At 72.8% G+C, this 113,158-nt stretch carries 99 protein-coding genes and 1 tRNA gene (2 of these 100 running past the window's edge); 54 read left to right on the top strand and 46 right to left on the bottom strand.

Features of this window, described 5'->3' with window-relative positions; all coding sequences use genetic code 11:
• On the top strand, positions 1 to 1,148 hold the 3' portion of the coding sequence (locus tag ACZ6C6_RS11190; RefSeq protein ID WP_469201431.1) for a Na+/H+ antiporter. Its footprint begins 448 nt before the window's first position; only the last 1,148 of its 1,596 coding nucleotides appear in the window; the start codon falls outside the window, past its left edge; the stop codon is at positions 1,146 to 1,148.
• On the opposite strand, the gene ACZ6C6_RS11185 is transcribed toward ACZ6C6_RS11190, so the two are convergent.
• From ACZ6C6_RS11185 to ACZ6C6_RS11170, 4 genes are all read right to left on the bottom strand, one after another.
• Positions 1,130 to 2,071: a 1-aminocyclopropane-1-carboxylate deaminase/D-cysteine desulfhydrase gene (locus tag ACZ6C6_RS11185; protein ID WP_469201429.1), complete on the bottom strand. Its 942-nt coding sequence runs from the start codon at positions 2,069 to 2,071 to the stop codon at positions 1,130 to 1,132. The genes ACZ6C6_RS11190 and ACZ6C6_RS11185 overlap by 19 nt on opposite strands.
• A 34-nt stretch (positions 2,072 to 2,105) precedes the next feature.
• Positions 2,106 to 2,699 (bottom strand): N-acetylmuramoyl-L-alanine amidase, encoded by a 594-nt coding sequence (locus ACZ6C6_RS11180; protein ID WP_469201427.1) that lies wholly within the window; start codon positions 2,697 to 2,699, stop codon positions 2,106 to 2,108.
• 125 nt (positions 2,700 to 2,824) lie between these two features.
• Positions 2,825 to 4,018, bottom strand: coding sequence for a globin domain-containing protein (locus ACZ6C6_RS11175; protein ID WP_469201425.1), 1,194 nt, complete (start codon positions 4,016 to 4,018; stop codon positions 2,825 to 2,827).
• 88 nt (positions 4,019 to 4,106) lie between these two features.
• Positions 4,107 to 4,556 (bottom strand): RrF2 family transcriptional regulator, encoded by a 450-nt coding sequence (locus ACZ6C6_RS11170; protein ID WP_469201423.1) that lies wholly within the window; start codon positions 4,554 to 4,556, stop codon positions 4,107 to 4,109.
• Between the two features lie 196 nt (positions 4,557 to 4,752).
• Between ACZ6C6_RS11170 and ACZ6C6_RS11165 the strand changes: the two genes are divergently transcribed.
• The 5 genes from ACZ6C6_RS11165 to ACZ6C6_RS11145 all read left to right on the top strand — a co-directional run bounded on the left by ACZ6C6_RS11165 (position 4,753) and on the right by ACZ6C6_RS11145 (position 9,548).
• Complete coding sequence (locus tag ACZ6C6_RS11165) at positions 4,753 to 6,159, top strand: family 2B encapsulin nanocompartment shell protein (protein WP_469201421.1); 1,407 nt, start codon at positions 4,753 to 4,755, stop codon at positions 6,157 to 6,159.
• A gap of 130 nt (positions 6,160 to 6,289) precedes the next feature.
• Positions 6,290 to 7,333, top strand: coding sequence for a family 2 encapsulin nanocompartment cargo protein polyprenyl transferase (locus ACZ6C6_RS11160; protein WP_469201419.1), 1,044 nt, complete (start codon positions 6,290 to 6,292; stop codon positions 7,331 to 7,333).
• Between the two features lie 95 nt (positions 7,334 to 7,428).
• Positions 7,429 to 8,103 carry a DUF6304 family protein gene (locus ACZ6C6_RS11155; RefSeq protein WP_469201417.1) on the top strand — a complete coding sequence of 225 codons (675 nt, stop codon included), beginning with the start codon at positions 7,429 to 7,431 and terminating at the stop codon, positions 8,101 to 8,103.
• A gap of 99 nt (positions 8,104 to 8,202) precedes the next feature.
• The gene (locus ACZ6C6_RS11150) at positions 8,203 to 9,186 is read left to right on the top strand and encodes a DUF1648 domain-containing protein (RefSeq protein ID WP_469201415.1); all 984 of its coding nucleotides are present in this window, start codon (positions 8,203 to 8,205) and stop codon (positions 9,184 to 9,186) included.
• Between the two features lie 2 nt (positions 9,187 to 9,188).
• Positions 9,189 to 9,548 carry a GntR family transcriptional regulator gene (locus ACZ6C6_RS11145; RefSeq protein ID WP_469201413.1) on the top strand — a complete coding sequence of 120 codons (360 nt, stop codon included), beginning with the start codon at positions 9,189 to 9,191 and terminating at the stop codon, positions 9,546 to 9,548.
• A gap of 67 nt (positions 9,549 to 9,615) precedes the next feature.
• Here the strand turns inward: ACZ6C6_RS11145 and snpA are convergent, their stop codons facing one another.
• Positions 9,616 to 10,272 (bottom strand): snapalysin, encoded by a 657-nt coding sequence (snpA, locus tag ACZ6C6_RS11140; RefSeq protein ID WP_469201411.1) that lies wholly within the window; start codon positions 10,270 to 10,272, stop codon positions 9,616 to 9,618.
• A 256-nt stretch (positions 10,273 to 10,528) separates the two neighbouring features.
• On the opposite strand from snpA, the gene ACZ6C6_RS11135 reads away from it, so the two are divergent.
• From ACZ6C6_RS11135 to ACZ6C6_RS11115, 5 genes are all read left to right on the top strand, one after another.
• On the top strand, positions 10,529 to 11,473 hold the full coding sequence (locus ACZ6C6_RS11135) for a LysR family transcriptional regulator (protein ID WP_469201409.1): 945 nt from the start codon (positions 10,529 to 10,531) through the stop codon (positions 11,471 to 11,473).
• 122 nt (positions 11,474 to 11,595) lie between these two features.
• Positions 11,596 to 12,582 (top strand): NAD-dependent epimerase/dehydratase family protein, encoded by a 987-nt coding sequence (locus ACZ6C6_RS11130; protein WP_469201840.1) that lies wholly within the window; start codon positions 11,596 to 11,598, stop codon positions 12,580 to 12,582.
• Between the two features lie 81 nt (positions 12,583 to 12,663).
• On the top strand, positions 12,664 to 13,020 hold the full coding sequence (locus ACZ6C6_RS11125) for a DUF952 domain-containing protein (protein WP_469201407.1): 357 nt from the start codon (positions 12,664 to 12,666) through the stop codon (positions 13,018 to 13,020).
• The gene (locus ACZ6C6_RS11120) at positions 13,017 to 13,934 is read left to right on the top strand and encodes an SDR family oxidoreductase (protein ID WP_469201405.1); all 918 of its coding nucleotides are present in this window, start codon (positions 13,017 to 13,019) and stop codon (positions 13,932 to 13,934) included. Before ACZ6C6_RS11125 ends, ACZ6C6_RS11120 begins: the two co-directional genes overlap by 4 nt.
• A 5-nt stretch (positions 13,935 to 13,939) precedes the next feature.
• Positions 13,940 to 14,563, top strand: coding sequence for a nucleotidyltransferase domain-containing protein (locus tag ACZ6C6_RS11115; protein WP_469201403.1), 624 nt, complete (start codon positions 13,940 to 13,942; stop codon positions 14,561 to 14,563).
• Between the two features lie 62 nt (positions 14,564 to 14,625).
• Here the strand turns inward: ACZ6C6_RS11115 and ACZ6C6_RS11110 are convergent, their stop codons facing one another.
• Positions 14,626 to 15,237 (bottom strand): TetR/AcrR family transcriptional regulator, encoded by a 612-nt coding sequence (locus ACZ6C6_RS11110; RefSeq protein WP_469201401.1) that lies wholly within the window; start codon positions 15,235 to 15,237, stop codon positions 14,626 to 14,628.
• A 100-nt stretch (positions 15,238 to 15,337) separates the two neighbouring features.
• On the opposite strand from ACZ6C6_RS11110, the gene ACZ6C6_RS11105 reads away from it, so the two are divergent.
• Positions 15,338 to 16,804: an MFS transporter gene (locus tag ACZ6C6_RS11105; protein ID WP_469201400.1), complete on the top strand. Its 1,467-nt coding sequence runs from the start codon at positions 15,338 to 15,340 to the stop codon at positions 16,802 to 16,804.
• Here the strand turns inward: ACZ6C6_RS11105 and ACZ6C6_RS11100 are convergent.
• On the bottom strand, positions 16,801 to 17,811 hold the full coding sequence (locus ACZ6C6_RS11100; RefSeq protein ID WP_469201398.1) for a winged helix-turn-helix transcriptional regulator: 1,011 nt from the start codon (positions 17,809 to 17,811) through the stop codon (positions 16,801 to 16,803). The two genes, ACZ6C6_RS11105 and ACZ6C6_RS11100, sit on opposite strands and share 4 nt — an antisense overlap.
• Before the next feature lie 147 nt (positions 17,812 to 17,958).
• On the opposite strand from ACZ6C6_RS11100, the gene ACZ6C6_RS11095 reads away from it, so the two are divergent.
• From ACZ6C6_RS11095 to ACZ6C6_RS11070, 6 genes are all read left to right on the top strand, one after another.
• A complete protein-coding gene (locus ACZ6C6_RS11095; RefSeq protein WP_469201396.1) occupies positions 17,959 to 20,820 on the top strand; it encodes a M4 family metallopeptidase in 2,862 nt (953 codons plus the stop codon).
• 560 nt (positions 20,821 to 21,380) lie between these two features.
• Positions 21,381 to 23,294 (top strand): GMC family oxidoreductase, encoded by a 1,914-nt coding sequence (locus ACZ6C6_RS11090; RefSeq protein ID WP_469201394.1) that lies wholly within the window; start codon positions 21,381 to 21,383, stop codon positions 23,292 to 23,294.
• Positions 23,295 to 23,371: 77 nt separating this feature from the next.
• Positions 23,372 to 24,538, top strand: coding sequence for a ferritin-like domain-containing protein (locus tag ACZ6C6_RS11085; protein WP_469201393.1), 1,167 nt, complete (start codon positions 23,372 to 23,374; stop codon positions 24,536 to 24,538).
• On the top strand, positions 24,535 to 25,083 hold the full coding sequence (locus tag ACZ6C6_RS11080; protein ID WP_469201391.1) for a hypothetical protein: 549 nt from the start codon (positions 24,535 to 24,537) through the stop codon (positions 25,081 to 25,083). The genes ACZ6C6_RS11085 and ACZ6C6_RS11080 overlap by 4 nt, the downstream gene beginning before the upstream one ends.
• Positions 25,084 to 25,102: 19 nt before the next feature.
• Positions 25,103 to 26,020 carry a myo-inosose-2 dehydratase gene (gene iolE / locus ACZ6C6_RS11075; protein ID WP_469201389.1) on the top strand — a complete coding sequence of 306 codons (918 nt, stop codon included), beginning with the start codon at positions 25,103 to 25,105 and terminating at the stop codon, positions 26,018 to 26,020.
• A gap of 2 nt (positions 26,021 to 26,022) precedes the next feature.
• On the top strand, positions 26,023 to 27,015 hold the full coding sequence (locus ACZ6C6_RS11070; RefSeq protein ID WP_469201387.1) for a sugar phosphate isomerase/epimerase family protein: 993 nt from the start codon (positions 26,023 to 26,025) through the stop codon (positions 27,013 to 27,015).
• A gap of 124 nt (positions 27,016 to 27,139) precedes the next feature.
• Here the strand turns inward: ACZ6C6_RS11070 and sodN are convergent, their stop codons facing one another.
• Complete coding sequence (gene sodN / locus ACZ6C6_RS11065; RefSeq protein ID WP_136330979.1) at positions 27,140 to 27,535, bottom strand: superoxide dismutase, Ni; 396 nt, start codon at positions 27,533 to 27,535, stop codon at positions 27,140 to 27,142.
• Positions 27,536 to 27,658: 123 nt separating this feature from the next.
• Between sodN and sodX the strand changes: the two genes are divergently transcribed.
• Positions 27,659 to 28,165, top strand: coding sequence for a nickel-type superoxide dismutase maturation protease (gene sodX, locus ACZ6C6_RS11060; protein ID WP_469201385.1), 507 nt, complete (start codon positions 27,659 to 27,661; stop codon positions 28,163 to 28,165).
• Here sodX and ACZ6C6_RS11055 read toward each other — a convergent pair.
• Positions 28,069 to 28,698: a CGNR zinc finger domain-containing protein gene (locus ACZ6C6_RS11055; RefSeq protein WP_469201383.1), complete on the bottom strand. Its 630-nt coding sequence runs from the start codon at positions 28,696 to 28,698 to the stop codon at positions 28,069 to 28,071. The genes sodX and ACZ6C6_RS11055 overlap by 97 nt on opposite strands.
• Before the next feature lie 210 nt (positions 28,699 to 28,908).
• Between ACZ6C6_RS11055 and ACZ6C6_RS11050 the strand changes: the two genes are divergently transcribed.
• Both ACZ6C6_RS11050 and ACZ6C6_RS11045 read left to right on the top strand, forming a co-directional pair.
• Positions 28,909 to 29,397, top strand: coding sequence for a SigE family RNA polymerase sigma factor (locus ACZ6C6_RS11050; RefSeq protein ID WP_469201381.1), 489 nt, complete (start codon positions 28,909 to 28,911; stop codon positions 29,395 to 29,397).
• Complete coding sequence (locus ACZ6C6_RS11045) at positions 29,394 to 30,167, top strand: hypothetical protein (protein WP_469201379.1); 774 nt, start codon at positions 29,394 to 29,396, stop codon at positions 30,165 to 30,167. Before ACZ6C6_RS11050 ends, ACZ6C6_RS11045 begins: the two co-directional genes overlap by 4 nt.
• A 61-nt stretch (positions 30,168 to 30,228) precedes the next feature.
• Here the strand turns inward: ACZ6C6_RS11045 and ACZ6C6_RS11040 are convergent, their stop codons facing one another.
• The 3 genes from ACZ6C6_RS11040 to ACZ6C6_RS11030 are packed head-to-tail and all read right to left on the bottom strand — an operon-like array spanning position 30,229 to position 32,940.
• On the bottom strand, positions 30,229 to 30,990 hold the full coding sequence (locus ACZ6C6_RS11040) for an amino acid ABC transporter ATP-binding protein (protein WP_469201377.1): 762 nt from the start codon (positions 30,988 to 30,990) through the stop codon (positions 30,229 to 30,231).
• Positions 30,987 to 31,943, bottom strand: coding sequence for an amino acid ABC transporter permease (locus ACZ6C6_RS11035; RefSeq protein ID WP_469201375.1), 957 nt, complete (start codon positions 31,941 to 31,943; stop codon positions 30,987 to 30,989). The genes ACZ6C6_RS11040 and ACZ6C6_RS11035 overlap by 4 nt, the downstream gene beginning before the upstream one ends.
• A gap of 28 nt (positions 31,944 to 31,971) precedes the next feature.
• The gene (locus ACZ6C6_RS11030; protein ID WP_469201373.1) at positions 31,972 to 32,940 is read right to left on the bottom strand and encodes an ABC transporter substrate-binding protein; all 969 of its coding nucleotides are present in this window, start codon (positions 32,938 to 32,940) and stop codon (positions 31,972 to 31,974) included.
• A gap of 526 nt (positions 32,941 to 33,466) precedes the next feature.
• On the opposite strand from ACZ6C6_RS11030, the gene ACZ6C6_RS11025 reads away from it, so the two are divergent.
• The 4 genes from ACZ6C6_RS11025 to ACZ6C6_RS11010 all read left to right on the top strand — a co-directional run bounded on the left by ACZ6C6_RS11025 (position 33,467) and on the right by ACZ6C6_RS11010 (position 36,628).
• Entirely contained in the window at positions 33,467 to 34,678 is a 1,212-nt protein-coding gene (locus tag ACZ6C6_RS11025; RefSeq protein WP_383306381.1) for an NAD(P)-dependent malic enzyme, read from the top strand.
• Positions 34,679 to 34,840: 162 nt separating this feature from the next.
• A complete protein-coding gene (locus tag ACZ6C6_RS11020; RefSeq protein ID WP_469201371.1) occupies positions 34,841 to 35,812 on the top strand; it encodes a zinc-binding dehydrogenase in 972 nt (323 codons plus the stop codon).
• 31 nt (positions 35,813 to 35,843) lie between these two features.
• Positions 35,844 to 36,053, top strand: a complete 210-nt coding sequence (locus tag ACZ6C6_RS11015; RefSeq protein ID WP_018102716.1) for a helix-turn-helix domain-containing protein — start codon at positions 35,844 to 35,846, stop codon at positions 36,051 to 36,053.
• Positions 36,053 to 36,628: a Clp protease N-terminal domain-containing protein gene (locus ACZ6C6_RS11010; protein ID WP_469201368.1), complete on the top strand. Its 576-nt coding sequence runs from the start codon at positions 36,053 to 36,055 to the stop codon at positions 36,626 to 36,628. Before ACZ6C6_RS11015 ends, ACZ6C6_RS11010 begins: the two co-directional genes overlap by 1 nt.
• A gap of 31 nt (positions 36,629 to 36,659) precedes the next feature.
• On the opposite strand, the gene ACZ6C6_RS11005 is transcribed toward ACZ6C6_RS11010, so the two are convergent.
• Together ACZ6C6_RS11005 and ACZ6C6_RS11000 are read right to left on the bottom strand one after the other, a co-directional pair.
• On the bottom strand, positions 36,660 to 37,652 hold the full coding sequence (locus tag ACZ6C6_RS11005; protein ID WP_469201366.1) for a PadR family transcriptional regulator: 993 nt from the start codon (positions 37,650 to 37,652) through the stop codon (positions 36,660 to 36,662).
• 1 nt (position 37,653) lies between these two features.
• Positions 37,654 to 38,511 (bottom strand): DUF4097 family beta strand repeat-containing protein, encoded by an 858-nt coding sequence (locus ACZ6C6_RS11000; RefSeq protein ID WP_469201364.1) that lies wholly within the window; start codon positions 38,509 to 38,511, stop codon positions 37,654 to 37,656.
• Between the two features lie 160 nt (positions 38,512 to 38,671).
• Between ACZ6C6_RS11000 and ACZ6C6_RS10995 the strand changes: the two genes are divergently transcribed.
• On the top strand, positions 38,672 to 39,490 hold the full coding sequence (locus tag ACZ6C6_RS10995; RefSeq protein ID WP_469201362.1) for a hypothetical protein: 819 nt from the start codon (positions 38,672 to 38,674) through the stop codon (positions 39,488 to 39,490).
• 3 nt (positions 39,491 to 39,493) lie between these two features.
• Here ACZ6C6_RS10995 and ACZ6C6_RS10990 read toward each other — a convergent pair whose 3' ends face one another.
• Positions 39,494 to 39,673 carry a DUF6104 family protein gene (locus ACZ6C6_RS10990; RefSeq protein ID WP_003992906.1) on the bottom strand — a complete coding sequence of 60 codons (180 nt, stop codon included), beginning with the start codon at positions 39,671 to 39,673 and terminating at the stop codon, positions 39,494 to 39,496.
• 112 nt (positions 39,674 to 39,785) lie between these two features.
• On the opposite strand from ACZ6C6_RS10990, the gene ACZ6C6_RS10985 reads away from it, so the two are divergent.
• From ACZ6C6_RS10985 to fxsT (ACZ6C6_RS10925), 13 genes are all read left to right on the top strand, one after another.
• Entirely contained in the window at positions 39,786 to 40,346 is a 561-nt protein-coding gene (locus tag ACZ6C6_RS10985) for a CU044_2847 family protein (RefSeq protein WP_469201359.1), read from the top strand.
• On the top strand, positions 40,343 to 42,406 hold the full coding sequence (locus ACZ6C6_RS10980) for a VMAP-C domain-containing protein (RefSeq protein WP_469201357.1): 2,064 nt from the start codon (positions 40,343 to 40,345) through the stop codon (positions 42,404 to 42,406). The genes ACZ6C6_RS10985 and ACZ6C6_RS10980 overlap by 4 nt, the downstream gene beginning before the upstream one ends.
• Before the next feature lie 130 nt (positions 42,407 to 42,536).
• A complete protein-coding gene (locus ACZ6C6_RS10975) occupies positions 42,537 to 43,562 on the top strand; it encodes an AAA family ATPase (protein ID WP_018102709.1) in 1,026 nt (341 codons plus the stop codon).
• Positions 43,563 to 43,569: 7 nt separating this feature from the next.
• The gene (locus ACZ6C6_RS10970; RefSeq protein WP_469201355.1) at positions 43,570 to 46,998 is read left to right on the top strand and encodes an SAV_2336 N-terminal domain-related protein; all 3,429 of its coding nucleotides are present in this window, start codon (positions 43,570 to 43,572) and stop codon (positions 46,996 to 46,998) included.
• A 152-nt stretch (positions 46,999 to 47,150) separates the two neighbouring features.
• Positions 47,151 to 47,339 (top strand): FxSxx-COOH cyclophane-containing RiPP peptide, encoded by a 189-nt coding sequence (gene fxsA, locus ACZ6C6_RS10965; RefSeq protein ID WP_469201353.1) that lies wholly within the window; start codon positions 47,151 to 47,153, stop codon positions 47,337 to 47,339.
• Positions 47,340 to 47,564: 225 nt separating this feature from the next.
• Positions 47,565 to 48,731: an FxsB family cyclophane-forming radical SAM/SPASM peptide maturase gene (locus tag ACZ6C6_RS10960; protein WP_469201351.1), complete on the top strand. Its 1,167-nt coding sequence runs from the start codon at positions 47,565 to 47,567 to the stop codon at positions 48,729 to 48,731.
• Positions 48,728 to 50,116: an aKG-HExxH-type peptide beta-hydroxylase gene (locus ACZ6C6_RS10955; RefSeq protein ID WP_469201349.1), complete on the top strand. Its 1,389-nt coding sequence runs from the start codon at positions 48,728 to 48,730 to the stop codon at positions 50,114 to 50,116. Before ACZ6C6_RS10960 ends, ACZ6C6_RS10955 begins: the two co-directional genes overlap by 4 nt.
• Before the next feature lie 80 nt (positions 50,117 to 50,196).
• A complete protein-coding gene (gene fxsT, locus ACZ6C6_RS10950) occupies positions 50,197 to 53,184 on the top strand; it encodes an FxSxx-COOH system tetratricopeptide repeat protein (protein WP_469201347.1) in 2,988 nt (995 codons plus the stop codon).
• An 81-nt stretch (positions 53,185 to 53,265) separates the two neighbouring features.
• On the top strand, positions 53,266 to 53,664 hold the full coding sequence (locus ACZ6C6_RS10945) for a CU044_2847 family protein (RefSeq protein WP_469201345.1): 399 nt from the start codon (positions 53,266 to 53,268) through the stop codon (positions 53,662 to 53,664).
• Positions 53,661 to 54,611, top strand: coding sequence for an AAA family ATPase (locus ACZ6C6_RS10940; protein ID WP_469201343.1), 951 nt, complete (start codon positions 53,661 to 53,663; stop codon positions 54,609 to 54,611). Before ACZ6C6_RS10945 ends, ACZ6C6_RS10940 begins: the two co-directional genes overlap by 4 nt.
• Positions 54,612 to 54,618: 7 nt before the next feature.
• Positions 54,619 to 56,535 carry a vWA domain-containing protein gene (locus tag ACZ6C6_RS10935; RefSeq protein WP_469201341.1) on the top strand — a complete coding sequence of 639 codons (1,917 nt, stop codon included), beginning with the start codon at positions 54,619 to 54,621 and terminating at the stop codon, positions 56,533 to 56,535.
• Positions 56,528 to 57,808, top strand: a complete 1,281-nt coding sequence (locus ACZ6C6_RS10930; RefSeq protein ID WP_469201339.1) for a CHAT domain-containing protein — start codon at positions 56,528 to 56,530, stop codon at positions 57,806 to 57,808. Before ACZ6C6_RS10935 ends, ACZ6C6_RS10930 begins: the two co-directional genes overlap by 8 nt.
• Entirely contained in the window at positions 57,805 to 61,074 is a 3,270-nt protein-coding gene (fxsT, locus tag ACZ6C6_RS10925) for an FxSxx-COOH system tetratricopeptide repeat protein (RefSeq protein ID WP_469201337.1), read from the top strand. Before ACZ6C6_RS10930 ends, fxsT (ACZ6C6_RS10925) begins: the two co-directional genes overlap by 4 nt.
• Before the next feature lie 69 nt (positions 61,075 to 61,143).
• Here fxsT (ACZ6C6_RS10925) and ACZ6C6_RS10920 read toward each other — a convergent pair whose 3' ends face one another.
• From ACZ6C6_RS10920 to ACZ6C6_RS10870, 11 genes are all read right to left on the bottom strand, one after another.
• Entirely contained in the window at positions 61,144 to 64,995 is a 3,852-nt protein-coding gene (locus ACZ6C6_RS10920) for a multifunctional oxoglutarate decarboxylase/oxoglutarate dehydrogenase thiamine pyrophosphate-binding subunit/dihydrolipoyllysine-residue succinyltransferase subunit (protein ID WP_469201336.1), read from the bottom strand.
• 257 nt (positions 64,996 to 65,252) lie between these two features.
• On the bottom strand, positions 65,253 to 66,329 hold the full coding sequence (locus ACZ6C6_RS10915) for a HAMP domain-containing sensor histidine kinase (protein WP_018102697.1): 1,077 nt from the start codon (positions 66,327 to 66,329) through the stop codon (positions 65,253 to 65,255).
• Complete coding sequence (locus tag ACZ6C6_RS10910) at positions 66,326 to 67,063, bottom strand: response regulator transcription factor (RefSeq protein ID WP_073963975.1); 738 nt, start codon at positions 67,061 to 67,063, stop codon at positions 66,326 to 66,328. The genes ACZ6C6_RS10915 and ACZ6C6_RS10910 overlap by 4 nt, the downstream gene beginning before the upstream one ends.
• A gap of 235 nt (positions 67,064 to 67,298) precedes the next feature.
• Positions 67,299 to 67,991, bottom strand: a complete 693-nt coding sequence (locus tag ACZ6C6_RS10905; protein WP_469201333.1) for a spermidine synthase family protein — start codon at positions 67,989 to 67,991, stop codon at positions 67,299 to 67,301.
• 88 nt (positions 67,992 to 68,079) lie between these two features.
• On the bottom strand, positions 68,080 to 68,682 hold the full coding sequence (locus tag ACZ6C6_RS10900; protein WP_469201331.1) for a hypothetical protein: 603 nt from the start codon (positions 68,680 to 68,682) through the stop codon (positions 68,080 to 68,082).
• Complete coding sequence (locus ACZ6C6_RS10895) at positions 68,679 to 69,992, bottom strand: hypothetical protein (protein WP_469201329.1); 1,314 nt, start codon at positions 69,990 to 69,992, stop codon at positions 68,679 to 68,681. The genes ACZ6C6_RS10900 and ACZ6C6_RS10895 overlap by 4 nt, the downstream gene beginning before the upstream one ends.
• Complete coding sequence (locus tag ACZ6C6_RS10890; RefSeq protein ID WP_469201327.1) at positions 69,989 to 70,771, bottom strand: ATP-binding cassette domain-containing protein; 783 nt, start codon at positions 70,769 to 70,771, stop codon at positions 69,989 to 69,991. Before ACZ6C6_RS10890 ends, ACZ6C6_RS10895 begins: the two co-directional genes overlap by 4 nt.
• Positions 70,772 to 70,781: 10 nt before the next feature.
• Positions 70,782 to 71,723 carry a hypothetical protein gene (locus ACZ6C6_RS10885; protein WP_469201325.1) on the bottom strand — a complete coding sequence of 314 codons (942 nt, stop codon included), beginning with the start codon at positions 71,721 to 71,723 and terminating at the stop codon, positions 70,782 to 70,784.
• Positions 71,720 to 72,322, bottom strand: coding sequence for an RNA polymerase sigma factor (locus tag ACZ6C6_RS10880; protein ID WP_469201323.1), 603 nt, complete (start codon positions 72,320 to 72,322; stop codon positions 71,720 to 71,722). Before ACZ6C6_RS10880 ends, ACZ6C6_RS10885 begins: the two co-directional genes overlap by 4 nt.
• Before the next feature lie 33 nt (positions 72,323 to 72,355).
• A complete protein-coding gene (locus ACZ6C6_RS10875; protein ID WP_469201322.1) occupies positions 72,356 to 72,934 on the bottom strand; it encodes an isochorismatase family protein in 579 nt (192 codons plus the stop codon).
• A gap of 65 nt (positions 72,935 to 72,999) precedes the next feature.
• Entirely contained in the window at positions 73,000 to 73,401 is a 402-nt protein-coding gene (locus ACZ6C6_RS10870; RefSeq protein ID WP_469201320.1) for a DUF4259 domain-containing protein, read from the bottom strand.
• Between the two features lie 180 nt (positions 73,402 to 73,581).
• Here ACZ6C6_RS10870 and lon point away from each other — a divergent pair, with 180 nt between their 5' ends.
• Positions 73,582 to 75,996 (top strand): endopeptidase La, encoded by a 2,415-nt coding sequence (gene lon / locus ACZ6C6_RS10865; RefSeq protein WP_469201318.1) that lies wholly within the window; start codon positions 73,582 to 73,584, stop codon positions 75,994 to 75,996.
• Positions 75,997 to 76,058: 62 nt separating this feature from the next.
• Here lon and ACZ6C6_RS10860 read toward each other — a convergent pair whose 3' ends face one another.
• Together ACZ6C6_RS10860 and ACZ6C6_RS10855 are read right to left on the bottom strand one after the other, a co-directional pair.
• On the bottom strand, positions 76,059 to 76,739 hold the full coding sequence (locus ACZ6C6_RS10860) for a polysaccharide deacetylase family protein (protein WP_469201838.1): 681 nt from the start codon (positions 76,737 to 76,739) through the stop codon (positions 76,059 to 76,061).
• Between the two features lie 248 nt (positions 76,740 to 76,987).
• Complete coding sequence (locus tag ACZ6C6_RS10855; protein ID WP_469201316.1) at positions 76,988 to 77,830, bottom strand: lysozyme; 843 nt, start codon at positions 77,828 to 77,830, stop codon at positions 76,988 to 76,990.
• Positions 77,831 to 78,070: 240 nt separating this feature from the next.
• On the opposite strand from ACZ6C6_RS10855, the gene ACZ6C6_RS10850 reads away from it, so the two are divergent.
• Positions 78,071 to 78,553 carry a MarR family winged helix-turn-helix transcriptional regulator gene (locus ACZ6C6_RS10850; protein WP_469201314.1) on the top strand — a complete coding sequence of 161 codons (483 nt, stop codon included), beginning with the start codon at positions 78,071 to 78,073 and terminating at the stop codon, positions 78,551 to 78,553.
• 29 nt (positions 78,554 to 78,582) lie between these two features.
• Here ACZ6C6_RS10850 and ACZ6C6_RS10845 read toward each other — a convergent pair whose 3' ends face one another.
• The gene (locus ACZ6C6_RS10845) at positions 78,583 to 79,365 is read right to left on the bottom strand and encodes a protein phosphatase 2C domain-containing protein (protein WP_469201312.1); all 783 of its coding nucleotides are present in this window, start codon (positions 79,363 to 79,365) and stop codon (positions 78,583 to 78,585) included.
• A gap of 364 nt (positions 79,366 to 79,729) precedes the next feature.
• Here ACZ6C6_RS10845 and ACZ6C6_RS10840 point away from each other — a divergent pair, with 364 nt between their 5' ends.
• Genes ACZ6C6_RS10840 through ACZ6C6_RS10820 form a run of 5 tightly spaced genes read left to right on the top strand, consistent with a single transcriptional unit; the run spans position 79,730 to position 85,489 of the window.
• The gene (locus ACZ6C6_RS10840) at positions 79,730 to 82,696 is read left to right on the top strand and encodes a sensor histidine kinase (RefSeq protein WP_469201310.1); all 2,967 of its coding nucleotides are present in this window, start codon (positions 79,730 to 79,732) and stop codon (positions 82,694 to 82,696) included.
• On the top strand, positions 82,693 to 83,175 hold the full coding sequence (locus ACZ6C6_RS10835; protein ID WP_469201309.1) for a roadblock/LC7 domain-containing protein: 483 nt from the start codon (positions 82,693 to 82,695) through the stop codon (positions 83,173 to 83,175). The genes ACZ6C6_RS10840 and ACZ6C6_RS10835 overlap by 4 nt, the downstream gene beginning before the upstream one ends.
• A complete protein-coding gene (locus ACZ6C6_RS10830; RefSeq protein WP_469201306.1) occupies positions 83,172 to 83,588 on the top strand; it encodes a DUF742 domain-containing protein in 417 nt (138 codons plus the stop codon). The genes ACZ6C6_RS10835 and ACZ6C6_RS10830 overlap by 4 nt, the downstream gene beginning before the upstream one ends.
• Complete coding sequence (locus tag ACZ6C6_RS10825) at positions 83,569 to 84,216, top strand: GTP-binding protein (RefSeq protein ID WP_469201304.1); 648 nt, start codon at positions 83,569 to 83,571, stop codon at positions 84,214 to 84,216. The genes ACZ6C6_RS10830 and ACZ6C6_RS10825 overlap by 20 nt, the downstream gene beginning before the upstream one ends.
• Before the next feature lie 31 nt (positions 84,217 to 84,247).
• The gene (locus tag ACZ6C6_RS10820; RefSeq protein ID WP_469201302.1) at positions 84,248 to 85,489 is read left to right on the top strand and encodes a styrene monooxygenase/indole monooxygenase family protein; all 1,242 of its coding nucleotides are present in this window, start codon (positions 84,248 to 84,250) and stop codon (positions 85,487 to 85,489) included.
• 78 nt (positions 85,490 to 85,567) lie between these two features.
• Here ACZ6C6_RS10820 and ACZ6C6_RS10815 read toward each other — a convergent pair whose 3' ends face one another.
• From ACZ6C6_RS10815 to ACZ6C6_RS10795, 5 genes are all read right to left on the bottom strand, one after another.
• Positions 85,568 to 86,701 carry a C40 family peptidase gene (locus tag ACZ6C6_RS10815; RefSeq protein ID WP_469201300.1) on the bottom strand — a complete coding sequence of 378 codons (1,134 nt, stop codon included), beginning with the start codon at positions 86,699 to 86,701 and terminating at the stop codon, positions 85,568 to 85,570.
• Between the two features lie 172 nt (positions 86,702 to 86,873).
• Positions 86,874 to 89,591: an outer membrane protein assembly factor BamB family protein gene (locus ACZ6C6_RS10810; RefSeq protein ID WP_469201298.1), complete on the bottom strand. Its 2,718-nt coding sequence runs from the start codon at positions 89,589 to 89,591 to the stop codon at positions 86,874 to 86,876.
• Between the two features lie 57 nt (positions 89,592 to 89,648).
• Positions 89,649 to 89,933, bottom strand: a complete 285-nt coding sequence (locus tag ACZ6C6_RS10805; protein WP_469201296.1) for a hypothetical protein — start codon at positions 89,931 to 89,933, stop codon at positions 89,649 to 89,651.
• A gap of 54 nt (positions 89,934 to 89,987) precedes the next feature.
• A complete protein-coding gene (locus ACZ6C6_RS10800; protein WP_469201295.1) occupies positions 89,988 to 90,740 on the bottom strand; it encodes a TetR/AcrR family transcriptional regulator in 753 nt (250 codons plus the stop codon).
• Between the two features lie 26 nt (positions 90,741 to 90,766).
• Positions 90,767 to 91,702, bottom strand: a complete 936-nt coding sequence (locus ACZ6C6_RS10795; RefSeq protein ID WP_469201293.1) for an AurF N-oxygenase family protein — start codon at positions 91,700 to 91,702, stop codon at positions 90,767 to 90,769.
• A gap of 177 nt (positions 91,703 to 91,879) precedes the next feature.
• Between ACZ6C6_RS10795 and ACZ6C6_RS10790 the strand changes: the two genes are divergently transcribed.
• Together ACZ6C6_RS10790 and ACZ6C6_RS10785 are read left to right on the top strand one after the other, a co-directional pair.
• Positions 91,880 to 92,998, top strand: a complete 1,119-nt coding sequence (locus ACZ6C6_RS10790; RefSeq protein ID WP_469201291.1) for a ferritin-like domain-containing protein — start codon at positions 91,880 to 91,882, stop codon at positions 92,996 to 92,998.
• A gap of 83 nt (positions 92,999 to 93,081) precedes the next feature.
• On the top strand, positions 93,082 to 93,963 hold the full coding sequence (locus tag ACZ6C6_RS10785) for a hypothetical protein (protein WP_469201289.1): 882 nt from the start codon (positions 93,082 to 93,084) through the stop codon (positions 93,961 to 93,963).
• A gap of 16 nt (positions 93,964 to 93,979) precedes the next feature.
• Here the strand turns inward: ACZ6C6_RS10785 and ACZ6C6_RS10780 are convergent, their stop codons facing one another.
• From ACZ6C6_RS10780 to ligD, 9 genes are all read right to left on the bottom strand, one after another.
• Entirely contained in the window at positions 93,980 to 94,285 is a 306-nt protein-coding gene (locus ACZ6C6_RS10780; RefSeq protein WP_469201287.1) for an SCO0607 family lipoprotein, read from the bottom strand.
• Between the two features lie 77 nt (positions 94,286 to 94,362).
• On the bottom strand, positions 94,363 to 95,460 hold the full coding sequence (locus ACZ6C6_RS10775; protein WP_469201285.1) for an amidase: 1,098 nt from the start codon (positions 95,458 to 95,460) through the stop codon (positions 94,363 to 94,365).
• Positions 95,461 to 95,464: 4 nt separating this feature from the next.
• Positions 95,465 to 96,922 (bottom strand): penicillin-binding transpeptidase domain-containing protein, encoded by a 1,458-nt coding sequence (locus ACZ6C6_RS10770; protein ID WP_469201283.1) that lies wholly within the window; start codon positions 96,920 to 96,922, stop codon positions 95,465 to 95,467.
• Positions 96,919 to 98,334 carry an FtsW/RodA/SpoVE family cell cycle protein gene (locus ACZ6C6_RS10765; RefSeq protein ID WP_469201281.1) on the bottom strand — a complete coding sequence of 472 codons (1,416 nt, stop codon included), beginning with the start codon at positions 98,332 to 98,334 and terminating at the stop codon, positions 96,919 to 96,921. Before ACZ6C6_RS10765 ends, ACZ6C6_RS10770 begins: the two co-directional genes overlap by 4 nt.
• Before the next feature lie 59 nt (positions 98,335 to 98,393).
• Positions 98,394 to 99,689 carry an ATP-binding protein gene (locus tag ACZ6C6_RS10760; protein WP_469201279.1) on the bottom strand — a complete coding sequence of 432 codons (1,296 nt, stop codon included), beginning with the start codon at positions 99,687 to 99,689 and terminating at the stop codon, positions 98,394 to 98,396.
• Positions 99,686 to 100,414 (bottom strand): hypothetical protein, encoded by a 729-nt coding sequence (locus ACZ6C6_RS10755; protein WP_469201277.1) that lies wholly within the window; start codon positions 100,412 to 100,414, stop codon positions 99,686 to 99,688. Before ACZ6C6_RS10755 ends, ACZ6C6_RS10760 begins: the two co-directional genes overlap by 4 nt.
• 124 nt (positions 100,415 to 100,538) lie before the next feature.
• Positions 100,539 to 100,874: a zinc ribbon domain-containing protein gene (locus tag ACZ6C6_RS10750; RefSeq protein ID WP_383306612.1), complete on the bottom strand. Its 336-nt coding sequence runs from the start codon at positions 100,872 to 100,874 to the stop codon at positions 100,539 to 100,541.
• Positions 100,871 to 102,985 (bottom strand): PBS lyase, encoded by a 2,115-nt coding sequence (locus ACZ6C6_RS10745; RefSeq protein ID WP_469201274.1) that lies wholly within the window; start codon positions 102,983 to 102,985, stop codon positions 100,871 to 100,873. Before ACZ6C6_RS10745 ends, ACZ6C6_RS10750 begins: the two co-directional genes overlap by 4 nt.
• Positions 102,986 to 103,122: 137 nt before the next feature.
• Positions 103,123 to 104,016, bottom strand: a complete 894-nt coding sequence (gene ligD / locus ACZ6C6_RS10740) for a non-homologous end-joining DNA ligase (RefSeq protein ID WP_469201273.1) — start codon at positions 104,014 to 104,016, stop codon at positions 103,123 to 103,125.
• Positions 104,017 to 104,077: 61 nt separating this feature from the next.
• On the opposite strand from ligD, the gene ku reads away from it, so the two are divergent.
• Positions 104,078 to 105,109, top strand: coding sequence for a non-homologous end joining protein Ku (ku, locus tag ACZ6C6_RS10735; RefSeq protein ID WP_469201271.1), 1,032 nt, complete (start codon positions 104,078 to 104,080; stop codon positions 105,107 to 105,109).
• A 72-nt stretch (positions 105,110 to 105,181) separates the two neighbouring features.
• On the opposite strand, the gene ACZ6C6_RS10730 is transcribed toward ku, so the two are convergent.
• Entirely contained in the window at positions 105,182 to 107,092 is a 1,911-nt protein-coding gene (locus ACZ6C6_RS10730; protein ID WP_469201268.1) for a S53 family peptidase, read from the bottom strand.
• 410 nt (positions 107,093 to 107,502) lie between these two features.
• Here ACZ6C6_RS10730 and ACZ6C6_RS10725 point away from each other — a divergent pair, with 410 nt between their 5' ends.
• Positions 107,503 to 108,786, top strand: coding sequence for a serine hydroxymethyltransferase (locus ACZ6C6_RS10725; RefSeq protein ID WP_469201266.1), 1,284 nt, complete (start codon positions 107,503 to 107,505; stop codon positions 108,784 to 108,786).
• 431 nt (positions 108,787 to 109,217) lie between these two features.
• On the opposite strand, the gene ACZ6C6_RS10720 is transcribed toward ACZ6C6_RS10725, so the two are convergent.
• A complete protein-coding gene (locus tag ACZ6C6_RS10720; RefSeq protein WP_469201264.1) occupies positions 109,218 to 109,472 on the bottom strand; it encodes a hypothetical protein in 255 nt (84 codons plus the stop codon).
• 118 nt (positions 109,473 to 109,590) lie between these two features.
• Positions 109,591 to 109,662: transfer RNA gene (locus ACZ6C6_RS10715), tRNA-Arg, on the bottom strand.
• Between the two features lie 216 nt (positions 109,663 to 109,878).
• On the opposite strand from ACZ6C6_RS10715, the gene ACZ6C6_RS10710 reads away from it, so the two are divergent.
• From ACZ6C6_RS10710 to ACZ6C6_RS10695, 4 genes are all read left to right on the top strand, one after another.
• A complete protein-coding gene (locus ACZ6C6_RS10710) occupies positions 109,879 to 110,292 on the top strand; it encodes a response regulator (protein WP_469201262.1) in 414 nt (137 codons plus the stop codon).
• Between the two features lie 55 nt (positions 110,293 to 110,347).
• Entirely contained in the window at positions 110,348 to 111,439 is a 1,092-nt protein-coding gene (gene nrtL, locus ACZ6C6_RS10705; protein WP_469201260.1) for an ArgS-related anticodon-binding protein NrtL, read from the top strand.
• Positions 111,440 to 111,464: 25 nt separating this feature from the next.
• The gene (gene lysA / locus ACZ6C6_RS10700) at positions 111,465 to 112,856 is read left to right on the top strand and encodes a diaminopimelate decarboxylase (protein WP_469201258.1); all 1,392 of its coding nucleotides are present in this window, start codon (positions 111,465 to 111,467) and stop codon (positions 112,854 to 112,856) included.
• Between the two features lie 125 nt (positions 112,857 to 112,981).
• Positions 112,982 to 113,158, top strand: the start of a protein-coding gene (locus tag ACZ6C6_RS10695) for a homoserine dehydrogenase (RefSeq protein WP_469201256.1). 1,134 nt of this gene lie beyond the right edge of the window; 177 of the gene's 1,311 nt are visible here — the first part of the coding sequence; the start codon lies at positions 112,982 to 112,984; its stop codon lies off the right edge, out of view.

Raw genomic sequence — 113,158 nt, 5'->3', positions numbered from 1 at the left:
TGGTGAACGACGCCACCGCGATCACCGCGTTCAAGGTGGCGCTCGCCGCGGCCGTGGGGGAGGGCATCAGCTGGGGCGCGGGGGTGCGGGAATTCCTGCTGGCCTCCGTCGGGGGCGTCGGGGTCGGCCTGCTGCTCATGGTCCCGCTGCACTGGCTGCGCACGCACCTCAGGGAGCCGCTGCTCCAGAACACCCTGTCGCTCCTGATCCCGTTCGTGGCGTACGCGGCGGCCGAGCGCGTGCACGCCTCGGGGGTGCTCGCCGTGGTCGTCGTCGCGCTGTATCTGGGCCACCGGTCCTGGCAGGTCGACTTCGCCACCCGGCTCCAGGAGGCCGCCGTCTGGAAGATGGTCGCCTTCGTCCTGGAGTCGGCCGTGTTCGCGCTGATCGGCCTCCAGCTGCCGTTCGTGCTCAAGGGGCTCGGCACCTACTCCGTGGCGGACGCCTTCGGGTACGCGGTGCTGGTCTTCCTGGCCGTGGTGGTGGTCCGGTTCGTCTGGGTCTACCCGGCGACCTTTCTGCCCAGGTGGCTGTCGCGGCGGATCAGGGAGCGGGAGACCGGTACGGACTGGACCTCGCCGCTCATCGTCGGCTGGGCCGGGATGCGCGGGGTCGTCTCGCTCGCCATCGCCTTCTCCGTCCCGCTCGTCACCAGCGACGGCGACGCCTTCCCGGCCCGGAACCTGGTGCTGTTCCTGACGTTCACCACCGTCATCGGCACGCTGGTGGTGCAGGGGCTCACGCTGCCGCTCCTCGTGCGCGTCCTGAAGCTCCCGGGCCGGGACCGGCAGGCCGACACGCTGGCCGAGGCGCAGGCCCAGAACGAGGCGTCCACGGCCGCCGAGGCCCGCCTGGACGAACTGCTCACCGACGAGCGCAACCGGCTGCCCCAGCCGCTCGCGGACCGCCTGCGGACCGTGCTGGAACGCCGCCGCAACGCGGTCTGGGAACGCCTCGGCGCGGCCAACCCGGTCACCGGGGAGTCGGCGGACGAGACCTACCGGCGGCTGGCCGGCGAGATGATCGAGACCGAGCGGGAGGTCTTCGTACGGCTGCGGGACGAGCGCAGGATCGACGACGAGATGATGCGCACCCTGCTGCGCCGCCTGGACCTGGAGGAGGCGGCGGCCTACCGGGAGGAGGGCTGAGCGCCCCCGGGGCCGGCGGGCTCCTCGGGCGCGTCCGGACGGCCGGTGATCACGGCCGCGACCGCGGTTCCGGCGGGGAAGGCGCCCTCCTCCGCCAGCACGGTGAGCGCGTGCAGCATTTTGGCCACATACAGTCGCTCCACGGGCAGCCCGTGCCGGTCCTCGAAATCCTTTGCGAACGCGTGCAGGGCCGGTGTCGTACGGGCGTAGCCGCCGAAGTGGAACCGCTCGTCCAGCCACCAGTCGCCCGCCGGGCCGCCGAACGCCTCCCGCTGGAGCTCCCGCACCGCCTCGCCCAGGAAGCCGCCGCGCAGGACCGGGACGCCGAGCGCGCGCTGCCCCGGCGCGAGTCCGGCGGCGAGCCCGGCCAGGGTGCCGCCGGTGCCGCAGGCCACGGCGGCCACGTCGGCCACGCCCCGCAGTTCGCGCCCCAGCTCGGCGCAGCCCCGGGCCGCGAGGGCGTTGCTGCCGCCCTCCGGGACGACCTCGCAGTCCCCGTACGCCTCCAGCAGTCCGGCCAGGACCGCCGGGTCGGCCTTGGCGCGGTAGGTCGCCCGGTCCACGAAGTGCAGCCGCATCCCGTCGGCGGCGCACCGGGCCAGCGAGGGGTTGAGCGGCCGATGGGCCAGTTCGTCACCGCGTACGACCCCGATGGTGCGGAATCCGAGGAGCCGTCCGGCGGCGGCGGTGGCCCGCAGATGGTTGGAGTACGCGCCGCCGAAGGTGAGCACGGGACGCCCGGCGGCGGCCGCCAGATTGGGCGCGAGTTTCCGCCATTTGTTGCCCGGCAGATCCGGGTGGATCAGGTCGTCGCGCTTGAGCAGCAGCGTCACGCCGTGCCGGGCCAAGCGCTCGTCCGCGGCCTGCTGCAGGGGCGAGGGCAGCCGCGGGTGGAGCAGGGATGCGGGAGACGGGGCGGGCATGGGCTCCATTGTGGCGGCGGGCGCAGCCCGGGGCTCATTTGAGGCGGTCGTGGATGCGGTCGCGCATGTCCCCCATCGCGAAGCCCTTCGGGTCCACCTTGCCGGGCTGCCACTCGCGGTGGCCGATGACCGAGCGGGCGGTCCAGCCGTGGTGGCGGCAGATGGCCGCCGAGACCTTCTCGATGGCTTCGAGCTGGGCTTCCGGCCAGGGGTCCTCGCCGTCGCCGAGGTTCTCGCACTCGAAGCCGTAGAAGTGCCGGTTCCCGTCGGTGTTGGCCTCGTTGTCGTGGGGAAGTCGCTTCTTCTCCGCGACGACCGCGCGCAGGACGTCGTCGTCGCCCATCCCCGCGTGGTTGGTCCTGCCGTAGCCGACCAGATGGACCCGGCCGTCCTTGGCGATGACGCCGTGGCACAGCGGTCCCGGCAGGTCGGGGTGGCCGTCGCGGCACATCTCCACAGTGGCGTCGGTCCCCTTGGTGACGGAGTGGTGGATCATCACCCCGTTCACGGGGCCCCAGGGGCCCTTGTGGTTCCGGTTGTGGCTGCGCCAGTCGCCGACCTCGACGACGGTGAGCCCTTCCTTCTTGAGGGCGGCGAGAAACGCGCTCGCGGACATGGGTGAGGACATGACCGGCTCCTTCTGTGCGTGTGGGAGCGGTTCTACCCAACCGGAAGGGCCCCGACCGGTCGCGGGGCGACGGCGGGGCCCTGTTCGGATCCTGTGCGAGCCGATCCGGACACGATCAGTACGACCTAGGAGGCGAGCCAGAGGTCGGGGCCGAACACCTCGTAGTGGATGTCGGAGGCCGGGACGCCCTTGGCGAGCAGCTGGGTGCGGACCGAGCGCATGAAGGGCAGCGGGCCGCAGAGGTAGGCGTGCGTGCCCGGCAGGACGACGAGACCGCTCAGGTCCACGAGCCCGGTGCGGTCGGCGGGGTGGCCGTCCTCCGGGTTCTCGTACCAGAAGTGGGCGGCGGCGTCGTGCAGCTTGGCCGTGAGCGCGGTGTGGTCGGTGCGCAGCGCGTGATCGGCGGGGGAGCGGTCGCCGTGCACGACGGTGACCGGGGCGCGGTGCTCCGACTCCGCGAGGTGCTCCAGCATCGACAGGATCGGGGTGCAGCCGATGCCCGCGGAGGCGAGCAGCAGCGGGGCCTCGTCGGACTTCAGCACGAGGTCGCCGTACGGGGCGGAGACCCGGAGCCGGTCACCGGCGCCGACCCGGGCGTGCAGGTGGCGGGAGACCTCGCCGTCCGGGGCGTCGTTGCCGTGCACCCGCTTGACCGTGATGGAGCGGAGCGCCGAGCCGGGGGCACTGGACAGGCTGTACTGGCGTATCTGCCGGGCACCGTCCGGGAGTTCGACCTGGACGGAGACGTACTGGCCGGGGCGGAAGGCGGGGGCCGGGGAGCCGTCGGCGGGGCGGATGCGGAACCGGGCGACGTCGTCGGTCTCCTCGGTGCGCGAGACGACCTCCCACTCGCGCCAGACGTCGCCGGCGACGACGCCCTGCTCCGCGTACAGCCGCTCCTCGATGGCGATCAGGGCGTTGGCCATCAGCCAGTAGACCTCGTCCCAGGCGGCGGCGACCTCGGGGGTGACCGCGTCGCCCAGGACCTCGGCTATCGCGGCGAAGAGGTGGGTGTGGACGACCTCGTACTGGGCCGGGGCGACCCCGAGCGAGGCGTGCTTGTGCGCGATCCGGCCGAGCATCACGTCGGGGCGGGTCCCGGGCTGCTCGACCAGTTGGGTCGCGAAGGCGGCGATGGAGCCGGCGAGGGCCCGGCGCTGGGTGCCGGACGCCTGGTTGCCCCGGTTGAACAGGTCGCGCAGGAGCTCCGGGTGGGCGTCGAACAGCTTGCGGTAGAAGAGATCGGCGATGTCCCCGATGGCCGCGCCGACGGCGGGCAGGGTGGCGCGGACGGTTGCGGTGGACGACTCGGAGAGCATCGGTGACTCCTCGGATGTTGAATTGGCATCTAGGATGCGCATTTAACGGCAGTGTAGGCACCGGGCCGGCGGCCCGGTGTGGCGGGGGTCAGTCCCCGGCGGGCGGTCCGGCGCCGAGGCTGATCAGCAGGGGGCCGGTGGGCGTGGCGGTCAGGTCCGCGATGGTGAGGGGGTCCAGGGCGGCGTAGAAGGCTTCCTGGGCCTCGCGCAGCGCGCCGCGCAGCCGGCAGGCCGCCCGGAGCGGGCACGGGGTGGCGCCCTCGCAGTCGACCACGTCGCCGGGCTCCTCCAGCTCGCGGACGAGGCCGCCGACCGACGCGCTCCTGCCCGCCTCGGTGAGGGCGAGCCCGCCGCCCCGGCCCCGTCGCGCCTCGACCAGGCCGAGGTGCTGGAGGCGGGCCACGACCTTCGCGGCGTGCGAGTACGGCACCCGCATGACCGCCGCCACCTCGCGGGTGGTCGGCGGGTCCTCGTGCTTCACGACGGCGAGGCGCATCAGGACGCGCAGCGCGACGTCGGTGAACTTGGTCAGCCGCATGGCGGTCAGATTAGTTAATTGGCATTCCGGATACAAATTTAAGGGTGGGTATGGCGCGGGTGCCGTGTGGGCATCGCGCAGCGTTGTGCCCCGCCCAAAGCCCGATTAGTCACACTCTTTTGTGTAATGGCGTGCCCCGTCCTCGTGCTGGAAGTGTTCTTCCCGCAGGTCAGCCGATAGATCGAGAGGACGACAGATGTCCGTTGGTGAAGAGGTTCAGAACGTGCAGGTGCCGCCGCAGCAGAGTCTCGGCACGGCGGCCGCGCGGAACCTCGCGACGACCACCAAGTCCGCTCCGCAGATGCAGGAGATCACCTCACGGTGGCTGCTGAAGATGCTGCCGTGGGTCCAGGTGCAGGGCGGCACGTACCGGGTGAACCGCCGGCTGAGCTACTCGGTCGGGGACGGCCGCGTCACGTTCGTGCAGACCGGGGACCAGGTCACGGTCATCCCCGCCGAGCTGGGGGAGCTCCCGGCGCTGAGGGACTTCGGGGACGAGGAGGTGCTCGCCGAGCTGTCCCGGAGGTGCGAGCAGCGTGAGATCCCCGCCGGGCAGCTCCTGGCCACGGCGGGCGAGGCGGCGGACCGGGTCTACCTGCTGGCGCACGGCAAGGTCGAGAAGGTCGGCACCGGTCCCTACGGGGACGAGACGGTGCTCGGGGTCCACGCGGACGGGGCCTATTTCGGGGACCACTCCCTCATCGAGGGCGACGCCGTCTGGGAGTACACGGCCCGCGCCGTCACCGCGTGCACGGTGCTCACGCTCCGGCGGGCCGACGTGCTCAACCTCGCCGAGCGGGCCGATTCGCTGCGCAGCCATCTCGCCGGGCTGCTGTCCCTCCCGCAGCAGCGCACCAACAAGTACGGCGAGGCCGAGATCGACCTCTCCGCGGGCCACGTCGGCGAGGCCGTCGTCCCCCACACGTACGTGGACTACGACGCGGCGCCGCGCGAGTACGAACTGAGCGTCGCCCAGACCGTCCTGAAGGTCCACAGCCGCGTCGCGGACCTCTACAACCAGCCGATGAACCAGACCGAGCAGCAGTTGCGGCTCACGGTCGAGGCGCTGCGCGAGCGCCAGGAGCACGAGCTCATCAACAACCGCGAGTTCGGCCTGCTCAACAACTGCGACTACGGCCAGCGGCTCCAGCCGCACGACGGGGTGCCGAGCCCCGACGACATGGACGAACTGCTCTCGCGCCGACGCGGCTCCAAGCTCTTCCTGGCCCACCCGCGTGCCATCGCCGCCTTCGGCCGCGAGTGCAACAAGCGCGGACTCGTCCCGGAGAGCGTGGACGTCGGCGGGCACCACGTGCCGGCCTGGCGCGGCGTCCCGATCTTCCCGTGCAACAAGATCCCGGTCAGCGACGCCCGCACCACGTCGATCATCTGCATGAGGACCGGCGAGTCCGAGCAGGGTGTCATCGGCCTCCAGCAGACGGGCATCCCGGACGAGATCGAGCCCAGCCTCTCGGTCCGCTTCATGGGCATCGACGAGCAGGCGATCATCTCCTACCTCGTGACGGCCTACTACTCCGCGGCGATCCTCGTCCCGGACGCCCTCGGTGTCCTGGAGAACGTCGAGGTCAGCCGCTGGCGGTGAGCCACGGGGCCCGGACCCCTCGCGGTCCGGGCCCCGCCCGCCCGTGCTCCCAGCAACCACCCACGTCCCCGGCCCCGGCCGCGCCAGCGGCCGGGGCCGGGGCGGCAACGACAGGGGTGACCGATTGACCATGACCCGAACAGACGCCGCGACCGAGGGCAACGAGGCCGCGGCGCTCCTCGAATACACCCGGACTCTCGTGGACCCGCAGCTGCGGGCGGCGGTCGCCTCCCTGCCCGGCTCGATCCGGCGGGTCGCGATGTACCACTTCGGCTGGCAGCACGCCGACGGCAGCCCGGCGGCGGGCGGCGCGGGCAAGGCGATCAGGCCGGCGCTCGTCCTGGCGGCCACCCGCGCCCTGGGCGGCGACCCCGAACAGGCCGTTCGGGCCGCCGTCGCCGTCGAGCTCGTCCACAACTTCACCCTGCTCCACGACGACGTCATCGACGAGGACCACACCCGCCGCCACCGGGCCACCGCCTGGACGGTGTTCGGTGTCCCGGACGCCGTCATCGCGGGCGACGCGATGCTGGCCCTCGCCCAGCGGCTGCTCGCCGAGGACGGCAGGGCGATGTCGCCGGGCGCTTCGGCCCGGCTCTCGACCTGCGTCATCGAGCTGTGCGCGGGTCAGCAGGCCGACTGCGCCTTCGAGGAGCGCGACCCGGACCAGGTGTCGCTGGACGAGTGCCTGACCATGGCGACGGCGAAGACCGGTGCGCTGCTCGGCTGCGCCTGCGCCCTGGGCGCGCTCTACGCGGGCGCCGACGACCGGGCCGTCCGGGCCATGGACGGCTTCGGCCGGGAGGCGGGGCTCGCCTTCCAGCTGATCGACGACCTGATCGGCATCTGGGGCGACCCGGCGCAGACGGGGAAGCCGGTCGGTGCGGACCTCACCGCCCACAAGAAGTCGTTGCCCGTGGTGGCCGCGCTCACCTCGGGCGCCCCGGCCGCGGCTGAGCTCGCCGAGCTGTACCGGGGCGCGATGAACACCCGCGCCGAGGTGGGCCGGGCCGCGGAGGCCGTGGACCGGGCGGGCGGCCGGGACTGGGCGCAGAGCTGTGCCGCGGACCGCATGGCGCGGGCCGTGCACCACCTGTCCAGGGCGGTCCCGGACCTCTCGGCGGCGGGCGATCTGCTGGCCCTGGCCGAGTTCGTCACCCGCCGGAAGCACTGACGAACCGTCCGCCGAAGGGAGGTGCCGAGCGGCCGCACCGGCCAAGCGGAGGGCGGCAGGGGCGGTGTCGGAGGCAGGGGCTACAGTCCCTGCTCATGACAGATGAGTCGTGGGCAGGGTGGTACCGGGACCGGCAGGGATCGGACGCCGTCATCCTCACCACCGACGGGCAGCAACTCCGCCTCCGCGTACGGGGTGTGGACTTCGAGGGCGGCAGCTTCGACGGCCTGCGCCCGGTGGCGGCCGGACCGGCGGAGCAGGGGCTGTTCGTGCTGACGGACGGCGTCCTGGGTGACTGCGTCCTGGAGTGGGACCTGCCGTTTCCCGTCATGGCCGAGGGGGCGGAACGGCAGGCGACCCTCAGCTGCCTGCTGTCCCTCCGCAAGCCCGACCCGTATCTCTACCTGGAACTCCGTTTCGGCGGGGCGGCCTTCGGTTCGCAGCGGGCCGAGACCGACTTCGGGTCCGCGCTGGCGACGATCCAGCGGGAGCTGCCGCCCGGGGTCCACCTGCGCACCTGCATAGCCTGCGCGTTCTCCGACTACTTCCCGGCCCCGGAGCCGGTGCGCGGTCTCTCCGGCGGGCTCGCCTGCTTCCGGGGGGCCAAGGAGGCGTACCGGGGCACGTCCGGGGAGCAGGACGTGCTCGGGCTGTGGGAGCGGCGGACCGGCTTCGTCCAGGAGGTCTGGAGCTGCCGGGAGTTCGAGCCCCGGCCGTCGGAGGGCGCCGGTACGGGACACCGGGGAGCGTTCCCGCTCGAAACGGCCTGAATGACCGGGCGCCGGACCGCCCGGACCCTTCCCACGTACCCCTCGCGTGCTTGCTGCCACCTTCATTGTTCTACTAGCATGCGAACAAGGGAGGTTTTGATGAACCTGAAATCCGTCGGCCGCGTGGTGCTCACCGCCCTGCCGTTCCTGCTCGCACTCGCCGTCGACCTGCTGCTCTTCGCCACCCGCCGCGACCGGCTGCCCGCGCAGCTGGCCAGCCACTTCGTGGGCAACGGCCGGGTGGACGACTACGCCGGCCAGACCTCGTACCTCGTCATCACCACACTCGTACTGCTCGGCACAGGGCTCCTGTGGACGCTGATGTCCGCGTTCGGGAAGTTCGCCGGTACGGCACACCGCGTTCTGATCGGCTTCGGGTACGCCTTCGCCGCCTTCATCGGCTACCTCCTGGCGGCCGTGCTCCTCATCAACGTGGACGCGGTCGAGGACGCGCAGGGCCGGGGGCAGGGCGTCCACTTCCCCATGTGGCACATGGCCGCGGCCTTCGGGGCGGGCGTCGTCGCCTTCGGACTCGGGTACCTCCTGGCCGCGCTGACGCCCGTGCCCGAACCGGCCGGGGACGACGGACCCGAGACGGGCGGCGAACGCGTCGTGCTGGGGGCGGGGGAGGTCGCCGGGTGGGCCCGGGGAGCCGGCTCCTGGTGGCTGCCGCTCACGGCGCTCCTGGTCGTCGGGACCGGAATCGCCGTGCTGTTCACGGTCGGCTGGCCCCTGGCCGTGCTGCCCCTCGTCCTCGGGCTGCTCATCGCGAGCTTCGCCCGCCCGTACGTCACCGTGGACCGGCGCGGGATCACCGTTACCGGGATGCTGCCCTGGCCGCGCATCCGGGTCCCGCTGGACCGCATAGAGGCGGCGGCCAGCCGCGACATCAGCCCGCTCACCGAGTACGGCGGCTGGGGGTACCGCATCCGGCCCGGGCGCAGTGGTGTCATGCTCCGGTCGGGGGAGGGCATCGTGGCCCGGCTGACGAACGGCCGCGACTTCGCGGTGACCGTGGACGACTCGGCGACCGGGGCCGCGCTCCTCAACACCCTGATCGACCAGCGCCGAACGGACCACTGACCATGCTCTTCCGGGTCGACCCCACCTCCACCGTGCCGCTCGGCGACCAGATCGCCGCCTGTGTGCGCCGCGCCGTGGCCGACGGCGCGGCGGCCCCCGGCGAACGGCTGCCCGCGGCCCGCGTCCTGGCCGAGTCGCTCGGCGTCAACGTGCACACGGTGCTGCGGGGCTACCAGCGGCTGCGCGAGGAGGGCCTGATCGAACTGCGCCGGGGCCGGGGCGCGGCCATCGCCGACGGTGCGTCCCCGCACCGCGCCCGCCTCCTCGAACGGGTCCGCGAGACCGTCGGTGAGGCCAGGGGCCTGGGGCTCACCGTGGACGAACTGCTGACCCTGGTCCGTACCGAATACGGCTCCGGCTGACGGCACGGCAGTACGGCGACAGGCCGCCCCGTCCTGCGGGGCGGCCCATCGGCGCGAACGGGACCGGTCAGGAGCCGGCCTTGGTCAGCGTGGCCGCGAAGCCGTACTGCCACAGGTAGTTCACCTGGCTGCGCTCAGCGGCGTTCGGGTACGGGTTGGTGCAGGACGTGCCGGGGCCGCCCCCCGACATCAGCTCGCTGCACGGCCCCGAGTAGTGGTCCGGCAGACCGAGGACGTGTCCGGTCTCGTGGGCGGTGACCCGGGTCGAGTTGTACTGCCGGTTCTGCGCGTAGTCCAGGAAGATGTAGCCGTTGCCGTGGCCGTCGGTGCTCGCGTACGAGCCGCGGGAGTCGTTGCCCTCGTAGTACGCGAAGTCGGGGTTCGAGCCCTCCTGGAGCCGGACGTTGGAGACCGAGCTGTTCCAGATCGAGGCGCTGTTGGCTATCTGGGTGCGGAAACTGGGAGCGTTGGCGGCGCTGTAGACGATGGTCACGGCCTGGATGCCGGGGTTGGCCGCCCGCTTCTCGGCCACCGACTTCGCGACCGCCTCGAAGAACGCCTTGTTGGCGGCGGCGTCCTCGTGCGAGGCGGACGTGGCCGAGTAGGCCACGTGAGCGGCCGTGGCGGCCGCCTCCGGAGCGGCGATCGCCGGTCCCGCGCCGAGTGCGGCGATGGTGAGGCCGAGTCCGAGCACGGCCGACACGACGGTCCTGGGGTGTCTCATGTGGGGGGTCTCCTACCAGTTGCCTGTCAGAGGAACCCGTCCGATGATCGGACTCGGACGGGGGCGGTACGGAGAGAGTTTCGGGGAAGCGGAGCCCGCGCGGATGATGTCAGCCGGTGATAACACGGCCCTATCACCGTGTGTGGACATCTCGTGCACACCTGCCGTCCGCACACCGAACGCCCGCTGAATCGCCCGCCTTTGACCGGGTTACGGCCTATGGTGCGGCTCGCCCGGCCGCCCTAACCTCGGCACCATGGAGCTTGAGGTGAGACACCTCAGGGCGCTGTGCGCCATCGCCGACACCGGCAGCCTGCACCGGGCGGCCCGCACCCTGGGCGTGAGCCAGCCCGCGCTCACCACCCAGCTGCGCCGGATCGAGAACGCGCTCGGCGCCGAACTCTTCAGCCGCGAACGCACCGGCTGCCGTCCCACCCTCCTCGGCCGCGCCGTCCTCAGCCGCGCCCGTCCCCTGGTCGACGGCATGACCGCCCTGGTCAGCGACGCGAAGGCGGAGGCCGCGGCCGCCGAAGGGCCCCGGCTGCGCATCGGGTGCACCGCCAGCCGGGTCATCGGCGGCTGGCTGCGCCGCCTGCGGCTGAGGCTGCCCGGCACCGACATCTCGCTCCGGGTCGACGTCTCCGCCCGCGCCCTGCTCCGCGCGGTCGAGGCGGGCCGGCTCGACGTGGCCTTCGTGCACGAGGTGGAAGGCTGCCCGCTCACCGTCCCGGACGGGCTGGAGCAGCGGGTCCTCGTGGACCGCGAACCGCAGTTCGTCTCCATGGCCCGCGACCACCCGGCCGCGGCGCTGCCCGTGGTCGACCTGGCGGACCTGGCCGCCGACCGGTGGATGGTCGACCCGACGGTGGACGGCGAATGGGACGGGCTGCGCCGGATGTTCAGCCGGGCCGGCCTCGCGCCCGTCGTGCTCCACGGCGACTACCTCACCGCCGCCTCCCTCGTCGTCCTCGGCGAGGCGGTCGCCCCCTGCCAGCCGACCTCGGGCCCCCGCGACGACATGGCGATCCGCCCGCTGCGCGACGACCCGCTCGCGGTCCGGCTGCTCCTGGTCTCCCGGCCCGGCGCCGACATGACCGCCGTCTACGCGGAACTGGAGGCCGCTTACCGGGACGCGGCCCGGCGGGTGGCCGGATACCACCAGTGGCTGCTGCGCCACCGCAGTCCGCTGGCACTCTCCTGAGGCCGGAGCGCCCGGCCCGGCGGCCTGCCCGGGGAGTTCCCGCCTCCGGGTGATTCAGCCGAGAGCGTGGACCGTTCCGAAGCGGGCCGTCAGAGGGCAGAGTCGGGGACATGAGGCTTCTGATGCTGGGCGGTACGCAGTTCGTCGGCCGTGCCGTGACCGAGGCGGCGCTCGCGCGCGGCGGGCAGGTCACGGTCTTCCACCGGGGCCACCACGCGCCCCCGCCAGGGACCGCCGAGATCATCGGTGACCGCACCGCCGAGAACGGCCTGGCCGCGCTCGCCGCCGCCGACGGCCCCGGCTGGGACCTGGTAGTCGACACCTGGAGCGGCGCGCCCTCCGCCGTGCGCGACGCGGCCCGGCTGCTGTCCACTCGTGCCGCCCGCTACACGTACATCTCCAGCCGTTCCGTCTACGACTATCCGGCCCCGGCGGGCCTGGCCGAGGACGGCCCCGTGGTGGCGGGCGCCTCGCCGGACGCCGGGGACGACCAGTCGTACGCCCTGGCCAAGCGCGGCGGCGAACTGGCCGCCCAGGACGCCTTCGGCGACCGCGCCCTCCTCGCCCGGGCGGGCCTGATCCTCGGCCCCTGGGAGAACATCGGCCGGCTGCCCTGGTGGCTGAACCGGATCGCCCGCGGCGGTCCGGTCCTGGCCCCCGGCACCCCGGACACGGACATCCAGTACATCGACGCCCGCGACCTCGCCGACTGGGTGCTCGGCGCGGCGGAACAAGGGCTGCACGGCCCGTACAACCTGGTCAGCCGGCCGGGGCACACCACCATGGGCGGCCTGCTCGACGCCTGCGTGCGTGCCACCGGTTCGGACGCCGAACTGCGCTGGACCCCGGCGGAGCAGATCCTCGCGGCGGGCGTCGAGCCGTGGACCGACCTGCCCGTGTGGCTGCCGCCGGGGGAGGTGTACGACACCCTCCACCAGGGCGACGTCGGGCTCGCCCACGCGACCGGGCTGCGCTGCCGCCCGGTCGAGGAGACCGTCGCGGACACCTGGGCGTGGCTGCGCGAGATCGGCGGCGAGGCGCCCCAGCGCCCCGACCGCCCCGCCGTGGGCCTCGCGCCGGAGACGGAGGCGAAACTCCTGGCGACCTGAGCAGCGGGCCGCCGCGCCGACGCGGCGAGGGGTTATCCACAGGCTCCGCCCCGCAGCGCGTCGCGGCGTTAGCCTCGGCCCATGGCCGAACTGCTGCACCTCACCGAAGGTCCGCTCTGGGAGGCGGCGCGCGGGATCGGGACGTACGAGATGTCCACCCGCGGCCGCACCCTGCACGAAGAGGGCTTCATCCACTGCTCGCTGCCCCATCAGCTCCCGGGCGTGGCCGAGCTGCTGTACGGCGCGGAGAGCCGGGCCGGGGCCGCCGGCCAGGAGCTCGTGGTCCTCGTCATCGACCCCGCCCGGCTCACCGCACCCCTGCGCTACGAGGCGGCCGCGCCCGGCGGCGAGGAGTTCCCGCACATCTACGGACCGCTTCCCGTCGACGCGGTCGTCGAGGTACGCCCCTGGCCGTCCGAGGAGGGCACCCCCGCATGAGCCCCGCCACCGATCCCGTCACCAGCGGTCCGCCCACCGCCGTCACCGGGGCGAGCGGCGCGCTCGGCGGCCGCGTCGCGACCCGGCTGGCCCGGGCCGGCGTCCCCGTCCGGCTGCTCGGCCGCGACCCGTCCCGGCTGCCCGCCCTGCCCGGCGCCGACCTCGCGCCGCCCGCCCCCTACGGCGACGGCGAGGCCATGCGGCGCGCCCTGGCCGGGGCGCACACCCTGTTCCTCGTCTCGGCGCACGAGAGCCCCGACCGGGTCCGGGAGCACACGACGGCCGTGGACGCGGCGGTCGCGGCCGGCGTCGAACGCATCGTGTACGTCTCCTTCCTGGGCGCCGCCCCCGACGCCACCTTCACCTTCGCCCGGGATCACTGGCAGACCGAGGCGCACATCCGGACCGCCGACGTCCGGTACACCTTCCTGCGCGACAGCTGGTATCTCGCCGGGCTGCCCGCCATGACCGGCGCCGACGGTGTGCTGCGCGGCCCCGCCGGGGACGGCCGGGTCGCCGCCGTCGCCCACGAGGACATCGCCGACGCCGCGACGGCCGTCCTCCTCGCGGACACCGACGCGACCGGCCCCTCGCACGACGGCCGCACCTACGACCTGACAGGTCCCGAGGCGTTCACGCTCGCCGAGGCGGCGGAGGAGCTGAGCCGGGTCGCCGGACGGGCCGTCAGCTATGTGCCGGAGACCCGTGAGGAGGCGTACGCCTCCCGGGCGGGCCACGGGGCCCCGGACTGGGAGGTGGCCGGCTGGGTCACCTCGTACGAGGCCATCGCGGCCGGGGAGATGGCCACCGTCTCGGACGCCGTCCCGGCCCTGACCGGCCGCCCCGCCATGGACCTGGCCACCTATCTGCGCGAACATCCCGACAGCTACCGCCACCTCCTGAAGCGGAACTGACCGCCGTGCGCACGGAGACCCCGTGGGGCGTCTGGGACCCGCCGCCGCTCGCCGAGGCCGTCCGCCTGCTCGCCCCGCTGCGCGCGCCGTGGTGGATCGCCGGAGGCTACGCGGTCGAGCTGGCGGTGGGCCGTGCCTACCGGGAGCACGGGGACATCGACGTGCTCCTGCTGCGCCGCGACCAGTCGGAGGCGCAGCGGGTGCTGGCCGGCTGGGAGTGGTGGGCCGCCGATCCGCCCGGCACACTGCGGCCCTGGCGACCCGGCGAGACCCTGCCCGCCGCTGTCCACGACATCTGGTGCCGGCCGGGGCCGGACGAGCCCTGGCGGCTGCAGTTCATGCTGGACGACACCGACGGCGAGGACTGGGTGTTCCGCCGCGACCCCCGGGTGCGCCTCCCGCTGGCGCGGCTGGGGCGGGTCTCCCCGGACGGCGTCCGCTACCTCGCCCCGGAGATCCAGCTCCTCTACAAGTCCAAGTCCCGGAGACCCAAGGACGAGCGGGACTTCGAGGCCGCGCTGCCGGTCCTGGACGACCACGGACGCGCCTGGCTGGCCGAGACGATCACGCTGGCCGAGGGCGCGGACCACCCGTGGGCGGTCCGGCTGCGGGCGGCACTCGCGGGGTGAGGCGGGGGCGGCGGACCGGGCGGGCCGGGCCCGGGGCCCCGCCTCCGTGAGGCACCGCGCCCTCACCCCACGTACGCCCCCGCCTTCGCCGCCAGGACCGCCGCGTCGGCGGCGCGGTCGGCGGCCGCCTCGTCCAGCGGGCCGCCGCTGGCCAGCAGGCGGTAGTAGAGCGGCGCGGAGACCGCGCGTACGACCTCGTCCGGGTCCGTGCCGGGCGGCAGTTCGCCCCGCTCGACGGCCTCGGTGACGCAGCCCGCCCACTCCTCGACCCGGATCGCGTAGAAGCGGTGCAGCGCCTGGGCCGTACGCGGATCGCAGGTCGCCGCCGCGATCACCGAGCGGAACAGCGCGCCCTGGCGCTCATCGGTGAGCGTCTTCAGCACCAGCCGCGCGTTCGCCCTGAGGTCTCCTTCCAGCGAGCCGGTCCGCGCCCGCGGCGACGACTGCTCGGCCATGTCGTCCAGCAGGTCCGCGATGAGACCGGTGGGCGAGGACCAGCGCCGGTAGACGGTCGTCTTGCCGACCTCCGCCCGGCGCGCCACATCAGCCAGATCGAGCCGGTCGAATCCGTGCTCGGCCAGCGCGTCGCCCGCCGCGCGCAGGACCGCTTCCCGCACCCGTGCGGTCCGCCCGCCGGGCCGTACGGTGCCCGGTTCCACGCTCTCGGATGCCATAACGGGTCTCCAGTTCCATTAACGAGCATTCCTCTGTTACGGTCGCTCCATCTTAACGGAACCACGGAACCGTTTAGCTTCCGTCCGAGGAGGGACGACCATGTCCGCGCCCAGCCGCACCCCGTCACGCCCCGCCCCCACCGCCTCCGTACCGCCGCCGCCCGCCCGGATGACCGGGCGCCAGAAGCTCGTCCTGGCCCTGCTCCTCGGTGCCCAGTTCATGATCGCCGTGGACTTCTCGATCCTGAACGTCGCGCTGCCCGTCGTCGGGGAAGGACTCGGCTTCGCGCTCCACGACCTCCAGTGGATCGCCACCGCGTTCGCCCTGGCCGCCGCCGGCTTCACGCTGCTGTTCGGTCGCGTCGCCGACCTCGTCGGCCGTAAGCGCATGTTCATCGGGGGCATGGCGGTCCTGGGCCTCTCCTCACTGCTGGGCGGCCTGGCCGCCTCACCGGAGGTGCTGCTCACCGCCCGCGTGCTCCAGGGCCTCGCCACCGCCGCCGTCACGCCCGCCGGGCTCTCCCTGCTGACCACCGCCTTCAAGGAGGGCCCGCTGCGCGAACGCGCCCTGGGCCTCAACGGCGCCCTGATGTCCGCCGGGTTCACCGCGGGCGCGATCCTCGGCGGGCTCCTCACCGACCTGCTCTCCTGGCGGTGGGCGTTCCTGGTCAACGTCCCCGTCGCCGCCCTCGTCGTCGCCCTGGCCCCGGCCGTGATCGCCGACTCCCGCCCCGCCGGGCGCCCCCGCCTCGACGTCCCCGGCGCCGTCGCCGTCACCGGCGGCCTGCTGCTCCTCGTCTACGGGCTGACCCAGGCCGGGGCGACCGGCTGGACCGCCCCGGCCACCCTCGTAGCGCTCCTCGCCGGACTCGCGCTGCTCGTCGCCTTCTGGTTCGTGGAGAAGCGGGCGGCCGAACCGCTCGTTCCCGTACGCGTCCTCAAGCGCCGCAGCGTGATCTGGGGCAACGCCACCGGGCTCGTCGCCTTCGTCACCGAGACGTCCCTGGTCTTCCTGCTGACGCTCTACCTCCAGGAGGTTCTGGGCTACACCCCGCTCGCGACCGGTCTCGCCTTCGGCGTCCTGGGCATCGGCACCGTGATCGGCGGCACCCTCGGCGGCCGGGTGGTGGGCCGCTTCGGCAACCGGAGGACCATCGTCGCCGGGGGAGTCGTCCAGGCTCTCGCCACGTTCTCGCTGGTGGCGCTCGGGACCTCGGGCGCCTGGATCTGGCTGCTGCTGGCCGCCACGTTCATCGGGGGCGTCGGCAACATGCTGATGATCGTCGGCTTCATGGTCACCGCGACCTCGGGCCTCCCCGACGAGGAGCAGGGCCTCGCGACCGGCCTCGCCACGATGACCCAGCAGGTCGGCATCACCCTCGGCATCCCCGTCATGAGCGCCGTCGCCACCGCCCGGATGACCGCACTGGGCGACACGGGGCCGGACGGCGTGCTCTCCGGAGTCACCGTCGCCGTCCTGGTCAACTCCGCCCTGGTCCTGGCCGGAGCGCTGCTCGCCGGTACGCTCCTGCGGACGCGTCGGGAGAGCCGGGCCACGAGGGCCTAAAGCGTCAGCCACCCACGCATCGCCGCCTGTACGCCGGCCTGGAAGCGGGTCTCCGCCTTCAGCTCCTGCATCAGGCGGCTGATGCGTCGGCGGACCGTGTGGACGTGCACGTCCAGGCGGCGGGCTATCGCCTCGTCCTTCAGGCCGGAGGAGAGCATCGTCAGCAGCTCCCGGTCCTCGTCCGTGACCTGGCTGTTGCCGACCGACCCGATCGGCACGGCCCGCTCCCACACCGCCTCGAACAGCGGCACCAGCGCGTTGCTCAGCAGCGCGTCGCTGACCACCAGGGCGGTGGCGGTGGGGTCGGCCGCGTCGGTCGGCGGCAACAGCGTCATCCGGCGGTCGACGGTGATCAGCTTCGTCGGCAGGTCCATGCCGAGCCGGATCTGCACCCCCTCCGCGGCCAGCACGTTCAGCCCGCGCGCCCGCCCCTGGAAGCTCAGCCCCTCCCGGTCGACCACGACCCGCACCCGCACCCCGCGCCGGACCGGCTCCGCCATGTTGATGGGCTCGGGCATGCCGTCCGGCTCGCTGGCTGCGTACGGGGGACGGTCCAGGAGGACCACCTCCTCGGTCGCCGACACCACCAGCGAGGTGACCCGCTCGGCGATCGCCCTCCGCCCCCGCAGCGTCTCGATCCCGAGGGTGCGCGGGGTGTGCGAGGCGGACATGAGCTGCGCGGCGATCCGGTCGACTGAGCCGGTCAGCTCCTCCAACTCCGCCTCACGCCGCAGTAGTTGCGCCTGGTGCAGATGGATGAGGTTGCGCAGTGCGGTGGCCGGGGCGTCCGGGACCGGCAGCCCGGAGCCCCGGGCGGGGCGGGTGAAGCCGCGCTCGGCGAGGCGGTCCAGCGCGTGGCGGACCTGCCGGGGCGAGAGGCCGACGCTCTGGGCAAGGGCGGCCCTGGTGGTGTCGCCGGGGGTGTTCAGCAGGGCCTCGTATACCTGGAGTTCGTGCGCTCCGAGCCCGAGTGCCTGCCACTGTTCGTCCAGATCAGCCCATTTCACCTGGTGATCCTCGCCGCTGCGTGTAGGCCACACAAGTGTGCACGTACAGAAGTCTGCAGGTGGAACGCATTGTTCACATCCCGCTACGGGTCTTCCATGTCGGCATCCGATAACCGTTCACGCTTTCGTGGCAACCGGAGGAGCACCGTGCGGACTTCAGCACGCAGACGAGCAGTTGGTTCACAGGGACGCCGCACCGGCGTCGTTGTCGGGCAGGGCATAGCCGCGCTGCTGGCCACGGCGGGCCTGATGGCCACCGCCATGCCGGCAGCTCACGCCGACACCGCGGCCGCCCCCGCCGCGTCCGAGACCACGCCGGGCAGTGAGACCGACACCCCGTCGCTCGTGACCGGTCTGAACGAGGAGGTCGCCGCCACCGGCAGCGCGGCCGACGCCGCCCGCGGCCACCTCAAGGCCAAGAAGGGCCGCTACCACATCGCGGACACCTCGGCGAAGGACCTGACGGCCGTCGGGACCATCACCGAGAAGGGCGGCAGGGAGACGGTCCGCCTCCAGCAGAGGTACAAGGGCGTCAAGGTTCTCGGCGGCCAGTACGTCGTCCGCATGACGAAGAAGGGCGGCAAGCGCGCCGTCACCGGCACCTCCGGCAACTACTTCACCAAGCTGAAGCTGGACACGGTCGCCCCGAAGGTCTCCGAGAAGACCGCCGTCGACCGTGCGATCGCCGCCGTGTCCACGCAGTTCGGCGGCGGCCTCCTGCGAGCCCCGGCCAAGGGCGGGAAGCCCGCGTCGGCCGCCCTCACGGGCAAGGCGGGGGAGCTCACGATCCTGCCGCAGGGCACGGGCGTGCTGACGCGGCACATCACGGTCACGGGCACCAACCCCGCGGACGGCACCGCCGTCAAGCAGGAGGTGTACATCGACGCCCACTCCGGCTTCCCGGTCATGCAGTACAGCGGCATCCAGTCGTTCGGCGCGACCGGCGCCGCCGCCGGTGCCGCGGGCGGGACCGCGGCGCTCCCGGACGAGGCCACCCCGGCGGCCGCCCCGTCGTTCGTCGTCAAGGGCTCCGGCGTCCGGTACAACGGCCAGAAGGTCGACCTCAACCTGTACAAGGGCGCCGACGGCACCTACCAGACCTACGACTACGGGTACCGCGACGCGGACAACCCGTACCAGGGCCCGCTGCTCCAGACCTGGGACGCGAACGGTGCCGACGTCTCCAGCGCCTCCGGTGTCTGGCCGTCGGCCGCCACGATCGTCAAGTCGGCCACTCCGGATCTCGGCGCCGAGTACACCAACTCGGGTGTGGTGGACGCCCACTGGGCGGCCAACAAGGTCTACGGGTACTACAAGGACCACTTCGGCCGTAAGGGCCTCGACAACAACGACGGGTACATGTACTCGATCGTCGGCGTCACCGCCAACGGCAAGTCGTACGACAACGCCTTCTGGGACGGCACCAAGATGGTGTACGGCAAGGGCGGCGGCGACTACCGCACCTTCTCCGCGGACACCGACGTCGTCGGCCACGAGATGACGCACGCCGTCACCCAGCACTCCGCGAACCTCGTCTACGCGGGCCAGTCCGGCGCGATGAACGAGGCCATCTCGGACTACTTCGGCAACGCCATCGACCTGGAGGCCAACGGCCAGTCGATGGACGACCCGGACTCGGGCCTCCTCGGCGAGGACCTGTGCACCACGCTCGGCCCGCGCGAGTGCGCCCTGCGCGACCTCAACGACGGCGCCACCACCTCGAAGAACTTCATCGGCGTCAGCTACCGCAGTGACAACGGTGGCGTGCACCTCAACTCCACGATCTTCTCGGGCGCCCTGTGGGACATGCGCCAGGACCTCGGCGCCGACTTCGCCGACCAGATCGTCTACCGTGCCCTGACCGCGTACATGACCCCCCTGGACGGCTTCACCGAGGGCCGCGCGGCGGTCGTCGCCGCCGCGCAGGAGCTGGGTGCCACCAAGGCGCAGCTCAAGATCGTCCAGCGCTCCTTCGACGCGCACGGCATCGTGCCCGGCTGGGAGAAGGCGCTCGGCGTCGACACCGACACGATTCTGGGCAAGGTGAACATCGCGGGCACCGGCCTCGGCGCCGGCGGCGGCAAGTACGCCGTCTCCCGCTCCAACGAGGACGGCAGCGAGCCCTACTCGGTGTGGGTCGGCAACACCACCGGCAAGGGCCAGCCGCAGCTGGTCAGCCCGAACAACGGCAACTACAACGTGTACGCGGACACGGACGGCACGAACGTCGCGTGGGCGGAGTACGGCTCCTCCTGGGTGAGCTTCCACGTGCGCCCCGTGAACGGCGGCACGGACAAGGTCGTCGGCAACGTCGGGGCGAACGTCACCGCGCTCGCCCTCGACGGCGACCTCCTCGTCTACAGCTACGTCAACCCGCAGAGCGGCGCGGTCCAGAGCCGCTACATCAACATCAAGACGGGGGAGACCAAGGAGCTCTCCGAGAACCCGGTCCAGGTCACGACGCTCGCCTCGGTCCACGACGGCAAGATCGCCTACGCCAAGATGTGGGCCGAGTCCGACGGCTACAAGCTCGGCGTCGAGGTCCTGGACACCGCCACCGGCAAGAAGACCCTGATGCCGATCGACCCGACCGACGTGGGGGGCCTGGGCCAGACGGCCGTCACCGACGACGGCGTCTTCTGGATCGAGGACAACGACCTCACCGACACCGGCGAGGCCGCGGTGCGCCGCGCGGACTTCGACGGTACGAACCCGGTCACCGTCACGCCCGAGGCCGGCACCGGCGCTCTCCCCGCCTACTCGCTGACCGCGTCGGACGACGCGCTCACCATCACCTCGCTGCCCTTCGCCACCTCTTGGGCCAACGAGAGCCTGCCGAAGCTGTACCAGGTCGCGCCCGACGGCAAGGGCGGCCCGAAGCGCGTCTCCTGCAACCGCGGCGACCAGGTCTACGGCGCGGCCGACGAGGGCAACCGCGTCCTGTGGCTGGACGGAACGACCGGCTACACCAACCTGGTCAAGCGCGACCGCCCCGCGGGCAACTGCTGACCTGACCCTGCAACACCTTCGCGGCCGGACTCCTTCGGGGGCCCGGCCGCTCGTGTTTCACGCCATTCCCGCGCCATGAACCGGGCGGGGCACTGCCGGGCGGTACGCCCCTCACGCCCGGAGGGTGGGACCGCCGCGCGGTCGTATCCCGCCTTCGCCTGTCGGCCGCGTCCTCGCGAGGCCCTATGAGCCTTTTACCAGTAGGCTCAACTGACTTGTCAACCACCGGAGTTGACCTAAACGCGCTGATTACGCCCGATCGATGGGTTTCCCGACGAGATCCCAGTCGAGACAGCGCGAGTGACGACGTCATATGCAAGCCTCGTGGCGAGGCCCTTCCCGCGATCCACGGCGGATCAGCGCGCGGAAATTGCTCACTGCCATGGTTTCCCGGCTCGAAATCGGATGCCGGACTTCTTCTCCTTCATCATCGGCGGCGGTGACGGGCCTTCGACAGCCGTTCGATCACCATCCGTTCCGGCGACAGGTGGGAATTGCCACCGGGCTGGTCGGCCAGTAATTCGGGGTGAGGTCACCCCCAGAGGCGACAAGGGGCATCAATGACGTCGTTCGACGACACAGACCCGGTGATTTTCCCGGCGGGAGCTGCGACGCAGACCAGCGCGGCGGAGGCCGCGAGAGTTGAGTGGGATGCCGTGATCGTCGGCGGCGGCATGGCGGGTTCCATCGTCGCCGAGCAGCTGAGCCAGGCCGGCTACCAGGTGCTGGTCGTCGAAGCCGGCCCCGGCAAGGATCTGGACCTCGCGGAGTACGAGTCGTACCTGTCGCGGTTCTACGGCGCGGTCATCAAGGACAACCAGTCACCGTATCCGTTCAACCCGAACGCCCGGATGCCCAGGAGCACCGACAAGATGCCGGTGAATCCGGCGACACCCCGGGACGACTTCTACCTCGTGCAAGAGGACGCGTACTGCTCGGACACCACGTTCACCCGAGTCCTCGGCGGCACCTCCATGCACTGGGAGGGGAAAGCCCTGCGCATGCTGCCCGAGGATTTCGACCTGCGGACCAAGTACGGCCAGGGGCTGAACTGGCCGCTCAGCTATGACGATCTGGAACCCTATTACCGGCAGGCCGAGGCCGAACTGGGTGTGGCCGCTGACGTCGAGGACCAGGCGTATCTGGGAATGCATTTCCCGGAGGGGTACGTGTTCCCGATGCACCGCATGCCGCCGTCCTATCTCGACAAGACGGTCGCCCGAGGCGTGGACGGTATGCAGGTCAATCTGGCGGACGACGATTACACCCTCCGGGTGCGGAGTTTTCCGCAGGCCCGGAACGGCGTGCCGAACGCCGCGTACGACGGAGGAAAGGGTTTCGTCCCGGTCGGTGCGGTGAGCACGAACCAGGTGGAAGAGGGCGAACGCTGCCAGGGGAACACCAACTGCGTTCCGCTCTGCCCCGTGCAGGCCAAGTACCACGCGGGTAAGACCCTGACCAAGGCGCTCCGCAAAGGCAACGTCAAGCTCCTCACGCAGGCGGTCGCGTCCAAGGTCGAGGTGAACGAGGAGAACCGCCGGGTCACCGGGATCACCATCAAGAACTACCAGTCGCTCGAATCCAGCAATTACGAGACGCACACGGTCAAGGGCACCGTCTACATTCTCTGCGCGCACGCCATCGAGAACGCCCGGCTCATGCTGGCCTCCGACATGCAGCGCATGAGCCGCAGCCAGCTGATCGGCCGCAACCTGATGGACCACGCGTACCTGCTGTCCTGGGGCCTGCTGCCCGAGCCTGCCGGCACCATGCGGGGCACGTCCTGCACGAGCGGGATCACCGACCTGCGCGGCGGGCGGTTCCGCGGCACCCAGGCGGGATTCGGCGTGGACATCCACAACGACGGCTGGGGATGGGCGACCGGCTCGCCCTACACCGACCTGGTCGAACTCGTGGACAAACAGGGCCTGCACGGCAAGGAGTTGCGCCGGACCCTCGGGAATCAGATCTCCCGGCAGCTGCTGCTGGCCTTCATGATCGACCTGCTGCCCGACCGCAACAACACGGTCACGGTGGACGACCGGTACAAGGACGCCCTCGACAACCTGAAGCCGGTCGTGTCGCTCACGATCCCGCCGTACACCATGCGGGGCGCCGCGTTCGCCCGCAGCCTCGCGACCGACATCTTCGCCAAGCTGGGCGCGGAGGAGCGGACCGAGTACGACAAGGACCGCTACAGCGCGGTCGAGCACGAGGGCCAGTGGTACAACATCGTCGGCGGCAACCACCTCGCGGGCACCCACATCATGGGCACCGATCCGACGAACTCGGTGGTCGACCACACCCAGCAGTCGTGGGACCACGACAACCTCTACCTCGTCGGGCCCGGCAGCCTGCCCTCGATCGGTACGTCCAACATCAGCCTGACCATGGCGGCGCTCGCCTTCCGCAGTTCGAGCCACATCGTCAGGTATCTGCGCGCCGCGAAGGCCCCGGCCACCGTTCGCGGCTAGACGGCCCACAGACCGGCGGCCCGTGTGCGAAACCGGCCGCCGCCCCCGCCACCGCCACCGCCCACGATTGGGAGAGCATGTCCGTTTCGGAATCGGAGCCGTCCCAGGACTCCAGGATCAAGACCATCGAGGAACTGCGCGAATACCTGTACAAGGGCCTCCAGCTGGAGCACGCGACGCTCCCGCCCTACCTCACCGCCCTCTACTCGCTGCACCCCGGGAAGAACTCGGATGCCTGGCACGTCATCAGGGTCGTGGCCGTCGAGGAGATGCTGCACCTCACCCTGGTCGCGAACGTCCTGAACGCCGTGGGCGGGACTCCGGACCTCACCAGGCCCGGCTTCGTACCCGACTATCCGACGCTCCTGCCGTGTGGTCCCGACTACTTCAAGGTGCATCTCCGGCCGTTCTCGCGCGAGGCTCTCGACACGTTCCTGAAGATCGAGAAGCCGGCGCCCCCCGCCGACGAGGAGGACAGGTTCGTCCCGGTGGACTGGGCGGCCCTGGGGCTGGCGTCCGACGGCGTGGCGCCACCGTCGGAGCGCCTGGCGGAGATCGAGGAGTCCGGCACCGTCCTCGGCCTCGTCCCCGGAGAACCCACCCTGCGTTTCGCGAGCATCGGTGAGTTCTACGAGGAGATCATGCGGGGCATCAACCACCTGGAGGACCAGGCCCGGCAGGCGGGTGCGACGATCTTCACCGGCGATCCCGCCCGCCAGGTGACCCCGGAGTACTTCTACTCGGGTGGCGGCGATGTGATCCCGGTGACCGGGCGTGACACCGCGGTCGCGGCGCTCACCCTCGTCGCGGAGCAGGGCGAAGGGCTGTACGGCGGCATCTTCGACAGCCAGGACGAAATCGCCCATTACTACAGGTTCCAGCAACTGGAGAAGGGGCGGTACTACCAGAAGGGCGACACACCGGGTCATCCGTCCGGCCCCGATGTGAACGTCGACTGGGATGCCGCCTATCCGGTGAAGCCGGACATCAAGCTGGCGGATCTCGCGGAACACCCGGAGATCCTGGCGGCGGCCGAGGAATTCAACCGGTCCTACGCCACTTTCCTGACCAACATCAACCTGGCCTACAACGGCCGGCCCGACCTGCTGCTCAAGGCCGTCTGGGAGATGTTCCGCATTCGCGACAGCATGAACCGGCTCATCCGCAACCCGCTCACCGGGCACGGGGGAGTCCACGCCGGCCCGACATTCGAGATCCAGACCGTCGAAGGAGGAACACCGTGACGCGAACAGCGACCGCGGAAGAGGAACTGCGCGCATTCGTGAAGTTCTCTGCCACTGTCACCGGATTCAGCGAGTTCGACCTGTGGGGAACCGGTCAGGCGGAGGCGTACTACGAAACGGTCGTGGCTCAAGAAGGGTCGGACGCGCTCCGGAACGCGATCTCGTCCGATCTCTCCGCCGCCCCCGCCGATCCGGTGGTGAAAAGCATCATCAAGCTCTGGTACGTCGGCGTCTGGTACGGCCCCGAACTGACGGGGCGCGTGGACGTGGCGGCCTGGACGGCGCCCGGCCGCAGCGGAGCGAAGCCCGCCGTACCGGATGACAGCCAGCCCGAGGAGAGCCTGCCCGGACCGGCCGCGACCGGGCCGCAGCAGGCCGGGGAAGGCGGTGCGGGCGTCAGCGAGGAGCGCACACCCCCGTTCGTCGTCTCCCCCGACTCCTACACCGAGGGCCTGCTGTGGCGGGCGATCGGCGCCCATCCGTCCGGAGCGAAGGCGCCGGGCTACGGGTCGTGGGCCACCCCGCCCGCTCTCGAAAACCACTGAGCGGAGAAGAGGAAACGCAATGACGAGCACCGTCCCGAACCTGGGCCCCGACAAGGTGTCGCTCGGCGTCACGCCGACCCTGTGGTGGAACGACGACTTCCCCCTGATCGACAAGGGAATCCCGTTCGAGCAATGCGTGAGCGAGATGGCGCTCGCGGGATTCCAGGGCTGCAGCATCGGCCACAAATACCCGGCGGACGCCGCAGCTCTGAAGGCGGCGCTCGACCTCCGCGGCCTGAAGGTGTCCGAGCCCTGGGTGAGCACGTATTTCACCATCGGTGAAAAAGACCGGACCATCGCGAATTTCAAGAGGCAGCTGGAGTTCCTCAAGAAAGTGGGCGGCCATGACATCGTGGTCGCGGAGTTCGGGCAGTCGTCCCATCTGCAGCCCATCCCCGTTTTCAAGCACCGCCCCCACTTCACCCGCCCGGACTGGGACCTCCTCACCAGCGGGCTCAACGAGATCGGCAAGCTGGCCGCGGACAGCGGGATGCGGCTCTGCTACCACCACCACATGGGCACGGGCGTGCAGACGGCCGAGGACATCGACAAGCTGATGGAGGGAACCGACCCGGACCTCGTGCATCTGCTGTTCGACACCGGGCATCTCCAGCTCGCGGGCGACGACCCGCTCCGCACCGCGGAGAAGCACAAGCAGCGGATCAAGCACGTGCACCTCAAGAACGTCCGCGAGCCGGTCGCCGAGAAGGTGAAGAGCGACGACCTGTCCTTCGAGGAGGGCATCCGGCAGGGCGTCTTCACCGTGCCCGGAGACTCGGAAGGGATGATCGACTTCAGGCCCGTCCTCACCACGCTGGGGAATGCCGGCTACGAGGGATGGCTGGTCGTCGAGGCCGAGCAGGACCCGGTGCTGGCATGCCCGCTGAAGTACGCCAAGATGGCCCGCGCCTACCTCGCCGAAGTCCTGGGATGGTAGCGATGGGCGCGCGTGACATCTACCTCAGCTTCTTCATGTTCACGGTCAATCTGCACCCGGACGATCCCCAGTACACCGAGGTCGTCGTCCGGCACATGGAGAAACTGCGGAGCCTCGGGTACGCGGGCTTCGACATGCCCGTCTTCCCGAATGGCACGGGCGACCCGCAGGGCGACGTAATCCGCTACGAGAAGCTCAGGGAAGCCCTCGACACGGCCGGCCTGGCGGACGTGAGCCTGACCACCAACGTGGCCACGACGCCGGCCTTCAACCCCACGTCGCTGATCCCCGAGGAACGCGAGGCAGCCCTCGTCTACCTCAAGTCACGGGTGGACATCACAGCGGCCCTGCGCGGCACCATCATGGCGGGCCCCGTCCTGTTCCCGTACAACGTCTTCCCCACCCTCGACGGCAAGCCGCTGTGGAGTGACGCGCTGCAGGACTGGCTGCGGCCCCGATACCAGATCGCCCAGCCGCTCTTCGAGCAACTGGGCGCGTACGCGGCGGAGAAGGACGTCCAGGTCGCCATCGAACCCGTCGACCACTGGGAGACTCCGGCCCCGAACATGGTGCGCGACGTGCTCGACTTCCTCGTCGGTGTGCCCAGTCCGCACATCGGCGTGTGTGTCGACAGCTCCCACGTCGTCCTCGGCAGCAGCGGTCCGGAGGCGTACCGGCGCGACATCGAGGATGCCGCCGACCAGCAGCGCCTGCACTACGTCCAGGTCTCCCCGCCGGACCGCGGGGAGGTCGCCGACAGCTGGATCCCCTGGCGTGAGTTCCTCGATCCGGTCCTGCCCGTGTACGACGGGCCGCTCCTCATCGAAGTCTTCAACGCCATCCCGGAGTTTCACGAGTCCTTGCGGCTGACGAGGCGCAAGTTCTGGATCCCGGTGGACGACGAGCCGGTTCCAGGCGTGCCGAGCGCGTACGACGTCGCGGAGGACGCGATCCAGAAGCTCCGTACGGAGCTGGCACCCTTCGAAGGCAGATGATGCCCGGGGAAAGAAGACCGCACCCGGTCCGCCATGGCCGCCGTTTTCGGCGGCCTGCGGGCCGGGTGCGGTCATGTAGGCGCCATGACCAGCGAAACCGCAGGTCAGACGGCCTAGCCAGAGATCAGGCCTTCTTGGTCTCCCAGAAGATCTTGTCGATCTCCGCGATCAGGTCCAGCGCCTTCTGGCCGGTGGCCGGGTCGGTCGAGCCCTTGGCGGCCGAGAGGGCCTTCAGGGTGTCGTTGACCAGCTGGTGCAGCTGCGGGTACTTCTCGAAGTGCGGCGGCTTGAAGTAGTCGCTCCACAGGACCGAGACGTGGTGCTTCGCGAGCTCGGCGCGCTGCTCCTTGATGACCACGGCGCGAGCCCGGAAGTGCGGGTCCTCGTTGGCCTGGTACTTCTCCTGGACGGCCTTGACGGACTCCGCCTCGATGCGGGCCTGGGCCGGGTCGTACACGCCGCAGGGCAGGTCGCAGTGGGCGCTGACCTTCACCTTGGGGGCAAACAGGCGGGAAAGCATTGAGCTGTCCTTCCTCGTGATCGTCTTCTCAGGTGGGACATTACTCCGTGAGAGGCCTGTTTCAGCGAGTGCCCCCAGGGGCTTAGGCCAAAAGTCCGGGATGAGTGTGGGACCAGTGGCCGAATGTACGAAACCCTGTGGGGGACGGTGTACTGGACGGACGGGGAGGAGTTGAGGGAGGTGCCGGAGGTGCCGGAGCCGGCCGACGAGCGGCCCGCGCGCGGGCTGGCGGGGCGGGTGCCGTTCCAGGTGGTGGAGGTGACGGGGCCCTCGATGGTGCCCACGCTTTACCACGGGGACTGGCTGCTCGTGCAGTACGGGGCGCCGGTGCGCCCCGGTGACGTGGTGATCCTGCGCCATCCGTTCCAGCAGGACCTGCTCGTGGTGAAGCGAGCCGTGGAGCGGCGGGCCGGGGGCTGGTGGGTGCTGGGGGACAACAGTTACGCGGGAGGGGACAGCACGGACTACGGGGTGGTGCCCGAGGAGCTGGTGCTGGCCCGGGCCCGGGCGCGGTACCGGCCGCTGACGAAGGATCAGCGCTCGGTGCGCGGGGTGGTGACCTGGGCGGTCTCCGCGCTGCGGCCGCTGTCGGCGGCGCGCTCCGTCTCCAGGCGCTTGCGGGCCCGGTAGGCCGCCACGTTCGCCCGGGTCGCGCAGCGGTCCGAGCAGTAGCGGCGGGAGCGGTTGGTCGAGGTGTCCAGATAGGCGTTGCGGCACGGCGCGGCCTCGCACAGGCCGAGCCGGTCCACGCCGTGCGAGGTGAGGTGGAAGGCCAGGCCCATGGAGGCGATCGCGGCGTAGCCCGCGGTGGCGTTGGACGGGTGGTCCGCCAGATGCATGTGCCAGTCCGGCCTGCCGTCCGCGTCGCGGTCCTCGTGCCCGGAGATCTGCGGGCTGACCGGGAACTCCATCAGCAGCGAGTTCAGCCGGTCCACCGCGAGCCGTTCGTCCCCCGAGTCGGCCGCCTCGAACACCGCGCGCAGCCGGGCCCGGACGGAACGGAACCGGGTCACGTCCGCGTCGGTCGCCCGGCGGGCCGCCTGGCCGCTGGGGCCGAACAGCTCCCGGACCGCGTCGACCGAGGTGAGGGTGTCCGTGTTCCGGGTCGGCTGCTCGGTGTTGACCAGGCGCACGGCGTAGTCCGCGTAATAGGCCAGTTCCACGAGGTGTCCTTACGGCGTCGGGCCAGGGGTGGTGCGAAGCAGGCGTAATGGGTCGCTCAGCGTACAGGGTATTACGGGTGGGGGCCGGGGCGCCCCGGAGGTCGCGGCGCCCCCGAAAATAGCCCCGCGCACGGTGCAACCCGCCGTGCCGGCCACCGCACTGGAAGGGTGAGACGGTCCGCGCCCGCGGGCCGGGGGAGGGACAACCGGATGCGGAGCGATGACCACGCCGCGCTGCACGCCTTCGTGGAGGGCAGGCGTACCGCCCTGTTCCGCAGCGCGTTCCTGCTCTGCGGCGACCGGCACGAGGCCGAGGACCTGGTCCAGACGACCCTGGTCAAGGTGGTGCTCGGCGGCCGGCGGCACGGGCGGCTCGACAACATCGAGGCGTATGCGCGCAAGACCCTGGTCAACACCTTCATCGCGGGCCGCCGCCGGTTCTGGCGCCGCGAGCAGGCGTACGGGGAACTGCCCGACCGGGCCGCCGAGGCACCCGACACCGACACCGGCCTGGCGGTACGGGCGGCGCTCGCCCGGCTCACGCCCAGGCAGCGGGCGGTCCTGGTGCTGCGCTACTGGGAGGACCTGAGCGTCGAGGCCACGGCGGCGACGCTCGGGATGCGGGAGAACACGGTCAAGAGCCACACGGCTCGGGGGTTGGCGGCGCTGCGCGCCGAGATGTCGGAGGTATTGGTATGAACGACGTGCGTGAGCTGCTGGGGAAGGCCGTCGACGACGCGGGACGGCCGGTCATCAGCACGGAGGCGGTGTTCGCCAAGGCGGCCAGGGTGCGGTGGCGGCGACGGGCCGCGGTGACGGCGACGGCGGTGTGCGCGGTGGCGGCGGGGGCGTTCGTCGTGCCGCAGCTCTCTCCGGGGCCGGACACCCCGCAGACCTCGTCCGTGGCGTCCCTGGCGCAGGAGTCCGGCGAGTCGCCGAGGGACGTGCAACTGCTCAAGCTGCTGCCGGATCTGACCGGCACGGTCGAGGAGGTGTCGTTCGCCGACATCATCAAGCATGTCTCGCCGCCGCCGCCCGAGCCCTCCAGGACCGGACCGCTGGACGGGCAGTACGAGATCCGCCAGGACGGCGGCGTCGGTTACCTGACCATCGACGTCATGGACGCGAAGGCCGTACAGAAGAAGCTGGGCGGCGGCCCTGCGGTCAAGGACCTCTGCAAGCCGGAGAACGGCGAGCCGGCCCGTACCGACTGCGTCCGTGAGGAGCTGTCCGGCGGGCGGGTGCTCACCATCTGGAGCGACGACATGGACTACGGCGACGGCACCCCGCAGTGGGGTCCGGAGCTGGTCGCCCGGCTCACCCTGGCGGACGGCTCGCTGCTGGGCGTACGCGACAGCACCGGCTTCGAGGCCGAGGTCGTCCAGGGCCCGATGCTGAAGAACCCGCCGCTCACCCGTGCCCAGCTGCGCGAGCTGATGCTGCGTCCGGAGCTGCTGCCGGCGAAGTGATCCAGGAACGCGGAAGGGCGGTACGGACCGGTGTGGTCCGTACCGCCCTTTCCCGTACCGCCTAGAGCACCTTCGACAGGAACGACTTCGTCCGGTCGTGGTGCGGGTTGGTCAGGACGTCGCGCGGGTGGCCCGACTCGACCACGACGCCGTCGTCCATGAAGACCAGGGCGTCGCCGACCTCGCGGGCGAAGCCCATCTCGTGCGTGACGACGATCATCGTCATGCCGTCCTCGGCGAGGCCCCGCATCACGTCGAGCACGTCACCGACCAGCTCCGGGTCGAGCGCCGAGGTGGGCTCGTCGAAGAGCATCAGCTTCGGCTCCATGGCGAGCGCCCGGGCGATGGCCACCCGCTGCTGCTGCCCGCCGGAGAGCTGCGAGGGGTAGTTCCCGGCCTTGTCGCGCAGGCCGACCCGGTCGAGCAGCCGCTCGGCACGGGCCCGGGCGACCGCCTTGGCCTCGCGGCGCACCTGGACGGGCGCCTCCATGACGTTCTCCAGCGCCGTCATGTGCGGGAACAGGTTGAAGCGCTGGAAGACCATGCCGATGTCCCGGCGCTTCAGGGCGACTTCGCTGTCCTTGAGCTCGTAGAGCTTGTCGCCCTTCTGGCGGTAGCCCACCAGCTCGCCGTCGACGTACAGCCGTCCGGCGCTGATCTGCTCCAGGTGGTTGATGCACCGCAGGAACGTGGACTTGCCGGAACCGGACGGGCCGATCAGGCAGAAGACCTCCTGCGGGGCGACCTCCAGGTCGATGCCCTTGAGGATGTGCGCGGTGCCGAAGGACTTGTGGACGCCCTCGGCCTTCACCATCGCGGTCATGCGATGCCTCCCTTCGGGCGGCCCACCGAGAGCACGGTGGCCCTCAGCTTCTGGAACGGGGTCGGCGGCAGGCTGCGGCTCGATCCACGCGCGTAGTACCGCTCCAGGTAGTACTGCCCGACGCTCAGCACCGAGGTCATGATCAGGTACCAGGCGGCGGCGAGGAAGTACATCTCCACCGGCGCCCCGGACGCCTGCCCGATGTCCTGGGCGTTCTTGAAGAGTTCGTAGAACTGTACGGCCGCCACCAGCGAGGTCGTCTTCAGCATGTTGATGACCTCGTTGCCCGTGGGCGGCACGATCACCCGCATGGCCTGCGGGATCACGACGCGCCGGAGGGTCTTGGCGTGGCTCATGCCCAGCGCGTGCGACGCCTCCGTCTGGCCCTCGTCCACCGAGAGCAGACCCGCCCGGCAGATCTCCGCCATGTACGCGGCCTCGTTGAGACCGAGCCCGAGCAGCGCCGTCAGCAGCGGCGTCATGAAGCTGGACCAGTAGTCCTTGTAGATCGGCCCGAGGTTGATGTACTCGAAGACCAGACCCAGGTTGAACCACACGAACAGCTGCACCAGGACGGGGGTGCCCCGGAAGAACCAGATGTAGAACCACGCGATGGACGAGGTCACCGGGTTCTTCGACAGGCGCATGACGGCGAGCAGGACGCCGCCGACCACGCCGATCAGCATGGACAGGGCGGTGAGCAGCAGCGTCTGGCCCACGCCGTCGATGATGCGGTCGTCGAAGAAGTAGTCCGGGATCGCGCCCCAGTTGATCCTGCCCTGGCTGAAGGCGTAGACGATCGAGGCGAGCAGGCCGATGGCGATCAGTGCCGATACGTACCGGCCGTAGTGCCGGACCGGAATGGCCCGGATCGCCTCCGGTACGGGCGCCGCCGCCGTGGCGGAGGATGCGGGCGGCTCGTCGGCCGGTCCCGTCTTCTTGATGTCAGTCACGGCTGATGCCTTTCAGTGCCGGATCGGGTCAGGACCCGCCGTTCACCTTGGCCTCGGTGACCGCACCGGCCTCGACGCCCCACTTGGCGATGATCTTGTCGTACTCGCCGCTCTTGATGATCTCGTCCATGGCCGCCTTGATGGCCTGGGTGAGCTTGTCGTTGCCCTTGGCGATCGCGATGCCGTACGGGGCCGCCTCGACCTGGTCGCCGACGATCTGGAAGTCCTTGCCACCGCCCGAGGTCTTCACCGCGTACGCGGCGACCGGGAAGTCGGACGAGCCGGCGTCGGCGCCGCCCGAGCGGATGCGGGTCTGCGCCTCCAGGTCGGTGTCGTAGGACTCGATGGCGATCTTCTTGCCGCCGGCGCACTTCTTGGACTCGTCCTTGGCCAGGTCGTGCGAGACGGTGTTGCGCTGGACGGCGATCTTCTTGCCGCAGAGGTCGGCCCAGGTCTTGATGCCCTGGTCGTCGCCCTTCTTGGTGTAGATCGAGACACCGGCGGTGAAGTAGTCGACGAAGTCGACGCCTTCGCCGACCTTCTTCTTCGTCTCCGGGTCGATGCCCTCCTGGCGCTCCTTGCTGTCTGTCATCGCCGACATCGCGATGTCGTAGCGCTTGGCGCGCAGGCCGGTGACCAGGGTGTCGAACGTGCCGTTCTCGAACTTGAACTCGACGCCCAGCACCTTGCCGAGCGCCTCGCCGAGGTCGGGGTCGATACCCGCGGTCTTGCCGGACTTGTCCTTGAACTCGACCGGCGGGTAGGCGATGTCGGAACCGACCCGGATGACGCCCTTGGACTTGATGTCCGCGGGCAGCAGGTCGGCGGGGGAGGCCGTACCGGCGGAGGCGCCGGTGCTCGCCTTGGTCGATCCGGAGTCGTTGTTCTTCGTCTGGTCGCCACAGGCGGTCAGCAGCATGGTGCCGGCGACCGCGATGGCGCCGACCGCGGCGATGCGGGTGGTCGCGGCCGTACGACGGGTGAAGCGTGCGGTCATGTTCGGGTTCCTCCGGCAGGTGGGGACGGTTCGCCAGGCGGTAATGGCACACGGCGTCGGGTGTCGCCGCCTTGTGTGATTACGGCATGTTGCCATGCGGATTAGCCCGAACAGGGGGCCCGGCATGTCAAAATCGGGTAACGGGCGATCCCCGAACCTCTTGAGGCCGGTACACCAGGGCCGGACCTTTTATGGGGTTTCCTTCTCGCGGCCGGAGGATCTGCGGCGCGTCTCGCGTGCCGGACTCAGGTCCGGCACGAGGCTGACCTGTTGAAATGGCAGCCCACTATGAGTCATGTCACGGAGCGCATATGGACTCGTCCGTGACCAGGTCCGTCCGGTAAGAAAGACCTTTACACCCCTCATCCGGGGCTCAGGGCGCGTGTGCGGCGCGCCCGCGCGTACGCAACTCCCCCTGCCGGGGCGGGCCAACCGCCCGGCGCAGGGCACGTACGCGGTGCCCGCCCACCCCTCCTCAACCAGGAGTGGCCACCCTCAAACGATGAAGACTTAAGGGGTCAACACCATGGCAGCGGAGATCGTCAATCCTCGCAGCGACAGCAGTACCGACAGCACCACCGACGAGCCGTTCGATCCGGCCTTCGCGCTCCACCGGGGCGGGAAGATGGCCGTGCGGGCCACCGTCCCGATCCGGGACCGGGACGACCTGTCCCTCGCGTACACGCCGGGCGTGGCGAAGGTGTGCAGCGCGATCGCGGAGCAGCCGGAGCTCGTCCACGACTACACCTGGAAGTCGCAGGTCGTCGCCGTCGTCACGGACGGCACGGCGGTCCTCGGCCTCGGTGACATCGGTCCCGAGGCGTCCCTCCCCGTGATGGAGGGCAAGGCCATCCTCTTCAAGCAGTTCGGCGGGGTGGACGCGGTGCCGATCGCGCTCGCGACCACCGACGCGGACGAGATCGTGGAGACCGTCGTCCGGCTCGCCCCGTCCTTCGGCGGGGTGAACCTGGAGGACATCTCGGCGCCGCGCTGCTTCGAGATCGAGCGCAAGCTCCAGGAGCGGCTGGACATCCCGGTCTTCCACGACGACCAGCACGGCACGGCCGTCGTCACGCTGGCCGCCCTGCGCAACGCCGCGAAGCTGTCCGGGCGGAGCCTGGGCGACCTGCGCGCGGTGATCTCCGGCGCCGGTGCGGCCGGCGTCGCCATCGCCAAGTTCCTGCTGGAGGCGGGCCTCGGCGACGTGGCCGTCGCGGACCGCAAGGGCATCGTGAGCCGGGACCGCGAGGACCTGACCGACGTCAAGCGGGAGCTGGCGGAGCTCACCAACCGGGCGGGCATCTCGGGCCCCCTGGAGGTGGCGCTGGCCGGCGCGGACGTCTTCATCGGCGTCTCCGGCGGCACGGTGCCGGAGGCGGCGGTCGCCTCGATGGCGCCGGGGGCCTTCGTCTTCGCGATGGCCAACCCGAACCCGGAGGTCCACCCGGACATCGCCCACAAGTACGCGTCCGTCGTGGCGACGGGCCGGTCGGACTACCCGAACCAGATCAACAACGTGCTGGCCTTCCCCGGGATCTTCGCGGGGGCGCTGCAGGTGCGGGCGTCGCGGATCACGGAGGGCATGAAGATCGCGGCGGCCAACGCGCTGGCCGACGTGGTCGGCGACGAGCTGGCGGCGGACTACGTGATCCCGTCGCCGTTCGACGAGCGGGTCGCTCCGGCGGTGACGGCCGCGGTGGCCGCGGCGGCCCGTGCGGAGGGCGTGGCCCGACGCTGAGGTGTTGCGGGGGCGCTGCCCCCGTACCCCCGCTCCTCGATCGCCGGAGGGGCTTGATCCTGGCCGCGGCCACTTTCAGCCCCGCCGGCGCTTGAGGAGCGCGGTGCGTGTCACAGGCGCAGGCGGTTACGCACCAGTAAGCCGCCCCCTATCGTCGGCGGCATGTTCGCCGCCTACGCAGCCAGCCTGGACCCCGCCCACCCCCTCAACGGTCTGGAGCTGGGCGATCGCCCAGCCCCGCGGGACCGGCCCGGGTGGACCACCGTCGACGTCCGGGCCGCTTCCCTCAACCACCACGACCTCTGGTCCCTGCGCGGCGTCGGCCTCGCCGAGGACAGGCTTCCGATGATCCTCGGGTGCGACGCCGCCGGGGTCGACCAGGACGGCAACGAGGTCGTCCTGCACTCCGTCATCGGGCAGACCGGGCACGGGGTCGGGCCCGACGAGCCCCGGTCCATCCTCACCGAGCGCTACCAGGGCACCTTCGCGGAGCGGGTCACCGTTCCCGCGTACAACGTGCTGCCCAAGCCCAGGGAACTGAGCTTCGAGCAGGCCGCGTGCCTGCCGACCGCCTGGCTCACCGCGTACCGGATGCTCTTCACCAACGCCGGGGTGCGCCCCGGGGACTCCGTGCTCGTCCAGGGCGCCGGCGGCGGGGTCGCGACCGCCGCGATCGTGCTCGGCCGGGCCGCCGGGCTGCGGATCTACGCCACCAGCCGCGACGAGGCCAAGCGGAGGCGGGCCGTCGAGCTGGGCGCCGTCGAGGCGTTCGAGCCGGGCGCCCGGCTGCCGCACCGGGTGGACGCCGTCATCGAGACCGTCGGCGCGGCCACCTGGTCCCACTCCGTCAAGTCGCTGCGCCCCGGCGGCACCCTGGTCATCTCCGGCGCCACCAGCGGCGACCGCCCCTCGCACGCCGAGCTGACCCGGATCTTCTTCCTGGAGCTGAAGGTCGTCGGCTCGACCATGGGCTCCAAGGACGAGCTGGAGGACCTGCTCGCCTTCTGCGCCACCACCGGCGTGCGCCCCGTGATCGACGAGGTGCTGCCCCTGGACCGTGCCCGGGAGGGATTCGAGCGCCTCGCGGCGGGCGGCCAGTTCGGGAAGATCGTGCTCACTGTCAACAACGGTTGACATCATCGCGATGTCAACGTAAGTTGACACCATGACCGAAGCAACGGATCTCGCCGAGCGGGCGGGCGACCGCGACCCCCGGGTGGGGCTGCGGTCGGTCGCCGCGCTGCGGCGGCTGCTGGAGCAGCTGGAAGCCGTACAAGTCAGAAGTGCCCGCGCCAAGGGCTGGTCGTGGCAGGAGATCGCGGCCGAACTGGGCGTCAGCAGGCAGGCCGTGCACAAGAAGTACGGGAGGCATTGATGTTCGAGCGATTCACCAAGGACGCGCGCGCCACGGTGACCGGCGCCGTGGGCCATGCCGAGCGCACCGGGGCCGCCGCGGTGACCGGGGAACATCTGCTGCTCGCCCTCCTCGACCAGGAAGGCGGCCGGGCCTCCTTCGCGCTCACCGCGCTGGGCCTCGTGGACCGCAGGGAGTCCGTGGACGCCGCGCTCGCCGAGGCCCGCAGGCGCGGCGGCATGAGCAGGGCCGACGCCGACGCGCTCGCGGACATCGGCATCGACCTCACCGCCGTCGTCTCGCGCATCGAGGAGGCGCACGGCGAGGGGGCCCTGCGGGGCGACCGCGGGGGCCGGAGGCGAGCGGGCCGCCCGTCCTTCTCCCGGGAGGCGAAGAAGATCCTGGAGAAGTCGCTGCGCGTCGCGCTCGGGCGCGGCGACCGCTTCATCGGCGGGGAACACCTCCTGCTGGCCCTCACCGCGACCCCCGGCCCCGTCGCCGACGTGCTCGCCGACCACGGCGCGACGTACGCCTCGGCCGAGCGCGCGCTGTACGGGGACGGCGGCGCGGGCGGCCAGGACCGGAAGGCGGGCTGACCCGCGGGGGCCGGCCGCCCGGCCCCCGCGCCTACTTCTCCCCGTCCCCCCGCAGCACCGCGCCGAGATGCGCCGCCGCCGTCGCCAAGTGGCGGCGGGCCTCCGCGAGCTGGGCCTCCGTCACTCCGTGGTCCCTCGCCGCGTCGCGGATCTCGTCGCGGAAGCGGTCGAGCAGGCGGTCCAGATCGCGGGCCGGGTCGCCCGTGCCGCCCGCGTCCCTGCCCCACTCCGGGTCGGTGCCGGCGGCGTCCGGTCTGACGTACGGCCCCCAGCTCCCCGTACGGGCGAAGCCGCCCAGCTGTCCGGTGATCTCGGCCAGGCCCTCGCGGACCCCGGCCGGCCAGTCGCCCCGGGCGAAGTGCTCCTGGACCTGGCGGGCGGCGTTCTGCATCTGCTCGCGCGCCCGGTCCTGGGCCTCCTTCGCCTGGCGGCGGGCCTGCTGGGCGTCCTGGCGGGCGCGCCGGGACTCGTCCTTGGCGCGGCGGGCCTGCTCCTTCCACTCCTGCTTGGCCTTGCGCAGCTCCTCCTTCGCGGAGCGCCACGTCTCGTGATCGCCGAAGTCACCGAACCCGCCGAACGGCTCCTTGCCGCCCGGAGCGGAGCCCGGTGCGGTGCCGGGCGCGGCGCCGGGGGTGTGGCGCGACTCGTCGGCCGCGGCCCGCATCTCGCTGCGCAGCTTGCCCGCCGCCCCGCGCACGTCGTCGCGCATCTCGGCGGCCAGCTCGGAGACCGACTCACGGATCTCCAGCTCCAGATCGGCCAGCTCTCCGGTGCGGTCGGCGAGTTCGGCGCGGCCGGCGTCGGTGATCGAGTAGACCTTGCGGCCGCCCTCCGTGGCGTGCGTGACCAGACCCTCCGCCTCCAGCTTGGCCAGCCGGGGGTAGACCGTGCCGGCCGAGGGGGCGTACAGGCCCTGGAAGCGCTCCTCCAGCAGGCGGATCACCTCGTAGCCGTGCCGGGGTGCCTCGTCCAGCAGCTTGAGCAGGTACAGCCGCAGACGGCCGTGGGCGAATACGGGGGGCATGTCAGAGCACCTTTCCGGTCGGCTCGGCGTCGTACGGTTCCTCCTCGGCCGACGGGCGGCGCAGGAGGGCGATCGAGCCCGATACGGTCGTCGCCCTCAGCGTGCCGGTGCCGGGGCCTAGTGTGCCGGTGATCTTCTTCGCGCCCCACTGGCCGCTGACCCGCAGGTCGTCGAAGCCGTTGGAGACGGAACCGCTCGCCGTGTTCGCCTCGACCCGCGCGTCGGCGGGGTGCGGCAGCCGGATGGCGATCTCGCCGGAGACCGTGGTCAGCCGGATGTCCGTGGGCTTCCCGGTCGGGGCCAGGTCGAGCACCATGCCGCCGCTGACGGACTCCGCCTTCAGGGAGGCACCCGCCCCCTCGACGACCGTCAGCTCGCCGGAGACCGACTTGCAGTGCAGGTCCCCGGTGACGGACTGGGCCTCGATGCTGCCCGACACCGTCTCCGCGCCGGCGGGGCCGGAGAGCTTGACGAGCGTGGTGTCGCCGGTGACGCCACGCACCTCCGTACGGCCCCGGACGCCGGAGACGAAGGCCCCGGCGCCGACCACGCCGACCTCCACCGAGGAGCCGGCCGGGACCGCGAGCGAGACGACCGCGGTGCGGCGCCACTCCTTGCGGTCGAACCACTTCAGCAGGCTCTGCCAGGTCAGGTCCTCGTACGCCACGGTCAGGACGCCGTCCTCCTGGGTCACGACCAGCGGCGGCCCGTCGATGGCGGAGACCTCCAGGCGCGCGGTCGGCTCGTCGGTGCCGACCACGTTGACCGTGCCGTTGACGATGCGCACCTTCAGCGCGGTCACGGGCTCCTCGAAGGCCAGTTTCCGCGGCGCGGCGACGGCCCACGTCGAGACAGGCATGGATCTGACCTCCCGATAGCACTGGCGACGCAACATATCGCGTCTCTTGAAGAACACGATATATCGCGGCATGGGGAAGTCAAGGAGAGGGGCTCGGGGGCGGGTGTGCAGGGTGCGCAAAACACCACAAGAAGGGGCAAGGTGTCCTACGGTGTGAGGCATGGACGCGACCTCACCCGTGGGTGCCCTGCTGCTGTGCCGGACCGTGCCGGACGCCGTGCGCCCGGTCGCGCAGCTGCTGCGCGAACCGCTGCTGCTCGCGCCGGCCGGACCGGGCTGGAGCGTTCTCGTGCCGGAGGGGGAGCCCTGGCAGGGCGGCCGCCGGGCCAGGGCGGGGGAGGGGGAGCGGGCCGAGCCCGTCGACCGGGTGCTGGGCGGCTGGGCCACCGCGCTCGCGGTCGGCTCCACCTGGCCGGTGCTGGCGCTGTGGTGGGACGGCGACCGGGCCGGATACACGCTCGCCTCGGGATTCCGCCGCCCCGTGGGCTACGTCTGGCTGGCGGACGGCACCCCGGCCGGTGAGGACGAGGCCATGCGTACGTTCGCCGAGCGGCTGGGGCTCGACCCCGTACTGGACGTGCAGTCGCTCGAAGCGCTCACCCGCCCCGACCCGGACGCCGACGCCCGGGCCCGGCTGCGCGGACTGCTCGCCGTGCTCACCCGCACCGGCCTCGCGCTCCCCGCCGAGCCGGGCACCGGGACGTGGGAGGGGGCCGAGCGCATCGAGTGGCCCGGGTGGCGGGACGCGGTCAGGGTCGACCTGAGCGCGGTGGAGAGCAGCCGGTTCGGACCGTGGGTGCGGGGCCCGCGGGCGCGGGCACTCGCGGGCGCCCAGCTCGCGGCCGGACTGCCGCTCGCCCTGTGGGGAGCGGCCCGGCGCAGCGGCGGCTGGGCGTTCGCCGGGCTGCTGCTGATGGCGCACGGGGCGCTGGGACTCGCGTACGACCGTGTACGCGAAGGGCGCCCCGGCGGGGAGTGACCCCTACTCGTCGTCCTCGTCGTCCAGACGGGCCAGCCAGGTCGCGAGGCGCTCGACCGGCACCTCGAAGTCGGGATTGAGGTCGACGAAGGTACGAAGCTGCTCGGCGAGCCACTCGAAGGTGACCTCCTCCTCGCCTCGCCGCTTCTCCAGCTCCTCGATACCGCGGTCGGTGAAGTACATGGCTCAAGTCTAGAGGCGCCTTCGCGCAGCTCGGGCCGCGTCCTGGCCGATCCACCCCGCATCCGCCGACTACGCCCGTTAATCTGCGGGTAGTTGGCGAACGGGGGGTGTCATGGGTGACAGTGGGTCCCGTATTACGCGCATTGAGCTGCCGGACGGCACACCGGTCTGGGCCAGGATCTCCGGGGCCGAGGAGCTGGCCGGGCCGGCGCCCGGCGGCGGTCCGACCTACACGGACACCGGGTTCGGGGACTTCGCGGACCAGGTGCAGGCCCGGGTCGAGAGCCTGCACTCCGTGGTGACCGGGGTCGCGCGCTCGCTCGCCGTCCCGCTGCGCGCGGTGCGGCCGGACGAGGTGAGCGTCGAGTTCGGCATCGAGCTGACCGCCAAGGCCGGGAAGATCGTCGGGCTGCTCGCGGACGGCGAGGCCAAGGGCGCCATCACGGTCACGCTGACCTGGAACGGCGGCGGGCCGCCCATCGACGCGCCGCCGCCCGCCCCCGTACCGGCGCAGACCGCGTCGCCGGACCCCGTGCCCTTCGCGCCCCCCGCGCCACCCCCCGCCGCGCCGCCGGGCGCCGGCGCACCTCCCGGGTACCCGCCCGCCGGGGCACCCCCCGGCGCACCGGCACACCCCGGCGGGGCGGACGACACCGACGGCGGCGGGGCATGACCTTCGGGGACCAGGGGGGCGCAGAGGGAGCCCTCGGCCCCGCCCAGGCCGCTCTCATGGACCTCGTCCAGGACGCCACCGTACGCATCCATCGCCCGCCGTCCGGGTATGCCCAGGACGGGCCGGAAGGGGACTTCCTGGGCAGCGGCTTCTTCGTCGCACCCAGCTGGGTCCTCACGTGTGCGCACGTGGCGATGCGGGGGGAGGGGGGCATGGTGGGCGTGTGGTTCAAGCAGGACCGCTACAGCGCGGAGCTGACCGAGGTGCCGGGCCGCGTCGTCGCCGCCCTGCCCGGCACCCGGCCTCCGGGCCCGGGCGGCTGGCCGGCCCCCGACCTCGCGCTCATCCAGCTCCAGCGCCCCGTCGAACACCCCTGCGTCTACGTCACCGAGCGGTCCGAGGCGATGCTCCGCAGCCGTGAGGTCCGCTGTGTGGGCTGGGCCCCCGTCCAGGGCGGCGGGCTCCAGAACCGCAGCGGCGTCTGCGTCGTCAAGGGCTCGTACGGGGGATCGGGCGACGCCGAACAGGTCGTCAGGATCGACGGCGACTGGGTGGAGCTCGGCATGTCCGGCGGCCCGCTGGTCGACCTGGCCAGGGGCGAGGTCGTCGGCGTCATCAAATCGCAGATCAACGGCCACCAGGGCGGCACCGCCGTCGGCGTCGAGCGGCTGCGCACCCTGGAGGTGCCGGCCGGGCCCGTCGAGACCGAGACCGACGACATATACCAGTCCGTCTTCCACGCCCACGACCGCTACCACGCCGACCGGCACACCAGCTCCGCCGGGACCGAGCGGACCTGGACCGACGCGCAGAGCGACCTGCCCGACCCGCCCGGCGGCATCCTCGGCCCCAAGCTCCGCGCCGAACTCCTCGGCCGGCTCGCCGAACTGTCGCCCCCGGCCAGCACCCGGTCGCTGCTGACGCTGCTCGACCGGCTGCCCGGGGTCTACGCCCGCGACCACCGCCCGGCCCCGCGCGGCTGGCGCGACGGACTCGGCGCGCTCTACGACGCCCGCGCCCGCGACCGCGAGGCGCGGTTCGAGCTGATCATCCGCTACTGCATGGGCGTCCTCGCCGCCGACCGCCCCTGCGGCCAGCTCTCCGTGCGCAACGCCAAGGCGCTCTGGGACTGGGTCAAGCGCATCGCCGACACCGAACTGCCCCGCGACCTGCGACGGCAGCTCGACGTGGAGTGGGCCGCGATCCGGCTCCGCCTGGAACAGAACCGCCAGCGGTCCGCCCGCGCCCCGGCCGGCGACCCCGTCCTCTACGGCGAACGCGACTGCGTCGTGCTCCATGTGGACCTCCAGGGCTGGGCCCGCGACCAGTACGACTGGCGGGTCGCCGTGGACCGCCGGGCCGGGGAAGCGGAGCCCGTGGACGAGGACAGCCGCGGCGTGCCGCTCGGCACCGTCCCGGACCGGCTGGCCGCCGCGCTGACCGAGGCGTTCCGCCGGTGCGACGAACCGGACAGCCCCGCCATGCTCCAGGTCGTCGTGGCGCCCGCGCTCTTCGGTCTGCCGGTGGACGACTGGGAACTGCCGCCGTCCGGGACGCGGCTCGGAGCCGTACGGCCGGTGGTGCTGCGCAGTCCGTACCAGGGCGCGGCCGAGGAGCGGCCCGCCCGGTGGGACGCGGGTCTCGCGGCGGCGATCCGGGCCGAGGTGGTCGACTGCGAGGACGAATTGCGGGTACGTGTACCGGAGTCGGCGCGGCTGCGCACCCTGGCCCACGAGACCGTGCCCGTCCTGTGCCGCTACGGAAGCCCGGACCCCGACGTGACGGCCGGGGTGGTGCGGCTGCTCGACAGCGGCTTCGGCGTGGCGCTGCTTCAGCGGCGCGCGGCGGAGGGCGACACGGTCTGCAAGGAGTTCCACCGGCGGGTGGCCGAGGCGGTGTCGGACACCGGCACCCACGACCGGCTGCCGTGGAAGATCCACGAACTGAGACGCGGGGTGAGCGCCGGGCGGACCGAGATGTACTGGTCCGCCGGCGCCGCCCTCTACTACGACGATCCGCACCGTCCGCTGCCGGGTTCCGACTTCCTGGAGGCGCCGTGAGCCACCGCGCAAAGCATCAGTCGTGTATGCGAACTGACCTTTCCCTTACGGGTGTTGGGCCGGATCGCTACGGTAGGGCACGTCCGACGCAGGCCGCCCCTGGCGGACGAGTGACAACGAGGGACACGCTATGAGTGAACCGAGCGAGTGGCTCATCTACCGGGGCATCGGCGAACCGCACGACGAGGTTCCCCAGCTGCCGCCCCCGCCGCCCTGGCGGGACTTCACCGGAGGCCGCGGGCCCGGCGGGGCGGACGGCGGCGAGTCCGCCGACCGGCGGCTCGGCATCCCCGGGCGCGTCGCCGAGGAGCACCGGCCCGGCGCCGAGGAACTGGAGATGATCAACGCGGCGCTGTATCTGCGGCGCCCGCTGCTGGTCACCGGGGACCCGGGCGCGGGCAAGAGCACCCTGGCCCACTCCGTGGCGCGGGAGCTGGAGCTGGGCAAGGTGCTGCGCTGGCCCGTGGTCAGCCGCACCACGCTCCAGGACGGCCTCTACCACTACGACGCCATCGCCAGGCTCCAGGACGTCCAGATCGCCTCGCACGCGGCGGCCGGCGGCGCGGAGGGGGCCGACGCGGCACAGAGCGTGGGCAGTTACATCCGGCTCGGGCCGCTCGGCACCGCGCTGCTGCCCTCGGACCGGCCGCGCGTCCTGCTCATCGACGAGCTGGACAAGAGCGACATCGACCTCCCGAACGACCTGCTGAACGTCCTGGAGGAGGGCGAGTTCGCCATCCCCGAGCTGGAACGGATCGCCGACCGGCTGCCCGACGGCGAGGCGGACGTGCTCGACCACGACGGCAACAAGGTCCGCATCAAGGGCGGCCGGGTGCAGTGCCGGGCCTTCCCCTTCGTCGTCCTCACCAGCAACGGCGAGCGGGACTTCCCGGCTCCGCTGATGCGCCGCTGCATCCACCTGGAGCTCGGCCGCCCCGACCACAAGCGCCTCGCCTCCTTCGTCAAGGCCCACCTCGGCGAAGAGGCCGCCCGCGCCAGCGACGACCTGATCGCCCACTTCCTGGAACGGTCCCGCACCGAACTCCTCGCCACGGACCAGCTGCTGAACGCCATATACCTCACGCACGCCGCGTCACCGGCGGGCCGCGACCGGCTCGCCGACCTGCTCATCCAGCGACTCGACCGGCCGAGGTGAGGCGCTGATGTCCGGTGCGGCGGACGAGACCGGTGGCGGCGGCGGACCCGGTGCCCCGGAGCTCCACGACGACGGGTTGCTGCCCGAGCTGGTCGCGCGGCTGCGCGGCGCCGGGCTCGACCCGGACGTCGAGCAGCTCTGCGACGCCCTCTGGCTGGCCCGGTGGACCCGCGGCGCGTCCGCGTCCGAGGAGGAGACCGGCCGGGCCCCCGCGCGCCGCCCCGGCCACCGCCCCTCCGAGGAGCGCCCGGGCCCCGGCCGCACCACCACCCCGGACACTCCCGCCCCGGACGCGGACCCGGACGCCCGGCGCGAGGAGGCGCCCGCACCGGGGGACGGCGAGCGGATCTCCCTGCACCCCGTCCCCGGCCGCACCCGGGCCGACGACCCGGACCCGGCACCGGACCCGGCGGACATCCGGCCCGGCGCGGACGCCCGCGCCACCGTGCTGCCCCTCGGCGTACCGGCCGCGCCCGTGCTGCCCGCGCCCCTCGAACTGACCCGCGCACTGCGCCCGTTGCAGCGCTACCGCCCGGTCTCCGCACCGCTGCGCCAGGTCCTGGACGAGGCGGCGACCGCCGAACGCAGCGCCCGCGCCGGGGGCGTGGTCATGCCGGTCTTCCGCGGGGTCCGGCGCGGCGACGCCGTCGTGCAGTGCGTGATGGACGCCTCCTCCTCGATGCTGGTCTGGGACCGGCTGTTCGAGGAGCTCCAGCAGATCTTCGCCCGGATCGGCGCTTTCCGGGACGTGCAGATGCGCTACCTCCACCCCGGACCCGACGGAGGCTGCACGGTCAGCCGCAGCCCCGACCCCGCCGCCGCCCCGCTGCACTCGGCGGACCGGCTCAGCGACCCCACCGGACGCCGGGTGACCGTCGTGGTCAGCGACTGCGCGGGCCCCCTCTGGCGCACCGGACACGCCCACCGGCTGCTGCACCAGCTCGCCCGGCTCGCCCCGGTCGCCGTGCTCCAGCCGCTGCCGCAGCGCATGTGGAACCGGACCCGGCTGCCGGTCACCTTCGGCTCGCTCACCCGGGGCGAGGGCCCGGCCGGGGCCACCCTCCTCAAGGTCAACGGCGATGCCGGGACGGGCGCCGCCCACCCCGGCGCCCTCGCCGTGCCCGTGCTGCCGCCGGTCGCGGACGCGCTCGCCGCCTGGGCCCGGCTGCTCTCCGGCACCGGCTCGGCCTCGGTCCCGGGCGCGGTCGGCTGGGTCAGGGCCGACCAGCCCGCGGCCCCCGCCCGCCGCCCGGGCGACGCGCCGTCCTCGCTGCAACTGGTCAGCCGGTTCCGCTCGACGGCCTCCCCGGCCGCCGGCCAGCTCGCCGTCTACCTCGCGGCGGCCCCCCTCTACCTGCCCGTCATGCAGCTCGTCCAGCGCACGATGCTGCCGCACTCCGGTCCCTCCGAACTCGCCGAGGTCCTGCTGAGCGGACTCCTCAAGCGGCAGGAGGGCGGCACCGGACGCGGACAGTGGTACGTCTTCGAGCCCGACGTCCAGGAAGCGCTGCTCGGGCCCCTCGGCCGCGACGAGGCCCTTCTCGTACTCAAGCACTGCTCGCAGTACATAGAGCAGCGGTTCGGCAAGGGCGGGCCCAACTTCCCGGCCCTGGCCTACGCCCAGCTCGGTGACGGCACCACGAGCGGCGCCGCGCACGGCACCCGCTGGCCCCTCCCCGCCACGGACCCCGCGTCCCGGGACGCCGGGGACGCGGAGGACGCCGACGACAGTGAGGAGAACGAGGGGAACGGGGGGAACGAGAGACCCGGGGGTCCGCGCGTCCCCCATGCCTTTGCCGAAGTCGCAGCCCGCGTACTGGAGCGATTCATGCCCGTACCGCCACGATTCGTCACCCGGGAGCCCAAGACTCCCGGAAACCTCCAGGCCGCCGGCCTCGCCGTGCGCCGCGCTCGGGAGCTCGTGCGCAACTTCGAGACCGACAAGATGGTGCAGCGCCTGATCGACGCCGTCCAACTGCTCAGGGGCGCCGCCGACCACGGCCGGGCCGCCGCCGACGACACCGAACTCTGGGCCGAGTACGCGCGCTGCGTGCTGCGCCTGTGGGAGGTCCAGGGCGGCGCCGACCTGCTGGAAGAGGCCGAGAGCGCCGCCGAACGGGCCGCCGCCCGCCCCGGCGCCGTACGTGAACGCGCGGTACTCGCCAAGGTGCTGCACGCGGCCGCCGACGACCGGCGCAGGCGCGGCGACCGGCGCGGCGCGCTGGAGTTGCTGCGGCGCGCCGACCGCGAGTACACCGCGGCCTGCGCCAGCCCCGGCCTGGAGCCCGGCGAAGCCCTCCGCCTCACCCTGGAACGGGTCCGGGCGCTGGAGGCGCAGTGGCGGCTCGACGGCGACACCGCCCTCCTCCAGAGCGCCTGCGGCATGCTCGAAGCGTTCGCCGACGCCTGGCCCGACCAGGAGAACCGCCCCGCGGTCCTGCCCCTCCAGCACGGCCGCACCCTCCTGAAGCTGGCCCGCGCCACCCAGGACGGCGAACAGTCCCGCGAGTACGCCCGCCAGTCGGCCCGGTCCCTGCGCACCGCGTTCGCCCAGAGCACCGGGCAGACCATGGGCACCGAGGTCCGCATCGTCCTGGACCTGGTCGACGCGCTGCTCGTCTCGGGCGCCGAGCCGGAGGAGGCCGCCACCCTCACCGCCCAGTCGCTGGAGACCGTGCGCGACCAGCGGCAGCGCGCCCAGCTCCAGACCCGGGCCGGCCGCGTCCGGGCCGCCCGCTACGAACACACCGGCGACCCCGCCGAACTCGTCGCCGCCACCGAGTGGTTCGCCCGCGCGGCCCGGGGCATCCCCCGCGACTCCCGCGCCTACACCGACCTGCTCGCCGAATGGGGCGCCACGCTGCTGCGCCGCGCCGAACTCCCGGACGGCCGCGCGCACATCGGCGCGGCGGTCCGGGTCCTGCGCGACTGCCGCTCCGAGATGCCGGCCGGCGGCTACCAGCAGTCCGAGCGCCTGCTGATGCTGGGCCGCGCCCTGATGCTGCGCCACCGCGCCACGGCGGACCGGGTCGACCTGCGGGAGGCCGAGTACCTCTTCAAGCTGGCGGCCGAGGAGGCCACCGCCCCGCTCACCGCCGCCCGCTGCTGGCTGGAGCTGGGCCGGGCCCTCCTCCAGGCCGCCGGCGTCCTCGACCGCCCGGCCCGCCGGGACGAGGCCGCGGAGGCGTTCCGGTCGGCCGCCGACGCGGCCGGCGAGGCGCAAACGGAGCAGGAAAGTCCACAACATCTCCGGGAAGCAGTGGAGTTGGCTGCTACAGCCAACCACTGGCGGGGTATGACGTACGAGAGGGCGGGACGCCCCCGGGCCGCGCGTGACGCGTACCGGGCGGCCCGCCAGGAGTGGCGCAAACTGCCGGACACCGGCGGCGCGGCGGGTGAGGCGACCGCCGAGCGGCTGGCGGAGCTGGAGCGGTGAGAGCGGCGCGCTCGACGGCGAGCGCGCCCGGGGCCCCGGCGAACACGCACGGCGGAGAACGACGGAGCAGGTCAGGGAAGCGGGACCGGCGGGACGCGCTCAACGGCGAGCGGGTCACCGGCCGGCCCGGAGCCGCGGTACGGGGAGGCGTGATGAGCGAGTCGACACGGTACGAGGGAACGGGCGCGGCCGGGGCGGGTGAACTGCCGGACCTGCTGGGCCTGGACCTGGCGACCCTGAGGACGATGGACCACCCGGTGCTGGCCGAGGTGGTGGCTGATCTGCGGGGGCGGGCGGAGCAGCCGAAGGAGATGCTGTGGGGGTTCACCAACGCCTTCTGAGCCCGTGAGCGCCCGGCGGCTCCGGTGCCGCCCGGCCCGGGACCGCACGATTCCGGCCCGTGGTGCACCCGATCGAGACATCGTCGCCCGGGCGCTGCCTGGCCCCGCCCCTCACCGGGAACACTCGCCCCGGGCCGGTACGGGGGTGCCTCGGCCGGCGTACAGCACGGGGGTGCGTGAGTGGCTGGACGGACGACGCCGCGGGGGCGGCACACGGAGCAGGACGTGACGGGGGCGCCGGGCCCCGGACCGGTGCCCTTCGGGCAGTTCATCGTGAAGGTGCACGGCCGCTGCAACCTGGCCTGCCGCTACTGCTACCTGTACGAGGGCCCCGACCGCACCTGGCGCGACCGCCCGTCCGCCGCGTCGCCCGCCGTCCTCGACCGGACCGCCGCCCGGATAGCCGAGCACGCCGCCGCCCACGGGCTCGGCGGCATCGCCCTCGTCCTGCACGGCGGCGAACCCCTGCTCGCCGGGCCGGGCCGGCTGGCGGCACTCGCCGACGCGGTGCGCGAGCGGGTGCCGGCCGGCTGCGCCGTACGCACCACCGTGCAGACCAACGCCACGCTGCTCACGGACGCCGGCATCACCACCCTCGCCCGGCACGGCATCCGCGTCGGCATCAGCCTGGACGGCGGGCTCGCCGCCCACAACACCCTGCGCACCGACCACGCGGGCCGTCCCTCCTGGCCCGCCGCCTCCCGAGGCGCCCGGCTCCTGGCCGACCGCCACCCGGAGGCGTACGCGGGCATCCTCACGGTGGTCGACCCGCGCACCGACCCGGTCGAGACGTACGAATCGCTGCTCGCCCTGCGCCCTCCGGCCCTGGACCTCCTGCTGCCGCACGGCAACTGGTCCAGCCCGCCGCCGGGCCTTCCCACCGCTCCCGGCCCGGGGCGCCCCACCCCGTACGGCGACTGGCTGTGCGCGGTCTTCGACCGCTGGTGGGGGGCGCCCCGGCGGGAGACCCGGATCCGGCTCTTCGAGGAGTGCTTCGCGCTGCTCCTCGGGCTGCCCGCCGCGACCGAATCGCTCGGCCTGGACCCGCTCAACGCGGTCGTGATCGAGACGGACGGCTCCATCGAGCAGGTCGACTCGCTCAAGTCCGCGTACGACGGCGCGGCCGCCACCGGCCTCGACGTCTTCCGCCACACCTTCGACGAGGCGCTGCGCCACCCCGGCGTGGCCGCCCGCCAGGCGGGGGCCGGCGCGCTCGCCGCCGCCTGCCGCGCCTGCCCGCTGCTGACCGTATGCGGGGGCGGCCACTACGCACACCGCTACCGCGCAGACAACGGCTTCCAAAACCCCTCCGTCTACTGCGCCGACCTCGAACGCCTGATCCGCCACATCGCGGAACGGCTCGCCGACGCAACCGCTGGAGACCCCCCATGAGTGCTGCCGTCCCCGACCACGTCCTGCGCGAACTCGGCCGCACCGAGGGCGACGCCGCATCCCTCGGCCTGCTCGTCCGCGACCAGGACACCCGCCGCCTCGTCCTCCTGCGCGCCGTGCTCGACGCGGCGGAGGCCGCCCCGCCCACCGTGTGCCCACCAGCGCTGCTGGACCGCCTCCGCGAGGACTGGGCCCTCCTCGAAGCCGCCGAACTCGCGGACCGGGAGGCGGTGCGGACCGTTCTGTTCCACCCCTTGGCCGGGCCGTGGGCGCAGCGGCTGCTGGGCGGGCTGACCTCGGGCGGGCCGGGAGGGCCCGACCTCCTGGCCGACCTGGCCCACCTGACGGCGCTGGTGGCGGCGGCGGCGCTGCGGGCGGGGGTGGGGTTCCGGGTGCGGCTCGGACCGCGCGGCGGGTTCCTGTCGCTTCCCACGCTGGGAGCGGTACGCGCGGACACCGGGCCGGTCGAACTCCGCTTCCGCGAGGGCGAGCTGACCGTACGGCCCGCCGACGGCGCGCCCTTCACCGTCCAGGTCCAGCAGGACGGGGCCACGAGCTCCGCGGACCCCCGCTGGGTGCCCCTGGTCGTACTGCCCGCCGTCGTGCCCGGCACGGGCCCCGTGCTGCTGGACGACCTCGACCCGTACCGGACGCGCGGCGGGGCCGAGCACCACGGGCTGGGCGATGCCGCCCGGATCGACGACTGGGAGCGCAAGGCGTGGGCCGAGTCCTGGTCCGGGGTCGAACCGCTGCTGCGCGTCGGCGGCGAGCACCGGCTCACCGAGGCGTCCGTGCTGCTGCGCTGCATGGTCCCGCTCGGCCCGCCGCCCGGCTCCGGGCCCACCGGCCGCAGCGCCGCTCATTGCAGCGGTACCCGGCGCGAGGCGTTCGGCGCGGTGCTCAGCAGCAAGCCCTCCACCCCGGCCTACTTCGCCTCCACGCTCGTGCACGAACTCCAGCACGCCAAGCTCTCCGCGCTCTGCGTCCTCGTCCCCCTGCACCACGAGGACGCGACGCCCCGGCACTTCGCGCCCTGGCGCCCCGATCCCCGGCCCTTCGACGGACTGCTCCAGGGTGCCTATTCGCACCTCGCGCTGGCGGACTTCTGGCAGCGGTTCGCACTGCACGCGCACCGGTCCACCCACCGGGACCTGGCCTGGGCCGAGCACGCGCGCTGCCGGCAGCAGGTGGGTGCCGTACTGCCGGTGCTGGCCGGGTCGGCGGCGCTCACCGCCGAGGGGCGCACGCTCGTCAACGAGATGATCACCGTCTACCACCGTCTGGAGGATTCGCCGCCTCCCACGGGGCACCTCGCGCGCGCTCAGGCGTACGTGAGCACCGCCAAGGTGATATGGCAGCAGAGGAACGGCTCGCGAAGGCAGTGAACATCGCCCGGATTCCAGTCGGAGCGGCCATGCTCCGGGGTATGTTGAGAAGGCTCGTATCGAGGCAGGGAGACGGCTGAATGCCCGGAACGCGTAAGCCAGTTGGAGTAGCCGGGGCGAACACCGTCACGATCAGTTTCGCCGGTTTCAACCGCGCCTGGGCGGCGTGGATCGCGGACCGTCTGGAGCGGCGTGGTGTGGAGGTCGTCCAGCAGCGGTGGGACCCGCCGGTCTCGACCCCGCTGGAGGAGTCGCTGCGGGACCTGACGCTCGCACGCGGCCGTGTCCTGGTGGTGCTCAGCGACTGGTACTTCCAGCTGGGCCCCCGGAGCCACGAGGAGTGGAACCGGGCCCTGCGCTCCGAAGTCGCGTCCAGCCCCGACCGGTTCTCGGCGGTGTGCGTCACCACGTCGGCGCTCCCCGGAGCCACATCCGCCTTCGGCGCCGCCGACCTCACCAACGTCGGCGCCGAGGAGGCGGAGCGGCGGCTCCTCGTCCGGCTGGGACTGCCCACCGACCCGCTGCCCGAGGGCACGCCCGCGGGCCCGCGATTCCCGGCCGACACCCCGCAGGTGTGGGGCGGGGTGCCGCGACGCAACATCCGCTTCACCGGACGCGAGCAGTTGCTCACCGACGCGTACCGGGCGCTCCAGGAATCCGGACCGGGCGCCGGGGTCGTGACCCTGCACGGCATGTCCGGCGTCGGGAAGACCCAGCTGGCGGCGGAGTACGTCTACCGCTTCGGCTCCGAGTACGACGTGGTGTGGTGGGTGCAGGCCGACCGGCGCGCCCTCTACCGGCAGAAGCTCGCCGAACTCGCCCCGGAACTCGGCCTGTCCACCGGCCCCGAGTACGGAGAACGGCTCCGTGCCGTCCGCGACTCGCTGCGCCGGGGCGACCCCCACTCCCACTGGCTGCTGATCCTGGACGGCGCCGACGAGCCCGACCAGATCTGGGACCTGGTGCCCACCGGGCCCGGGCACGTGCTCATCACCTCCCGCAACCCGGAGTGGAGCGAGCACAACAGCAACCTGGTCGAGGTGCCCGTCTACCGGCGCGAAGAGTCCGTGGCCTTCATCCGCCGCCGCGCCCCGCGCCTGACACCCGCCGAAGCCGACCAGCTCGCCGAGGCCCTCGAAGACCTGCCGCTGCTGCTCGACCAGACCGCCGGCTGGCTCAACGACTCGGATCTCTCGGTGGAGGAGTACATCGAACTCCTCGAAGGCGGCATCGACCAGGACGTAGTCAAGGTCTCCGCCGACTTCCCCCTCGCCTTCCAGACCGCCTGGTCGATACTGCTGAACAAGCTCCGGGACACCGTCCCCGAGTCCGTCGACCTGCTGCGCCTCTGCAGCTTCTTCGCACCCGGCTCCATCCCCGTACGGCTCCTCAAGGAGATGCCGCCCGGTGACCTGCCGGAACAGGTCTCCGGGCTGATGAGCGACCCCCTGCTGTGGAACAAGGCCATCAACCAGCTCCGCCAGTACTCCGTGGTGCGTCTGGAATCCCATGAATCGGGCACCGACGCGGCGTCCTCCGGGGAATCCATCTACATGCACCGCATGGTCCACCAGATCGTGGGCCATGACATGGCGGAGGAGAACCGGCAGGAGTTCATCGACGTCGTCCGGCGCGCCCTCGCGGCGGCGGACCCCGGCCGCCCCACCGACACCCGCCTGTGGCCCGCGTACGCGGAGATCACTCCGCACCTCAAGTGGGCCGACGTACTGAAGAGCGCCGACCCCGCAGTGCAGACCCTGGTCCTCAACTGCCTGCGCTACATGTACCTGTCGGGGGAGTACCGGGCCGGCATCAAGCTGGGCGAACGCGCCCTGACCGCATGGCGCGAACTGTTCGGCGACGACCACGCCAGGATCTGGGACCTCAGCTACCACTACGCCAACCTGCTGAGGGCCGTCGGCGACTACGCGGCCACCGAGGCCATCGAACGCGCGGCGGTGGAGCAACTGCGATCCGAGCGTGGCACCCAGGACCTGGAACACCTGCGTGCCTCCAGCGGGCTGGCCGCCGACCTTCGTGGCCTCGGCCGGTACGACGAGGCGCTGGAGATCTCCCGGTGGCTCCTGGCCAGCTACCACGACCTGCTGGGCGACCAGGACTCCCGCACGCTCAGCGCGCAGAACAACCTGGCCGTGACGCTGCGGCTGCTGGGCCGGTACCAGGAGGCCCTCGAACTCGACGGGCGCACCCTGGACGCACGCCGCCAGTTGCTGCGCCAGCGGCACGCGTGGACGCTGTCCTCCGAGATCAGCTACTCCATCGACCTGCGCCTCCTCGGGCGTTACAACGAGGCGTTCTCCCTGCAGAACCAGAGTGTCCAGGTTCAGCGGCGGGTCCTGGGGCCGGACAACCCGCAGACCTTGCGCGCCGAGCACAACCTCGCGCTGTGTCACTACCGCAACGGTGAACGTGCCAAGGCCGCGTCCCTTTTCAGCCGCGTCCTGGAACGAGGCGAACGCGTCCTGGGCGAGAACGACCCGCTGACGATCATGTTCTCGGCCGGGCAGAGCTGCTTCGCCCGCGAACACGGCAACGTCGACCAGGCCAGGGCGATAAGCGAGAAGGTGGTGAGCGGCTACGCGGACATGCTCGGCGACGACCACCCGTACGCGGCGGGCACCCGGTCCAACCACGCCCTGATCCTGCGCAACGTGGGGGAGCGGGAGCACGCCCACGTGCTGCTGGAGGAGGCGCTGGCCACCATGACCCAGGCCGTCGGCGAGCATCATCCGTGGACGCTGGGCTGCGGCATCAACGCCTCGGCGCTGCGGAACCTCGTGGGCGACCCCGAGGGCGCGGCCGCGCTGACGGAGTCCGTCATCACCCGCGCCGTCGAGGTCCTGGGCCGCACCCACCCGCTGACGCTGTCCGCCCGCATCGCCCACGCGGCCGACCTGCGCGGTCTCCGTGACCGGCAGAAGGCCGAGAAGATCGAGAACGAGGCTCTGGAGGACCTGGCGGCGACGCTCGGTGCGCAACACGTCCACACGGTCTCGGCCCGTTCCCGCAACCGTCCCTACTGGGACTTCGAGCCAGTGACCATCTGATGCCGTGACGTGAGCGGCTGCGGATCAGTAACGTTGCTCTACAGGCCAGTTGACACTCGTTCGGGGGCGATGATGGCAGTTGTGGTGGGTTCACCGGCACCCGGCGAAGACGGCCCGATACCGGTGGTCGTGGACGCCGAGACGTTCACGACCACCGGCCCGCCCGTCACCGACGCGGACTCCCTCTACGGAAGCGAGGACACCCGGGACGGTGCCGGGCGCCGGGCCCTCGGGGCGGCGCAGGATCTCTACGGGGACGGCCTCGACCTCGCCCGGCGCTGCGCCTCCCAGGCGATGCGCAGGCTGGGCGACCTCGGGGACGGGCTGCGGCCCGACGAGGTCGAGCTCCAGGTCGGCATCACCTTCGAGGCGGGCATGGCCGCCGTGGTGAAGGCCGGGGCGGAGGCGCAGATCCAGGTCACCTTCCGCTGGCAGCCGGGACGTGAGGAGCGGGTGTCCACGGTGGTGGCGCCCTCGTGAGCGACGCGGCGGCCGAGGCGTTACCCGCGCCGATCCTCCCGTACAGCCGCATCGTCGGGCAGGACGAGCTGAAGCTGGCCCTGGAGCTAAACTTCATCGCACCGGCCATCGGCGGCGTGCTCATCGCCGGGCAGCGCGGCACGGCCAAGTCCACCGTGGTCCGGGCCTTCGCGCTGATGACCGGCGGGTGCCTGCCCGTCACCCTGCCGATCAACGCGACCGACGACCGGGTGCTCGGCGGCTGGGAGCTGGACGCCCTGATGCACGGCCAGGCGCGACGGCAGCCCGGCCTCCTGGAGGAGGCGCATGAGAAGGGCCTGCTCTATGTGGACGAGGTCAACCTCCTGGACGACCACATCGTCAACATCATCCTCGACGTCGTCTCCACCGGTGTCCTGTCCGTGCAGCGGGAGGGCATCGACACCGAGGCCCATGTCTCGTTCGGGCTCGTCGGCACGATGAACCCCGAGGAGGGCAGCCTGCGGGCCCAACTGCTCGACCGGTTCGGGCTGATGGTGACCGCCGCCGAGCTGGACATCGACGAGCGGCACCGGATGATCACCACCGTGCTCGCCTTCGAGGAGGAACGCCTCGTCGCCGGCTCCGCCTGGTTACGGGCCGCCGAGGACGACAACAGGCGCCTGCGGAACGCTCTGATCACCGCCAGGGAACGGCTGACGGCGGTCCGCCTGGAGCCGGACATCAGCAGGCTCTGCGCCGAGGCCGCCGCCCGCACCGGCGCCGTCGGCCAGCGGGGCGACCTGCTCGTCGCCAAGGCGGCCCGCGCGCTCGCCGCGCGGGACGGCGCCCGGTCCGTCGAGCGTTCCCACGTACGCCGGGTGGTGCCGCTCGCCCTGCGCCACCGCCGGCCCGATTCGGTGCACGGCGGCCCCGAGCCGGCCTGGGGGCAGGAAGAGGAATCCGCGCTGGACGAGCTCTTCGGCTGACATGGGGATGCCGGTGCGACCGACAGGCGACCAGGACCCGGAGGAGCCGGAGGGGGTCCTCCGGCGCCTGCTCACCGTGCTCGTCTCCGCCGCGCTGGAGCCCTCGCTCGCCGGAGTCCTGGTCTTCGACCTCCCGCCCGAGCACCTGCCGGTCGTCTCACGGATGTTCGCCCAGCTCCTCGGCCGCTCGTCCGGGTCGCCGCACGGCCGCCCCGCGCCCCGGACCGTGCTGGACTCCGCCACGGTGGACGAGGACCTGTGGATACGCCCCCGAGTGCGCCGGGGCCCGGAAGGCATCGCGTTCGACTTCGGCCCCGGTCCGCTCGCCGAGCCGGACGACGGGCCGCGGCTGGTCGTCGTCCCCGACCTCGCCCGGCTCAGCGTCCCCGGCCGGCGCGCCGCCGTCCAGCTGCTCGGCTCGGATACCGCCGCCCTGGAGCACTCCGGAATCCGGCACCACTGGCGGCCCCGCGCACGGTGGCTGGCGTGCTGCCGGTCCGAGGACGCCGCCCTCCTCTCCCCGCACCTCCTGGACCGCTTCGCCCTGCGGCTGGCCGCCCCGGACCTGCGCCCGAGCCCCGGACCGGACCCGCTCGGGCCGCTCCCCGACGACTGGGCGGCGGTGCTCGCACCGGGCACCCCCCGGCCTCCCGCCGCGCTCACCGACGAGGCCGTCGCCGCCGTGCTGGACCTCCTGGACGAGCAGGACGGCGGCGGCAACCGGCGGGCGCTCGCCCTCGCCCGCATCGCCCGCGCCCTGGCCCGCCTGGACGACCCGGCGGACGCCCCGCAGGACAGCCCCACCGTCACCCCCGCCCACGTGGACCGCGCCGCGCGGCTCATCCGGCTCCGCACCGCGCACCGCCCCGAAGCGCGGCCGGAGCACGCCCCGGACCGGGAACTGCCCGAGCCGCCGGGGGCGGGCCGCCCGCTGCCGCGCCCGGAGGCCCCGCGCGTCGCGGAGCACGAGGCCGAAGCGGGTCTCCCCGTGCACGGGCCGGAATCCGCGCAGCCGCTCGGCCCGGCGGCGGCTCCCGGGGAACCGTCACCGGCCGGGAACCTCCCGTACCCGGAGGACGTGGCGGGACCCGGGCACGGCGAGGCCACGCTACGGATCCCCGCCCGGCGCGACGCCGGGGCGCGTGCCTCCAGGGGGCCGGTCATCGGGGTGCGGCGCGCCCGCGACCTGTGGGACCCGGCCCTGGTCCGCACCGCGATGGAGGCCGCGAAGTACCGGGTCGTGCGCGGCGGTACGGACGGCCCGCTGGTGATCGCCCCGTCGGACCTGCGCGGCTACGTCCGGGCCCCGGAGCCCGTACGGATGCTGACCGTCGTCCTCGACCACACGTGCCGGGGCGGATGGGACTGGTACCCGGCCCTCGAACCGTTCCTGCGCTGGGCGTACGTCACCCGGGCCTCCGTCCATGTGGTCGAGGTCGGCGGCGGGGGCGAGCCGGACGAGCTCCGCGCCCGCGCCTTCACCGCCCGCTCCACCCGGGACCCCCGCATCGCCGCCGCGCTGGCCAGGCGACCCGGACGGGCCACCCCGCTCGCCCACGGCCTCGACCTGGCCGGGCAGGCGCTGCACCGGGCCTTCCGGCACCACCACAGCGCCGGACTGGTCGAAGCCCTCCTGGTCGTCGCCACCGACGGCCGGGGCAACGTCCCGCTCACCGTGAGCCGCAGCGGCCGCCCGGCGCCGGGACCGGTGCGCCGGGCCGGCGTCGACGACGCCGTCGCCGTGGCGGCACACATCCGCGCCCTGGGCCGCAGCCGCCTCCGCAGCGTGGTCCTGGCCCCCGGCCGGCCCCCGTACACCCGCCTCCCGGCCGCCCTGGCCGAGGCCCTGGGCGGCGGGATCGTCGGGCCGGCCGACGGCGAGGACGCCCCCGGCGCCCCGGACCGGGAGGCGCGCCATGGGTGACGGCCGGCTCCGGCTGATCCGGAGCGTGGTCGCCTCCGCCGCACAGGCGCTCCCCGGGCAGCGCCCGCCGGGCCCGGAGGACGCGCGCACTGCGGAGCCACGCGGTCTGGGCGCCGCGCCCGTGGACGCCGCCCGCCCGCCGGACACGGCGTACGCCCGCATCCGGGTCGGACGCCACCACACCGGGGCGGGTGCTCCCGACGCGTTCGGGATCGAGGCGTGGTGCGCGGGCGTGGACCCCCTTCCGTACACCACGGGACCCGGCCAGCTGCGGCCCGGGGACATCGGATTCGGCCACGCGCGCCGGGGCGGCACCCCGCCCTCCGAGCTCTTCCGGTCCATCCGGCGCTGGTCGAAGTACCAGTACCGGCTGACGGACTGGATCAACCGGTGCCGGCGGGTCCACGGCGACACCCTCCAGATCGTCTTCCTGGACCAGACCGGCTTCGAGCTGCCCTGGGAGGCCCTGGACCTGCCCCCGGAGCCGGTCGCCGGGCTGCGCGGCGGGCCGCTCGGCGCGCTCGTGGACGTGGCGCGCTGGCTGGACGACTTCCCGGAACGGGCGGTCGCCCCCGACGGCCGGGTCCTGAGCTTCTTCCACGCCGACATGACCCATGACCAGGAGTTCTTCACCCCGTACGAACACCGGCCGCACTTCGGCATCGAGAGCTTCCTGAACAAGCTGGACGATCTCGCCGAGCAGCGCACCGGCCTCGTGTACATGGGCTGCCACGGCACCTTCGACCAGGAACTCAGCAAGCTCACCCTGGCCGGTGGCACCTGGGCCGACTACCACGACCTCGACATGCGCCTCCTCGGCCGCGACGAGGCCCTGGTCTGCCTCAACGCCTGCCACTCCGGGCGCTTCCTCGACTACGGCGGCGACGGAAGGCAGTATCTGCGCGGATTCACCCAGATCTTCCTGCGCAACGGTGCGGGCGGCTGCATCGTCTCGGCGGGCGCGGTCGGCGATCCCGAGGCCCGGGGGATGATCCGCCGCATCGTCGACACCGTGACCGAGGACCCCGGCCGGCCCGTCGCCGGTGCGCTCCGGGCCTTCCGCGCGGAGGTCCACGACAGCTTCCTCGCGGGCGGCGGGGTCCCGATGATGGTCAAGGACGACGGCACCTTCGACGCGGACCGGCAGCGGAACGTGCTGCGGCTGCTGTACAGCCTGATGTTCCAGTACTACGGGCACCCGCTCAGCACCCTGCGCCTCGCCGCACGCCGGCAGGGCGCCCCCGTACCGGCCGAGGCGGGTGGGCGGCCATGACCCGCGACGAGCGCCCCCTCCTGATCGAACCCGTCGTGGGCTGGCTTCCCGAGGTGGAACCGGGCCTCGTCCAGTGCGTCAGCGTCGACCTGCGCGGCCCGCTCGACGCCCACGGGGACACGGACGGCGACGCCTGGCCGTACGACGAGGAGGAGCTGACGTTCAGCGTCGCCCTGGAAGGCGCGCCGCACTTCGTCTGCGAGGCGATCGAGGACCCCGGTCTCGTCCTGCACCGCTTCGGCGGCACGTACGGCCCCGCGACGTTCCTCGTCACCGCGGGGCCCTCCACCGGCCCCGGGGTGCTGCGGCTGACCATCTTCAACCAGTGGGGGGCTTCGGTCCGCAAGGCGGAACTTCCTTGCGCGATCACGGAGTCGGCCCGGCCCGAGGCCGTGGTGCGGGGGACAGTCGCGACGCGCCCGGGTCCGCTTGCCCCGCAGCCCGACGCGAGCGTCACCCTCAGCTCCGCCGGATACAACCGGGCGTGGGCGGAGTGGATCGGGGACCGTCTGGAGCGGCGCGGGGTGCGGGCGCTCCACCGGGAGTGGAACCCGGCGCCGGACGAACCGCTGGAGGAGGCGCTGCGGGACCTGATGCTCGCGCCCGGGCGCGTCCTGGTGATCCTCAGCGACTGGTACTTCCAGCTAGGGCCCCGGAGCCCCGATGAGTGGGACCGCGCCCTGGGCTCCGAAGTCGCCCCTCACGCCGACCGGTTCGCGGCCGTTCGCATCACCACGTCCGCGCTTCCCGAAGGCGCAAGCGTCTTCGACGCGGCCGATCTCACCAACGTCGGCGCCGAGGAGGCGGAGCGGCGGCTCCTCGCCCGGCTGGGGCTGCCCACGGACCCGCCGCCCCCGGAAGCAGCCGCATCGTTGCGGCCCCGCTTCCCGGCAAGCGTGCCCACCGTCTGGGGCGGAGTACCGCGCCGCAACACCCGCTTCACCGGCCGAGAAGAGCTGCTGGCGACCGTCTACGAGAATCTCCGCCTGGCCGAGCCGGGACGGCGGCGCGTGGTCCTGCACGGCATGCCCGGGATCGGCAAGACGCAGGTTGCGGCGGAGTACGTCTACCGATTCGGATCCGAGTATGACGCCATCTGGTGGGTGTCCGCCGACCGGCGCGCGCACTACCGGCAGGGACTCGCCGAACTGGCCCCGGCACTCGGCCTGTCGACCGGCGCCGAGTACGGGGAACGGCTTCGGGCCGTACGCGAGGCGCTGGGCCGGGGTGAGCCGTACGCCCGGTGGCTGCTGATCCTGGACGGGGCGGACGACCCGGAAGAGCTGTGGGACCTGGTGCCTCCCGGGACCGGACACGTGCTGATCACCTCCCGGAACCAGAATTGGGCCGAACGCGGCGGTCAGGTCGTCGAAGTACCCGCGCACGCCCGCCAGGAGTCGATCACCTTCCTGTGTCGCCGGGCGCCACGCCTCACCGCTGCCGAAGCCGGCCGGCTCGCCGAGGCACTGGAGGACCTTCCGCTCCTGCTCGACCAGGCGGCGGGCTGGCTGAGCGAATCGGAGATGCCGGTCGAGGAGTACATCGAACTGCTGGAAGAAGGCGCCGACCAGGAAGTCGGTCACGTGTCGGCCGACTTCCCGCTCCCCTTCCGGACCGCCTGGGCGATCCTGCTGAACCGGCTCCGCGAGACCGCCCCGGAAGCCATCCACCTGCTGCACCTCTGCTGCTTCTTCGCACCCGGGGCCGTCCCCGTACAACTGCTCAGGGCCGTACCGCCCGAGGTGCTGCCCGAGGAGCTTGCCCGGCTCACGCGCGATCCGCTGTCGTGGAACAGCGCGATCCGCCAGCTCCGCCGGTTCTCCGTGATCCGCGTGGAGTCCCGCGGAACCGACGAGTCGGTCCACCTTCACCGCATGGTCCACCAGATCATCCGCAAGGACATCCCTGAGCGCGAGCGGTGGGCGCTCGCCGAGGGGGCCGCCCGGGCGCTCGCCGCCGCCGACCCGGGCGACCCCTCCGACCCGCGCCACTGGCCCGCGTACGCCGCACTCACCAACCACCTCAAGTGGGCGGAGGTCCTGGAGAGCACGGACCCGCAGGTCCACCAGTTGGTCCTCAACTGCCTGCGCTACATGTATCTCTCCGGCGAGTACAACAGCGGCATCCGGTTCGCCGAAGTGGCGACGCAGACCTGGGAGAGCACCCCCGGCGCCGCCGCCGAGCCCCGCATCTGGGCCCTGCGCCACCATTACGCCAATCTGCTGCGGGCCCTCGGCGACTACCGCAACAGCGAGAAGGTCGAGCGCGCCACCGCGGACTTCCTGGCGGCCGAGCGCGGCGAACTGGACCTGGACCACCTGCGGGCCGCCGGCGGACTCGCCGCCGACCTGCGCGGGCTCGGCCGCTACGGGGAGGCGGCCGAGCTGTCCGCGTCCATCCTGGAACGCGACCGCCGGCTCCTCGGGCCCGAGGACCCCCGCACCCTCAACGCGGAGAACAACCTCGCCGTCTCCCTGCGGCTCCTCGGCCGGTACGGGGAAGCCCTCGCCCTGGACGAGCGCTGCCTCGAACTCCGCCGCGCGGTGCTGTCGCCGGACGCGCCGCCGGCGCTGTATTCGGAGATCAACCTCGCCATGGACCTGCGGCTCCTCGGCCGGTACCGGGAGGCGGAGCACGCGCTGCGGGAAACGGTCGACCACCATCTGCGGGTGCTCGGGGGCAACGCCCCGCAGACGCTGCGCGGCCGGTACCACCTGGCGCTGTGCCAGTACGCGACCAGGGGCGCCCCGGCGGTGCTCGCGGACCTGGACCGCATCCGGCGGGACGCCCTGCGCACCCTGGGCGAGTTCGCCCCGCTCACCCTCCTGATCAGCGCCGGAACCGCCTCTGCGCAACGGGAGGCGGGCGACCCCCGCGAGGCCCTGGACCTCCACGAGCAGGTGGTGGCCGGCTACCGGAGCATGCTGGGCGACGAGCACCCGTACACCATCGGCACGCGGGGGAACCTGGGGCTGATGCGGTGGACGGCCGGCGACCGGGACCGTGGCGCCGAGGGCATCGAGCGGGCCGTCGTCCGGATGGCGCGGGCCGTCGGCGAGGACCACCCCTGGGCGATCGGCTGGGCGTTGAACGCCGCGCTGGTGCGGCCCGCGGACCGGCGTCTGCCGGGGCGTACGAACAGCGCGCGGGCCGACGAGGTGCTGGGGCCCCGCCACCCGCTGGCCGTGGCCTGCCGCCAGGTGCTCACAGCCGGTCCGGCGGACCCGCTCCCCCGGTTCTGGCCCTTCGAACCGCTCGTCACCTGAGCCGCCACGGCCGAGGGGCCCGCCCCGCGAACGAACGCGGAACGGGCCCCTCGGGCGTACGGCTGCCGGTCAGGCCTCGAAGACCTCGTTGACCAGCTGGGTCTGCTCCGCCTGGTGGCGCTTGGCCGAGCCGACCGCCGGGGACGAGCCGTGCGGGCGCGAGATGCGGCGCAGGCGCTCGCCGTGCGGAACGTCCGCGCCGACGGCCAGGTCCAGGTGGTCGATCAGGTTCAGGGCGATGAACGGCCAGGCGCCCTGGTTGGCCGGCTCCTCCTGGGCCCACAGGTACTTCGCGGCGTTCGGGTACTTGGCGATCTCGGCCTGGATCTCGGCACCCGGCAGCGGGTACAGGCGCTCCAGACGGATGATCGCGGTGTCCGTGACGCCCCGCTTCTCGCGCTCGGCCTCCAGGTCGTAGTAGACCTTGCCGGCGCAGAAGACGACCTTGCGGACGGCGCTCGGCTCGACCGTGTCGTCGCCGATGACCGGACGGAAGCCGCCGGAGGTGAACTCCTCCACCTTCGACGCCGCCGCCTTGAGACGGAGCATCGACTTCGGGGTGAAGACGATCAGCGGCTTGTGGTGCGGGTTGTGCACCTGCCACCGCAGGAGGTGGAAGTAGTTCGACGGCAGGGTCGGCATCGCGACCGTCATGTTGTCCTGCGCGCACATCTGGAGGAAGCGCTCGGGGCGGGCGGACGAGTGGTCCGGGCCCTGGCCCTCGTAACCGTGCGGCAGGAGCAGCGTGACGCCGGAGGTCTGGCCCCACTTCTGCTCGGCCGAGGAGATGAACTCGTCCACGACGGTCTGCGCGCCGTTGACGAAGTCACCGAACTGGGCCTCCCAGATGACCAGCGACTCCGGTCGGGCCAGCGAGTAGCCGTACTCGAAGCCCATCGCCGCGTACTCGCTGAGGAGCGAGTCGTAGACGTTGTAACGGGCCTGGTCGTCCGTCAGGTAGAGGAGCGGGGTGTAGTCCTCGCCCGTGACCTGGTCGACGAGGACCGCGTGACGCTGGCCGAAGGTGCCGCGGCGGCTGTCCTGGCCGGCGAGCCGGACCGGGGTGCCCTCCATCAGCAGCGAACCGATGGCCAGGGTCTCGCCCATGCCCCAGTCGATCGTGCCGTTCTCCACCGAAGCGGCACGGCGCTGCATCTGAGGCATCAGACGCGGGTGCACGGTGATCGACTCGGGGATGTTGACCTGCGACTCGGCGATCCGCTTGACGACCTCGGCGGAGACCGCGGTGTTCACGGCGACCGGGAAGTGGGCCTGCGGGTCGGAGACGTGCGGCTGCGCGGGCTGCGAGGTGGCCTCGCGGACCTCGGCGAAGACCTTCTCCAGCTGGCCCTGGAAGTCCTGGAGCGCCTGCTCCGCCTCTTCCAGGGTGATGTCGCCGCGACCGATCAGGGACTCGGTGTAGAGCTTGCGCACCGAGCGCTTCTTGTCGATCAGGGTGTACATCTGCGGGTTGGTGAACTCCGGGTTGTCGCCCTCGTTGTGACCGCGACGGCGGTAGCAGATGAGGTCGATCACGACGTCCTTGTTGAACGCCTGGCGGAACTCGAAGGCGAGCCGGGCGACCCGGACGACGGCCTCGGGGTCGTCGCCGTTGACGTGGATGATCGGCGCCTCGATCATGCGCGCCACGTCGGTGGCGTACATCGAGGAGCGGGAGGACTCCGGGGCGGCGGTGAAGCCGACCTGGTTGTTGATCACCACGTGCACGGTGCCGCCGGTGCGGTAGCCGCGCAGCTGCGACATGTTGAGCGTCTCGGCGACGACGCCCTGGCCGGCGAAGGCCGCGTCGCCGTGGAGGGCGACGGGCAGGACGGTGAAGTCCGTGCCGCCCTTGTTGATGATGTCCTGCTTGGCGCGGGCGATGCCCTCCAGGACCGGGTCGACCGCCTCCAGGTGCGAGGGGTTGGCGGCCAGCGAGACCTTGATCTGCTCGCCGTCCAGGCCGGTGAAGGTGCCCTCGGCGCCCAGGTGGTACTTCACGTCGCCGGAGCCGTGCATCGAGCGCGGGTCGAGGTTGCCCTCGAACTCGCGGAAGATCTGGGCGTACGACTTGCCCACGATGTTCGCCAGGACGTTCAGGCGGCCGCGGTGGGCCATGCCGATGACGACCTCGTCGAGGCGGGCCTCGGCGGCGGAGTCGATGACCGCGTCGAGCAGCGGGATGACGGACTCGCCACCCTCCAGCGAGAACCGCTTCTGGCCGACGTACTTGGTCTGCAGGAACGTCTCGAAGGCCTCGGCGGCGTTCAGGCGGCGCAGGATGCGCAGCTGCTCCTCGCGCTCCGGCTTGGGGCGCGGACGCTCCACCCGGTCCTGGAGCCACTTGCGCTGCTTCGGGTCCTGGATGTGCATGAACTCGATGCCGGTGGTGCGGCAGTACGACTCGCGCAGGACGCCGAGGATGTCGCGGAGCTTCATCATCGACTTGCCGGCGAACCCGCCGACCGCGAAGTCCCGCTCCAGGTCCCACAGGGTGAGGCCGTGCTCGGTGATGTCGAGGTCGGGGTGCTTGCGCTGGTGGTACTCCAGCGGGTCGGTGTCGGCCATGACGTGGCCGCGGACCCGGTAGGAGTGGATCAGCTCGAAGACCCGCGCGGCCTTGGTGACGTCGTCGTCGTGCGAGGCGTCGATGTCCTTGAGCCAGCGGACCGGCTCGTAGGGGATGCGCAGTGCCTTGAAGATCTCGTCGTAGAACTCGTTCTCGCCGAGCAGCAGCTGGGAGAGGATGCGCAGGAACTCGCCCGAGGCGGCACCCTGGATGACCCGGTGGTCGTACGTGGAGGTCAGGGTCATGACCTTGGAGATGCCCAGCTTGTTCAGGGTGTCCTGCGAGGTGCCCTGGAACTCGGCCGGGTAGTCCATCGCGCCGACGCCCATGATGAGGCCCTGACCGGGCATCAGGCGGGGCACCGAGTGGACGGTGCCGATGCCGCCGGGGTTGGTCAGCGAGGCGGTGACGCCGGTGAAGTCGTCCATGCCGAGCTTGCCGTTGCGGGCGCGCCGGACGATGTCCTCGTACGCCTGCCAGAACTCGAAGAAGTTGAGCGTCTCGGCCTTCTTGATGGCCGCGACGACCAGCTGGCGGTCGCCGTTGGGCTTCACCAGGTCGATGGCCAGGCCGAGGTTGACGTGCTCCGGCTTGACGAGGGTCGGCTTGCCGTCCTTCTCCGCGTAGGAGTAGTTCATGGCCGGCATGGCCTTGAGCGCCTGCACCATCGCGTACCCGATGAGGTGCGTGAAGGAGATCTTCCCGCCGCGGGCGCGCTTGAGGTGGTTGTTGATGACGATGCGGTTGTCGAAGAGCAGCTTCACCGGGACGGCGCGCACGGACGTGGCCGTGGGCAGCTCCAGCGAGGCGTTCATGTTCTTCGCGACCGCGGCGGACGGGCCGCGCAGCGTCACGTACTCCGGTCCGGCCGGCGCCTCGGTGTCCGCGGCGGCCTTGGCCTTCGCGGCGGGGGCCTTGGCGGCCGGAGCCGGGGCGGCCTTCGCCGGTGCCTTGGGCGCGGCCGGAGCGGCCGGGGCCGCCGGGGCTGCCTGGGCCGGGGCGGCGGGGGCCGCCGGGGCTGCCTGGGCCGGGGCGGCGGGGGCCGCCGGGGCCTGGGCGGCGGGCTGGGCCGGAGCGGCCGGGGCCGCCGGTGTGGTGGGGGCGGCCGGGGCGGCGGGCGCTGCAGCCCCCGCGGCTGCGGTGCCGGGCTTGTCCGCCGTGCCGGTCTTGCCCGGCTTGTAGTCGGCGAAGAAGTCCCACCAGGCACGATCGACCGAATTGGGGTCCTGGAGGTACTGCTGGTAGATCTCGTCGACGAGCCACTCATTGGCGCCGAATGCCGCGGCCGGGTTGGTGCCCGGGCCGGCCTGGTCGGTCGAGATGCTCGAGTTACTGGGGGACTGAGACGACACGGCGGTGACCGCCCTCTTCCGCTTCGCAAGGTGATGGACAGCGGGAATCAAGGCTACGCCTCCGCGGCCGTTCCTTGCAGGCCGGGGAGGTCTTCGTCGTGCAAGTCACATCGGAAGCCGGGTTTCGGCGCTGGAAATGGCGGGAAACAAGCATGGTTCCGCTTCGCTCCGGGTACGCGAGGCCGCGGCAGCGGCCCCCTCGACCGTATCCCGTTACCGGAACACGCAGAACGCGGCCTTCCGGTTCGAACCCTAAGTCAACCTCGCGGTTGTGGAATCCCCGGAAGAGTGACGCGGATCCGGCAGCCGCGAGCAGATTCGGCCACTCCGATCCGGCCGCCGTGGAGATCCACCGCCCAGCGGGCGATCGCCAGGCCGAGCCCCGTACCGCCGTCGCTGCCAGGACCGTGCGGCGAGGCCACGTCGCCCCGGTTGAACCGCTCGAAGACCCGGTGGCGCTCGGACTCCGGGATGCCGGGGCCCTCGTCCACCACCTCCAGGTGCAGGGACTCCGGCTGCGGGCCGCGCCGGGCCAGCACCGTGACCCGGCCGTGCGGCGGGCTGTGCTTGACGGCGTTGTCGATGAGATTGGCCACCACCTGGTGCAGCCGCTCCGCGTCCGCGTGCGCGGTCAGCTCGGGCGGCGACACGTCCAGGTGCAGATGGACGTCCGTACGGGAGTGGTTGCCGGACCCGGAGGAGAGCCGGCGGTGCGCGGCGGCGAGGTTCGCCTCCTTCAGCACCCCGGAAAGATAGGGCCACACCTCGAAGCGGTTGGCCTTCAGCGTGACGACGCCGTTGTCGAGGCGGGACAGGTCGAGCAGCGTCTCCACGAGGCGGCCCAGGCGCTCCGTCTGTTTCAGTGCGGTGCGCATCGTCTCGGGATCGGCCGAGGACACCCCGTCCACGACGTTCTCCAGGACGGCTCTCAGCGCCGCGATGGGCGTGCGCAGCTCGTGCGAGACGTTCGCCACCAGCTCCTTGCGGTGCCGGTCCACGGCCGCCAGGTCGTCGGCCATCAGATTGATGGTCTGCGCCAGGTCGCCGAGCTCGTCGCGGCGGCCCGCCCCGTTGACCCGCCGGGTGTAGTCGCCGTGCGAGATCGACCGGGCCACCGCGCGCATCTCGTCCAGCGGGGCGGTCAGGCCGTGCGCCACGAACTGGGTGATCAGCAGGGTCGCGATGACCGAGAACACGGTGATGAACCGCAGCTCGGTCCGCGTACGGAAGGCCACCATGATCAGTCCGGTGGTGATGAACACCGAGACCACCACCAGGGTGCCCAGCTTGGCCTTGATCGAGAACGGCCGCAGCCCCGGTCCGGGCGAGGTCATGGCGCGGGGGTCTCCAGCGCGTAACCGACGCCGTGCACGGTACGGATGCGCTCCGCGCCGATCTTCCGGCGCAGCGCCTTGATGTGGCTGTCGACCGTCCGGGTGCCCGAGGCGTCCGCCCAGTCCCACACCTCGGCGAGCAGCTGCTCCCGGGAGAGCACCGCGCGCGGGGTGTTGGCCAGGCAGACCAGCAGGTCGAACTCGGTCGGGGTCAGGTGCACGTCGTCGGCGCGGACCCGCACCCGGCGCTGCGCGTGGTCGATCTCCAGCTCGCCGAGGCGGAGTATGCCGCTGCGCGGCGTCACCGCGGCCAGCGCGGCCCGCTCCACCCGGCGCAGCAGTACGTGCACCCGGGCGGCCAGCTCACGCATCGAGAACGGCTTGGTCATGTAGTCGTCGGCGCCGACCCCGAGCCCGACGAGCATGTCGGTCTCGTCGTCCCGCGCGGTCAGCATCAGCACCGGCACCGGCCGCTGGGCCTGGACCCGGCGGCAGACCTCCAGGCCGTCGAAGCCGGGCAGCATGATGTCGAGCACCATCAGGTCGGGCTGCCATGCCTCGGCCGCGTCCACTGCGGCCGGGCCGTCGAGCGCGGTCTGCACGAGAAAGCCCTCCGCCCGCAGCCGGGCGGAAATGGCATCGACGATCGTGGCGTCGTCCTCGACCACCAGCACCCGGCGCTGCGCGCCCGGGGTGGCCGCGACGCCGCTGTGGGTGGTGTGTGTCTGTTCCATCGCCCCGCCCCTGCCCGTTCTCACGGAGGCCATTCCCCCGGACGTACGGTTTTCGCTCGTGAATTTCGTTGGGTGATCCCGCTACCGGTCAGCAGCGTAGAGGCAGCGGAGGGTTTCCGGCTACGCAGGGTGCAAGGCCGGACCGCCGCGCGAGGCTCTCGCGTGGAGCGGAGTGCCGTGTCCGGGGGCCCTGGCCCCCGGGTGTCCGGGGCTTCCGATACCCGGTGGGGGGATCTCACTCGTCCCGGATTGCGAGATGGACCACGTCGGGCACACCTCGGGCAACGCCCACTTCTTCCGCCCGTACCCCCTGGAATCCGGCATTCCGTAGGGCCTGGTCGAATGCGGCGGACGGTTGTGCGGACCAGACGGCGAGCACCCCGCCCGGGTTGAGCCGCGCACGGCAGTAGGCGAGGCCCGCGGGGGAGTAGAGGTCGTTGTTGTCCTCGGTGACCGTCCAGTCCGGCCCGTTGTCGATGTCCAGACACAGTGCGTCGTAACGGTCCGTAGTCGTACGCAGGTACGCGACGAGGTCGGTCGTCAGGATCTCCGTGCGGGGGTCGGCGAGCGCGGGTCCCGAGATCCGGTCCAGCGGGCCCCGCCGGTGCCAGTCCACGATCGCCTCCTCCCGCTCGGCGACCGCGATCCGGCCCCACCGGGGCTCGGCGGCGGCCCGGGCGAGCGAGAACCCGACTCCGAGCCCGCCGATGAGCACGGCGGGCCCGGAGCGGCCGGCCGGGAGCGCGGCGAGCGCGGCGTCGATCAGCAGCCGCTCGGAGCGCCCGTCGGAGGTGTCCATCAGGAAGCACCCGTTGGCGATGATCTCGAAGTCCTCGCCGCGCCGGCGCAGGACGACCTCCCCGTGGGGTCCCTCGCGGCGGTCCAGGGTGACGGGGGCGTCGGCGGCGGGGCCGAACGTGTGGGGCATGGCGCTGATCTCCGGTGGCCGGGGCGACTGTCCCCGCCATCCTGTCGCGCGGGGACGGGCGGGGGCCAGCGAGTTCGTACGGGCCCGGTCAGCCGCGCTCGCGGCGCGCCCCGCGCACGGCGTACAGCGCCGCCCCGCCCGCGAACGCCGCCGCCGCGACGACCCACGCCCCCGCCTGGGGCCCCGGCTGCATCGGCCAGGCCCACACGGCGGCGGCCCCGCCCGGGGTGCGCGGCGCGGCCAGGTAGACCGCGCCGATGTACACGGTGACCGGCAGCCAGCTGAGCCGGGCGCCGATCAGGGCGGCCGCGGCGGCGGTGATCCCGGTCGCGCCCAGCACGTTGCGCACCATGCCGGGCGCGCCGAACGCCTCCGGGTGCCCGGGCACGGCCAGCGCGAGGGCTGCGGCGGCCGGGACGGTGAGCGCGAGCAGGTGCGCCAGCCGGCGGGGCCACCAGCGCCGGACCGCCGTCCGGTCGAGCTCGTCCGCCGGGGCGTACAGGCTCGTCCCGATGGCCGACGAGACCAGCAGCGGGGCCAGGACCAGGACGGGGACGCGGGCCCTGTGGTCGAAGGTGGGCTGCGCCTGGATCCAGTGGGCGGCCCAGGCCGCGAGCAGGGCCGTGCAGGCCACGGCGGCTGCGGTACGGGGGAGGGTGCGGGAGCGGAGGTAGAGGACGGGCAGGCTCACAGGACCGGTACCTCCGAGGGATCGCAGCTGTTGCGGGCGCTCATGTAGCGGCCGAGCCAGGTGCGGCGCTCGGCGTCGGGCATGGCTTCGAGTCGGCGGAGCTCGGGGGAATCCGAAACATAGACCTGTGCCGTGCGGGGACCGATCAGCCACCCGGAGACCGCGAAGTCGGTCCCGGTCACGCGGTTCCAGCTCTCGGATCCCGCCTCGTGACCGGGGCAGTCCCGGTCGTGCAGCTGCACGGCCACCTGCCAGGCGAAGTCCTCCGTGTGCTGGAGCCGCCCGCGCAGGAGGTACCAGCCGACGTTCGGGGTGGGCATCCACGACTCGTCGGCGCGCCGCGCGGGAGACGCGGGAAACCGGTCGACGTAACGCTCCGGGGCGCCGGGGACCCCCTCCAGCCGCCCGGTCAGCCCCGACAGCGCCTCGGCGACCTGGGGCAGCAGGTGCTCCTGACGCCCGCTCAGGCAGAACCGGGGGGTCCCCTCCGTGCAGGCGAGGTGGTGGGCCGCCGGATCGGCCCGGAACATGCCGTCGCCCGTGGACACGATCAGCGGGGCGACGACGGCCGCCACGGCGAGCGGTACGAGAGCCGTGAGCCGGCGCCGGGCCGCGACGGCGGTGAGCGCGGCAACCGCGAGTCCGCCGGTCCAGACCACCATGGCGGGGGCGAACCACCACACGGGCACCTGGTCCCACAGCGCGTACTGCACGGCCGGGTCGAGGTACTGCGTCGAGGTTTCCGAGTAGTTCGGCACCCCGAGCACCAGGTACATCAGCGCGGCGACGACGGGCGCGGCCAGCCGCCACCGGCACAGCACACCGGCGGAGAACCCGAGCAGCGCCACGGCCGCCAGGACGGCGCCGTCCACCACGACGAGGGAGGGGAGCGGGCCGCCGCCGCCCGCGTACGGCCACGTGGCCGCCAGGGTCCCGGCCAGCGCGACCACGTACCCGGCGACCGCCCACAGCGCGACCGGCAGCGCGGCCACCGCCATCCGCCGCCACCGGGCACGCGGCGTGGAGCGCCACAGCTCGTCGGTCGAGCGCCGGTGGTCGCGGGCGCCCTGCCAGCAGGCCGCCGCGGCCACCAGAGGACCGGCGAGCAGGGTGGCGCCGGAGTGCAGGAGGCTCTGGGTCTCGATCCAGTCGCCCTGCCAGGAGTCGGCCTTCGCGGCCATGGTCACGCCGAGCGTGACCGCCGTGGACAGCCCGGTCCACGGGCCGATGCCGCGCCGCGCCTCGGCGCGCAGGGCGGGGAGCGCCGGGCCGGGGGCCTTCCGCCGCTCGGGGGCTTCGGTGAGGGTCATCGGGCGCCCGCCGTCGCCCGGTGGGAGCGCAGGGCGGTGGTGTAGCCCCGCTCGATCGGGCTGCCGTTCAGCGCGTCCGTCTCGTCGTCCTTGCCGAGGGCCGCCAGCTCGTCCGTCGTTCCCCGGTACGCGACGCGGCCCGCCTCGATCAGGGTCACGTCCTCGCAGGCCGCCACCACGTCCTCGACCAGATGGGTGGAGAGGATGACCGTCGCGCTTCCCCCGAGGTCCCGCATCAGGGCGCGGAACTCGACGCGCTGTTCCGGGTCGAGCCCGGCGGTCGGTTCGTCCAGGAGCAGCAGCTCCGGTTCGTTGACGATCGCCTGGGCGATGCCGACGCGCCGGAGCATGCCGCCGGACAGCGTCTTCATCCGGGAGTCGATCCGGTCGGCGAGACCCACGCGGTCCACCGCGCGCTCCACGGCGCCGGCCACCCGGGCGCCGTCCATCTCCTTGAGCCACGCCACATACGCGACGAACTCGCGGACGGTGAACCCGGCGTAGTAGCCGAACTCCTGCGGCAGATAGCCCAGCCTGCGCCGGACCTCCGCCCGGGCCCGGTGGTCGGACGCCGACCCCACGCCGGCGCCCAGCAGCTCGATCCGCCCGGCGTCCGGCGCGGCGGCCGTGGACAGGACCCGGATCAGCGAGGTCTTGCCGGCTCCGTTGGGGCCCAGGAGCCCGTGCACACCGGGCCCGAAGGCGAGGTCCACGGCGTCCAGGGCGGTCCTGCGGCGGTGCCGGACCGTCAGCCCGGACACCCTGACGGTGCTGTTCACGCGATCACGCTCATGACGTCTCCAGGTGGTCGAAGGATCGGCGGCGCAGGACGAGCAGCGCCGCGCCGAGCACGGCCGCCCCCGCCCACGCGCCCTGTGCGGGGAGCCCCGCGAAGTAGCCGAGCGCCGTCGGCGCTCCGTCGAGGAACGCGGACGGGGACGTGCCGAGCGCCGGTACGGTGACGGCGGCCGCCCAGCCCGCAGCGACGACAAGGGCGGCGGTGCGGCAGCCGACGTACGAGCCGAGCGCCAGGGCCGCGAGGGTCAGGGCGAGTCCGGGCAGCAGCCAGGCCAGCGGCCCCGGCCCGCCGGCCGACGCGGGCAGCACCGCCCAGGCCAGGGCGAGCACCGGAACGGTCACCCCGAGCACCGCGGCCGTCCTGGTCAGCAGCAGCCGCAGCCCGCCGCCGGGGGAGGTGGCGATGATCTCGTGCAGCGGGTCGGCCGAGCGCCCGTACGAGACCCCGACCCCGGCCACCGGCAGCACCGGCGCCACGAGCAGCAACAGCGCCCGCACCGACCCCCCGAGCCCACCCCCGTACGCGAGCGCCACGGCCGTGCACACGACGAGCAGCAGCGCCCCGGTCCACTGCCCGCGCAGAGCGGGCCCGGCGGCCCGGAGCACGTGCCCGAGGCGGTGGGGGCCGGGCACGCGACCCCACACACCCGCACCACGCACCCGCCGCCACGCCCCGGCCCAGGACACATCCGCGCCGAGCGCCCGGCGCCACGCGCCCGCCTCCGGTGCCGCCGTCGCATCCGCCAGCACCGCCGCCCGGATCGCGTCCAGTACCGCCGCTCCGGCCCCCTGGTCGCGTACCGCGCCCGACACGCGTTCCGCGCACCCCGTGCAGGACTCGACGTGCTTCTCCAGGGACCAGGCGTCCGTCTCCGGGGCCGTGCCCTCCGCGTACCGCAGGACCAGATCGTCCGTCACGTGCCAGGCCGTCATGCCGTGCCTCCCAGGGGGCCGTTCTCCGCGACGAGCCGGTCCAGGGCGGTGCGCAACTCGCGGCGGGCGCGCATGGCCCGGGTCTTGACCGTGCCCTCGGGTATGCCGAGCAGCCGGGCGGCCTCCCTGGTGGTCAGGCCGTCGACCACCGTCGCCCGCAGGACCTCCCGGAGCTCCGGCGAGATCCGGTCGAGCGCGGCGCCCACGTCCCCGTACTCCAGGCCTGCCAGGACCCGGTCCTCGGCGGACGGGGCGGGGGCGGCCCAGCGGCTGCCGCCCGCCTGCTCGGCCGCCGTCGCGCGTTCCGTCCGGGCCCGGGTGCGCTGGGCGTCGACCAGGCGCCGGGCGGCGATCACCCAGAGCCAGCCGCCCGCCGCCGCGCCCCGGTGCGCGGCGGCGGAGCGCCACACCGTCACGAAGGTGTCCTGCACGACCTCCCGTACGGTCTCCGCGTCCGGGCACCGGCGGCTCAGGCGGGCGAGGAGCCAGCCGGCATGCCGGTCGTAGAACGCGGCCAGGGCGGCCGCGTCCCCCTGTGCGACAGCACGCAACAGCGCGTCGTCGCTCCGGTCGTCCCCCGAGGGGTGCAAGTGGCTCACACCCCCTCTATCGGCGGTCGCCCGCCGCCCGGTTCACGCGCTCGGCGGCGCCGTGAACCGTACGGCCGAGGCGGGCGTGGTGACGTCCGCGTCCGCGCTGATCGCCCAGGCGGCGACCCGGGAGACGACGGCGGCGGGGACCGCGGCGCTGATTCCGGGGGCGGCCGGGACGTCGTGCGTGGCGTGGGCGTCGTGCGGGAGGACGACCCGGTAGCCCAGCTCCAGGGCGGTGCGGGCCGTCGCCTGGACGCACATCTCCGACATGACGCCGCAGACCGCCAGCGCCCCGACGCCCGCCTCCGCCAGCACGGCGCCCAGCGACGTGCCCCTGAAGCCGTCGTCCCAGGTCTTGCGGATCACGGATTCGGCGGGGCCCTCCACGACCGGCAGGTGCAGCGCCCAGCCCGGTGTGAACGGCTCGTCGCCCGACCCGGGGTCGCCGTCGTTCTGGAGGTGGACGACGACCGCGCCCGCCCGCCGGGCCCGCTCCAGCAGCCCGGACGTACGGTCCAGCAGCGCATCGGCCGCGGGCACGGCACCCGCGCCGGTCACCCCGTCCTTCTGCACGTCCACGACGATCAGGGCCTGCACGGGGAGCGGGGTCTCGGTCACGAGGCCATCCTGTCCGGCGCGGCGCCGGGGCTCCACGGAATATCGGGCGCGCGGCAAGGGCCCGCTCAGGGCCGGGGCATAAGCGTCCCGCGCAGCTGGTTGATCCCCGTGTGCCAGGGCCCGTCCTCCGCTTCCTCCCAGAGCTCCAGCGCCTCGGACGGTTCCGTCAGGACCCGGTCCAGGGCCCGGAGCGCGAGTCCGCGCAGGCCGGTCAGGTCCGGAAGGGGCTCGTCCGGGCCGTACGCGGAGTCGGCGGGGGCACCCCCGGGGCACTGCGCCGCGACCAGGGCGGCGGCCGCTATGGCTTCGTTCGCCACGTCCGAGTCCAGGTAGTCCGTGGTGTCCGCCGTCTCGGCCAGCGCGGCCCGGACCATCGCCTCGCGCGCCTCCGGCGCGGCCTCGTCCAGACCGCCGCACCAGTCGGCGGCGGTGTCGTTGTCGAAGGGGCCCACGTCCCACGTACCCATATGCGTCTCCCTGGTGGCTCGATCTCCACGCATCGTGGCAGGCACCACTGACAACGGTCCGGAGCACCCGTTCCGCTGGGCCACACCCTGATCGCTCAGAGCGAACAACGCTTGGGGAACATCCTGGGGCTCACAAGCATTGAGCCCGTATAGCTCAACTTGACTGCCGAAGGGGAGATCATGGCTACTGAGTCCACTGCCGTCACACCGCTCACCCTGCCCGTGCTGCCGCTTGACGACGAGGTCGTGCTGCCGGGAATGGTGGTGCCGCTGGACCTGTCGGACACCGAGGTGCGCGCCGCCGTGGAGGCCGCGCAGGCCGCCGCCCGGGAGGGCGGGGGCAAGCCCGAGGTGCTGCTCGTCCCGCGCATCGACGGGACGTACACCGGGATCGGTGTCCGCGGCACCGTCGAGCAGGTGGGGCGGCTCTCCGACGGTGACCCGGGCGCCCTCATCCGGGGCCGCGACCGGGTCCGCATCGGAGCGGGCACCAGCGGCCCCGGCGCCGCCCTCTGGGTCGAAGGGGTCCGGGTGGACGAATCCGTCCCCGACCCTCTGCCCGGGGCCGTCGCCGAGCTGGTCAGGGAGTACAAGGCGCTCGCCACCAGCTGGCTGAAGAAGCGCGGGGCCTGGCAGGTCGTGGACCGGGTCCAGCAGATCGAGGGCGTCTCCGCGCTCGCCGACAACTCGGGGTACTCGCCCTTCCTCACGACCGCCCAGAAGGTCCAGCTCCTGGAGACCGCCGACCCGGTCGCCCGGCTCAAGCTCGCCATCCAGTGGCTGGGCGAACACCTCGCCGAGCAGGACGTCGCGGAGTCCATCGCCAAGGACGTCCAGGAGGGCGTCGACAAGCAGCAGCGCGAGTTCCTGCTGCGGCGCCAGCTCGACGCCGTACGCAAGGAGCTCTCCGAGCTCAACGGCGACCCGGAGGACGAGTCCGACGACTACCGGGCCCGCGTCGAGGCCGCCGACCTGCCCGGGCACGTCCGCGAGGCGGCGCTCAAGGAGGTCGACAAGCTGGAGCGCGCCTCCGACCAGAGCCCCGAGGGCTCCTGGATCAGGACCTGGCTCGACACCGTCCTCGAACTGCCCTGGACCGAGCGCACCGAGGACGCGTACGACATCAAGGGCGCCCAGGAGATCCTGGACGCCGAGCACGCCGGCCTCCAGGACGTGAAGGAGCGCATCACCGAATACCTCGCGGTGCGCAAGCGCCGGGCCGACCGCGGCCTCGGCGTCGTCGGCGGGCGGCGCGGCGGCGCGGTGCTGGCCCTGGTGGGCCCGCCCGGCGTCGGCAAGACCTCGCTGGGGGAGTCCGTCGCGCACGCCATGGGCCGCAAGTTCGTCCGCGTCGCGCTCGGCGGTGTCCGGGACGAGGCGGAGATCCGCGGCCACCGGCGTACGTACGTCGGGGCGCTGCCCGGACGCATCGTGCGCGCCATCAAGGAGGCCGGCTCCATGAACCCGGTCGTCCTCCTGGACGAGATCGACAAGGTCGGCTCCGACTTCCGGGGCGACCCGGCCGCCGCCCTCCTCGAAGTCCTCGACCCCGCGCAGAACCACACCTTCCGCGACCACTACCTGGAGGTCGAGCTCGACCTCAGCGACGTCGTCTTCCTGGCCACGGCCAACGTCCTGGAGGCCATCCCGGAGGCGCTGCTCGACCGCATGGAGCTGGTCAGGCTCGACGGCTACACCGAGGACGAGAAGGTCGTCATCGCCCGCGACCACCTGCTCCCGCGCCAGCTGGAGCGGGCCGGCCTGGAGAAGGACGAGGTCGCCCTGGACGAACCGGCGCTGCGCAAGCTGGCCGGCGAGTACACCCGCGAGGCCGGGGTGCGGAATCTGGAGCGCGCCGTCGCCCGGCTGCTGCGCAAGGTCGCGGCCCAGAGCGAACTGGGCGACCGCGAGCTGCCCTTCACGGTGGGCGCGGACGACCTGCGCGGTCTCATCGGCCGTCCGCACCACGTGCCCGAGTCCGCCCAGGACCCGGCCGAGCGCCGTACGGCGGTGCCGGGCGTGGCCACCGGGCTCGCGGTGACCGGGGCGGGCGGGGACGTCCTCTTCGTGGAGGCGTCGCTCGCCGACCCGGAGACCGGGGCGTCCGGGCTGACCCTCACCGGCCAGCTGGGCGACGTCATGAAGGAGTCGGCGCAGATCGCGCTGAGCTTCCTCCGGTCGCACGGCGCGGAGCTGGAGCTGCCGGTCGCGGACCTCAAGGACCGGGGCGTGCACATCCACTTCCCGGCGGGCGCGGTCCCCAAGGACGGCCCGAGCGCGGGCATCACGATGACGACCGCGCTGGCCTCGCTGCTCTCCGGACGGCTGGTCCGCACGGATGTGGCGATGACCGGTGAGGTCTCGCTGACCGGGCGGGTGCTCCCGATCGGCGGCCTGAAGCAGAAGCTCCTGGCCGCGCACCGGGCGGGCATCACCACCGTGGTGATCCCCAAGCGGAACGAGGCCGACCTGGACGACGTCCCGGCCGAGGTGCTGGAGACCCTGGAGGTCCACCCGGTCACCGACGTCCGCCAGGTGCTGGAGATCGCCCTGGCCCCGGCCACGGCGGAGCACAGGATTCCGGCGGCGGCGTAGGCGCCACGGACACGGCGGCCCGCCTTCCCCTCGCGGGGGAGGCGGGCCGTTGCCGTACGCGCCTACGGGCGGTAGATCGTGCCCGGGACCGGCTCGGCCGGGGCCATCAGCTGGGGGACCGTCACGAAGGTGTAGCCCTGCTTCTTCAGGGTGTCGATGATCCCCGGCACGGCGGGCACGGTGCCCTTGTAGATGTCGTGCAGCAGGATGATGCCGTCCTTGCCCGCCTGGTCGACTATCCGCTTCCTGATCAGCGCGGAGTCGGTGGTCGAGTAGTCCTTGGCGGTGGCGCTCCACAGGATCTGGGAGAGCCCGAGGTCCTTGCAGATCCCGGAGATGGTGTCGTCGGTGCGGCCCTGCGGCGGGCGCATGAGCCGGGGCTTCTTGCCGGTGATCGCGGCGATGGCGTCCTGCGTCTTCTCCAGCTCGGCGCGTATCTCGGCCGGCTTCCGGTCGGTCAGGATCTGGTGCGACCAGGTGTGGTTGGCGATCTCATGGCCTTCGGCCGCGAGCCGCCGCACGGTGTCCGGGTGCTTCTTGACGTGGTTCTTGCCGAGCAGGAAGAACGTCGCGTGGACCTTCTTCTCCTTGAGGATGTCCAGCAGCCGGGGCGTGTCCTCCGCCGGGCCCGCGTCGAAGGTCAGGGCGATGCACTTGGCCTTGCGGCAGTCCACCGGGCCCATCGGCGCCTTGGCGTCCGAAGCCGCGTCGTCGCGGGCCGAGCCGGGCGCGGTGGTCTCCATCGTGCAGCCGCTCAGTGTGAGCGTGAGCGCTGTCACAAGAGCGACGGCCAACCCCGTACCGATCGACTTCCTCTTACTGGGCACGGCGTGCCACTCCCTCTGGTGAACGAACGCACTGGTGTGCGACCTGGAACGGCGACTATACATGCGCTGTATACACCGGGTTCATAGTGGGGTGGCCGGAACGCGGCGAAGCCCGGCGACGGGGTGCGTCACCGGGCTCCGCGTGGTGCGGGAGGCTGTCGCCGCTATCCGTTGGCGAGTGCCTGTACGCGGTCGAGGGCGCCGTTGAAGTGGTTGTGGTCGCCCACCGTCGGGCCGGAGGACGTGTACTGCCAGATCGTGTAGAAGCCCCAGCCGGCCGGGAGTGTGCCGACCGTGGTGTTGTACCGGGCCACCCACAGCGGGTTGGTGGTGCCGAAGCTGGAGTTGTTCCCGGTGCAGGTCTGCCACCAGCTCGTCGCGGTGTAGATGACCGCGTCGCGTCCGGTACGGGCCTTGTAGGTGTTCACGAAGTCGCGAATCCAGGACACCATTCCGGCCGCGGTCTTGCCGTAGCACTGCGCGCCGTACGGGTTCCACTCGATGTCGAGCACGCCCGGCAGGGTCTTGCCGTCCCTGGACCAGCCGCCCCCGTGGTCCACGAAGTAGTTGGCCTGGGTGGCGCCGCTGGTGGTGTCGGGCGTGGCGAAGTGGTAGGAGCCGCGGATCATCCCGACGTTGTACGAGCCGTTGTACTGCTGCGCGAAGTAGGGGTTCGTGTAGTACGTCCCCTCGGTGGCCTTGGTGTAGGCCCACTTCACGCCGCTGTTCCAGAGCGTCGACCAGGCGACGTTGCCCTGGTGGCTGCTGACGTCCACGCCCTCGGTCTGGGTGACGGTGGACCCGACGGGCAGGCCGCCCTTGCCGTCGTGGGCGACGACGCCCATGCCCATGGTGGCGGTGCCGCGCGCGGGTGCGGTGGGGTCGCCGCCCGCGGCGTTCGAGGCGCCGGGGAGCGCGATGAGGAGGGAGAGGGCTGCGAGCAGAGTGCCGGCCGCGGCGAAGCGCGAGCGACGGGACTTCGTGGAGCCGGATCTGTGCACGGGCATTGCGTGCCTCCGAGACCTCGGTGGGGGGATCTGCTGACCCGGGAGGCGCCGCACGGCTCCCCCGGATGCATGTCATGGTGTGGACATGCCATGCATGACGCTACGCACGTAGACCCGTGCGGCGGAAGAGGGCCTGGGCGGCGCCGTTGGTCTACTCCTGCGAAATACTGGCGGAGCTGCGGTGATGACCGCCGGCGGAAGAAACTTTCATCTGCGGGAAACCTCTTGAGGGGAGTTGACGTGCACGGGAGCGAAAGCGGACGTGAACCCGGCGCTACCGGAGGAAGTGGTGTGGACCGCGAATTCCTCGCCCTGGAGCTGGAGTTGGCCGTCTTTCTGCGCCGGGCGCGGGCCAACTCCGGCGAGATGGCGCGCGAGGTGCACCCCGAACTGGAGGCAGCCGCCTACGGCCTCTTCGTACGCCTGGAATCCGCCGGCCGGCAGCGGGCCACCGACCTCGCCGCCTACTTCGGCGTCGGGAAGGCCACCATGAGCCGGCAGCTCCGCGCCCTGGAGGCGCTCGGCCTGGTGGCGCGCGAGCCGGATCCGGCCGACGGGCGCGCGTTCCTCGTGCACCTCACCGAGGAAGGGCTCGCCCGCTTCCGGAGCGTCCGCGACGCCCGCCGCGACCGCTACGTCCGCAAGCTGGCCGACTGGGACCGCGCCGAGGTCGCGGAACTCGCCCGCCTGCTGCACCAGCTGAACGCACGCGCCGAGGACTGAGCGCCCCGGGGGCCCGCAGCCGAGAGGCCCTACAGCCGTACGTACGCCGCCGTCGCGTCGTCGTGGGTCTTGCCCCGGAGGCGCTCACGCTCCGTGTCCGCGTCCTCCAGGGCGCGGACCCGGTCGATCAGCGCCTGCGGGCCCTCCTTCTCCAGGATCCCGAGGCACGCGGCCCAGTCGCCCTCGCCGAACATCTCCGTCCAGCGGCTCGCCCCGTCCGTCATCGCGGCCAGGGCCCGCACCCCGGCGCGCGGCGTCCGTCCGGTGACCGCGCGCTCCGCCACGGCCGGGTCGGCGGCGGCCGTGAAGAAGCCGCCCTCCTTGTTGCGCGCCCGGGCGTCGGCCACCGCGTCCGAGACCAGGAACTCCCGGGGCAGCCGGTCGAGCCGGTCGTCCAGCACCGCGCGGACGCCCCCGTCAGGCGCTTCGAGCAGCAGCACCGAATCGGACAGCACCAGGTGCTCCACCTCGGCCCCGTCCCAACGCACCACGACGACGGTCGCCTGTGGCGTACGTACGTGAGAAAGGTCACAGGTCGAGCGGTGGGCGTCCGCGGTGCGCCGGATGGACTCCGCGAGGATCTCCCGCAAGGTCAGATCCCGCCGCGAACCGGACAGTTCGACCAGGGCCCCGCCCAGCCGGGCCGTGAACCACGGAACCGAGTGCACACAACCGGCATCGCCCTGCGGCGGGGTCACGCCGTCCAGCAGCACCAGCCCGCCGCCCCGACCGGAAGCGGGGAGGACCGAGGCGGTCCAGTCCTCGTTCGGGCGGTCCGGAGCGCCGGGAGCGGTCGCGAGTTCGATACGCATGCCGCCAGTCTGCACGATGCCTTCACCGTGCCTGCACGGCACCGCGATTGGTGTGTACCAGCAGGTCAGAAGGTTGGGAGACGCGGAAGGAATCACTCCGCCCCGGGGTGCGGGCGGGCATCCTGCCAAAGCCCGGGCGGAAGTTCCAGCCGGTGTCCACGCATGGCCCCGGGGCCCGCTGGGGAGACTTGTTCGCCAACTCGGGAGTGTTGTTCACTCGTTCGTGTGGCGGAGCGGTTGATGCGCGCCCCCTCCTGAAAAGCACTGGAATGGTCGGGAGCCGTACCAGGGGGCGGGACGCTCGTTCATGTGACCGTGCGTCACCTCTGCTTCAAGGGCGGACGAGTCGAGATTGCGAGCACCGGTGCAGAAGAAGCGGCCTCGGAGCAAGGGCGGCAGCAACAGCGGTTCCGAGGCGGCGCCGACGACCCCGGCGGAGGGCGGTCGCCGCGTGCGCGTCCGTAGCCGGCTGGTCGCGGGCGTCGCCGTCGTCGGGATCACCGTCATAGCGGCGGGGACACCGGCCGTGCTCGCCGCCTCGTCCGACCTCACCGACTCGCAGCATCTGGTCACCCTCGCCGAGCTGAACCAGCAGGCGATCTCCCTGGCCCACTCCCTCGCCGACGAGCGTGACGAGGTCACCGTCTACATCGCGGGCGGCCGGGAGGGCGAGCCGGGCAACCGGGGCGCCCGGGTCGACCAGCAGGTGGACGAGATCCGCGGCGCGGCCCCGGCCGACCTCCTGCGCGACCTCTCCACCGTCCCGTCCCTGCGCCGCGACGCGATCAGCGGCAAGGGCACGGCCCTGGAGGCCCACCGGGCGTACTCCGAGGTCATCGCCAAACTCCACGGCCTCGCCGACGAGCTCGCCCGCTCCACCCCGCCGCGCGCCGCCGACGCCACCCGCACCCCGCAGGCGCTCGGCCGGGCCACCGAGGAGGCGTCCGCCACCCGGGGGCTGCTGCTCGCCGCGCTCGCCGTGCCCCGCCCGGAGCCCGCGCCCCCGCGCATCGACCCGTTCACCGGGCTGCCCGTGCAGAGCGAGGACGAGGGCGAGACCAAGGAGGACCGCACCCGGAACGCGCTGAGCGCCGCCGCCCAGCAGGCCCGGGTCGGCGAACTCTCCGCGCTCGCCGGCTTCGACCAGTCCGCCGGTGCCACCGCCCGCGACAAGCTGGCGTCCACCGTCACCGGACCCGAGGTCAACAGCGCCGAGAAGTACCTCGCCGAGCTGACCGACCGCCCCGAACTGTCCGCATCCGACCTGAAGGTCAGCGACAAGAAGGTCGCCGCGGCCCTCGCAGCCCGCGTCGACCGGATGCGCTCGGTGGAGTCGGCGCTCGGCACCACCCAGGTCCAGCGCCTCGGACAGCTCCGCGACGACGACGTCACCGCCCTCGAACTGCGCATCGCGCTTCTCGGCGGCTGCCTGCTCGTCGCGGTCGCCGTCTCCACCGCCGTCGCCCGCACCCTCACCCAGCCGCTCGCCGTGCTCCGGATCGGCGCCGCCCGCCTCGCCGCCGAACCCGACACCGCCGAACCGGTCCGCTACACCGGCCGCAACGACGAGTTCGCCCAGACGGTCCGCTCCATCAACGCCCTGCACGCCCGCCTGCGGGAGCTGCTCCAGGAGATCGACGGGCGCTTCGCGCACCTGGAGACCGAGCGCGCCGAACTGCTCGCCGGACGCGAGGCCCTCACGGTGCAGCGCGCCGAACTCCAGGTGCGCACGGCGGACCTGACAGCCCAGCTGGAGAAGCTGCGGAACACCGTCCACCACACCTTCGTCAACCTCTCGCTGCGCACCCTCGGCCTGGTCGAACGGCAGCTCGGCGTCATCGAGTCCCTGGAGGAGCGCGAGCAGGACCCGGAACGGCTCGGCACGCTCTTCAAGCTCGACCACATGGCCACGGTCATGCGCCGCCACAGCGAGAACATGCTGGTCCTCGCGGGCGCGGACCACGGGCCCGGCCACCCGGGCCCGATCCCGCTGGTCGACGTCCTGCGGGCAGCTGTCAGCGAGATCGAGCGGTACGAGCGGGTCACCATCCAGTCCCTGCCGCCGCACGCCCAGGTCGCCGGATTCGCGGCCGACGACCTCAGCCACCTGGTCGCGGAGCTCCTGGAGAACGCCACGTCGTTCTCGCCGCCCGACTCCCACGTCCAGCTCTCGGGCTGGCTCCTGGAGAGCGGTGAGGTGATGCTCTCCGTCCAGGACGAGGGCATCGGCATGTCGGCCGTACGGATGGACGAGCTCAACACCCGCCTGGCCGACCCCGCGCTCTTCGAGGCCGGGGAGCAGAACGCCGACGGGGCCGGCCTCGGCCTCCAGGTGACCTCGCTGCTCGCCGCCCGGCACGGCGTACGGGTGGAGCTGCGCGAGCAGAAGGGGAGCGGGGTGACCGCGGTCGTCGTCCTCCCGGAGGCCCTGCTGCCCAAGGCCCTCCCGGCGGCGACGCCCCCGCCGGTCACCGCGCCGGGCGACGCGCCCGCGCTGAACCTGCCGGGCTCGGTGGCCGAGGCCAACTCCAACACGCTGCCCGGCCGCACCGCGTCCACCTCCGACGACCCGATGATCGCGGCGGCGGAACGCGCCCTGGCGGGGGCACCGGAGTCGCCCGTGGCGCCGGAGGCGCCGGTGACCCCTGAGGCCGTCGAGGCGCCGGAGTCCGCGGTGGCCGATGAGGCGCCGGAGTCCGCGGTGGCCGCTGAGGCGCCCGAGACGCCCGAGACACCCGAGGTCCCGGAGGCCGATGCGGCCCCGGAAACCCCCGAGACCCCCGTGGCCGCCGTCCCGGAGCCCGGGTCCACCCCGGAGCCCCGGCCCGCCCCGGAGGCGTCCGGCGCCCCCGAGACCGACTCCGAGCGCACCCTCCAGGTCCGCCTGCCCAGGCCGCCGCAGGCGGCGGACGCGGCGGACGCAGCAGCCGCCGGTCCGTACGCCATCGGCCCCGACCGCCACGAGCGCGCCGCCGACGAGGCCCCGCACCCGGACCCGGCCGCCGCGGCGCCGGAACCGGCGGAGACCGTCCCCGCCCCCCGTAAGCCCGAAGGCGAGGCCGTCACCGACAAGGGGCTGCCCAAGCGGACGCCCAAGGTCGTGCGGCCCGCCGGGGCGCCCGCGGCCGAGCGGCGGGGGAGCGTCGACAAGGAGGCCCTGCGGCGCAGGCTCGGCGGCTTCCAGCAGGGGGCCAGGGACGGCCGCCGCGACGTCGAGGCCGAACTCGCCGAGGGCGCGAGCCCCACACGTACCGAGCACGCCGAGCCGGCAGGCCGTAGCGACGGCCGGACCGGAGAGACGGGGGACACAGTCGAGGAGGCACGCAGTTGACTGCGCCCAGCACATTCGGGCTGAGCACCGAGGCCCGGAACCTGCACTGGTTGCTGAGCAATCTCGTCGAGGAGGTGCCAGGGGTCCACTCGGTCACCGTCGTCTCGTCCGACGGGCTCATGCTGCTGTCCTCCGACCCCGGCCACCACAACGCCGCCGGGCCCGCGGCCCCGCAGAGCGGACCGCGCGGTTCCAGCGCCGACCTGGCGACCATCGTCTCCGGCATCGGCAGCCTCACCGTCGGCGCCGCGAAGCTGATGGACGGCGGCGGCGTGAAACAGACCATGGTCGCCATGGACGAGGGCAGCGTCTTCGTCATGTCGATCAGCGACGGATCGCTGCTCGGGGTGCACGCCTCCCCCGACTGCGACATGGGCGTCATCGCGTACCACATGGCGCTGTTCGTCGGCCGCGCCGGACACGTACTCACCCCCGAACTCCGCAGTGAGCTGCGCAAATCGATGGAGAGCGCCCAGTGAGCCACGCCGCAGCCGGACCCGCCCGCAAACTGCCCGTCCGGGGGGCCGGAAAACGGCCCGCACGGGTCCGCCCGTACTCGCTCACCGGCGGCCGCACCCGCTTCGGGCACGTCCTGCTGGTCGAGACGTTCGTCGCCGCGCTGGAGGCCCCCGAGGAGCGCCGCGAACTCACCAACGGCAATCTGGCGACCCGCCTGATGCCGGAGCTCAGGGCCATCGTCGAGCTCTGCCGCCGGATGCGTACCGTCGCCGAGGTCTCGGCGCTGCTGAAGATGCCGCTCGGCGTGGTCCGGGTGCTGCTCAGCGACTTGGCCGACCAGGGAAAGATCCGCGTGTACGGGACCGGGCACGGCACCGGCCAGCCCGACCGCGCACTGCTCGAAAGGGTGCTCGATGGACTCCGCCGTCTCTGAGTCGCTGTTCGCACCGCGGCAGCCGGGCCCGGAGTCTCAGCCCGAGGAGAAGCTCCAGCCCTGGCAGCTGGACCGCACCAGGGCCCCCATCGCCACGAAGATCGTGGTCGCGGGCGGCTTCGGCGTCGGCAAGACCACGTTCGTGACCGCGGTCTCCGAGATCACCCCGCTGCAGACCGAGGCCATGATGACCCGGGCCAGCGAGGACACCGACGACCTCAGCGCCACCCCGGACAAGGCCACCACGACCGTCGCCATGGACTTCGGCCGGCTCACGCTGGACGACGACCTCGTGCTGTACGTGTTCGGCACCCCGGGCCAGCAGCGGTTCTGGTTCATGTGGGACGACCTGGTGCGCGGCGCGATCGGGGCCGTCGTCATGGCCGACACCCGCCGCCTCGCCGACTGCTTCCCCGCGCTCGACTACTTCGAGAGCTGCGGCCTGCCGTACATCGTGGCCGTCAACCACTTCGAGGGAACGCCGGGCTTCGAGGCCGAAGACGTCCGGGAGGCCCTGACCGTACCGGCGCACGTGCCCATAGTGATCATGGACGCGCGCAACAGGATCACGGTGGTCGAGTCCCTGCTGGCCCTCGTCGGCCACGCCCTCGACGCCACCCCCGCGTAGCCCCCCCAGCACCACACAACGGAGAACCGCGATGCGGAAGATACTGATAGTCGGAGCCGGTCAGTCCGGGCTCCAGCTCGCCCTGGGACTGCAGTCCAAGGGGTACGAGGTCACCCTGATGTCCAACCGCACCGCCGACGAGATCCGCTCCGGGCGGGTCATGTCCACGCAGTGCATGTTCCACACCGCGCTCCAGCACGAGCGGGACCTCCAGCTCAACTTCTGGGAGTCGCAGGCCCCCCGCATCGAAGGGCTCGGCGTCTCGGTCGCCGCCCCCGACTCCTCGCGGGCCGTCGACTGGGTCGGCAGGCTCGACGGATACGCCCAGTCCGTGGACCAGCGCGTCAAGATGGCCGGCTGGATGGACACCTTCGCCCAGCGCGGCGGACAGCTCGTCATCCACGGCGCGGCCGTCTCCGACCTGGACTACTTCTCCCGCGCCTACGACCTGGTGCTGGTCGCGGCCGGCAAGGGCGAGCTGGTCTCGATGTTCGGCCGGGACGCCTCCCGTTCGCCGTACGACGCCCCGCAGCGCGCGCTGGCCGTCGCGTACGTGCACGGCATGGGCCCGCGCCCGGAGCACCCGGAGTTCGACGCGGTCCGCTGCAACCTGGTCCCGGGTGTCGGCGAGCTCTTCGTGATGCCGACCCTGACCACGTCCGGCCGCGCCGACATCCTGTTCTGGGAGGGCGTCCCGGGCGGGCCGCTCGACGCGTTCCAGGGCATCAAGGACCCCTCCGAGCACCTGGCGAAGACCCTGGAGCTGATGGAGGAGTTCACGCCCTGGGAGTACGCCCGCGCCACCAAGGTCGAGCTGACCGACGCCAACGGCACCCTCGCCGGACGCTACGCCCCCACCGTCCGCAAGCCGGTCGGCCGGCTGCCCGGCGGCGGCCTGGTGCTCGGCGTCGCGGACGTGGTCGTCGCCAACGACCCGATCACCGGGCAGGGCTCCAACTCGGCGTCCAAGTGCGCCGCCGCCTACCTCGACGCGATCGTGGAGCACGGCGACCGCGAGTTCGACGAGGCGTGGATGCAGGCCACGTTCGACCGCTACTGGGACACCGCCCAGCACGTCACCAAGTGGACCAACGCCATGCTCGGCGTCCCGCCGGAGCACGTGCTGAACCTGATCGGCGCCGCCGGACAGCTCCAGCCGGTCGCGGACCGCTTCGCCAACGGCTTCAACGACCCGGCCGACTTCGAGAACTTCTTCTTCGAGCCGGAGAAGGCGGACGCCTACCTCGCCTCGGTGGCGGGCCCGGCCGCCTGACAGGCCCGAGGCCCTGTCTTCAAACTGCCGTCTGCCTGGCGACGCCAGTTTGGAGACAGGCCCTCGGGCCCCGGCCGTTCACGTGGCCGGGGCCGAGGACGCGCCGTACCCCTCGTCCGAACCGTCCGTCGCCCCTGCGGGCAGCTCCGGGCCCTGGTACGAGGCGAGCGGCGTGCCGTCCGGGTCGGGCCGGACCGCGCCGAGCACCGGGTTGGAGGCCACGGGCGAGACCTTCACGCTGGTCCCCGGCCGGGGCGCCTGCACCACCAGGCCGTTGCCGATGTACAGCGCCACATGGGTCGCCTTCGGGAAGTACACCACCAGGTCGCCGGGGCGCAGCGCGTCCATCGGGACCCTGGTCAGCTGCCGCCACTGCTCCTGCGAGGTGCGCGGGATGACGCGGCCGGCGCTCGCCCACGCCTGCGAGGTGAGCCCGGAGCAGTCGAAGGAGCCCGGACCCTCCGCGCCCCACACGTACGGCTTGCCGATCTGCCGGACCGCGTATCCGACGGCCTCGCCGCCCTGGGCTGTGGGCGGCCGGGACGAGGAGAGCGCGCCCGAGGCCACCAGGGCGCCCTGGGCCCGGTCCGTGTTCTTCCGCTCCAGCCCCGAGACCTCGGCGAGCTGGTCCGCGGTGAGCGAGGCGAGCTTCGCCTCCACCTGTTTCAGCCGGGTCCGTACGGTGTCGCGGTCCTTCTTCTTCCGCGCGGCCAGGGTCCGCTGCTCGGCGAGCACCTTGCGGGACTCCTTCGCCAGCTCGCCGGCCCGCTTCTCGGCCGCGCCGAGCCGCTGCACGGCCGCCACCCTCCCGGCGGCGAGCCGCTGGATGACCTGGCCCTGGGTCAGGGCGGCCTCCGGGTCGCGCATCAGGAGCAGCCGCAGATACGCGGAGAGCTCGGACCGGCCCTGGTACTGCTCGCGGGCCAGCTGCCCGGCGGCGTCACGGCCCCGGGCCAGCGAGCGGCGCGCGGTGACGAGGGCCGCGTCGAGCTTCTTCGCCTCCGCGGCCCGCTTCTTCAGCTCGGCCGTCGTGCCGTTGTAGGTCTCGGTGGCCTCTTCGGCCTGCTGGTAGAGGCGCTGCAACTCGCTCAGCAGCCCGGCGACCCCGCCGGCTTCGGGCGCGGGGGCGGCTACGGCTGTGGCCGGCGAGATCACGACGACGGCGGCCAGCGCCGCCGTACCGAGGGAACGCACCAGGGTGCCCGACGACACGACATCACCTCCGGAACCGGGGTGAATCGTGCGACTACCCCATGAGTGAGCGCAATTCGTCCATACGCTCACCCGTGCGACGGGGCGATGCAAGAACCCGCGGCCGTGGCGGCCCCCCGCCGCCCTCCGGATTCGCCCGGAAGGCGGCGGACGGTGGGCCGGGCGGGTGCCGTCAGGCGACGGGGAAGGCGTACACCGTGCGGCCGCGCCGGACGATCGCCGTCTTGTCGTACGCCAGCACCTGGTAGCCGGCCTTGACGGTCTCGCCGTCAGGGGCCTGGTCGCCGATGTCCTGGAACTTCCAGAGGCGCTTGCCGTCGGCGGCGGAGAAGGCGGTGACCTGGCCGGGACCCGCGGCGAGCACCGTGCTGCCCGAGCCGCTGACGGAGACCACGGGAGCCTTGTCGCCCGCCGCTTCCGTGGACCGGCGCCACTTCGGCTTCCCGGTCTTGGGGTCGAGCGCCCCCACTTCCTGGTTGCGGTTCGTGGTGTACAGCAGGTCGCCCGAGGGGAGCGGCGTCCCGAAGACGGAGCCCCGGGTGCCCTTCAGCGTCCACTTCGCCTTGCCGGCGGGCGTCTCGAAGGCGCGCAGGTTGGGGCCGTCCGCCGCGTAGAGGGTGCCCTCCGCGTCGCCGGCGGCCGCGCCGTCGAGGGCGACGTTCCCGAACCTGCGGCTCCACTGGGCCTTGCCGGTCTCGCGGTCGAAGCTGCGGAAGACGCCCTTCTTCTTCGCGGCCTTCAGGGCGGCCGGGGCGAGCGTCCGGGAGTCCTGCCGCACGACGATGGCATCCGGCCGGATCGCTATCAGCCGGAAGACGGGCGCGATCGGCCCCCGGCCGCTGGGCACCGGGGTCCGCCACAGCTCCTTGCGCTGCACGATGTCGTACCCGAACAGGTAGGACTTGACGACCTGCCGGTCCTTGCCGGGCTTCTCGCCCTTCTTCGGCTCGGGGGCCTTCACGGTGGTCCGGTGCGAGCCGGTGAACCAGATGGTCGCGCCCTCCGACCCGATCAGCGTGCGGATCGTCATGCCGGGCACGCCCTCGAAGCCGTCCGAGAACGGGACCCGGTGGGCGACCTTGCCGTCCTTCGCCGACAGCCACAGGAACTCCGACGGACCCGCGACGAAGCACAGCTCGTCGCCCGCCGCCAGGGCGGCCTGCCCCTTGGCGCCGTCGGCGTTCTCCCAGAGCCGCCGGCCGGTGCGCAGGTCGACGGCGCTCACATGGCTCTCGTCGGTGAGGACCAGCAGACGGTCCTTCACGAGCGCGGCGGTGAGGGGGACCGGCTCGGACGCGGGGTGGTTGTAGATCCAGCGCGGCGTCGGCGCGACCCCCGCCACGCTGGGCCCGCCCGACGTCGGCGCCGGGGCCGGGCCGGGCTTGTCCTCGTCGTCGCCCGAGGTCAGCGCGTACAGCGTCCCGCCGCCGACCAGCAGCCCGGCCACGCCGCCCACCGCCCCGAACAGCAGCCCGCGCCGGCTGGGCCCGGAGCGCCGGGGCTCGGCGGGCGGTGCGATGTTCGGGATGGGCGCGGGCGGCAGGGGTACGGGGGCGGGCTGGGGCGCCTGCTGCTGGTACGGAGGCTGCTGCTGGTACGGCGGCTGGGGCTGCGGCTGCGGGTATCCGTAGGCGGACTGGTCCGGCCACGGAGCGGGCTGCCCCTGCTGGGCGGGCTGCCCGATCGCCCCGAGCTGTGTGGTGCGGGTGTCCGGGACGGCGGCGGACGCGTCCGGGACCGTGCCGCCCCCGGCGACCGTCGGCTGCTGCCACTCGGGCACCGGGGTCGGCTGGTGCTGCGGCGGCACCGCGTCCTGTATCTCGGGCTCGGGAGCCGGCCGGGGCGCGGGCGCGACGGCGTCCCAGACGTCCCCGTACGACTTCGGGGGATTCGGACCCCGGCCGCCCGAGGGGTTCTCGTCGGACACCGGATACTGATCGGACACGGGGTTCTCCACAGACGCGTTTTTCATGGACACGGAATTCTCGGGTGCGGCCGCCAGCTGCGCGGCCCGGGCGCCCTGTTCGGCCACCGCCGCCGCGAGCTGCCCCGGGAGCCAGTCGCCCGCCGCCAGGGCGGACGCGCCCTCCAGGGCGAGTTCGGCGGCCACCGTGCCCGCCGTGGGGCGGTCGGCCGGGTCCTTCGCCAGGCAGCGGGCGATCACCTCGCGCAACTCGCCGGGTACCCCGCCGAGCTCCGGGGCGGCGTCGGCGATGCGGTCGGCGGCCTCGGCCGGGGGGCCGTCCGCCAGCGGGGTCGTCCCGGTCGCCGCGTAGGCGAGCAGCAGGCCGAGCACGAAGAGGTCGGAGGCCGGGCCCGCCTCCTCGCCCGCGAGCTGTTCCGGGGTCAGGTAGCCGAGCCGCACGGAGAGCCGCCCGCCCGGGCCCGCCGACGCCTCGGCCGCCGCGCCCAGCGGGCCGAACGCGGTGAGCCGGGGGCCGTCTTCGGCGAGGAGCACGGTGCCGGGCGCGAGGCCGTGCAGCACGGCGCCGGTGGCGTGGACCCGGGACAGCGTCTCGGCGAGGCCGGCGCCCAGTATCCGCACGGCACGCCCGGGCAGCGGCCCCGCGGCCCCTATGGCCTCGGCCAGGGTCAGCGCGGGGACGTACGCGGTGGCGGTCCAGGGCGCGTCGGGCCCGTCCGTGCGGGTCTCCAGCGGCCCGTCGACCCAGCCCCCGGCGAGCCGGCCCGCGAGGCGCGCCTCCGCGTCGAAGCGGTGGCGGAAGGCGGGCGAGGCGGCGAGCCCGGGCCGGGCGGCGGTGACCACGACGAGCCCGGCGGGGTCCGCACCGCGTGCGAGGTACTGCACGGCGGCGGCCGTCTCACGCAAGCGGGCCAGCACGGTGTACGGACCGAAGCGGCGTGGCTCGTCCTGACGCGGCGCCTCCATGGCGCATCCCCCCTTGTGACCGTCCCCGTCCCGTCCCCAGGGACCAGACGTTCGATCCTAGTGGGGCGGTTCCTCGGGCTTGCCGCCCGGCTTCGACCACGGCCACCGCGGCCGCTCGCGCCCCTCGGGGGCGTACTCGTAGATCCACCCCCGCTGGATGCCGAGCCGCTTCGTGTGGCCGGCCGGGGTCCTGCGGTACGCGTACACCGTGGGCGGTCCGCCCGCCGCGTCCGGGACCGGGACCTCGTACCACTTGGGCGGGTGGCCGGTCGCGCCGGTCAGGACGGGCAGGACCCGGCCGTCCAGCGGGCCGCCGACGAAGGCGGTGTTCTCACTTCTCACCGGGCCAGTCTGACCGATCGGACGGACCGGCCCCGGCCGGGGCGCCGGTCCCGGTCAGTCCGGCGGCAGCAGATGCGCGGCTGCGCCGGTCAGCGGGGCCAGCCGGTCCACCAGCCGCCCGGCCGGGCCCTCCACGGTCTCCAGCGGGAGCAGCGCGGCCACGGCCGCCGCGGTCTGCGGGTCCGAGGACGAGGTGACGGCCAGCAGGCCGATGAACTGGTCGACCAGCCAGTCGCGCAGCACGGCGGCGTCCGGCCGCTTGCCCTCGTCCAGCCAGATCAGCGAGGCCGCCTCGACCGCCGCGATCCAGGTGCGCACCATCATGCTCATCCGGGGCGCGGGTTCGCTGTGCTCGTCGTGGCCGAGGTGGAACAGGATCTGCTCGGCCGCCGCCCGGCGCACCTCGTCCACGATGGTGGTCGTCCGGGAGGTCTCGGCGACGCTGCCGCCCCGGAGCAGGGCGCTGAATCCGGCGTCGTGCTCGTCCACGAAGGCCAGATAGCGGTCGAGGACGCGGGTCACGCGCTCGGTCGGCGGGCCCTCGGCGGGCTCGGCGAAGCAGAGCTTCAGCTGCTCGGCGGCCGAGCGGAGCGCCGCCTCGTACAACTGCTGCCGCCCGCCCGGGAAGTAGCGGTAGACCAGTGGGCGCGAGACCCCGGCCACCGTCGCGACCTCGTCCAGCGAGACCTCGTCGGGGGACCGGTGCGCGAAGAGCGTGAGGGCCGCGCCGAGCAACTGGGCCCGGCGTTCCTCGACGCTGAGTCTTCGGTACGCGCGGCCGGGCGGCGCGGCGGCAGCTGGGGTCATGGTCCCCAGCCTAAGGGGGAGCGCCGTCACGCCAGCAGGCCCGAGCTCTTCCAGAGCCTGCGCCCCACCCCGTTCAGGACGCCGATGTCCTCGAAGAAGTCGGTCAGCCGCTTGGCGCCCGTCTGCATGACCTCCGTGCGGTGCCCGCTGGCCTTCACCTGGGCGACCGCCTCGTGGCGGTTCAGCCCGACGTTCTCGTACACCTGCGGGTTGATGAAGCAGACGGAGAAGACGCGGGCCGCCTGGCCGCAGCTGACGCGGGCCAGTTCGCGTTCCCAGCGGGGTGCGGTCACCATCTGGCGGCGCAGCTCCTCGCGGGCGTAGCGGACGTGGCGTGCCTCCTCGATGACGTGGATGCGGGTCACGCCGCGCACCAGGGGCTGGACGCGCTCGTCGGGGAAGGTCAGCCGCTGCATCCAGTCGAGGATCTCCTCGCCGAGGAGCGTCCCGGCGAACGAACCGGGCGTCGTGGACACGCTTTTGAGGACGCGCGCCATGTTGTGGTAGCGGCGCGGCACGGTGTACGTGGGCCCGTCGCCCCAGGTGATCATGCGGCCGAACATCATCGAGTGCCGGCACTCGTCGGCGATCTCGGTGAGCGCGTAGCGGACGTGGTTGCTGGTCGGGGGCTTGTCGTAGACGTGCCGTACGAGCAGCTGCATGAGGATGATCTCGAACCAGATGCCGAGCGAGGCGAGGGAGGCGGCCTCGTGCCGGGCCAGTTCCTGCCGCTGGTCGTGGGACATCCGCCGCCAGAGGGGGGTGTCGTAGAGCGAGACCAGCTCGGGCGGCCAGAACCACTTGCCGTCCTCCGGCGGCGCGTCCCAGTCGAGTTCCCTGTCGGGGTCGAAGGAGTGCTTGGCGGACGCCTCAAGGAGCCGTTCGGCGATCTGCTCGCGGCCGCGCAGCGGGCCGAGTGCGTCGCGGAGCGTCTGCAGGTCGCTTTCGGTCACGGTCGTCATCGCGGAGGCACCTCACCCATGGGTTACCGACGGTCACCCATTATGAGACTGCTTGTCAGCAAGCCCGTCAATCCCTTGTGCCCGACTTGTTGACCGCGCGTCTACCAACGTGTGAACCTGCCAACTGAGCGGGGAGCCCGCCGACTTCCCGGCATTCGCGAGGCGAAGGAGCCGTCCGTGTCGACCCACGACCTCTACACCACCGCCCCCGAGGAACCGCTGTGGACCGTGCCCGCCACCGGCGCCGCCCGCTTCAGCTGGGACTACGACGACGGCCGCGAGCGCCTTCTCGCCCTCTACCAGAAGGGCAAGGACAAGCAGTGGGACGGCAACAAGCGCATCGACTGGAGCCTGGAGGTCGACCCCGCCGACCCGCTCGGCACCCCCGACGAGGGCCTGCCCCTGTACGGCACCCCGCACTGGGGGCGGATGACCGGGAAGGACCGGGGCGAGCTGCGCAAGCACTACACCTCCTGGCAGTTCAGCCAGTTCCTGCACGGGGAGCAGGGCGCGATGATCTGCGCCGCCCGCATCGTGGAGGCCGTACCCGACCTGGACGCCAAGTTCTACTCCGCGACCCAGGCGATGGACGAGGCCCGGCACGCGGAGATATACGGCCGGTTCCTGCACGAGAAGATCGGGATGCTCTACCCGGTCAACAACAGCCTTCAGGGCCTGCTCGGCGACACCCTGCGCGACTCCCGCTGGGACATGCCCTACCTCGGGATGCAGGTCCTCATCGAGGGTCTGGCGCTGGCCGCGTTCGGCATGATCCGGGACACCACCACCAAGCCGCTGCCCAAGCAGATACTCGCCTACGTCATGCAGGACGAGGCCCGCCACGTGGCCTTCGGGCGGATGGCGCTGCGCGACTACTACAAGCAGCTCAGCGACGCGGAACGGCGCGAGCGCGAGGAGTTCGTCATCGAGGGCTGCTACCTGATGCGCGACCGGCTCAGCGGCGTCGAGGTCCTGGAGAACTTCGGCATCGGCAAACAGGAGGCGAAGGCGCTCTCCGAGCACTCCGAATTCCTCCAGCTCTTCCGCAAGCTGCTGTTCAGCCGCATCGTCCCGTGCGTCAAGGACATCGGCCTGTGGGGCGAACGGCTCCAGAAGGCGTACGTCGACATGGGCGTCCTCGAACTCGGCGACTCCAGCCTCGACCTGCTCATGGCCCAGGACGAGGAGATCGCCGAACAGCTCGACAAGGACCGCTTCGAGGCGGAGGAGCGGGCGAGGGTGGCGGAGGTGGCCGAGGCGATCGCGCAGGGCGGGACGGACGGTGCGGAAGCCTGACGACGGCCGCACGGCGGTGAGCGGCACGGCCCGGCCGGGCGCCCCCCGGAAGCCGGGCGGGCGCATGCCGTAGCTTGTGCGGCATGAGCATGCCCCCGCCGCCGCAGGACCCTTACGGTGCACCCCAGGGCCCCTACGGCCCGCCACCTCCGCCGAATCCGTACGCCCAGCAGCAGCCGTGGGGCGCCCCGCAGGGGTCCGCGCCCCAGCCGTGGGGTGCTCCGCCCGGCGGGCCCGGGTTCCCGCCCGCCCGGCGGACCCGGCCCGGGGTGATGGCGGCGGTCGTCGCCGGGGCCCTCCTGGTGGCGGGCGGCATCGTCTTCGGCGTCGCCCAGCTGGGGGACGAGGCCGACGACAAGCTGCCGGTGTCCAGCGGTTCCGACGGGCCCAGCGGGTCGGGCGGATCGGGCGGTTCCGACGGGTCCGACGGGTTCCCGGCCGCCGAGTACAAGCTGACCGTGCCGAAGACGCTGCTGGACGGCGACTACACCCTCCAGGAGGACACCTCGGCGACGGACGGCAAGGACATCGAGGACACGTACGACCCGACCGTCCGCGACCCCAAGGCCGTGGTCACGCAGTACGCCTCGAAGGACGGCGGGACGCTGATCGTCTCCGGGATGTGGGGCCGCATCAACAAGCCCGAGTTCTCCCGCGACACGATCCTCAAGGGCGCCGCCGAGGCCGAGGGGATGACCGTGGCCGTGCCCCCGCGGGAGTTCACGCCCGCCGGCTACGGGATCACCGTCGCCTGCGAGGTCGTCCGGTCCGAGGACGGGGGCGTCACCAGCACGCTGCCCATGTGCGCCTGGGGCGACGACAACACCGCCTCCTTCGTCGCCGTCGTCACCGAGGAGACCGCGCTCCAGGACCCCGCCAAGGTCGACCTCGCCGAGGCGGCACGTCAGGCGGCCCAGGTCCGCAAGGAGATGCGCAAGCCGATCGGCGCGGGAGCGGCCGGCTGACCGTCCGCCCCGGCCGTCACTCCGAGACCTCGATGATGTTCCCGTCCTTGTCGAGGCTGTGCTCGTTCCAGTACGTCCACCACTTGTCGTCCACGTGCTTCGGCACCTTGCCCTCGGGATAACGGGCGTACCCCTTGGGCGGCTCCTCGCCGTCCTTCACGCACGCGCTGCCCGTACTGCCGATGTACAGCACCGGGTACTCGCCGCCGGAGCAGACGGCGTCCGCCGTCGAGCAGGCGGACGTGAGCAGCGCGAACACCGCGCCGCAGGCGGCGAGGGCGGCGGTGGTCCGCAGCGGGCGGGGGCGACTGGTCGTACGCATCGTGGCACTCCTTCAGGGGGTGGCTCTCGGGGTCCAGCCTGCCGCCCCGGCCGCCGTGCCGCCCTGAGTACACGTACTCATCCACGAGGTCCGCGTACGTGTGCGAACGGCCTACCCGGCCCCGGCAGCGCCCGCTCCACCGCCCCCGCGGCGCCCAGCAGCTCCGCGTCCCGCCCCCGGGCGGCGACCAGTTGGAGCCCCACCGGGCAGCCGTCCCCGGTGAATCCGGCCGGCACGCTCGCCGCCGGATGCCCGCTCAGGTTGAACGCCCAGGTCAGCGCCGTCGAGAAGGTGTCGCCCGGACCTTCGTGGCCGTGCGGGCGGTTGGGCGTGACCGGAGTCAGGAGCAGGGGCGTCCGGGCGAAGAAGGCGTCCAGGCGGCGGTCGTTCTCCGCGCGCACCTCCGCCTCCGGCGGGCGTACGTCCCCGCGCCGCACCGCGAACCAGGCCGACGCCGGGTCCAGCAGATCGCAGCCGCCCCCGTCGAGCCGCACGACCCCGGCCGCCTCCAGCCGCCGCACCGCGCCCCGCACCACCGCCGCCACCTCCGGCTCGGTGTCCGCGAAGCCCAGGTCCGGGCTGAAGGCGGCGGACAGCGGCAGCGGGGGAGCGGCCGGGGCGTAGTCGTCCAGGACACAGCGCAGATACGTCTCCGCCTCCGCCGCCGAGGCCGCCAGCACCCCGGCCGACGCGAGCCCGGACCGGTCCGGTGAGGGCAGCAGGCCGTTCGTCGTCTTCAGGCCGAACACCCCGCACCAGGCGGCCGGGATGCGCACCGACCCCGCCCCGTCGCTGCCCGTCGCCAGCGGCACCAGGCCCGCCGCGACCGCCGCCGCCGAGCCCGCCGAGGAGCCGCCCGGAGTCCGGTCCGGGCGCCAGGGGTTGACCGTACGGCCGTGCCTGCCGAGGCCCCACGTCTGCCAGTACGTCCCCGGACCGGGCACGGAGGTCGAGCCGACCGGGACGCCGCCCGCCGCGATCAGCCGGTGCGCCGCGTACGAGCGGAGGCCGGCGGGGCCCTTCACCGCGAAGGGGAGCCCGGCCAGCGGCAGCCGGGACGCGGCGGGGAGCCGGGCGAGCGCGTCCTCGGGCCAGACGTCGAGGAAGGCGCGGAGCCCCGGGTCCTCGCGGGCGATCGCGGCCAGCACCGCGCTCAAGTCCCGGTATGCCGTCATGCGCTCAGTCTTCCAGGGCCGCCTCCATCACCGCACGGGCGATCGGGGCCGCGCTGCCGCCGCCGCTGATGTCCGCGCGGTCGGCCTCGGCGTCCTCCACGACCACGGCGACCGCGACCGCCGGGCGGGGCGCGCCGTCGGCCTGCGCCCAGGAGATGAACCAGGCGTACGGCAGGTCCGAGTTGTCGACGCCGTGCTGGGCGGTGCCGGTCTTGCCGCCGACCGTCGCCCCGTCGATCGCCGCGTTCGACCCCGTACCGTCCTGGACGACGTCGATCATCATCTGCCGCAGCTGTGTCGCCGTCATGGGGTTCATCGCCCGGTGGTAGGAGCGCGACCCCGTGGTGCGTACCGTCGCCCCGTCGTGCTTGGTCGTCCGCTCCACGAGGTGCGGGTACATCAGCTCCCCGCCGTTGGCGACGGCCGCCGCGACCATCGCCATCTGGAGCGGGGTCGCGGTGGTGTCGAACTGGCCGATCGAGGACTGCGCCAGCTGGTCGTCGCTCATCTCCGTGTCGAAGTTGCTCTTCGCCACCCCGGACGGGATCTTCAGACCGGTGTCGTTGAAGCCGAACCGCTCGGCCGCCGCCACCATCCCGTCGAGCCCGACCTCCACCCCGAGGTGCGCCATGACGGTGTTGCAGGAGACCCGGATCGCGTCGGCGAGGGACGCCTTCTCGCAGCCGCGCGACTCGTTGGGCAGCACGGTCGACGTGCCCGGCAGGACGTACGGGGACGGGGTGTCGGTCTCCGCGTCCGGATCGGTGACGACCTCCGCGTCCAGGGCGGCCGCCGCCGTGACGATCTTGAACGTGGAGCCCGGCGGATAGGTCTGCCGGATCGCGCGGTCGAGCATGGGCCGGCTCTCCGCCTCGTTCAGCTCCCGCCAGGCGTCCGTGACGGACGAGCCGGTGCCGGAGAGCCGCCCGGGGTCGTACGAAGGGGTCGAGACCAGGGCCAGGATGCGCCCCGTCGCCGGTTCGACGGCGGCCACCGCGCCCCGCCGGTTGCCCAGGCCCTCGTACGCGGCGCGCTGCATCGCGTCCCGGACCGTGGTCACGACGTCCCCGCCCGGCTGCTGGGTCCGGGTGACCTCGCCCCACAGGGGGAGCGGGGCGAGCAGCGGGTCGGTGCCGGCGAGGATCCCGTCCTCGGCGTTCTCGATGAGGGTGGTGCCGTACGTCTGCGAGGCGTAGCCGGTCACCGGCGCGTACAGCGGCCCGTAGCGGTAGGTCCGCTCGTACGCCAGCTGCTCGCCGGTGTCCTTCGAGCCGGTCACGGGCCGCCCGTCGACCAGGATGTTGCCGCGCGGCTGGTCGTAACGGGCGATGGTGTTGCGGCGGTTGGCCGGGTTGTCGTCCAGCGTGTCGGCCTCGAAGACCTGGACCCGGGCGGCGTTGGCCAGCAGCGCCACGAGCAGCAGCAGACAGAACGCGGCGGCGTGCCGGATGTAGCGGATCACCGCTCGTCCTCCGCACCGTGAGGCTTCTCCGTACCGGGGAGCTCCGCCGGGACCGACGCCACGACTCCCGTCTCCACCTCGTCCGGTGCCGGTCTGCGGGCGAGATCGCTCACCCGGATCAGCAGCGCCACGATGATCCAGTTGGTGACCACGGACGAACCGCCCTGCGCCAGGAACGGCATCGCCATCCCGGTCAGCGGGATCAGCCCCATCACCCCGCCCGCGATCACGAAGACCTGGAGCGCCAGGATCGAGGCGAGGCCGATCGAGAGCAGCCGCCCGAACGCGTCGCGCAGCGAGAGCCCCGCCCGGAATCCGCGCGCCACCAGCAGCGCGTACAGCAGGAAGAGCGCGGTCAGCCCCGCGTATCCCAGCTCCTCGCCCGCCGTCGCCAGGATGAAGTCGGACTTGGCGGCGAACCCGATGAGCACGGAGTGGCCGAGGCCCAGCCCCGTACCGAGCATCCCGCCGGCCGCGAAGGCGAACAGCGACTGGGCCAGCTGGCCGGGCCCGCGTCCTGCGTCGATCGAGGCGAACGGGTCGAGCCAGTCCTGCACCCTGCTGTGCACATGCGGTTCGAACGAGCCGACGACGAACGCGCCGACCGCCGCGAGCAGCAGCCCGACCGCGATCCAGCCCCGGCGCCCGGTCGCCACGTACAGCAGGATCACGAACAGGCCGAAGAAGAGCAGCGAGGTGCCCAGATCGCGTTCCAGGACCAGGACGCCGACGCTGAGCAGCCAGATCGCCACGATCGGGCCGAGCACCCGCCCGGTGGGCAGCTGGAACCTCCAGACCTTGCGGCCGGTGTACGCGAGCGCGTTGCTGTTCGCCGCGAGGTAGGCGGCGAAGAACACCGCGAGCAGGATCTTGGCGAACTCGCCGGGCTGGAAGGAGAAGCCGCCGACCCGGATCCAGATCTTCGCCCCGTTCACGGCCGGGAAGAAGATCGGCACGATCATCAGGACCAGCGCGGCGGCCACCGACACGTACGCGTAGCGCTGGAGGATGCGGTGGTCGCGCAGGAACACCACGACCGCGATGAAGAACGCGACGCCGATCGTGGACCAGATCAGCTGGGTCGTCGCCGCCCGGTCGCCCGGGGTCTCCAGGTCCAGCCGGTAGATCAGCACCAGGCCGATCCCGTTGAGCAGGACGGCGATGGGCAGCAGCAGCGGATCGGCGTACGGGGCGCGGAGCCGTACCGCGAGATGCGCGAGCAGCGCCAGCAGCCCGAGCCCGCCGCCGTATCCCGCGACATCGGGCGGGACCGCGTCGTCGTGGGCGAGCCCGACCGCGGCGTAGCCGTAGACGGAGATGAGGACGGCCCCGATGAGGAGCGAGAGTTCCACGCCGCGCCGCCTGGGCAGGCGCAGCTCGGGCGGGGGTGCGTCCGCCGTCGATGCGGTCATGCCCCGCAACGTAGCAAGACGCGGGTGTTATGTCGGTTATGTCGCGGCGCGCACGGGTCCTAGGAGTCTTCGCTCTCCGGCCGTACGTACCGGGGCAGCGTCAGCCGGGCCACCGCCCCGCCGTCCGGAGCGTTGCCGAACGTGAGTGCCGCGCCCATCACCTCGGCCTGGCCGGCCGCGATGGTCAGCCCGAGGCCGTGCCCCTTGCCGCCGCCCTCGGTGCGGAAGCGCTGCGGGCCGCCCGCCGTCAGGTATTCCGGGTACCCGTCGCCGTGGTCCCGCACGGTCACCACGGGTCCGTCGACGGTCAGCACCACGGGGGGCCTGCCGTGCCGGTGGGCATTGCCGATCAGGTTGCCCAGGACGCGTTCCAGGCGCCGCCTGTCCGTCTCGACCCGCACCGGCTCACCGGTGACCTCGACCCGGGTGTCCGTGCCCTGCGCGGCGCGGGCGGCCAGCGGGGCGAGCTCGTGGACGGCCAGGTCGACGTGTTCGGTGCGGGCGTCCAGCCGGGAGATCTCCAGCAGGTCCTCGGTCAGGGCGCGCAGGGCCCGGGCCCGGTCCTGCACCAGCTCCGACGGGCGGCCCGGCGGCAGCAGCTCGGCGGCGGCCGACAGACCGGTGAGCGGGGTCCGCAGCTCGTGCGCCACGTCCGCCGTGAACCGCTGCTCCGCCTGGAGCTTGCGCTGGAGCGCCGACGCCATGGTGTCGAGCGCCCCGGCGACGACGGCGACCTCGTCCTGCCGCCGCGACGGGTCCGCCGTGCGCGGGTCGTTGACGCGGGCGTCCAGGTCGCCCGCCCCGATGCGCCGGGCCACCCGCGCCGTCTGGTGCAGCCGCCGGGTGACCCGGGTGACCGCGAACGCGCCGACCAGCAGCGTGGCGCCGATCGCCAGCACCGAGGAGCCGAAGATCGCCCCGTCCAGGCCGTTGATGGTGCGGGCGCTCTGGCCGTAGTCGGTCCAGGCGGCCAGCGCGTGCCCGCCGTCCGCCGGGGCCGCCGCCCACATCACCGGCCGCCCGGTGAGCCGGCCGACCATCGTCCCGCGCCGCCCGCCCGCCGCCAGTGCCCGCAACGGCCCGGGCAGCTCCGGCGGATCGACCCCGGAGCGCGGCGGCAGCGCCTCGCCCGCCTCGTACGCGCGCGACACCGCCGTCAGCCGGGCGAGGGACTTCTCGCGGGAGTGCCCGACGGTCTGGCGGGTGACCGCGGTGTGCACCAGGACGCCGAGGAGCGCGGCGAGCACGCAGCACATCACGGTGATGAACACCGCGGCCTTCCAGGTAAGCGTCGCCGTCCAGGCCGGGAGGCGCGGCCGGGAACGCCGCCGCGGGGCCCGCGTCCGACGGCTCACCTGCGCTCCGCCGAAAGGGAGGCCGTGGGCCGGGGCGTGCGCGGGGCGGAGGGGCGCGGCACCGGCGTGCGCCGCCCGCCGTCCCGGGTGCGCAGGATCTCGTCCTGCGTCGGCAGCATCGCGCGCTGCCGCCCGTCCCAGGACCAGGCCGTGCGGTATTCGTAGCCCGTGATCGCCGACGGCGCCCGCATGATCAGGTCGCGCCCGGCCAGCTGGACGCTGATGACCGCGTCCGAGGTGGACATGATCCGGGTCAGCCCGCCGGACTCCGGCATGTAGACCCGTACGGACAGCTGGCGGCCGGGCAAGCGGACCGCGAGGACCATCTCGTCCCGGCCGTCGCCCGTGAGATCCCGGAAGTACGGCGGCAGCACCGGGCAGGTCCGGGGCGCCGACCGGCAGGCCCGCACCAGCTCCACCGTACGGGCCGGCAGCTCGCCGCCCTCCCCGGCCCGCTCGGGCGGCACCTCCAGGCCCGCCCGCACCACCGCGACCGGGTCGAGCCGGCGCACATCGCCGCCGGTGACCCGGATGCCGGGGATGCGTGCGGTCTCGCCCTCACCGTAGTCGTAGGGGGCGGCGGACGCCGGGGGGAGCGTCGGCCACAGCCGCACCGGGCCGTGCGCGGGCGGCGCCGGCCCGGCGCTCCGCAGCTCTCCGCCGGTGCCGCAGCCGGCCAGCAGCACGGCGCCCAGGGGCAGCAGGGCGGGCAGCCGCAGACGCATGACTTCCTCCGTTCCCGGCGGGCAGGCGGGCCGACCCCGCCGACCCTATGCGGAAGGAAGTCTCTTATGTGTATTTAGTGCTGATGGCGCATCCGGTGCTGATGCGCGGTCAGGACGGCGCCGACTACTGCTGGTACGGGTTCTGCCCCTGCCCCGAAGGACCCGAGGCGCCCGGCGCGTAACCCTGCTGCGGCGCCTGGCCGAACGGGTTCCCGCCCTGCGAGGCCGCCTGCTGGGCCAGCAGCTGCTCGGCCTGCTCCTTCGGTATCCGCTGCTCGCCGCCGCAGAACGTGCACTGCGTGGCGTACGACGTCGAGATCGGGAACAGCGGCACGAAGAACAGCGTGAACTTCGTGACCCGCTTGCGCAGCGTGTGCGCGGCCGGATTCCCGCACCAGCCGCAGACCAGTGTGAGGATCGCCAGCTGGTACAGATAACCCCGCGTGCCGAAAATGATCATGTCGGTTCCTTCCCCGTGTTCCCCGGGAGCGCCCGGCGGCAGAGCGCCAGCAGCTTTTCGTCGGTGTACGTGTCGTGGCTGCCGTAGGCGCCTTCCGGCGCGTTGTGACGGCGTACGGAAGTGAGCTCGGCGAGCAGCACACGTGCCGCGTCCGACCCTGCACCAGCGGGCCCCGTCCGCGCCAGGCATTCCGCCACCCGGACCCGGACCCGGCGGTTCTGCTCCCAGGCGGCCAGCAGTACCGGGACGGACTCCTCGGCACGACCGGAAACCTCCCACAGAGCGATCGCCGCGTCCACCCGCAGCCCCACGTTCGCGTCGTACAGCAGCTCCCGCAGCCGGGGCGCGGTCGCCGCCGCCCGCCCCCCGAGCCGCCGCACCGCGTCCGCCGCCGCCCGTCGCGCGTCCACGTCCCAGGCGGCCAGCCCAGCGGTCAGCGCGGGCAGCACCGCGTCGGCGTCCCCCTCCACCGCCCACAGCGCCCCGGCCGCCTCCGCCGCCTCCACCGTGCCGGTCCGCCGCACCAGGGCCCGCAGCTCCGGTACGGCGCAGAGCGAGGCGGGTCCGAAGGCGGCGAGCGCCCGTAAAGCCGCCGTACGCAGCCGCTCGCCCCCGGGCTCCTGGGCCCGGCGCAGCACCCCCAGCACCTCCGGGGCCGCCGCGCCCGCCCGGAGTGCGGTGAGGGCGCTCAGCAGCGGGCCGACCCGGTCGAACGCGCACTCGCCGAGCACCGCCTCGCCCAGCCGCCGCTGCAACGCGCCGGTCAGCGGCCGGGCCGCCTCGCCCAGGCGGGCGATCCCGGTCCCCACCTCGGGCGGCACCAGGGGATGGCCGAGAGCCGCCGTCAGCGCGGGCAGGGCGCGCGGGTCGCCCAGCCGGGCCAGGGCCGTCGCCGCACTGTCCAGCCGGGGCCGCCCGTCCGGACAGGTCCGCACCCAGGCCCCGGGGTCCGCCGCGACCCGCGCCGCCAGCGCGTCCGCCGCCGGGGCGGCCAGCCCGAAGAGCCCCTCCAGCAGGTGTGCGGCCGCCTCGGCGAGCCTCGGCTCGGGCGCGGCCAGCTGCTCGCCCACCACCCGCACCAGCTCCTCGTACGAACCCCGCCAGCCGCCGATCAGCCGGTCGCTCATGCGGACGGCGTCGGCGCGCTGCCAGGGGTCGGGGCTGCGCAGCTGGCCGGCCAGGAGCGCGGCCCGCTCGGCGACCCGGTCGTCGAGCCCGGCGTGCAGCGTGCGCAGCAGATCCGCGGTCCAGGGCGCGGCACGCCCCGCCGTCTCCTCGGCGGACAGCGCCCGCACCTGCCCCCGCAGCGACACCGGGAACGCCTCGGCTCCCGGCCCAGGCGGCTCGACGGGGCGCGCCCGGGGACCGTTCGGGCCGGCGGACGAGGTGCGCAGCTGCCCCAGCAGGCCCGTCACCACGGGCACCACGTCGCCCGGCAGCGAGCGCGGGGCGCAGCGCGCCAGCTGGGCCAGGGCCGCGAGCCGCAGTCCCGGCGGGCCGGGGTCGCCCGCGAGCCGGCCGAGCCAGTCGGCGACCGGACCCACCAGCGGCCGGTGGCGCAGGGCGAGCCGCCCCGCCGCCTCGACCAGCGCGAGCCGCACCTCCTCGTCCCGCTCCGCCGCCAGCCGCGCCCGCAGCAGGGCCAGCACCCTGGCCGGGTCGTCGTGCAGGGCGGCCAGCGCGAGCGGGGCGCTCAGCCGCACACCGGGGTCCTCGTCGGCCAGCAGCGCGAAGAAGACCCCGGCACCGGCGGTGACGGCCGCCGCGGCCATCGCGTAGTTGGCGGCGCCCTCCGCCTCGTCCTCGCCGATCTCCTCCTCGTCGTCCGAGCCGAGGTCGATGCCGCCGATGCTGGTCAGTAACTCGACTATGTCGCCCCGGTCCGGCACCCAGGGATCGGCGACCAGCTCGAAGAGGAAGGGGATGCAGGCCAGCGTGCACGGATAGACCTCGCCCTGGTGGTGCACCGCCCCGTACATCCCGTCCAGCGCCCGTTCCCGCTCCCCGGGATCGGGGGATGCCAGCCCCCGCAGCAGCGCCGGCACGTCGTCCGCCGGTCCGTAGGCATGTCTCATCGAGGCCCAGTCGACCTCTTCGATCCCCGCGAACACGCCATCGCCTCCCCGCCGACGTCACACACGCAGTGTCTGCGCAGAGTGTGCACCACGGCTCGGGCGATCCGGTCATGTCCGGCGAGGTTTTGCCCTGTGACATGACAAGGTTCGCGTGCGTGGGGTATGCGCGGCGGCTACGCGTGCGGAAGCGGCCGTCCCTCCTCCGGTTCGCAGAGCGGGGCCAGCAGATCGCCGTGCCGGTCGAGGCGTGCCGCCATGGCGTCCGCCAGGAACACCAGATCGCCGGGGGAGCGGCAGCCCTCGATCTCCGCCCAGGTCACCGGAGCCGAGACGGCCGGTTCGGCGCGGGCGCGCAGGGTGTAAGGCGTGGCTGTCGTCTTCGCGGCGGCGTTCTGGCTGAAGTCGACGAAGACCTTGCCCGGCCGCAGCGCCTTGCGCATCCGGTGCACCACCAGGTCCGGGAGCTCCTTCTCCGCGCGCACGGCCAGCCCCTTCGCGTACGCCGACACCGCCGCCGAGTCCGTGGGGACGATCGGGACCAGCAGGTGCAGGCCCTTGGCGCCCGAGGTCTTCCCGTAGGCCGTGAGACCGTCCTCGGCCAGTCGCTCCCGCAGCCACAGCGCGACCCGGCAGCACTCGACCACCGTGGCGGGCGGCCCCGGGTCCAGGTCGAGGACCAGCCGGTCGGCCACCGCGGGGGTGTCGGCCCGCCACTGCGGGGTGTGGAACTCCACCACCAGGTTGGCGGCCCACATCAGCGAGGCGAGGTCCCCCAGGACCACCTGTTCGGACGGCTCGCTCTCGCGGTGCGGGACCGGGGCCCGGCGTACCCAGGACGGAGTACCCGGCGGCGGGTTCTTGGTGAAGAACAGCTGGCCCTCCGGCCCGTCCGGATAGCGCAGGAAGGACACCGGCCGGTCCCGCAGGTGAGCGAGCAGCACCCCGGACGCCGTGGCCGCGTAGTAGTGCAGCACCTCGCCCTTCGTGGTGCCGGTGGCCGGATACAGCACCTTGTCCAGATTGCTCAGGGACAGCCGTCGCCCCTCCACCTCGGTGATCGGCGTCATACGATAAGAATCACACGCATAACGCATCTTTCTCCGTAAATGCGGATTCAAGGGGTGAATCGTGAGGTCCATCTGGAACGGCGCCATCTCCTTCGGGCTGGTCAGCATCCCGATCAAGCTGGTCAACGCCACCGAGAACCACTCGATCTCGTTCCGGCAGATCCACGTCGAGGACGGCGGGCGCATCCGCTACCGCAAGGTGTGCGAGCTGGACGGGGAGGAGGTGACGTCCGCCGAGATCGGCAAGGCGTACGAGGACGCCGACGGCACCATGATCCCGATCACCGACGAGGACCTGAGCCATCTGCCGCTGCCCACCGCGAAGACCATCGAGATCGTGGCCTTCGTCCCGGCCGACGCGATCGACCCGCTCCAGATGGACGCGGCCTACTACCTCTCGGCCAACGGCGTCCCGGCGGCGAAGCCGTACACCCTGCTGCGCGAGGCCCTGAAGCGGAGCCGGAAGGTGGCCCTCGCCAAATACGCGCTGCGCGGGCGCGAGCGGCTCGGCATGCTCCGGGTCGTGGACGACGTGATCGCCATGCACGGGCTGCTCTGGCCGGACGAGATCCGGGCCCCCGAGGGCGTCGCCCCGGAGTCCGACGTGACCGTGCGCGATGCGGAGCTGGACCTCGCGGACGCCCTGATGGACACCCTCGGCGAGGTCGACATGGACTCGCTGCACGACGACTACCGGGAGGCGGTCGAGGAGCTGATCGCCGCGAAGGCGTCGGGCGAGGCGCCGGAGCCGGCCGACAAGGGCGCGAAGGGGGGCGGCAAGGTCATCGACCTGCTCGCGGCCCTGGAGAGCAGCGTCAAGGCGGCGAAGGAGGCCCGGGGCGAGGAGGGGGAGGACTCCGTCGCGGACGTCACGTCCCTGGCGGACCGCAAGTCGTCGGGCGGCGCCGCCAAGAAGTCCGCCTCCTCGCCCAAGTCCACCGGCGGCAAGAAGTCCACGGCGAGCGGCAAGGGCAAGCCGGCGGCCAGGAAGACGGCCGCCAAGAGCACCGCGAAGAAGACGGCGGCCAAGAAGACGGCGGCGAAGAAGACGGGCTCCAAGAGCACGACGTCCCGCAAACGCGCCTCGGCCTGACGCCGGTGCGAAACGACGCGGGGCCGGCCACCGTGATCGGTGGCCGGCCCCGCTCGTCCCAGCGCCGGGCGGTCAGCGCCGGCGGTAGGAGCTCACATACCCGGCGGCCGGGGTGCCGACGCCCGTCACGTCGTCGTAGCCGCGCACGGCCGACAGCGAGGCGTCCTTGCCCAGGCTGCGCACGGTGGTCCGCAGACCGTCCGCGGCGTCGTAGCCGTTGACGTAGTCCACCCGGACGACCGCCAGGTCACGGTGTGCGCCCAGCGGGTGGTCGGTCACGTCGTGGTACGCCTTGGAGCCGTACCGGGCGTAGATCGCCGGGTTGGCGAAGCCGATCGGCTGCCCGTGCCGGGCCTGCTGCGCCAGGGCCTGGACGCCCGCGATGACCGGGGCCGCCAGCGAGGTGCCGCCGATGCGGTACTCGTCGTAGCCGAGCGAACCGTCGGGCAGGGTCTGGGTCTGCCCGACCAGGAAGCCGGTGTTCGGGTCCGCGACGGCGGCGATGTCCGGGGCCGTGCGCATCCGGGTCTTCCCGTTCGCCCGCGCCATCGCGTCGGGCACGATCCCGCGCTGGTAGAACGGCTGCTCCACCGTGGAGCTGGTGCCGCCGCCCGCGCCCGAGGTGTACGCGCCGGGGAACCCTTCCCAGCTGCGGCCGTCCGCCGCCAGCGGGGCGTTGAGCGTGCCCCAGCCGGTTTCCCAGAGGTACTTGTCGTGCTCGCCGACCGCGAGCGCGGTGCCGCCGACCGAGGTCACCCAGGCCGAGTCGGACGGGACGTCGATCTGCTTGGTGCCGGTCGAGTCGACGTTGTCGCCCGCGTCGCCGGAGGAGAAGTAGAAGCCGATGCCCTCGACCGCGCCCATCTTGAACACCTGGTCGTAGGCGAGCGCCAGGTCCGGGGTCTGGTTGGCCTCCACGTCGCCCCAGGAGTTGGAGACGATGTCCGCGAGGTGGTGGTCGACCACCTTGTTCAGCGAGTCCAGCAGGTCGTTGTCGTAGCAGGAGGCGCCGCCCACGTAGACGATGCCGGCGGCGGGCGCGACCGCGTGCACGGCCTCGACGTCGAGGGTCTCCTCGCCGTACCAGCCGGACGCTCCGCACTCCTCGGTCTTCGTGTACCCGTCGGGCAGCACCTGGCTCAACTGGCCGCGCTTGTAGGGCGCGTCACCGTTGCGCTTCGCGTACTCGGCGGCGTCCTCCGCGATGGTCGGCGAGGCGTAGGCGTCGGTGATCGCGACGGTCACACCCTTGCCGGTGTAGCCCCCGGCCCCGTACGCGGCACGCAGCTGCTTTCCGGTGTAGCCCTTGACCGCGTACGGCGCCTTCGAGCCGTACGCGTCCGGCAGCGAGGAAGCCGTCTTCGACCCGAAGTACGTGGAGAGCGGGCCGGAATTGCGGAACACGGCGTCCGGCGGCGGCAGCACGTCGTCGTGGCGCGAGGTGTGCGGGGCGTTGTCCAGGCCGGACACGGCGAGCACGGCGTCACCCAGCTCGGCGGGGACCGAGGCGGTGGCGGACGGTGCCCGGTAAGTGCGTCCGCCCTTCCGGTAGTTGCGCAGCTGGGTGGAGAACGCCTTCTCGACCGCGGCGACGTCGCCGGTGGCTGAGACGTAGTGCTCGTTCGCCCCGGTGACCGTCAGCCCGCCGGCCTCCAGCCACTGGCCGACCCGGTCGATCTGCGCCTGGGTGGCCCCGAACCGGGCCCGCGCCTGCGCGGGGCTCAGGAACTTCCCGTACGAGGAGGAGTCCGGATCCGACACGGCGGCGGCGTAGGCGGCGAGGCCCTTCGCGTCCCGGCCCGCGAGGTGCACCCGGACGGCCACCTTCGTGGAGTCGGAAGCGGCCCCCCGGTCGGCCGAGGCGGTCGCCCAGGCCGGTTTGGTGCCCTGCAACGCGTTCCGGGCCCCGTGCGCGGAATCGGCACTGGCGTCGGGCATCCCGAGGGCGAGCGCCCCGGCGAGCAGCGGCAGTGTCACTGCCATGCTCAGCCCGGCGCGTCGTCCGGCGCGGCTGAATATCAAAACAACAACCCCCTGCGATATGGGTCTCGCGTACGGAGCATGTGCCGAATGAAGTGCACATGTAATGCGCCACTCTGGCGAGGAACGATTCATGCAGGGGGCATGCATTGACCAAGACTCGGCCAAGCACGCCCGGCCGGAGGCCGGTTCACCCGGAATCACCGGGTAGATGATCATTGCGCCCCTGTCCCGGCCGCCCGGTAAGGTACGGAGGGCCGCGACTGGCGCGCACCTCCTGGCGGGGTGCTCAGTGGAATCGACCACGAGGGAGCGGCACACCCCGGGCGCGCCCGGGGGCGTCATGCCGGAGAGCCGTCCGCCTGGGCATCCGGGTCCACGCCGCAGCCATGCGACCGACCCGGGAGGAACCCGTGACCGCGTCCGTACCCGCACAGCCCCGCCACCCCGCCCTGGCGACGACCGACCCTGAACTCGCCGCCCTCGTGGCCGCCGAGGAGCAGCTCCAGGCGGACACCCTGCGCCTGATCCCCAGCGAGAACTACGTCTCCGCCGCAGTACTGGAAGCGTCCGGCACCGTGCTCCAGAACAAGTACTCCGAGGGCTACCCCGGCAAGCGGTACTACGAGGGCCAGCAGATCATCGACCAGGTCGAGACCCTGACCGCCGAGCGCGCCCGGGCCCTCTTCGGCATGGACCACGCCAACGTCCAGCCGTACTCCGGCTCACCGGCCAACCTCGCCGTCTACCTGGCCTTCCTCAAGCCCGGCGACACCGTGCTCGGCATGGCCCTGCCCATGGGCGGCCACCTCACGCACGGCTGGGGCGTCTCCGCCACCGGCACCTGGTTCAACGGCGTCCAGTACGGCGTGCGCCGCGACACCGGCCGCGTCGACCTGGACGAGGTCCGCGACCTGGCCCTGGCCGAGCGGCCCAAGCTGATCTTCTGCGGCGGCACCGCCGTGCCCCGCGAGATCGACTTCGCGGGCTTCGCGGAGATCGCCCGCGAGGTCGGCGCGGTCCTGGTCGCGGACATCGCCCACATCGCGGGCCTGATCGCGGGCGGCGCCCACCCCTCGCCCGCGCCGCACGTGGACGTCGTCTCCACCACCACCCACAAGACCCTGCGCGGCCCGCGCGGCGCGATGCTCCTCAGCCGCGCCGAGCACGCCCGCGCGCTGGACCGCGCCGTCTTCCCCGGCCTCCAGGGCGGCCCGCACAACCAGACCACGGCGGCCATCGGCGTAGCCCTGAAGGAGGCGGCCACCCCGGACTTCCGCGCCTACGCCCACGCGGTGGTGGCCAACGCCCGTTGCCTGGGCGAGGAGTTGGCGGCCCGCGGCTTCGACCTGGTCTCCGGCGGCACCGACAACCACCTGCTCCTGATCGACCTCACGACCAAGGACCTCCCCGGCAAGACGGCGGCCAAAGCCCTGGACCGGGCAGGCATCGTCGCCAACTACAACGCGGTCCCCTACGACCCCCGCAAGCCCTTCGACCCGTCCGGCATCCGCCTCGGCACGCCCGCGCTGACGTCCCGGGGCATCCCCGCCACGGAGATGGCCACGATCGCGGGGTGGATCGACCGCGTGGTCACGGCTGCCCGGGCGGGCGACGAGTCCGTGATCACGGGGGTCCGCGCCGAGGTGAAGGAACTGATGGACGCGTACCCGGCACCGGGCCTGCCGGTCGCCTGAGCCACCGCACACGACTGTGCCCCGCACCGGCCGGTGCGGGGCACAGCCGTGTGGCTCAGCCCTGGACGGCGTACGCGACGAACTCGCCCCAAGCGGCGGGCCAGAGGGCGAGCGCCGGGGCCATGGCCGGACCGGGGACCGCGTACCACCTACTTTTCGTGCGCGTACGCGCACACTGCGTCCGCGTTGCAGGGCTGACGCGACCGGACACCGCTGACGCCCCGGCCCGGGTCCCCGGGCTACGGGACCTGATGCGGACCCGCTGACCGCGTACGCCCCACCGCAGTACGTGGCCTGCTCCTGGTGTCGACGCCAGCCGCCCGCCGGGAGGTGCCGGACCGCGTCCGGGTGGACAGGACGGTCGCGGCGGAGCTGGAACTGGCCCCGGACGCACGAGGGCGGGGACGTCCCTGCCGCCGGTCCGCGTGGCCTCAGACGGTGGCGATCAAAGCCGCGACCGCGAACAGCGCCGCCGCCGTGCCGGCCAGTGCGCTGAGCACGCCGATGCAGCGGAAGAGCGCAGCGGGCCAGGCGAAACGCGACGTGGCGGACCTTCCCGCGGTGAGCGCCCACAGCGCGATGGCCTCTTCGCGGTGTCGCGCCATCTCGGTGGCGTTCAGGGCCATCCGCACCCCGAAGGCCGTGAAGACGAGCGCGAGGAGCAACCCCACGACGATGAAGAACATGTTCCCCCCAGGACACACGCGCGACGGACGGCGCGGCTCGGCCGCATCGTACATACGCGAAGACCCCGACCTCAGTGTTTCCACTGACGGCGGGGTCTTTTCGGCACTTCCTGCGAAGTGCCCCCGGCAGGATTCGAACCTGCGCACCCGGCTCCGGAGGCCGATGCTCTATCCCCTGAGCTACGGGGGCGTATCGCTGTGCTGCTCTGCGACGGGTGAAACACTACCAGCTCCGACGGGGTGCCCGTGAACAGGTATTCCGCGTCATCGCGTGAGGGTGCGCGCCCCCTCGCACACACATCTGGCCATCCTCGCGGTGCCTCCTCCGGGGGCGGAAGTGGGCAAAACCCGGACGCAGCCCCTCCGGTGCGCCTACTCTCGAAGGGTGTCTGGGGCATGCGGCCGCGTGCTTGTTGTCGACGACAACAAGGTCATCCGGCAGTTGATCAGGGTCAACCTTGAGCTGGAGGGCTTCGAGGTCGTGACCGCGGGCGATGGTGTCGAGTGTCTGGATCTCGTGCACCAGGTCCGACCCGACGTGATCACGCTCGATGTGGTCATGCCCCGGCTCGACGGCCTCCAGACCGCCACCCGGCTGCGGTCCGACCCGCGCACCGGGCACGTGCCGCTCGCGATCGTCAGTGCCTGCACGCCGTACGAGGTGGACCACGGGGTCGCCGCCGGAGTGGACGCGTTCCTCGCCAAGCCGTTCGAGCCGGGCGAGCTGGTGACGCTGGTGCGCCGGCTCGTGGAGCGCGGCCGGGCGGTCGCGCCGGTCAGCGGGCCGGGGGCCGGGCGGGCGGAGAGCGCCGCCGGCTGACCGCATGGCGAAACCGGTTCGCGAAGGGCCCCCCTTCCTCCCATACGCTTGTCCCGTGACCCCCGTCGATCTCTCCACGACCGTGCTGCACGCCGTGCGCCGCGCGGTCCGCGAGGACGCCCTGCGCGCGCCCGTGCCCGCGCGCGTGCGGGTGGAGAGGACCCGGCCCGGCGGGCGCGGCGACTACGCCAGCGCCGTCGCGCTCCAGCTCGCGGGACCCGCCGGCCTCCGCGCCCGCGAGGTCGCCGAGATCCTGCGCGACCGGCTCGCCGGAGCCCCCGGAGTCGCCGGGGTCGAGATCACCGGACCCGGCTTCCTCAACTTCACGCTCGACGCCGCCACCGGCGCCGCCGCCCACCGCGACCTCGTCCACCGGGTGCGGGAGCAGGGGCGGCGGTACGGGTACGGGGACTCCCTCGCCGGACAGCGGGTGCGGCTCGTCCACGCCCGCGAGGTCCGGGCCGCCGTCACCGCCGACGCCGCCCGCCGCCTCCTGATCGCGCAGGGCGCCGGCGTACGCCTCGCCTGCGAGGGGGAGCCGGACCCGGACTGGACGCGGCTCGGGGTGAGCGCGGAGGCGTACGAGACGCCCGCGGAGGACCCCGGTGTCCCGGCCGAAGCCCCGATACGCCCCGTCCCCGCCGGGGACACCGCCGCCGCCCTGCTGACCCGGCTCGGCCCCGACGCCGCCCGCTGGGGCCTGCTCCGCGCCGCCGGTCACGACCGCGCCGCCCTCGGGCCCGGGCTCATCGCGCAGACCGAGGCCAACGCCCTCTTCCGCGTCCGCTACGCACACGCCCGCGCCCGCGCCGTGCTCCGGGGCGCGGACCGGCTCGGCCTCGCCGCCGCGGGGTCCGGCGAGGACATCGACACCACCGGGGCCGCCCCCCTGCTCACGCTGCTCGACGCGCACCCCGACGTCCTCGCGGCCGCCGCCCGGCACCGCGCCCCCGACCGGCTCGCCCGGCACCTCGAAGCGGTCGCCGCCGCCTTCTTCGACTTCCACGACGCCGCCCCACCGCTTCCCGTCGGGGACGAGAAACCCTCGGCCGCCCACCGCTCCCGGACGGCCCTCGCCGAAGCCGCCGGGACGGTGCTGGCCGGCGGCCTGTCCCTGCTCGGCGTCAGCGCGCCCGAACACCTCTGAGCACCCGAGAGAGCAGAGCCACACGATGAGCCGATCCGCACACCCCGCCGGACCCCGTCACGCCGACGTCATGTCCGAGGGCCACTACCTCGCCCCCGCCGACGACCTCAACGTCCTGGACGAGAAGGTGTGGTCCCGCACCGTCACCCGCGACGAGCACGGCGCCCTGACCGTCGGCGGACTCACGGTCTCCCGGCTCGCCGAGGAGTTCGGCACCCCCGCCTACTTCCTGGACGAGACCGACTTCCGGGCCCGCTGCCGCGCCTGGGCCGACGCCTTCGGGCCCGGCGCCGACGTCTTCTACGCAGGCAAGGCGTTCCTGTCCCGGGCCGTCGTGCGCTGGCTCAAGGAGGAGGGGCTCAACCTCGACGTCTGCTCGGGCGGCGAGCTGGCCACCGCGCTCGACGCCGGAATGCCCGCCGAGCGCATCGCCTTCCACGGCAACAACAAGACCGTCGAGGAGATCGAGCGCGCCGTCGCGGCGGGCGTCGGGCGGATCGTCCTCGACTCCTTCCAGGAGATCGTCCGCGTCGCCCACGTCGCACAGGGCCTCGGCAAGCGCCAGCGCGTCCAGATCCGGGTCACCGTCGGCGTCGAGGCGCACACCCACGAGTTCATCGCCACCGCCCACGAGGACCAGAAGTTCGGCATCGCGCTGGCCGGGGGACAGGCCGCCGAGGCCGTCCGCCGGGCGCTCACCCTGGACGGGCTCGAACTCGTCGGCATCCACTCCCACATCGGATCCCAGATCTTCGACATGGCCGGCTTCGAGGTCTCGGCCCGCCGCGTCGTGCAGCTGCTCGCCGAGGTGCGCGACGAGCACGGCGTCGAGCTGCCCGAGATCGACCTCGGCGGCGGCCTCGGCATCGCGTACACCTCCGAGGACGACCCGCGCGAACCGCACGAGATCGCCAAGTCGCTCGGCGACATCGTGACCCGCGAGTGCGAGGCCGCCGGGCTCGCCACCCCCCGCATCTCCGTCGAGCCCGGCCGCGCCATCGTCGGCCCGACCGCCTTCACGCTGTACGAGGTCGGCACGGTCAAGCCGCTGGAGGGCCTGCGCACCTACGTGAGCGTCGACGGCGGCATGTCGGACAACATCAGGACCGCGCTGTACGACGCCGAGTACAGCGTCGCGCTCGCCTCGCGGACCTCGGACGCCGAACCGATGCTCGTGCGGGTCGTCGGCAAGCACTGCGAGAGCGGCGACATCGTGGTCAAGGACGCCTTCCTGCCGGCCGACCTGGCCCCCGGCGACCTCATCGCCGTGCCCGCCACCGGCGCGTACTGCCGCTCCATGGCGAGCAACTACAACCACGCCCTGCGGCCCCCGGTCGTCGCCGTGCGGGACGGGGAGGCGCGGGTGATCGTCCGGCGCGAGACGGAGGAAGATCTCCTGCGTCTCGATGTCGGCTGATGCCGTATTTCCGGGGGCGTACCACGCTGTCCCCGTAAACATCTCAGGATCCGGACGGGTGGCGGGAACACCCGTCCGGTGAGTGAGACTGGTCCGTACTACAGGTGTAAAGGAAACGAGGTCGGATGATGCGTACGCGTCCGCTGAAGGTGGCGCTGCTGGGCTGTGGTGTGGTCGGCTCAGAGGTGGCGCGCATCATGACGACGCACGCCGACGACCTCGCCGCGCGCATCGGCGCACCGGTGGAGCTCGCCGGTGTCGCCGTCCGCCGGCCTTCCAAGGTGCGCGAGGGCATCGACCCC

It is taken from the genome of Streptomyces sp. NPDC041814 (genome assembly GCF_055590565.1).
This window is presented reverse-complemented; position numbering and strand designations above follow the sequence as displayed.

Coding starts and splice junctions, on each gene's coding strand:
- ACZ6C6_RS11185 (WP_469201429.1), bottom strand. CDS start 2,071: ATGCCCGCCCCGTCTCCCGCATCCCTGCTCCACCCGCGGCTGCCCTCG.
- ACZ6C6_RS11180 (WP_469201427.1), bottom strand. CDS start 2,699: ATGTCCTCACCCATGTCCGCGAGCGCGTTTCTCGCCGCCCTCAAGAAG.
- ACZ6C6_RS11175 (WP_469201425.1), bottom strand. CDS start 4,018: ATGCTCTCCGAGTCGTCCACCGCAACCGTCCGCGCCACCCTGCCCGCC.
- ACZ6C6_RS11170 (WP_469201423.1), bottom strand. CDS start 4,556: ATGCGGCTGACCAAGTTCACCGACGTCGCGCTGCGCGTCCTGATGCGC.
- ACZ6C6_RS11165 (WP_469201421.1), top strand. CDS start 4,753: ATGTCCGTTGGTGAAGAGGTTCAGAACGTGCAGGTGCCGCCGCAGCAG.
- ACZ6C6_RS11160 (WP_469201419.1), top strand. CDS start 6,290: ATGACCCGAACAGACGCCGCGACCGAGGGCAACGAGGCCGCGGCGCTC.
- ACZ6C6_RS11155 (WP_469201417.1), top strand. CDS start 7,429: ATGACAGATGAGTCGTGGGCAGGGTGGTACCGGGACCGGCAGGGATCG.
- ACZ6C6_RS11150 (WP_469201415.1), top strand. CDS start 8,203: ATGAACCTGAAATCCGTCGGCCGCGTGGTGCTCACCGCCCTGCCGTTC.
- ACZ6C6_RS11145 (WP_469201413.1), top strand. CDS start 9,189: ATGCTCTTCCGGGTCGACCCCACCTCCACCGTGCCGCTCGGCGACCAG.
- snpA (WP_469201411.1), bottom strand. CDS start 10,272: ATGAGACACCCCAGGACCGTCGTGTCGGCCGTGCTCGGACTCGGCCTC.
- ACZ6C6_RS11135 (WP_469201409.1), top strand. CDS start 10,529: ATGGAGCTTGAGGTGAGACACCTCAGGGCGCTGTGCGCCATCGCCGAC.
- ACZ6C6_RS11130 (WP_469201840.1), top strand. CDS start 11,596: ATGCTGGGCGGTACGCAGTTCGTCGGCCGTGCCGTGACCGAGGCGGCG.
- ACZ6C6_RS11125 (WP_469201407.1), top strand. CDS start 12,664: ATGGCCGAACTGCTGCACCTCACCGAAGGTCCGCTCTGGGAGGCGGCG.
- ACZ6C6_RS11120 (WP_469201405.1), top strand. CDS start 13,017: ATGAGCCCCGCCACCGATCCCGTCACCAGCGGTCCGCCCACCGCCGTC.
- ACZ6C6_RS11110 (WP_469201401.1), bottom strand. CDS start 15,237: ATGGCATCCGAGAGCGTGGAACCGGGCACCGTACGGCCCGGCGGGCGG.
- ACZ6C6_RS11105 (WP_469201400.1), top strand. CDS start 15,338: ATGTCCGCGCCCAGCCGCACCCCGTCACGCCCCGCCCCCACCGCCTCC.
- ACZ6C6_RS11090 (WP_469201394.1), top strand. CDS start 21,381: ATGACGTCGTTCGACGACACAGACCCGGTGATTTTCCCGGCGGGAGCT.
- ACZ6C6_RS11085 (WP_469201393.1), top strand. CDS start 23,372: ATGTCCGTTTCGGAATCGGAGCCGTCCCAGGACTCCAGGATCAAGACC.
- iolE (WP_469201389.1), top strand. CDS start 25,103: ATGACGAGCACCGTCCCGAACCTGGGCCCCGACAAGGTGTCGCTCGGC.
- ACZ6C6_RS11070 (WP_469201387.1), top strand. CDS start 26,023: ATGGGCGCGCGTGACATCTACCTCAGCTTCTTCATGTTCACGGTCAAT.
- sodN (WP_136330979.1), bottom strand. CDS start 27,535: ATGCTTTCCCGCCTGTTTGCCCCCAAGGTGAAGGTCAGCGCCCACTGC.
- sodX (WP_469201385.1), top strand. CDS start 27,659: ATGTACGAAACCCTGTGGGGGACGGTGTACTGGACGGACGGGGAGGAG.
- ACZ6C6_RS11050 (WP_469201381.1), top strand. CDS start 28,909: ATGCGGAGCGATGACCACGCCGCGCTGCACGCCTTCGTGGAGGGCAGG.
- ACZ6C6_RS11045 (WP_469201379.1), top strand. CDS start 29,394: ATGAACGACGTGCGTGAGCTGCTGGGGAAGGCCGTCGACGACGCGGGA.
- ACZ6C6_RS11040 (WP_469201377.1), bottom strand. CDS start 30,990: ATGACCGCGATGGTGAAGGCCGAGGGCGTCCACAAGTCCTTCGGCACC.
- ACZ6C6_RS11030 (WP_469201373.1), bottom strand. CDS start 32,940: ATGACCGCACGCTTCACCCGTCGTACGGCCGCGACCACCCGCATCGCC.
- ACZ6C6_RS11025 (WP_383306381.1), top strand. CDS start 33,467: ATGGCAGCGGAGATCGTCAATCCTCGCAGCGACAGCAGTACCGACAGC.
- ACZ6C6_RS11020 (WP_469201371.1), top strand. CDS start 34,841: ATGTTCGCCGCCTACGCAGCCAGCCTGGACCCCGCCCACCCCCTCAAC.
- ACZ6C6_RS11015 (WP_018102716.1), top strand. CDS start 35,844: ATGACCGAAGCAACGGATCTCGCCGAGCGGGCGGGCGACCGCGACCCC.
- ACZ6C6_RS11010 (WP_469201368.1), top strand. CDS start 36,053: ATGTTCGAGCGATTCACCAAGGACGCGCGCGCCACGGTGACCGGCGCC.
- ACZ6C6_RS11005 (WP_469201366.1), bottom strand. CDS start 37,652: ATGCCCCCCGTATTCGCCCACGGCCGTCTGCGGCTGTACCTGCTCAAG.
- ACZ6C6_RS11000 (WP_469201364.1), bottom strand. CDS start 38,511: ATGCCTGTCTCGACGTGGGCCGTCGCCGCGCCGCGGAAACTGGCCTTC.
- ACZ6C6_RS10995 (WP_469201362.1), top strand. CDS start 38,672: ATGGACGCGACCTCACCCGTGGGTGCCCTGCTGCTGTGCCGGACCGTG.
- ACZ6C6_RS10990 (WP_003992906.1), bottom strand. CDS start 39,673: ATGTACTTCACCGACCGCGGTATCGAGGAGCTGGAGAAGCGGCGAGGC.
- ACZ6C6_RS10985 (WP_469201359.1), top strand. CDS start 39,786: ATGGGTGACAGTGGGTCCCGTATTACGCGCATTGAGCTGCCGGACGGC.
- ACZ6C6_RS10980 (WP_469201357.1), top strand. CDS start 40,343: ATGACCTTCGGGGACCAGGGGGGCGCAGAGGGAGCCCTCGGCCCCGCC.
- ACZ6C6_RS10975 (WP_018102709.1), top strand. CDS start 42,537: ATGAGTGAACCGAGCGAGTGGCTCATCTACCGGGGCATCGGCGAACCG.
- ACZ6C6_RS10970 (WP_469201355.1), top strand. CDS start 43,570: ATGTCCGGTGCGGCGGACGAGACCGGTGGCGGCGGCGGACCCGGTGCC.
- fxsA (WP_469201353.1), top strand. CDS start 47,151: ATGAGCGAGTCGACACGGTACGAGGGAACGGGCGCGGCCGGGGCGGGT.
- ACZ6C6_RS10955 (WP_469201349.1), top strand. CDS start 48,728: ATGAGTGCTGCCGTCCCCGACCACGTCCTGCGCGAACTCGGCCGCACC.
- fxsT (WP_469201347.1), top strand. CDS start 50,197: ATGCCCGGAACGCGTAAGCCAGTTGGAGTAGCCGGGGCGAACACCGTC.
- ACZ6C6_RS10935 (WP_469201341.1), top strand. CDS start 54,619: ATGCCGGTGCGACCGACAGGCGACCAGGACCCGGAGGAGCCGGAGGGG.
- ACZ6C6_RS10930 (WP_469201339.1), top strand. CDS start 56,528: ATGGGTGACGGCCGGCTCCGGCTGATCCGGAGCGTGGTCGCCTCCGCC.
- fxsT (WP_469201337.1), top strand. CDS start 57,805: ATGACCCGCGACGAGCGCCCCCTCCTGATCGAACCCGTCGTGGGCTGG.
- ACZ6C6_RS10915 (WP_018102697.1), bottom strand. CDS start 66,329: ATGACCTCGCCCGGACCGGGGCTGCGGCCGTTCTCGATCAAGGCCAAG.
- ACZ6C6_RS10910 (WP_073963975.1), bottom strand. CDS start 67,063: ATGGAACAGACACACACCACCCACAGCGGCGTCGCGGCCACCCCGGGC.
- ACZ6C6_RS10905 (WP_469201333.1), bottom strand. CDS start 67,991: ATGCCCCACACGTTCGGCCCCGCCGCCGACGCCCCCGTCACCCTGGAC.
- ACZ6C6_RS10895 (WP_469201329.1), bottom strand. CDS start 69,992: ATGACCCTCACCGAAGCCCCCGAGCGGCGGAAGGCCCCCGGCCCGGCG.
- ACZ6C6_RS10885 (WP_469201325.1), bottom strand. CDS start 71,723: ATGACGGCCTGGCACGTGACGGACGATCTGGTCCTGCGGTACGCGGAG.
- ACZ6C6_RS10870 (WP_469201320.1), bottom strand. CDS start 73,401: ATGGGTACGTGGGACGTGGGCCCCTTCGACAACGACACCGCCGCCGAC.
- lon (WP_469201318.1), top strand. CDS start 73,582: ATGGCTACTGAGTCCACTGCCGTCACACCGCTCACCCTGCCCGTGCTG.
- ACZ6C6_RS10860 (WP_469201838.1), bottom strand. CDS start 76,739: ATGGAGACCACCGCGCCCGGCTCGGCCCGCGACGACGCGGCTTCGGAC.
- ACZ6C6_RS10855 (WP_469201316.1), bottom strand. CDS start 77,830: ATGCCCGTGCACAGATCCGGCTCCACGAAGTCCCGTCGCTCGCGCTTC.
- ACZ6C6_RS10845 (WP_469201312.1), bottom strand. CDS start 79,365: ATGCGTATCGAACTCGCGACCGCTCCCGGCGCTCCGGACCGCCCGAAC.
- ACZ6C6_RS10825 (WP_469201304.1), top strand. CDS start 83,569: ATGGACTCCGCCGTCTCTGAGTCGCTGTTCGCACCGCGGCAGCCGGGC.
- ACZ6C6_RS10820 (WP_469201302.1), top strand. CDS start 84,248: ATGCGGAAGATACTGATAGTCGGAGCCGGTCAGTCCGGGCTCCAGCTC.
- ACZ6C6_RS10810 (WP_469201298.1), bottom strand. CDS start 89,591: ATGGAGGCGCCGCGTCAGGACGAGCCACGCCGCTTCGGTCCGTACACC.
- ACZ6C6_RS10800 (WP_469201295.1), bottom strand. CDS start 90,740: ATGACCCCAGCTGCCGCCGCGCCGCCCGGCCGCGCGTACCGAAGACTC.
- ACZ6C6_RS10795 (WP_469201293.1), bottom strand. CDS start 91,702: ATGACGACCGTGACCGAAAGCGACCTGCAGACGCTCCGCGACGCACTC.
- ACZ6C6_RS10785 (WP_469201289.1), top strand. CDS start 93,082: ATGAGCATGCCCCCGCCGCCGCAGGACCCTTACGGTGCACCCCAGGGC.
- ACZ6C6_RS10780 (WP_469201287.1), bottom strand. CDS start 94,285: ATGCGTACGACCAGTCGCCCCCGCCCGCTGCGGACCACCGCCGCCCTC.
- ACZ6C6_RS10775 (WP_469201285.1), bottom strand. CDS start 95,460: ATGACGGCATACCGGGACTTGAGCGCGGTGCTGGCCGCGATCGCCCGC.
- ACZ6C6_RS10765 (WP_469201281.1), bottom strand. CDS start 98,334: ATGACCGCATCGACGGCGGACGCACCCCCGCCCGAGCTGCGCCTGCCC.
- ACZ6C6_RS10755 (WP_469201277.1), bottom strand. CDS start 100,414: ATGCGTCTGCGGCTGCCCGCCCTGCTGCCCCTGGGCGCCGTGCTGCTG.
- ACZ6C6_RS10750 (WP_383306612.1), bottom strand. CDS start 100,874: ATGATCATTTTCGGCACGCGGGGTTATCTGTACCAGCTGGCGATCCTC.
- ligD (WP_469201273.1), bottom strand. CDS start 104,016: ATGACGCCGATCACCGAGGTGGAGGGGCGACGGCTGTCCCTGAGCAAT.
- ACZ6C6_RS10730 (WP_469201268.1), bottom strand. CDS start 107,092: ATGGCAGTGACACTGCCGCTGCTCGCCGGGGCGCTCGCCCTCGGGATG.
- ACZ6C6_RS10720 (WP_469201264.1), bottom strand. CDS start 109,472: ATGTTCTTCATCGTCGTGGGGTTGCTCCTCGCGCTCGTCTTCACGGCC.
- lysA (WP_469201258.1), top strand. CDS start 111,465: ATGAGCCGATCCGCACACCCCGCCGGACCCCGTCACGCCGACGTCATG.